The following is a 109865-nucleotide window of genomic DNA, read 5'->3' as shown; positions in this document are numbered from 1 at the left end:
CGGGTCTGCGAAGAGTGGACCTACCGACTGCAGGCTTCCGTCTGCCTGGCGTAAACGGCCCAGCGCTTCAATGCCGGCAATGCGGCCGGTGGCAGTGTCGATGAACGGCTGAAAGCAGGCGAGCGGTTGCCCATCGAACACGGGGCCTCCTTAGTGAGGGTGGATAGAGAGTGAATGGGTGCATTAGCGGAGCCATGACGACAAGCCCACACGCACTCCGCCTCGCCCGGTGGATTACCGGGCAAGGCGGAGTTGGATAGCAAGAATGTAGCCAGAATGCGCCTAACGGCGGCGGGAGGAGTTCTGCAGAGCCATTTTGATCAGCGGCAACACGGTTGCACTGAATTTGATCAGGCGCGTGACGCTGCCAGTGCGCTTGCTGCGTGTGCCTTTGCCAGTCAGGAACCCCAGCAGAGTCACGGCGCCGACGCCCCACAATGGCGCATGCTTGATGCCGAGCGAGCCGGGAAGGTCCGACGCCATACCGCGCATGCGTTGCAGGGGGTGCATCAGCCGTGAGGATTCCTGACGGATCTCCTGCCGATGCATTTCCATGCGCAGGCGAATCAGTGCCTTGCGCAGCTCACGCCGATTGTGGGTCTGGGGCAATTGAGGTGCATTGCTCATGGCATCAGTCGCTCGCGGTCGTTGGCCAGTTCTTCCAGTGTCGAGTGGAAGGGTGAAGACTCATCGAAGACAGCGGCCTTGAGGCGCATCGCACAGAACAATGCCGCCAGCGTATAGAGCCCGCACAGTCCGATGATGCCGGTAAGACGATAGCTGTCCCATACCAGGATGAGCAACAGCGCGGACAGGCCGATGAGCAGCAGCAACGCGAAAACCAGTGCCAGGCCCGCAAAAAGCAGCAGGCGGACGGTGCGGGCTTTCTGTTCTTGAAGCTCGATACCGAACAGCTCCACATGGCTGTGCAATAGCCCCAGAAATGCCGCACCCAGCCGCCGTGGCGAAGAGGATTGATCGGTCCCGGTTGGACCTGTCGGCGACGTCATGACCGTTAGCGCCTTGTGGCCAGCAGGCCCAGCAGGAACCCAACGCCAGCCGCGATGCCCACCGATTGCCATGGCTTGTTCTGCACGTAATCCTCGGTGATGATCACCGCTTCCTTGCCACGGGCGCGAAGGGTTTCTTCCGTCAGCTTGAGGGTTTCACGGGCACGCAGAAGACTCTCGCGGATCTGTTCGCGCAACTCGTCAGCCTGTTCGCCGGCCAGAGAAGCCGTGTGGGCCAGCAGTTTTTCCGTATCGGCAACCAGCGTCTGGAAGTCGGACATCAAGACGTCCTGGGCTTTTTCTGCGGTAGGTCGAGCCATGGTTTTCTCCTTAGGGGATGACGATATGGGGTTTCGAGTATGGCGCATTCCTGAAGGTTCATTCCAATCGCGTCAACAAGCCCAGCCGTTTAGCCGGTGTGGGTCAGCGCCGCCAATGCGCGCCTGCGCAGCGCTGCAGAGTTTCCTGTGGTTGCGAAAAATCCGCAGGAGCCGGCTTGCTGGCGAAAGCAATGTCTTGGCCGCGTTTTTACATCTGACGCAGCGCGCTCGTTTGACCGCAGCCCGCAGCTAGCCGGCTTTCATCAAACATCACCACGGCGCTCTCTCCCACAGGGACTCTGTTTGCTGCGCGACAGCGCGGCGCCTGGACGACGGGGATCTCCTACGGTCAATCTTGTTGGGTCTGGAGCCCGCGCAGGGATGCTTGTGTTCCGGGGGGCTCGGGTGGGTTGCTCGACGAGTGTGGAGGTGCGACCTAAACTTGCCTGTCAATTCCCTGGAATCGCAGCCATAGAGGGGCCCAGCCATGCCACCGGAATGTCAGCTGTTCGGAACGTTGGGGTGTCATCTGTGCGAGGTGGCCGAAGCCGAATTGATGCCGCTGGTGAAGCACGGCTTGTTGGTGGAGTTGGTCGACATCGCCGAGAGCGACGCGCAATACCAGGCGTATTGCCTGCGCATCCCGGTGCTGAGGCGGGCAGACACCGGTGCCGAACTGGACTGGCCGTTCGACACCGATCAGGTGGTGCTGTTTCTGCGTGACTGACGCGCGATCAATCCATCACCGCGCGCAACATCGGTTCGGTCCCTGTTCAGCCTGGATCAAAGATATTGAGTGTCGACCACCATGGCCTGTGCAACTGCGGCTTTCTGCTCCTCGGTCATGCCGTCCCAGACATGCACTTTGGCGTAGTAGCCCAGGCCGGCGATCACGTACAGGCTCAGGGTAAACACGATGAACAGCGACATGAACGTCCAGCGTCCAACGTCTTGGTCATCATTGGAAAAAGACTGCGAATAGTTTTCGTCGTTCTGGCTGGACGTGCCGGTGGAAAGTCGTTTGATCCATTGGAAAAACTGAACAAGCATGGGTAAAACCTCAAAAGTGGCGAAACGAATTCAGGGTGGGCAGTCGTGGGGCGCAAGGTCTGCGGCGGTCCCGACGCGTGCTGCGGCCCATGCACGTGAAGTGCTTGCAAACGCTGAAAACGAAAAAAGCCCGTCGATGACGGGCTTTCTTTTTATGAGTTCAGGTCTGGCAGGCTTTGATCGAGGGGCGAACAGGTCGCGACCGCTCGGATTCATGCCTGCATGCCGATTTCGTAACATTTTAGGACAAATCATTTTACGCATCCAGCGCAGTCATGTGGTTGTCAGACAACTGGCGCCGTTTTTCCGTGCGGCATAACGTCGCGCGCCTGCGTGCGGCCCGGGCTAGAGCCATCGCCACATTCATCCCTTTGCCCTGTCGCGTTAACAAACGTTGACGTTGATAATGCCGACGTTACCTTCAGCCAGCCGAGTCGTTTATGTCCGCTCCCGCTTTCACCGCCTCCGATCGTCAAGCCAGCACCTTGTACCTGCCGCCGGGTTCATGGGCGACAGTCCTGGACTGCCTTTGCGAGCGATTCAGTGCGATCAGCCGCGAACAGTGGCTGGACCGGATCGTCCGAGGCAAGGTGCTCGATGGTAACGGCCTGCCGATTGCGGTCGATCTGGCGTACCGCGAAGGCCTGCGTATTCATTATTTCAGGGAGGTCCCTAACGAAACGCCGATCCCGGTGCAGGAGGCAATTCTGTACGCCGACGAGCATCTGGTGGTCGCCGACAAACCGCATTTTCTGCCAGTGACGCCCGCCGGGGAGTACGTTGAGCAGACTTTATTGCGCCGGCTTATCCGTACGCTGGATAACCCCGATCTGGTGCCACTGCACCGCATCGACCGGCACACGGCAGGGCTGGTGCTGTTTTCCGCCAACAAGCAGACGCGGTCTGCCTATCAGGCCTTGTTTCCAACCCGGCAGATCGAAAAACGCTACGAGGCGATTGCCCCGGCGCTTGCGCACCTGACATTTCCTTGCGTACACAAAAGCCGCCTGGTAGACGGCGAGCCGTTCTTCCGCATGCAGGAAGCCGAGGGCCCGGCGAACACTGAAACCCGAGTCGAGGTGAGCGAGCGTCGCGGCGAACACTGGCGTTACGCGCTGTTTCCGGTCACGGGCAAAAAACACCAGTTGCGGGTTCACATGGCGGCGCTGGGCGCCGGCATCTGCAATGACCCGTTTTATCCGAGCGTCATCAAAAACGCCGTGGACGACTACCACAACCCGCTGAAACTGCTGGCTCAACGCCTGCGGTTTACGGATCCGGTGACTGGTCAGGAGCGAGTGTTCGAGAGCCGGATCACGCTGGACTGGTAACGGGACTTCTGAAGGGAGCATCGGTCCGCAAAAAACAAAAAACCCGCCATTTGGCGGGTTTTTTTGACAGTGACCGTTTCAAACGATCAGTCCTTCGCTGGCATCACAGCTCTTTAACGGTGCGCACTTGGTCTTTGTTGATGCGAGTCTCTTTACCGTCCAGCTGTTTGAACTCGTAGAAACCCGACTCTTCGTCGTATTTCGGCGCGTCGGTTGCCTGGATTTCACGGCCGTCGTTCAGGGTGATCACAGTCGGCGACGAGCAACCGGCGAGGCCGGCAAGGCTCAGTGCGAGCAGGAAGGCGGCAGGAAGAGTCCGTTGGTTCATTGCTGTGTCTCCGGGTATTTGTTTAGTGATTTGTCTGACGCAGAGTGTAACGGCAAAGTTCCATGAAACCTGCCCGTTGCGCTCAGGCCTTGATCCCGGTCAACAGATCCGGCGTGTTGAGATTGGCCAGCCTGCGGTCATCAGCCGCGCATTGCAGCGCGACGGCGCCCAACGCTGCCAGCGTACGCCGCGGGCTGCGCTGACCTTGCCGCCAATGCTCCTCGAACACGCTCGCATGGACCGTGGGAATGCAGCACAGCAGCGGCTGCCATTGCTCTCCCTGGCGAACAATGACCGGCAGGTCCGGGTTCGCCGCCGCGGTGGCACGCAGGTCATTGAGCAGGTCGCGATCCAGCAGCGGCATGTCACAGGGCATCACCAGCAGGAGTTCGTGCCTGGCGGCGCCAAGGCCGGCGCGGATACCCGCGTAGGGGCCGGGGAAATCCTGCTGCTCATCTGCCACCAGCCGATCGGCGTAGTCCGCGTAGCGTTCCTGATTGCGGTTGCACGAGATGATCAAGTCATCGGTGAGCGGCCGTACCAGGCCATGCAAATGCTCGATAAACGGCGCGCCGTTCCAGTCAATAAGGCCCTTGTCTCGACCGCCCATACGCTGGCCCCGACCGCCGGCAAGCAGCAGGATGGAGCAGGGCGCAAGGGTGTTGGATACGTTCATGGTCAGCTCGGCAGGCGCGGTCAAAACAGGTGCTGTGATATAACACCGGCCTGTTTCCTCTACAACCGGACCTCGCCATGAAAGCCAAGGCAGACACGCCTTTCGTACCCCTGAATATCGCCGTGTTGACCGTCAGCGATACGCGCACCTTCGAAACCGACACCTCCGGCCAGATGTTCGTCGACCGCCTCACCGCTGCAGGTCATGGTCTGATTGAGCGTGTGCTGCTCAAGGATGACCTTTACAAGATCCGCGCCCAGGTCGCGACGTGGATTGCCGACGATGAAGTGCAAGTGGTGTTGATCACCGGCGGCACCGGCTTCACCGGGCGTGACAGCACGCCCGAAGCTGTCGCCTGCTTGCTCGACAAACAAGTGGATGGTTTCGGCGAGCTGTTCCGGCAGATTTCCGTGCCCGACATCGGCAGCTCGACCATTCAGTCCCGTGCGCTGGCCGGGCTGGCCAACGGTACGCTGGTGTGCTGCCTGCCGGGCTCGACCAACGCGGTGCGCACCGGATGGGACGGCATTCTCGCCGACCAGTTGAACAACAGCTTCCGCCCGTGCAATTTCGTGCCGCACCTGAAGAAGGCCGCGCCTTGCGCGACGCGCGGTTGAGATTGATGAGCACGCCTGAAATGAAGCCCTTGATGCCGGTCGAAGAGGCCATGCAGCGATTGATGGAGCTGGCGGCGGCTGCGCCCATCACCGAACGCGAGGAAGTCGCGCTGGCCGACGCCCAGGGCCGAGTGCTGGCTGAAGACCTGGTGTCCACCCTGGATTTGCCGCCATGGCCCAACAGCGCCATGGACGGTTACGCATTGCGCATGGCGGACTGGCACGGTGAGCCGCTGCCGGTCAGCCAGCGGATTTTTGCCGGTCAGGCGCCCGAGCCACTACAGCCGGGGACATGCGCGCGCATTTTTACCGGCGCCCCGGTTCCGCAAGGCGCCGATTGCGTCGAGATGCAGGAGAACGCCGAGGTCCAGGCAGACCAGACCGTGCGCTTTGTGCAATCGCTGCGTACTGGTCAGAACATTCGACCCAAAGGGCAGGAGACCACGGTGGGCGACAAGGTGCTGGAGGCTGGCACGGTGCTGGGTCCAATCGAATTGGGCCTGGCCGCGACCATGGGCTTTGGCCATGTGCAGGTCGTGCGCCGTGCCCGTGTCGCGGTGATTTCTACCGGCGATGAATTGGTTGAGCCGGGCCAGCCGCTTGGCCCGGGGCAGATCTACAACAGCAACCGGGTCTTGCTGTGCAGCTGGTTGAGCCGATTGGGTTGCGAGGTCATTGATGCGGGCATCCTTCCGGATAACCTGGAGAAAACTCGAGCTGCACTGGCAGGCCTGAACGGCGTCGACCTGATCCTTTCCACCGGCGGCGTGTCCGTCGGCGAAGCGGACTTCCTCGGTCACGCGCTGCGTGAAGAGGGCGAAATCGCCTTGTGGAAGCTGGCGATCAAACCTGGCAAACCGCTGACGTTTGGTCACTTCCGAGGCGTGCCGGTAATCGGCCTTCCCGGCAATCCCGCATCGACCCTGGTGACGTTTGCGCTGCTCGCCCGGCCTTATCTGCTGAGGCGTCTGGGCGTGCAGGGGGTCAAGCCGCTGCAGTTTAAAGTGCCTGCTGCCTTCACCTGGACCAAGCCAGGCGCGCGGCGCGAGTACCTGCGTGGACGTCTCGAGCAAGGCCGGCTGGTTGCCTACCGCAATCAGAGTTCGGGCGTGCTGCGCAGCGCCGCGTGGGCCGACGGGCTGATCGAGATCATCGAAGGCACGACGGTGGCAGAGGGTGATCTGCTCAACTTCATTCCGCTAAGCGAAGTGATGGGCTGAACGGTTGAGTGGCCGTGAGGGCACTCAACCGGGGCGCCGGACGTTGAATAAGCCCGAGCGGCAGGCTTTAGGTGCGGGCGTCGGCGGCAGGGCGCAGGTCGCTTGCTTCCTCGTCGATGCGGTCGGACTCGAACAGTTCGGCCAGTTCGGTTCGGGCTTCCAGCGCGCTTTGCATGACCTTCGCCGCGTCGTCGTAGATCAAGTGCTGGCGGTTGAGCACTTGTTCGTCATGCCGCTTGAAGCGCTCGATGCGGGCGCTGGCCTGCGTTTCGCTCAGGCCCAGCCCGATCAGCGTGCGCCGGGTCATCTCCAGGCTTGAATAAAAGGTTTCCCGCACGGCCTCGGCGTTCAGATCGAGCAAACGGTGAACGTGCTGACGGTTACGGGCCCGCGCGATGATCTTCATGTGCGGGTACAGCCTGCGCACCAGCTCTGCGGTCTTGATGTTGGTGTCAGGATCGTCCGTGGCAATCACGAAGTATTCGGCCTGATCGACCTTTGCGGCGCGCAGAATTTCCGGGCGCAGCGGGTCGCCGTAGAACACCGGAACGTTGCCGAAGCTTCGGGTGAATTCGATCGTCTCCACCGAGGTGTCCAGCGCAATGAACGGGATGTTCTGCGCGCGCAGGATACGGGCAACGATCTGGCCCATCCGGCCCATCCCGGCGATGACGACGCGCGGGTTATCCGACTCGATCTGCTTGTAGTGCGCCGGGACTTCCTTGACCACAGGCTTGGGCTTGAGCCACCTCGCCATGACCAGCAGCAACAGCGGCGTCAGCGCCATCGACAAGGTGATGGTCAACACCAGCGTGTCGTACAGCGCCGCATCGAACAGCCCCTGATCACGGCCAATCTTGAACACCACGAATGCGAACTCACCGCCCGCCGCAAGCACCAGCCCAAGACGCAGAGCGCTTTGCTTGCCCAGGCCGCCGGCCAGGCGCCCGACGAAAAACAGCAGGGGCAATTTCAAGCCGATCAACAGCAGCGTCAGGCCCAGCACCGTCAACGGCGAATTGATCAGCAGGCCGATGTTTGCGCCCATGCCGACACTGATGAAGAACAGCCCGAGCAGCAAGCCCTTGAACGGCTCGATCTGCGATTCCAGTTCGTGGCGGTATTCAGAGTCGGCCAGGAGCAGGCCGGCAAGAAAGGCACCCAGCGCCATGGACACTCCGACGAGGTCCATCAGCCATGCTGTGCCGATCACCACCAGCAAGGCCGTTGCCGTGGAGACTTCCTGAAGCTTGGTTTTAGCCACGATGCGGAACACCGGGCGCAAGAGATAACGCCCGCCGACCACAACAATGGCTATGCCGCCCAGCACTTGCAGGCCGTGGCGCAGGGAATCGCCGGAGTTGTCATCATGTGCACCGCCGGCCAGCATCGGTACCAGCGCGATCAGTGGAATGGCGGCGATGTCCTGGAACAGCAGGATGGCGAAAGCCAGGCGTCCGTGGGGCGCGTTGAGCTCTTTGCGCTCTGCCAGGCTTTGCAGGCCGAACGCGGTCGATGACAGCGCCAGCCCCAGACCCAGCACGACGGCGCTGTTGAGGGGCTGATTGAAGCCCAGCAGGGCCACGGCGCCGATGGCCACCCCGGTGAACAACACCTGCGCCAGCCCCACACCAAACACTGACTTGCGCATGGTCCAGAGGCGGCGGGGCGACAACTCAAGGCCGATGATGAACAACAACAGCACCACGCCCAGCTCCGAAATGTGCGCAACGCTCTGCGGGTCGCCGATAAGACCCAGGCAGGACGGGCCGATAATCACGCCGGCAATCAGGTAGCCGATGACGGCGCCCAGTTGCAGACGTTTGGCCAGAGGAACCGTGACGACGGCGGCGAGCAGGAACACGACTGCGGCCTGCAGCAGGCTGCCTTCATGGGGCATTGGGGACTCCTTGTAAAAGAGAGCTCGGGGCGGCTGCTGCGTGTATGGCAGGCACGTCGTTGAGCGCTGTAACGCATAAGCGATGGAAAAAGTGGCGCGTATTAAACCACGTGAAAGTGCGCGATATCAGCAGCCGGGACGCTGGGTCGCAGGCGTGCGGGCCACGGCGGAGTGCCAGCGCCGTCCAGAGCAGGTAACCTAGGCGCGCCGATTCATCGCGCCGACATCAGCACCTTTGCTCTCAACAGGTTTCAGGAATCCCGTAATGACTAACAAACAGCGTCTTGTTTACTCGATCATCATTGCCTTGAGCGTCCTGGCGATCATGCTGGGGCTTTCCCACTTGCAGAACATCGGCGTGCTCAGCGAAAAAATCTTTCAGTACATTGCGATATTCGTCGCCGTTGTCGTGGTGGTCTTGAACGGCGTGTTGCGCCGCAAGGTCAGGCGCTGATCCCGCCACGCCTGACATCCCGATACCTCCCGGAACGGTGTCCGGCACGCTGTAGCATCAACCGGTTACAAACCGCGGATGAACTATTTTTCGGCCCCTGAACTCCAAAAAACCGCATTCAAAAAGCCCGCAAAGGGAAATGGAGTTCACACATGATCAAGAAACTTACCGCTGCCGTCCTCGCCACCGCTGCCCTGACCACCGCACAGTTCGCCCTCGCGGACAAGCCGGGCGCTGGCTGGATCACCATCGAAAAAGCGATCGAAAAAGCCAAGTCGGCGGGTTACACCGAGATTTACAAAATCGAAGCCGACGACAACGGCTATTGGGAAGGCGAAGGTCGCAAGGCTGACAGCCTGACTTATGAATTCCGCATCGACGGTACTTCCGGCAACGTTCTGCGCGATCAGAAAGACTGATCGACGCAGCGTTCCCCAGGTGGAGGCCCTCGGGCCTCCACCTCCATCCTCCCGCTTTACTCCCGCACACCAATCCGACAATCTTGGCTTCCCGATTTCATCAGCAGGAAGCGATGCATGAGTGTCCGGATCGAGTTCAAATCCAATCCCTCCGAAGAAGAACGTCTGCAGATCCTCGAGCCATTGAGGGCCTATAACGCCGCACAGGCGGGCGACGGCAAGTCTGAAAAATTTGCCCTGTTTGTTCGTGACGAACACACCGATGCCGTGATTGGCGGGCTCCACGGCCGCATCCTCTACAGCTGGCTGTTCATTGAGTTGCTGGTCGTGCCCGAACAGGTGAGAGGGCAGCGCATGGGGAGCCAACTGATGGGCATGGCCGAGGACCTGGCCCGCGAGCGCGGTTGCCTCGGCGTCTGGCTCGACACCTTCGATTTTCAAGCGCCGGACTTCTACCGCAAGCACGGCTATGAGGCCTTTGGGCAGCTGGATGACTATCCGCCGGGCCACCAGCGGTTGTTCTTCCAAAAACGCATCAGCGCAGCGTAGTCAGTGCGCTCCCGCGGCCGTCCTACCCGGGCGGTCGCAATTCCCTAATGCCACCCTGGCCGTCGCGCAGTATTCTCAAGCCGCCTGCCTTTCTGTCGCGCTTCCCGTCCCAAAACCTCAACGGAGCTTCAGATGACTACCGACCACAACAGCTTCGCGAGCCGGACGATTACCTGTACTGACCTGACCGAGCTGCTGCGGCAGATCTTCCTGCGCCACGGGACTTCGGCCGAGGTTGCGCGGGTGCTCGCCGAAAATTGCGCTGGCGCCGAGCGCGACGGCTCCCACAGTCATGGCATCTTCCGCATCAAGGGCTACCTGTCGTCACTGGCGGCGGGTTGGGTTGACGGCCAGGCCCGGCCTAAGGTCGAAGACGCAGGGGCCGCTTTCGTGCGCGTTGACGCCATGGGCGGTTTTGCGCAACCGGCCATGCAGGCCGCCAAAGGGCTGGTCATCGAAAAGGCTCGCAGCGCCGGCAGCGCGATTCTGGCAATCCGCAACTCGCACCATTTCGCTGCGCTGTGGCCAGATGTCGAGCCGTTTGCGACGCAGGGGCTGGTGGCACTGAGCGTGGTCAACAGCATGACGTGCGTCGTCCCTCACGATGCGCAGAAGCCGCTGTTCGGCACCAACCCGATTGCGTTCGCCGCGCCGCGCGCCGAGGGGCCGCCGATCGTCTTCGACATGGCGACCAGCGCCATTGCCCATGGCGACGTACAAATCGCCGCCAGAGAAGGGCGCATGCTGCCGCCTGGCATGGGCGTTGACCGCAACGGCGAGCCCACTCTGGATCCCAAGGCGATTCTTGAAGGAGGCGCGTTGTTGCCATTTGGCGGCTACAAGGGATCGGCGTTGTCGATGATGGTGGAACTGCTCTCGGCTGCGTTGACCGGCGGGAATTTCTCGTTTGAGTTCGACATGTCGAAAGCGCCCGGCGCGCAAACCCCCTGGACCGGTCAGGTGATCATCGTCATTGACCCCGACAAAGGCAGCGGTCAGGCCTTTGCCGAGCGCAGCGAAGAGCTCGTCCGCCAGATGCACGGTGTGGGACAACAACGCATGCCGGGCGATCGTCGTTATCGTCAGCGCGAGCGGTCCTTGAAGGAGGGGATCGTAGTGTCGGCAGATGACCTTGATCGGCTTGAAGCGTTAGCCCGCGCTTGAATCCGGGCGTGCCTTTTCGGTGCCGAGGCGTATAGAGCTGGCGCAGGAGACGAGAATGGATCAGCGGCCCGCGGTGACCATTCGTCGCGACAGGACTTGCGTTCAGGGGGCGTTGAAAATACTGTATGTTTAAACAGTATCGAGAAGAAGAGAGCGCCCATGCAAACCAATCAAGCGAACACCCGCACTGAATTTGCTGCACAGCAACATGAATCTTCGTTCAGCAGCGTCTGGGGCAATGAGATGCAGCGCGAGGATTTTCTTGCTCTGGCGTCAGGGCTTCGCCAGTTCAGCGCCAATCAGGCCGACCTCGCGTTTGCCCCGTCAGCGAGCGGCTATGCGACGGCCAACATGGCCCACGTAAGCCAGCTCGCGGCAGAGTGACGCTTTGTGGGGCAAGCCGCAAGCAGGTCGTTTCAGGGCTTGAATCGCACCATCACCGGCACCGGAGTCTGACCGGCAACCGTGTCATCGGCGTCTGGCTGGCGATTCTTGCCGGTACGAATCATGGCCAGCGCGACTGAAGTGCCCACTGCCGATACCGCGCACCATGCAAGCAAGAAAGTGGTCATGTCTGGTTCTCCGAACTGCAGAAATCGGGCCGCCCATTCGAAATGAGGGGCTGTACATCAGAACCTATCGGCCGCTCAACGGATTGCTTGAGTCGGCATTTCAGAAGATTGACCAATTGAGCGCCCGGTCGCAACTCCCTCGGACCAATGGGGTCTTGCATGTTGAACACAGTAAATTTCAGGACCCTAGTTTATGAAAGATCTCGGCTCACGTCTGAAAGAAGAACGCAAAAGGCTCGGTCTGTCGCAGCAGGACTTCGGCTCAATCGGTGGCGTTGAAGCCAATGCTCAAGGCAAATATGAAAGCGGGGAGCGTATTCCGCGCTCGGACTACATGGCAGCCCTTGGCAAAAAGGGCATCGACGTTATGTATGTGTTGTCGGGCCAGCGCACTCCCATCGCTACCGATACCCTGAGCGAGGCGGAGCGGGCGGTCATTACTCATTACCGTGCGCTGAGCGAAGATGATCGTGAAGCAATATCCCAGTTGGCAACGTCTTTGTCCGAATGCGCCACTGAGTGTTCATCCTGACACTTGCCGGTAAGTCATGAGTCGGTTGCGTGAAAATATACGAAACATATATGCTGCGTATATTCTTCGCGAGGTCGCCATGGGTCTGGTAAAAATTTCCGAACAGATGCACGCCAATATCCGCTGTGCCAGCGCAGCGTTGAGCCGATCGATCAATTCGCAGGCCGAACACTGGATGCGCGTCGGCATGCTGGCCGAGCTTCATCCGGGGCTTAATTACAGCGAAATCTGCCAACTGCTGATCCGCGCCGAAACGTCGGGCGGCGCTGTGTTGAGTCTTCAGCCTTGCGACCTTGTGCCCGATCTCTCAGAAAACAGGGCGGTGTCGCAATGAGCATCAGCATCAAGAGTGAAGCCGATCTGGTCGGGCTCCGTGTAGCGGGTCGTCTGGCCGCAGAGGTGCTGGCCATGATTGGCGAGCACGTCAAGCCGGGCGTCACCACCGAGGCGCTGGATGACCTGTGTAACGACTTTATCGTCAACCAGCTCAAGGTGATCCCCGCGAACGTCGGCTATCACGGCTTCACCAAAACCACGTGTATATCCCCGAACACCGTCGTTTGTCACGGCATCCCCTCGGCAGACGACGTGCTGAAAGCAGGCGATATCGTCAACATTGACGTCGCGGTCATCAAGGACGGCTGGTATGGCGATACCAGTCGCATGTACTACGTGGGGGAGGTAAGCCCGCTCGCTCGCCGATTGGTCGAAACCACCTATGAAGCCACACTCGCCGGTATCCACGCTGTCAGGCCTGGCGCGACACTGGGCGACATTGGGCATGCCATCCAGACCGTGGCGTACCGTGAGGGCTTCAGCGTGGTACGCGAATATTGCGGGCATGGCATCGGCCGCAAATACCATGAAGAACCTCAGGTCCTGCATTACGGCGCAGCGGGCAAGGGGCTCAAGCTCAAGCCCGGGATGGTGTTTACCATCGAGCCGATGATCAACGCCGGCAAACCAGGCACTTACGTGCTTGACGATGGCTGGACCGTCCTCACGCGTGACCAGTCCCTCTCGGCGCAGTGGGAGCACATGGTAGCGGTGACCGGGGACGGTTTCGAGCTGTTGACCCCTTGGCCGGAAGGCACCGGCGATTACCCGGCGGTCTGAGCTTGGACTCATCAAGTCACACAAGCGGGCGTGACGAAAAAGGCCGCTGACTTGTAGGCTGTTTCCTGTTCCCCTGTGGTGCTGCTTCCTGACAGGCTGTCGAGTGTCCAGTGCAGGTAGCGCCAGGGGAGAACACCATTATCGATTCCAAAGAAAACCGGCCTTGGCCGGTTTTCTTTTGCACGCATGAGCGTGAACGCGCTCGCTAGCCAGCCTGCAAATGCTTGGCGGCGTCCACTCCGGATGAGCTGAGCTTGATAGGGTACTTCAGGGACCGGTCACCCTCCGCAGGGCGGTTGACGCAGCCGTCGTGAATCAGCCCGGCATCCTGCAGGTGCTCAAGGGTATCGGCGACAGCATTTTCCCCCCTGTAGTTGTCCAGCACTTCCTTGCCCAGCCCGTGTGGATGAGCGTGCAACAGGCGGGTGAGAACTTCCTTTTTCAGTGCGTTATCGATGGTCATGTTTACCTCGCTTTGCTGGTGTGATGAGCGCTGCTTATAAATTCCGACCGCACGGATACCCATTTGTTTAGCGTTTCGCCTGATTCGTACTCGATGGAGCAGCGTCACACCCGATCGCGACGACGACTGGGACCAGCGATGCGAGGCATATACCCCGGAGCCCTCATTGAGCCCATCGCCCGAAGAATAAAGTGGAAGGCAATTTGATGGCCCGCAGGTATCAGCATTTCTGGAAAAATCCTTTTTTTTTTGATGGATTTCAGGACGATGCGGATGTGCACGCGTAGGGTGAGTCTGGCCGTAGTGATGGGGTTTCTGGCAGCTGTATCGGTGAGCGCGCACGCCAGGACCATCAGCAAGAACGAACTGCAGGTCTGCAAATGGGGGGCGGGAGTGGCAGGGGTGGCGCAGCAATCCAAACTGTCGGGGACCACGCTCTACAGCGCCCGGAAGAAACTGCAAAGCCGCACGTTCAGCAAACCCTGGATGCGCAAGATGGCGCTGGGCATTACGGAGCAAACCTATAAAAGCCCCTCGAAGTTGAAGCCCGCCGCCGTACGGCAGACCTACTACGAGGGGTGCATTCAGCACGATCTCGCCCGCAAGTGAGTATGTGCGTGTGAATAGACGCAGAGCCTGCCAACTGCCGGCAGGCTATTGCAGCCCGGCATGGCCGGGGCTATCGGCAATTCCCTGCCAGACGATAATGCTGAGCCTCGGCAACCGCAGCGCTGTTGAATTCGACACGGTTTTTTTCGGCGATTGCGTTGTACGAAGGGCAGTCAGGGCGGTGATAGACCATGGTCTTTTTGTTGCCGCGGATCGCCAGCGCCAGATGGGTCGACGGGGTGTTTACGGCCGGCTTCATCGGACTGTCCGCACCTGGTCGCGCCTGCGCCGTCACAGCCGACCCACTTTGCGCCGCACTGCCGCCACTCAGGCTTGCATCGAGAAAAATCGGCGCATGGTCGGACACGCTGTCCCGTCCCTTCGCGTGGGTCAGCCCCAGAAACTTCGGGTAGTCGTAGACCTCTACTTTGTTAACGCGGATGGCCGACTGCTTGCTGATGAAAATATTGTCGTAAAGGTTGGCGAACTTGCCGTCGGTGGTGGACAGGGTGCTGGCGCCATCCTGTATGAGCGGTCTGGCACTGCTGTCGAGCTTGCTCCACGCGGGAGAATTGGGCGGCGTGTTGAAGTCACCCATCAGCATGATCCGGTTATTGCCGGGGTAGGTTTCCTGCAGCCAGGTCCAGTAGTTTGAGAGGGCGACGATTTCTGAAGCACGGTCTGCCTGGTTCTTGCCGTACAAGACATGCACGGTTGCAACGACGAAGGTCTTGCCGTCTTTCAGGGACCTGAACTGCGCGGAGTAAGGCTCGCGCTCGAAGGTGTCGGTGCGGTCCAGGTAGCTCACGGCGCCGTCTTCATAGGCAACCGCCTCATCCCGCCACAAGAAGCCGTACATTTCTTTGTAGGAAGATCGCCCAACAGCATGCGACGCCATGGAGCTCCAGTGCTTGCCCGTCTGCCGGGTCAACTCCGACGCCAGCGCTTGCAGCGCTTCTTCACTCATTAATTCCTGAACCGCGAGAAAGTCGACTTGCCGCGCAACCTTGGCGATGCTCTGGAAATCCTTGTTCGGGCGCACGCTCAGGTGCTCAAGGTTCCAGGTGCCGATTTTTACATCGGCGCAAGCGGTGTGCAGGAAGCTAAACGTTAAAAACAGGGCGACACAAAATCTGAACATTGTTATCCAACTGGGTTATTCAAAAGGGGAGGCTGGGCAAACGGTAGCGGGCCCGGTGGCCGCAGGACTGGCGCCTACGGCCACACAAGCACTCTGCAGGAGGCGTCATGCATAGGCTGAGACAAACGGTGATGCCAACTCAGTCTTCCCTGGGCACTGTCCAGAAGATCTGTACGCCACCATCGTCTCGCCAGGCCAGGGTCACGTTGTCGTTCTCGTCGATTTCTTCCAATAACTGCTTCCAGTCGTCTTCCAGTTCGTCTGCCAGTCGAAAAATCAGGGCAGCGCGAGCTTTCTGCGCACTTTGGGAATTAATGATCTTTTGTACCCGAACGGCCATTCGTTCGTAATGGCCTGGCGAGGCGGCGGTGGATGCATCGGACTCAGACATGAAGTGACCTCCTGTTCGCTGTATGCGCATACAGTATTTGAGTGTCGGACGTTTCGCAACAGTGGATCGGACAAAAACCCACGGCGGCTCAAGTCGCTGATTTGTCTGCTGATTCGCAGGCTGGCGAACCAAACTCCAACGGGCTGATCTGATCGCTAGATGACGATTGATATCTCAAGCGCACACGGCTTGGACATTTGAAACCAGGAGGCTTTATGAAGATTCAATCATTGCTGATGCCGGTGGCGTTTGCATGCTGCGCGGCGCTGGTCGGTTGCTCTACTTCGACTGTGGTGACGTTGCAGAACGGCACTCAGTATGTGACCAAAGACGCGCCCAAAACCAAAAGCAAAGACGGCTTTTACGAGTTTGAGGACATTTCCGGCAAGACCATTCGGGTCCGTGCCGACGAGGTCGCAACCGTCAAAGAAGAAGACTGAAGTATCCCGCGGGTCCTGGGTGACGCCGGGACCCTTACTGTATGGAAAACTGTATTCATCTGAATGGAACGTCTTCGCATTGGCCTTGTTCTAAACGAGGCTATTTGATCACGCTAATTCCTCTCAGGCCCTAACTATGGAAAACCCTCCCAACACCGGCTATAGCGCAGCGCCCCTGCGTTTTCTTGCCAACGGCGGTGCGGTCGGTGATCTGCTTCGGTCCCCCCTGATTGAAAGCTCGCCTCTGGGTGCGCCTGTAAGATGGCCGGACAGTCTCAAGGCTCTGATGAGCACGATCCTGCCGGTTCAGGCGCAAATCGTGCTTTTTTGGGGGCCCGATTACATAGCGCTGTACAACGACGCCTATGCGCCCAGCATCGGTGAAAAACATCCCCGCGCGCTTGCCCGACCTGCCTTCGAAAACTGGCGTGAACTCTGGGATGACCTCGAGCCTCTGTTGCGCGGCGTCCGTGAGACCGGCGAGACCTTTGCCGCCAAAGACCGTCCGTTCTATATCGAAAGGCACGGTTACGGTGAAACGGTCTACTTCGACGTTTCCTACTCGGCGGTGTATCAGGGGGATGGCTCGGTGGGCGGTGTGCTATGCATCGTGACCGAAACCACTGACCGCGTTCAGTTCGAACGTCGACAGGCGTTGCTGCTTGAGTTGGGCCAGGCCTTCCCGTCGATCCGCGACCCCGAGCAGATCGAAGTCGATGTCATCAGCCGGGTCGGCAGCGAGTTACATGCCGCTCGCGTGAATCTGGCGGAGGCGGACGAGGAGTCCGGTCATTTCCGGGTCAGCCGGGAATACCGCGCAGGTGATATCCGCAACGACCCCGCTCTCGTTTCCTTCAGCGACCAGACCTGCCGTGCACTGCGCCAGGGCATGACTGTTCAGTACAGCGCAACGGCTGACGTGGATAACGCCCCTCAAGACGCGCTGGGTGGTCTGGCCAAGGGTCTGGCGCGCTCGTCGGTGCATGTGCCGCTGATGCGCCATGACACCCTGGCTGGCGTTTTTACGATGGAGTTCGATGGCGATCGGGTCTTCAGTCGGCACGACATTCACCTGATCGAAGAAGCGGCGAAGCTCGGTTGGCTGTGGATCAATCACACCCGAGCCGAGTCGGCGTTGCACGCGAGTTCAGCGCAACTAGCCGGGATGTTCGAACAAGCGGGTGCGGGGATCGCGCTCTGTGATCACGAAGGGGTCTTTCGACAAGTCAACGACCGGTACTGCGAAATCCTGGCGCTGCCCCGCGAAGCCATTGCCGGGCATTCGATGCTCGACGTGCATAAAGACTGCACCGCAAACGTTCAACCCCTTTTTCACGAACGCTTTCTGAGCGCAGACACACCCTTTGAACTGACCCAGCACCATGTACGCGCAGATGGTTCTGTCGTGTGGTTGCAAACACATGTGACGCCGCTGCTGGACGAGGGGCACGAGCTCAGCGGCCTGCTGTTTGTCTGTGTCGACATCACCGCACGCGTGGGTGCCGAGCATCAGTTGATAGAGCTCAACGAAGGCCTTGAGCAGCGGGTCGCAACCATGGTGGCCGAGCGCGAGGCGGCCATTGCCCTGCTGCACGAGTCTCGCAAGATCGAAATGGTCGGCCAACTGGGTGGCGGCATTGCCCATGACTTCAACAACCTGCTGACGCCGATCATGACCTCACTGGAACTGCTTCGTCGCCAGCCTGCCGCCAATGACCGCTCCCATCGTCTTATAGATGCGGCGCTGCAAGCTGCCGATCGCGCGCGCATTCTGGTGGGCCGGCTGCTGACCTTCGCAAGGCGCCAGACGCTCAAGCCGCAGGTAGTGGCTGTCGATGCACTGGTGACTGACATGCGCGACCTGATTCAGCGATCCCTGGGACCGACGATCGAGGTGATCGTCGACATTCCGGCCGGCTTGCCGAATATCCTCATCGACCCGCACCAGCTGGAGTTGGGTATTCTCAATCTGGCCGTCAACGCCCGCGACGCCATTCCGGAACACGGCTTTTTGAAGATCAGCGCGTGTGTGGACGTCGTTTCCGACAGCCCGGGTCTCGGCCAGACGCCGGCGCAAGGGCAATACGTCAAATTGACCGTGAGTGACAACGGCAGCGGCATGAGCAACGAGGTGTTACAGCGTTGTGTCGAGCCGTTTTATTCCACCAAAGGCGTGGGCAAGGGCACCGGGCTGGGACTGTCGATGGTTCAGGGGTTGGCGCTGCAGTCCGGGGGAGGTTTCGGCATCCAGTCGGTGCCGGGGGAGGGTACCCGCGTCGACCTCTGGCTGCCGGTCTCCTGCGCAGACGTCCAGCACGCCGATGACGGGCAGGAAGACCAAGAGTCTGCGGCGGTCCATCCCTTTCACGTGCTGATGGTGGATGACGAGGATCTGGTGCGGTACACCGTCGCCCTGCAACTGCGCGACCTTGGGTATCGGGTGACTGAAGCCGAGTCTCCTTCGGCAGCCGAACACCTGGTCGAGACCGGGTTGCGGCCTGACATTCTGATCACCGACCAGCTGATGGCAGAAAAGAACGGCACCCAACTGGCGGAAAGCTTGCGAGTGCGGATTCCGGAGCTGCCGGTGCTGATCATCACCGGTTACACCAACGAGGCTTCGACGCATATCGGCGGTTTTGATGTAGTTGCAAAACCCTTCACCCGTAGCGATATCGCGTCGCGGGTGGCGAAGGCATTGGGCCGCTGTGGAAAATTTGGCGCAATCAAGGCGCCCGTTGCAACGAACGCCTGACCCTCGCGTTTCACGCAGGACTTTGCCTGTGTGAAACGCGAGGTGCGTTTATGGTGTGGACGCGCCCCGTTGAGTGACCGCTGTACAGCCGGTCGTGATGGGGCGGGTCGGGCTCAGACGGAGCGCCCAATGGCCTGCTCGTAGCACGACAGGAAATACTGCCATTGCGACTCATCCCAGAACGAGTGGCGCCTGAGCTGCGGGATATCGTGACGCGCGGCGCCCATGATGGTGATCCGCCCATGGGACTTCTCGAGATCAAGCAGCGCCAGTTCAAAGTCGAACCGCGTCTCAGTGGCTGTTGCCTTGATGAAGATGTGTTTGGAACGCATGCAGCCATGCTGCCATTTGCCCAGGTGCATCTTGGCCAGCGTCTCAGCCAGGCGCTTGAAGAGTTTCTGGTGTTGCTCAGTGGTCAAGGTGCGGGCGCCGCCTTGGGCATACCAAGTATCCAGGTCAATAAAACCGCCAAGATCCTTGGTCACCAGTACGCCCTGCCAAACGCCGGCAACTTTGCGCGCCCCGTAAAATACCGGGCGCGGCGCATTGACACCCAGCTCGGCGAGCCGAGACAGGGCAATGCCCTCACGCAATGCTGTCGGACGGCCTGCAGGGTAGCGAAGGCTACGGAACAGATGGCCGGTCTGGCGTTTGACGTAGAGCGTATTGCCGTCGTGGACGACACGCTGAACGCCGCTGGTGCCGTTTCTGCGCACATTTGGCGGCTCCACCCAAGGGCCAGAGGTGCCCCACCAAAACTCGAATTCGTTGTTTGCCCGACCCATCATGCGCTCCAAATACGGTAGAAATTTTGCCACCATGCAGCGCCTGTCACAGTGCAGTGCGCGCCCCTCAGGCCTCTGCGGCCCCGGATAGTTCCAGCATTCATCTATAGCTGTTGGCGATTAGCCAGTTTCAGCCGTTCAGCTTACTCACTTGCCACACGTTCTTTGCGCCCAAAGAGCAGCCATTTACGCCATCGGACAGGGTAAAAATGCTCGGACTGAAGCATCATGCCTCGCAAGGCATGCTACGGCAGGTTCATGGACGCCCGGATTACTGAGCGCGTCATGTCCGTTCGTCCCCTGGTTGCAAGAATCGCGGAATTGCTGGCGCGGCGGGTTATCCACCGTGCATAACTAAATAAGGAAATTTGCCATGATCTCTACCCTTGAACTCTGCCATATCGTCGAATCGGGCTTCCTGCCTGCCAAATGCAAGTGCACCATCGATGCCAAAGACCAGATTATGGTGCAGATATTTGACCGCGAGCGGGGCCACGCCGATCTGCTTGCTTCGGGCATTCCGGTCAGCTCTCTCAATTCGAGCCGCGCCATTGCCAACCTCATCGCCACGCTGAAAGAAGGACTGAAGTCCCATTCCACTGCCCGACGGTCCATGCAGCTTCAGGAACGCGCGTAACTTTTTACACCCATCTGAATCCTCCGGTCCGAGCTCCGTTTGCCCTGCGGCAACGCACAGACAGACAGCGATCGGAGGAGCAGGGCACTTAGGCCTTACCCCTCCAGTCCACGTTATCGTGGAGTTGACAAAACCCCCGCCGGTTCTCATAGTTTCGCTCACGCAAACGTTTGCGATTCCGTCTGTCCCACGCTGACGCGTAAACGCTGCCGATAACAACAATCATAATGTCGGAGTGATTCCATGAAGCTGCCATTCGCTGCACGTCTTCTTGCTGTTGCCATGCTCACCGCGTCCGCGGTAACCCTGCCTCTTTCATCCGCCTTCGCCGACGACGCGAAAAAGCCCACCGTCGCGCTGGTGATGAAGTCCCTTGCCAATGAGTTCTTCCTGACCATGGAAGACGGGGCCAAGGATTATCAAAAACAGCACTCGGCTGATTTTGACCTGATCTCCAACGGCATCAAGAACGAGTCCGATACGGCCGCGCAAATCGATATCGTCAACCAGATGATCGTCAAGAAGGTCGACGCGTTGGTGATCGCCCCGGCAGATTCCAAAGCCCTGGCCTCGGTGTTGAAGAAAGCCATGGACGCGGGCATCAAGGTCGTGAACATCGACAACCAGCTGGACGTCGACGTGCTGAAAACCAAAGGCATGGAAGTCCCGTTCGTAGGGCCCAACAACCGCAAGGGCGCCAAGCTCGTGGGTGACTATCTGGCCAAGCAGCTGACCGCAGGTGATCAGGTCGGCATCATCGAAGGCGTGCCTACCACCACCAACGCGCAACAACGCACCGCAGGTTTCAAGGACGCGATGGACGCTGCGCAGATGAAGATCGTCTCCACGCAGTCGGGTAACTGGGAAATCGACAAAGGCAACGCGGTCGCGTCAGCCATGCTCAATGAATACCCGAACTTGAAGGCATTGCTGGCCGGCAACGACAGCATGGCTCTGGGTGCGGTGTCGGCTGTGCGTGCGGCAGGCAAGGCAGGCAAGGTTCAGGTCGTCGGTTACGACAACATCAAGGCCATCCAGCCGATGCTCAAAGACGGTCGTGTGCTGGCAACGGCTGACCAGTTCGCTGCGCGTCAGGCGGTGTTCGGTATCGATACCGCGCTGAAGATGGTCAAGGGCGAGAAACTGGAAATGACCAACGGCGTGATCGAAACCCCGGTCGAGCTGGTCACCAAGCCGCAATAAGCACCTGCGGCGTCCAGTCGACAGTTTCCAACCCGTAGCTTCCAAATAAGTGCCGCCTGCCCGCAAGGGCAGGTGCGTGGAGATCGTTATGTCAGCGTCTGCTCAGGCCGCTGTTCTATCTGTCAGCGGTATTGGCAAAACCTACGCTCAACCCGTACTCGGCGACATTGACCTGACGCTGATGCGTGGGGAAGTGCTTGCCTTGACCGGCGAAAACGGCGCGGGCAAAAGCACGCTGTCGAAAATCATCGGCGGCCTTGTTACCCCCACCACTGGCCAGATGCAATTTCAGGGGCAACCCTACCAGCCTGCCAGTCGTACCCAGGCCGAAAAGCTTGGCGTGCGCATGGTCATGCAAGAACTCAACCTGCTGCCGACGTTGTCGGTGGCTGAAAACCTGTTTCTCGATAACCTGCCCAGCCGCGCCGGGTTCATCAACCGCAGCAAGCTGCGGGAAGATGCGGTCAAGGCCATGGCGCAGGTCGGTCTGGAGGCCATCGACCCCGACACGCTGGTCAGCGAACTGGGCATCGGTCATCAGCAAATGGTCGAGATTGCGCGCAACCTGATCGGCGATTGTCATGTGCTGATTCTCGACGAGCCGACGGCAATGCTCACCGCTCGCGAGGTCGAAATGCTCTTCGAGCAGATCACCCGTTTGCAGGACCGTGGTGTTTCCATCATTTACATCTCTCACCGTCTGGAAGAGCTGGCGCGTGTTGCCCAGCGCATCGCCGTGTTGCGCGATGGCAAGCTGGTGTGTGTCGACGCCATGGCCAACTACAACAGCGAACAGTTGGTGACGCTGATGGTAGGGCGCGAACTGGGCGAGCAGATTGATCTTGGCGTGCGCAAAATCGGCGCTGTGGCCTTATCGGTCAAAGGCCTGACCCGCTCGGACAAGGTGCGGGACGTCTCTTTTGACGTCCGCGCCGGCGAGATCTTCGGAATCTCTGGCTTGATCGGCGCAGGGCGTACCGAACTGCTGCGCCTTATCTACGGAGCCGATGTAGCTGACGGCGGGTCCATACAGGTCGGCAGCCCGTTGCGAAGTGTGCAGATCAAGTCGCCGGTGGACGGCGTGGGTCACGGCATTGCCTTGATTACCGAAGACCGCAAGGGCGAAGGCCTGCTGCTGTCGCAGTCGATCAGCGCCAACATCGCGCTGGGCAACATGGACGCAATCTCCAGTGCCGGGCTGGTCAAGGGCGATGCGGAAATGGCCCTCGCCAGACGCCAGGTGGACGCCATGCGCATCCGCAGTTCCAGCCCGACCCAACTGGTCTCGGAGCTGTCGGGCGGCAACCAGCAAAAGGTGGTGATCGGCCGCTGGCTGGAGCGCGATTGCCAAGTGATGCTATTCGACGAACCCACCCGCGGCATTGACGTGGGCGCCAAGTTCGACATCTACACGCTACTCGGCGACCTGACTCGCCAAGGCAGGGCGCTGGTGGTGGTTTCCAGCGATCTGCGTGAGCTGATGCTGATCTGCGACCGCATTGGCGTGCTGTCTGCCGGGCGACTGATCGACACCTTCGAGCGCGACACCTGGACCCAGGACGAACTGCTTGCCGCTGCCTTTGCCGGCTACCAAAAACGTGATGCGCTGCTCTCAGAAGCCGCGCCCAGGATTGACTGATGAAAACCTCGACTTCAACTGCCGCGCTGCCCTCTGCAGGCAAGCGCAGCGGCAACTACTTCGGCCTGGGCACTTACCTGGGGCTGGCCGGCGCCTTGCTGGCGATGATCGTATTGTTCTCGCTGCTCAGCGATCATTTCCTTTCCTACGAAACCTTCAGCACCCTGGCCAACCAGATTCCCGACCTGATGGTGCTGGCGGTCGGCATGACGTTCATCCTGATCATTGGTGGCATCGACCTGTCAGTGGGTTCGGTGCTGGCACTGGCGGCGTCAGCGGTCAGTGTCGCCATGCTTGGATGGGGCTGGGGTGTGTTTCCGTCGGCATTGCTGGGCATCGCCTGCGCAACGGCGGCCGGTACGCTGACGGGCTCGATCACAGTGGCCTGGCGCATTCCCTCGTTCATTGTCTCGCTCGGCGTGCTGGAAATGGCCCGCGGCGTGGCGTACCAGCTGACCGATTCGCGCACGGCCTACATCGGTGATTCGTTCGCCTGGCTGTCAAACCCGTTCGCGTTTGGCATCTCGCCGTCATTTGTCATCGCCCTGATCATCATCTTTGCCGCCCAGGCCGTGCTGACCCGCACCGTGTTTGGACGCTACCTGATCGGCATCGGCACCAACGAGGAAGCCGTGCGTCTGGCGGGCATCAATCCCAAGCCCTACAAGATCCTGGTGTTCTCGCTGATGGGCCTGCTGGCGGGCGTCGCTGCGCTGTTCCAGATTTCGCGTCTGGAAGCTGCCGATCCCAATGCCGGCTCTGGCCTGGAACTGCAGGTGATCGCAGCGGTGGTGATTGGCGGTACCAGTCTGATGGGCGGACGCGGCTCGGTGATCAGCACCTTTTTCGGCGTGTTGATCATCTCCGTGCTGGCCGCAGGCCTTGCGCAAATCGGCGCCACCGAGCCGACCAAGCGCATCATCACCGGGGCAGTGATCGTCGTGGCCGTGGTGCTGGACACCTACCGCAGCAATCGCGCACGGCGGCGCGGCTGACATGGCAACCATCAAGGATGTAGCGGCGATTGCCGGGATTTCCTACACCACGGTGTCCCATGTGCTCAACCGCACGCGCCCCGTCAGCGAAGAAGTGCGCAAGAAGGTCGAGGCGGCCATCGTCCAGCTTGATTACGTGCCCAGTGCCGTCGCGCGTTCGCTCAAGGCCAAGGCCACAGCGACGATCGGCCTGTTGATCCCCAACGGTATCAACCCGTACTTCGCCGAGCTGGCGCGGGGCATCGAGGACTACTGCGAGCGCAACGGTTTCTGCGTGATCCTTTGCAACTCTGACGACAACCCCGACAAGCAGCGCAGCTACCTGCGGGTGCTTCTGGAGAAGCGCGTTGATGGCCTGATCGTCTCGTCCGTGGGCGGCGGCGACAGCCTCGTCGAAGGCCTCGCTGCCGTGCGCACGCCGCTGGTTATCGTCGACAGGGACCTGGACGGTGTAACAGCGGATCTGGTGCGTATCGACCACGAGCTCGGCGCTTACCTGGCCACGTCACACCTGCTGTCGCTGGGGCATCGGCACATTGCCTGCATTTGTGGCCCGGCGCAGACCAGTGTCGCCCAGATGCGTCTGGACGGTTACCATCGGGCGATGCGAGAAGGCGGCATCGAAGTGCCGGCCGACTGGGTCGTTGAAAGCGATTTCACCGGGCCGAGCGGCTATCTCGCTGCCGTTAAGCTGTTGCAAAGCGATCCGCCCACGGCCATTTTCGCGGCCAACGACATGGTCGGCATCGGCGTGCTGCGCGCCGCCGCCGAGCGCAACGTGCGGGTGCCGGCCGATCTTTCGGTCATTGGCTTCGACGACATTCAGATGAGCCAATATGTGTATCCAGCCCTGACCACCGTAGGCCAGTCGATCCTGCAACTGGGGGAGCGCGCCGCCGAGGTGCTGCTGCGCCGCATATCGACGCGCGGCGACACCGCGGTTGAGCACTTGATCGTGGCTCCGAGTATTGTGTTGCGCGAATCCACCGCACCTCCACCCCCTGCATCGCCCTGATTTCGTTGAGCCGAGCGCTTCGTTCGGTGTGAAAAGTGATCTGAAGAGTAAAAGACGTCATGCAAGCAAAAGTAGTGATAGTGGGCAGCCTGAACATGGACCTGGTGACGCGCGCGCCGCGATTGCCGCGTGCAGGCGAAACCCTGGCGGGACAATCGTTCGTCACCGTGCCGGGTGGCAAGGGCGCCAACCAGGCGGTTGCTGCCGCGCGGCTGGGTGCCAGTGTTGCAATGATCGGCTGCGTGGGCGATGACGCCTATGGCGAACAACTGCGCGCCGCGCTGCTTGCCGAGGGCGTCGATTGCCAGGCGGTCACCCCGGTCAGCGGTGAGTCCACCGGCGTAGCGTTGATTGTGGTCGATGACAGCAGCCAGAACGCCATCGTCATCGTGGCTGGCGGCAACGGCCATGTCACCGCGTCTGTGGTGGACAGCTTCGACGCGTTGCTGTGCCAGGCCGAGGTCATCATCTGCCAGCTCGAGGTGCCACTCGACACGGTTGGGCACGTGCTCAAGCGTGGACACGAGTTGGGCAAGACCGTGATTCTCAACCCGGCGCCTGCCAGCGGGCCGCTTCCTGCCCAATGGTTTGCCTGGATCGATTATCTGATCCCCAACGAAAGCGAGGCAACCGCGCTGACCGGCCTTCCAGTGGACAGCACCGCCAGCGCAGACGCTGCGGCCACGGCGCTGCTGGACGCGGGGGTGAGCAAAGTGATCGTGACGCTGGGCGAGCAGGGCGCCTTGTATGCGAGCAAGTCACGCTCCGAGCATTTTCCGGCGCCCAAGGTCCAACCCATCGACACCACAGCTGCAGGCGATACCTTTGTCGGCGGCTTTGCGGCAGCGCTGGCCGATGGCAAGTCCGAATCCGATGCCATTCGCTTCGGTCAGGTCGCGGCCGCGCTGTCCGTCACCCGTTCCGGGGCACAGCCCTCCATTCCAACGTTCGCAGAGGTTCAGGCCTATGCGGCTCAGGGGCAACTGTCATGAAGAAAACACCGCTGCTCAACATCGCGCTGTCCCGGGCCATCGCTTCGCTCGGTCACGGCGACATCGTGATGATCGTCGATGCAGGCATGCCGGTGCCGGCGGGGGTTGAGCTGATTGATCTGGCGCTGACCCACGGCGTACCCGATTTCGTCAGCGTGCTGAATGTGGTGCTGACCGAAATGCAAGTCGAAAGCCATGTGCTTGCCGAAGAAATGCTGTCCAGACAACCGCCGGCACTTGCCACGGTTGCGGCATTGCACGCTTCCGGCAGCTTGGGCGAGCAGCGTCTGGTCACCCATGAGGCGCTAAAGCAGCTCAGCCGAGGCGCTCGCGCTATCATCCGCACCGGCGAATGCCAGCCCTACACCAACATTGCGCTGGTGGCCGGGGTGGTGTTCTAAATCGCTGCTTTGCAGGTTCAGCAAAACGGAACAGGGAGTTTCTCATGTACGCAGGTCGTCAATTGTTTACCGGACTGATCAGGAGTGCCGCACTGTTGGCCATTTTATCCGCCGTCTCGGTGCAGGCCGCCGAACGGCGTGACGTGATCATCGACACCGACCCGGGCGCCGACGACGTCGTTGCGCTGTTGTTGGCTTTGGCGTCTCCGAAAGAACTCAACGTCATGGCCATCACCACCGTAGCGGGCAATGTGCGTATCGACAAAACTTCACGCAATGCCCGACTTGCCCGCGAGTGGGCCGGTCGCGAAGACGTGCCCGTTTATGCCGGTGCGGGCAAACCGCTGGTGCGTACGCCGATCTACGCCGAGAACATCCACGGCAAGGAAGGCCTGCCCGGCGTGCAAGTGCATGAGCCGAAGCAGCCTTTGGCACGAGGCAATGCGGTGCAGTATTTGATCGACACACTGCACAAGGCTGCGCCGCACAGTGTCACCATCGCCATGCTCGGTCCTCAGACCAATCTGGCGCTCGCGCTGATCCAGGCGCCTGATATCACAGAAGGCATCAAGGAAGTCGTGGTCATGGGTGGCGCCCACTTCAATGGCGGCAATATCACCCCTGTGGCCGAGTTTAATCTGTACGCCGACCCTGACGCCGCGAAAGTGGTTCTCGCCAGCGGCGTGAAACTGACCTACGTGCCACTGGACGTTACCCACAAGATGCTCACCAGCGAGGAGCGTCTCAAGCAAATTGACGGCTTGAATAACCAGGCTGGCAAGTTGGTGAGCGACATCCTGAATGAGTACGTCAAGGCAGACATGGTCCACTACGGGTTGCCCGGCGGGCCGGTACACGATGCAAGCGTGATTGCCTGGCTGCTCAAGCCTGAGTTGTTCTCTGGCAGGCAGGTGAACCTGGTGGTCGACAACCGCGAAGGGCCGACCCACGGCCAGACCATCGTTGACTGGTACGACACCCTCGCTCAGAGCAAGAATGTATTCTGGGTCGAAAACGGCGACGCTCAAGGGTTCTTCGATCTGCTGACCCAGCGCCTCGCCACGCTTAAATAACCCACAAGGCCGCGCCCCCTGGCTTGCATTCCCGTGGCGCGGCGCGATCAAGGCGCAAATCATGCCCATCAATCTCAACCACCCCGACTCACTGACCCACGACGCCGTCCGGCAAATGATCGCAGCCGCACAGGACCAGGTGCATAACCAGTTGCGCGTAGCTCGCGACGGCCGCGTATGGATTTCCAGCGGCGCGGTGGGGGGTGTGGACATTGACGGCCTGTTGTTTCGCCTGGAAACCTGGGCGGCCGGCTCGGGTTGTGTAGGGCCGGTGGCTGCCAGCGATGCGGTCTGGGTGGCCCAGATATTCAACGCCATTCGCGATAACTGGGCCGATCCACGCACGGATTACGTCGATATCTATTGAGACCGCTTCCCGCGATGGTGCTCGGTAGAAGTCTTTCCTAACGTTTTGTGACGATTTGTCCAGGCATGGCAGGCGATGCATGGGTCAGACTCCTGCTCGTTCTGAAGGGGCGAGCGGCCTTCGGGTATCGACCCCTCGGGAAACCAAGCCGCCAAACCGCTGTCGCAGAGGTTCTGCTTTAGTTAAACGTTAGGAGATTGTATGCCCTGGAAATACGCATCATCGGGTCTGGTGCTCGCCGCAGTGGTGCTGGCCGGTTGCAGCAGCACATCCGAGTCCTCAAGCAAGCCCGACGAGGGCGTTGCCATCTCCGCCAGTGGCTATTCCCGCTGTGATGCAGCTGCCGTGCAGGACACGGTCGGGAAGCCGGCGTCTGCGGCTTTGCTGGATCAGGCAAAGGCAAAATCGGGCGCGCAAACGGCCAGGGTGCTCGGGCCACACGATGTGGTGACGTTGGAATACCGTTCGGACCGCCTGAATCTGAACACTGATGACTCCGGAACGGTAAACCGCGTCAATTGCGGTTGATGCCCCATCCCAACCTGCTTGCCAGCCCTGTTGCAGGCAAAAAAAAACCCCGTCAGTGACGGGGTTCTTTCAGAACGCGTGGATTACTCCGCGCGAACCTGAGCAGCTTGCATGCCCTTTTGGCCTTTCTCAGCCACGAAGGAAACAGTCTGGCCTTCTTTCAAGCTTTTGAAACCGTCGGATTCAATGGCTTTGAAATGTACAAAAAGGTCGTCGCCGCCACCCTGTGGGGTGATGAAGCCGAAGCCTTTTTCATCGTTGAACCATTTTACGGTGCCGGTTTGGCGATTAGACATGGTGTATCTCCAGAAACATAATTTTCAGTAGTGCTGTGTTGCTCAGGCCAACTGGGCACACGAGCGCTATCATAGTCGAATTGTGTGAATGCTGGACTTTTTCGATTAGAACTTTGCGTCCGTATCGTCGATATAACGCCCTGAACAGGCCCCGGTGGCCATATTTTGTCTGCTAGCGGGTGCGGCAACTTACACTCTCGGTGCGCCTGAAGGCCGCTGGAATCGCGGCCTTCGAGGCGTTGGGCTGCACCCGATTCCCAAGGTCTCAGCCCGGTGCATCAAGGAAATGTAAATTTTTTATTTTTTGCCGCTAAGGCAGTTTTTGCTCACTGCAGCCTGCAGGCGAGATGTCATATCGGCACTGGGAGGCGTCGTTTTGTCATTCAGCGACGCGATCTCCTTGTCCGAAAAATTCTTGTTGATCTGTTGAGCTCCGCACTCGCAATGCGCTTTGACGGCAGCTGCGTCCATCGACGGATTGCTTTGTGTGGCCGCAGTGGTGCATTCGTTCATGTAGCTGGTCTTGGTTTTCGCATCCATCGCGGCATGAGCGCTGAGAGGCAGTGTCAGGGCCAGCGGGGAGAGAAGGGCGGCAACGCGTAGAAGCTTCATGGTGGTTTCCTTTTTGTCGGTGGCCTTGCTGTCAGGCCTTGAACGTGTGTTACCGATAATCTGAGGTCCATCAAGCAAAGCAGTTCCGTAGGTCTGCCATGGCTTGAGTCCGTCAGTCGCGGAAAAAGGCTCTGCAACCGATTAGCTGACCCTGCCGATACGCTGTGATAGCATGCGCGCCTGCAGATTAGCTCGCATCTGGCGGGGCACGCGTCCCTGCTGCAAGTTCTGTCGATTTCGTAAGTTCCAGTCACTCTGGTTCGGTCATCAGGTTGGCCTTAGGGCTCCTGCCACTGTGAGGCAGGCACACCACCGAATCGCGTACTGGCTCTATCCCACCCACGTGACCTTTGGTAGGGGTCACCACTAGGAGAGGAGGCGCCATGCCCACTATTACTCTTCCCGACGGCAGTCAACGTTCTTTCGATCACCCGGTATCCGTTGCCGAGGTCGCAGCATCCATTGGTGCAGGCCTGGCCAAAGCCACCGTGGCCGGCAAGGTCAATGGTCAACTGGTCGACGCCAGTGATCTGATCACCACCGATGCGAGCCTGCAAATCATCACCCCAAAGGATCAGGAAGGCCTGGAGATCATTCGTCACTCCTGCGCGCACCTGGTCGGCCATGCCGTCAAGCAGCTGTACCCAACGGCAAAAATGGTGATTGGCCCGGTCATCGATGACGGCTTCTATTACGACATCGCCTATGAGCGTCCTTTTACCCCGGACGACCTGGCGGCGATCGAGCAGCGCATGCAGCAGCTGATCGAGAAAGACTACGACGTCATCAAGAAGGTCACCCCGCGCGCGGAAGTGATCGAAGTGTTTGCGGCACGGGGCGAGGACTACAAGCTTCGTCTGGTCGAAGACATGCCGAACGAACACGCCATGGGTCTTTATTACCATGAAGAATACGTCGACATGTGCCGCGGTCCACACGTGCCGAACACGCGTTTTCTCAAGTCCTTTAAGCTGACCAAATTGTCCGGCGCCTACTGGCGTGGCGATGCCAAAAACGAACAATTGCAGCGTGTCTACGGCACGGCCTGGGCCGACAAGAAGCAATTGGCGGCCTACATCCAGCGCATTGAGGAAGCCGAGAAGCGCGATCATCGCAAGATCGGCAAGCGTCTTGGCTTGTTCCATACCCAGGAAGAAGCACCGGGCATGGTGTTCTGGCACCCGAACGGCTGGACGCTGTACCAGGTGCTCGAGCAGTACATGCGCACAACCCAGCGCGAAAACGGCTACCTGGAGATCAAGACGCCTCAGGTTGTTGACCGCTCGCTGTGGGAGAAGTCCGGTCACTGGGCCAACTACGCCGAGAACATGTTCACGACGCAGTCGGAAAACCGCGACTACGCCATCAAGCCAATGAACTGCCCTTGCCACGTGCAGGTGTTCAATCAAGGCCTGAAGAGCTACCGCGAACTGCCGATGCGTCTGGCCGAGTTCGGTGCCTGTCACCGCAACGAGCCGTCGGGTGCGCTGCACGGCATCATGCGCGTGCGGGCCTTTACTCAGGACGATGCGCACATCTTCTGCACTGAAGAGCAGATGCAGGCTGAATCCGCAGCGTTCATCAAGCTGACCATGGCGGTGTACGCCGATTTCGGTTTCAAAGACATCGAAATGAAGCTGTCGACCCGTCCCGAGAAGCGTGTCGGCTCCGATGAGCTATGGGATCGCGCCGAGTCTGCACTGGCTGCAGCCCTTGACAGTGCTGGGCTGCCGTACGATCTGCAACCCGGTGAAGGCGCGTTCTACGGTCCGAAGATTGAATTTTCTCTCAAGGATTGCTTGGGTCGCGTCTGGCAATGCGGTACTCTGCAGCTCGATTTCAACCTGCCGATTCGTCTGGGCGCTGAATTTGTGTCCGAAGACAACGGTCGCAAGCACCCGGTCATGTTGCACCGCGCAATCCTTGGCTCCTTCGAGCGCTTCATCGGTATTCTGATCGAGCATTACGAAGGTGCTTTCCCTGCGTGGCTTGCTCCAACTCAAGCAGTGATCATGAACATCACTGATAAACAGGCTGATTTTGCCCTTGAGGTGGAAAAAACATTGGCGCAAAGCGGATTTCGTGCCAAGTCCGACTTGAGAAATGAAAAGATCGGCTTTAAAATCCGCGAGCATACGTTGCTCAAAATTCCGTATCTCCTCGTTATTGGAGACCGGGAGGTTGAAACACAAACTGTCGCTGTGCGTACACGTGAAGGCGCAGACCTTGGCTCAATGCCGGTCGCCCAGTTCTCGGAGTTCCTTGCACAAGCGGTTTCCCGGCGTGGTCGCCAAGATTCGGAGTAATTATTATTAAGCGTGAAATGAGACAAGATAAACGAGCTGCACCGAAGGCCCCGATCAACGAGAATATCTCGGCACGTGAGGTTCGTTTAATTGGGGCTGAGGGTGAGCAGCTTGGGATTGTGTCAATTGAAGACGCGCTTCTTAAGGCTGAAGAGGCCAAACTGGATCTGGTGGAAATCTCCGCCGATGCAGTACCCCCTGTTTGCAAACTGATGGACTACGGCAAATCGATCTTCGAGAAGAAGAAGCAGGTTGCTGCCGCCAAGAAGAATCAGAAGCAGATCCAGGTTAAAGAAATCAAGTTTCGTCCAGGGACGGAGGAAGGGGATTACCAGGTAAAACTACGCAACCTGGTACGTTTCCTGAGTGACGGGGACAGGGCCAAGATCTCGTTGAGATTTCGCGGTCGTGAGATGGCCCACCAGGAGCTGGGGATGGAGCTGTTGAAGCGGGTTGAAGCTGACCTGCTCGAATACGGCTCGGTCGAACAGCATCCTAAGATGGAAGGACGCCAGCTGATCATGGTCATCGCCCCGAAAAAGAAGAAATAACCACCAGGGCACGGCAGGCCTTGCGGTTATGTTTATCAACTGAATGCGGAGTATCCGAACATGCCAAAGATGAAGACTAAAAGTGGTGCAGCTAAGCGGTTTCTGAAAACCGCGAATGGCATCAAGCACAAGCACGCTTTCAAGAGCCACATCCTGACCAAAATGTCGACCAAGCGTAAGCGTCAACTGCGCGGTAGCAGCTTGCTGCATCCGTCTGACGTGGCAAAAGTCGAGCGCATGCTGCGCCTTCGTTAATTTTGATCAAGAATAGAGGAAGTTACTCATGGCTCGTGTAAAGCGTGGCGTCATTGCCCGTAAGCGTCACAAAAAAATTCTGAAACTTGCTAAAGGCTACTACGGCGCGCGTTCACGCGTATTCCGTGTCGCCAAGCAAGCGGTAATCAAGGCTGGCCAATACGCCTACCGTGACCGTCGTCAGAAAAAACGTCAGTTCCGCGCTCTGTGGATCGCTCGTATCAACGCTGGTGCGCGTATCAACGGTCTGTCCTACAGCCGTTTCATCGCTGGCCTGAAAAAAGCGTCGATCGAAATCGACCGTAAGGTTCTGGCTGATCTGGCAGTGAACGAAAAAGCGGCGTTTGCTGCGATTGTCGAGAAAGCTAAAGCCATTTTGGCCTAAGTCCCCGGCAATCACCGGACCCCGCTCGGGGTTCGGTGTTAAACGTCATAAATAGGGGAAGAGCCTTGTAAGCTCTTCCCCTATTTTGTATCTGGAGTCTGTACATGGAAAACCTGGACGCGCTGGTCTCTCAAGCACTTGAGGCTGTGCAAAGCGCCGAAGATATCAATGCCCTGGAGCAAATCCGGGTTCTTTACCTTGGCAAAAAGGGCGAATTGACTCAGGTGATGAAGACCCTGGGGAATCTGCCAGCTGAAGAGCGTCCGCAAGTCGGTGCGCTGATCAACGTTGCCAAGGAGCGTGTCACAGAGGTTCTCAATGCGCGCAAGGCAGCGTTCGAGCAATCCGACCTTGCGGCCAAGCTTGCGGCCGAGTCCATTGACGTGACTCTGCCTGGCCGTGGCCAGACCACCGGTGGTCTGCATCCGGTTACCCGGACTCTGGAACGAATCGAGCAGTTCTTCACCCACATTGGCTACGGCATCGCCGAAGGCCCTGAGGTCGAAGACGACTATCACAACTTCGAGGCGCTCAACATCCCCGGCCATCACCCGGCCCGGTCGATGCACGACACCTTCTATTTCAATGCGAACATGCTGCTGCGCACCCATACCTCCCCGGTTCAGGTCCGCACCATGGAATCGCAGAAGCCACCGATCCGCATCGTCTGCCCAGGCCGCGTGTATCGCAGTGACTCCGATATCACCCATTCCCCGATGTTCCACCAGGTCGAAGGCCTGCTGGTCGACCGCGATATCAATTTCGCCGACCTGAAGGGCACCATCGAGGAATTCCTGCGCGTGTTCTTTGAAAAAGAGCTGGCAGTGCGTTTCCGCCCTTCGTATTTCCCGTTCACCGAGCCTTCGGCCGAAGTCGATATGGAATGCGTGATGTGCAGCGGCAAGGGCTGCCGCGTCTGCAAGCAGACCGGCTGGCTGGAAGTCATGGGCTGCGGCATGGTCCACCCCAACGTCTTGCGCATGTCGGGCATCGACCCGGAAGAGTTTCAGGGCTTCGCCTTCGGTATGGGCGTAGAACGCTTGGCCATGCTGCGCTACGGCGTCAATGATTTGCGCCTGTTCTTCGACAACGACTTGCGGTTCCTCGCGCAATTTCGCTAGGTCGCCCGTAACGAATTCTTTAGGAGAGCAGGATGAAATTCAGTGAACAATGGCTGCGTGGCTGGGTTAGCCCGCAGGTATCCCGCGATGAGCTGGTTGCTCGTCTGTCGATGGCCGGGCTTGAAGTAGACAGCGTTACCCCGGCGGCCGGCGCATTTACTGGCGTGGTCGTTGGCGAGGTGCTGAGCACCGAGCAACACCCGGACGCGGACAAGCTGCGCGTATGCCAGGTCAGTAACGGCGCGGAGACCTTCCAGGTGGTGTGTGGCGCGCCAAACGTGCGCCCCGGCCTGAAGATCCCCTTCGCAATGATCGGCGCCGCATTGCCTGGCGACTTCAAAATCAAGAAGGCCAAGCTGCGGGGCGTCGAGTCCAACGGCATGCTGTGCTCGCAAGCCGAGCTGCAGGTGGGTGAGGGCAATGACGGCTTGATGGAGCTGCCGACCGATGCGCCAGTAGGCCAGGATTTCCGCGCTTACATGGAGCTGGACGATGCAAGCATTGAAGTCGACCTGACGCCCAACCGCGGCGATTGCCTGTCGGTTGCCGGTCTGGCGCGTGAAGTCGGCGCACTCTACGATGCCGCAGTCACTCGCCCGACAGTAGCCACTGTGACGGCAGTACACGATCAAGTCGTTCCGGTCGAAGTGGTAGCCTCTGTCGCTTGCCCTCGATATCTGGGCCGCGTCATCCGTAATGTCGACCTGTCACGGCCGACACCATTGTGGATGGTTGAACGGATACGTCGCTCCGACGTGCGCAGCATTGACGCAGTGGTCGACATCACCAACTACGTCATGCTCGAACTGGGCCAGCCGTTGCATGCATTCGACCTGGCCGAAATCAACGGCGGCATCCGCGTGCGTATGGCGGAAGAGGGCGAGAAGCTGGTGTTGCTGGACGGTCAGGAAGTCAGCCTTCGCGCGGACACCCTGGTCATTGCCGACCACCAGCGTGCGCTGGCCATCGCGGGTGTCATGGGCGGCGAGCACAGCGGCGTTTCGGCAACTACTCGCGATATTTTCCTTGAAAGCGCTTTTTTCGATCAGATTGCAGTCGCTGGCAAAGCCCGTTCCTATGGGCTGCACACTGACGCTTCCCATCGCTACGAGCGAGGCGTTGACTGGCAACTGGCCCGTGAAGCCATGGAGCGGGCGACCGGCCTGCTGCTTGACATCACCGGTGGAGAAGCCGGCCCGGTGGTCGAGACGGTCAGCGAGCAGCATCTGCCGTCGATTGAGCCGATCATCCTGCGTGCCGAGCGCATCGAGCAGATGCTGGGCATGAAAATGGAGGCAGCGGAAGTCGAGCGTCTATTGACTGCGCTGGGTCTCACCGTGAGCTCGCATGCCAGCGAGCAGTGGCGCGTGGACGTGCCAAGCCATCGCTTCGACATCGCCCTTGAGGTCGATCTGATCGAAGAGCTGGCTCGCTTGTATGGTTACAACCGCTTGCCGGTTCGTTATCCGCAGGCGCGTCTGGCACCGCAGCCGCGCGCCGAGGCGCAGAGCGATTTGCCAGCGCTGCGTCGTCTGTTGGTCGCTCGCGGGTATCAGGAAGCGATTACCTACAGCTTCATTGATCAGAAGTGGTTCGAACTGTTCAGCCCCGGTGTAGAGCCGCTGCTGCTGGCGAACCCGATTTCGGCTGATATGTCGGCCATGCGTTCGTCCTTGTGGCCGGGCCTTGTGAAATCGCTGCAGCACAACCTCAATCGTCAGCAGGATCGCGTACGCCTTTTCGAGAGCGGGCTGCGGTTTGTCGGTCAGTTGGACGGCTTGAAGCAAGAGCCCATGCTGGCCGGTGTCATCTGCGGCAGCCGTCTGCCAGAGGGCTGGGCGCAGGGTCGCGATGCGATCGATTTTTTCGACGTCAAGGCTGACGTGGAGGCTGTACTTGGTTTCGCGGGCGCGCAGGACGAATTCCGATTCGTATCCGGGCACCATCCCGCGCTGCATCCTGGCCAGACCGCTCGCATTGAGCGTAACGGGCGCGAGGTTGGCTACCTGGGCGCACTCCACCCGGAGCTGTCGAAAACCCTGGGGCTGGATCGTCCGGTATTTGTTTTCGAGCTGGTGCTGGCTGAAGTTGCCGTTGGCCGTCTGCCGAAATTCCATGAGCTGTCGCGCTTCCCTGAAGTACGCCGCGACCTGGCGTTGGTGGCTGATCGTGAGGTCTCTGCAACTGCGGTAATGGACGTTATCCGTGAGAATGCAGGGGAATGGCTGACAGACCTCAGGCTATTTGATGTTTATCAGGGTAAAGGCATTGATCCGCTTAGAAAAAGCCTTGCGGTCGGCTTGACCTGGCAACATCCATCGCGCACTCTTACTGACGATGAGGTAAACGCTTCGACGCAGCAAATTCTCACCTCACTTGAGGAAAGGTTAAACGCCACGTTAAGGAAGTAGCGTATGGGGGCTCTGACGAAAGCTGAGATGGCCGAACGTCTGTACGAAGAGCTAGGCCTGAATAAACGAGAAGCCAAGGAACTGGTCGAGCTGTTCTTTGAGGAAATCAGGCACGCTCTGGAAGATAACGAGCAGGTCAAATTGTCCGGTTTCGGCAATTTCGATCTGCGCGATAAACGCCAGCGACCGGGCCGGAATCCCAAGACAGGGGAAGAAATCCCGATTACCGCTCGCCGTGTGGTCACCTTTCGTCCAGGGCAGAAGTTGAAGGCCCGAGTTGAGGCTTATGCTGGAACCAAGTCATAACGACGAGCTGCCGCCCATCCCCGGCAAACGCTACTTCACCATTGGTGAAGTCAGCGAGCTCTGCGCGGTCAAACCGCACGTTCTGCGTTATTGGGAGCAGGAGTTTCCTCAACTCAACCCGGTCAAGCGCCGCGGGAACCGTCGGTATTATCAGCGACAGGACGTGCTGATGATCCGCCAGATCCGCGGTCTGCTGTACGATCAGGGCTTCACCATTGGCGGCGCCAGGTTGCGCATGTCCAGCGATGAAGTCAAAGATGATTCGCTGCAGTACAAGCAGCTGATCAAGCAGATGATCGTTGAGCTGGAAGATGTGTTGGTGGTGCTTCGCAAGTGATGTAATGCGATGGGCTGAAATACTTCCATCTTTCAAAAGCTTAGGGTATATTCCTCGACGCTTTCGCAAGAACCCGCAACACATACACGCCTAGTCGGGGCGTAGCGCAGTCCGGTAGCGCACTAGCATGGGGTGCTAGGGGTCGAGTGTTCGAATCACTCCGTCCCGACCATATTTTGTAAAGGGAATCAGCCACTTACCGGCTCGATTCCCTTTTTCATTTCTGGCTTGCGCAAAACTCGCGCAAAACTGGCGCAAAACTATCCCGCGATTTCGCTGATGTCGAGGTCCGGAACGGCCTCCGACCAGATCACCTCGGCGTGCTCCTTCTGGTAGTTTTTGGTCATCCCCTCGCTGGCGTGCCCGGCAATCTTCTGCCCATCTTTTCCGGCTTTCTTGTACAGGTGCAGCGACAGGGCCCTGACCTCGTGGAAGCCTGGCATCTCTTCTTCCTTCCATCCTTTGTAGCAATCCGCCGCCTCCCTGGCGTCCTTGAATGCGCGCGTCAAGTAGCGTTCCTCGACCTTGGTCCAGTGCTCTTTGGTCTCAGCCTGCTTTTGCCTCTTCCGATCAGGTCTGCGATGCACCAGGAATGGGGAAACCACGTTGTCACGGCAATGGCTGATCACGCGCTGCAACTCCGGCGTCACCCTGAACCTGATCCACGCCGCGTCACTGGCTTTCGAAGTCTTCTGCTGCACCACGTAGAGATAGCCGTCCTTCACGTCTTCGAATTTCATCGCGAGGATATCGGTGCGCCGCTGAGCCGTGATAAGCGCCAAGTCGATCGCGTTTTGCAGCCAGGCGGGTGCCTTCTCCCGAATAGCCTTGAGTCCCTCGATCGTATGGCGTTTGCGTGTTTTCTTTTCGATACGGTTGATGGTGCTCGCCGCAGGATTGTCGGGGCACATCCCCTTGGCCACTGCGTGGTTGAAAATGTCGATCAGCAGCGCCGGCACTGGTTGGCCGTGCGCGGCGTTAACAGGTCGAGCATTTTAGCGATCATGCGGATCGGGATCTGATCGACAGCCTTCCCGTCAAACTCACGTAGGGATCTGCGGAAGTGCACGGCGTACAGCCCGAGAGTGACCTTTGACAGCTCGCGCGGCGGCAGCACATTCTTCTCGTAATCATCCAGGAAGGCGGTGAACAGCTCGGCCGATTCACCCAGTACCACGCCGACCAGGTCGGCGCCCTGCATGAATGCCAAGTTCAATTACTTGGCCGCATCCACAGCCTTGACCCGGTCGGTGCCGAACTGAAACCACTTCCCGTCAGTCGGGCGCCGGTAGCGGTATGTGCCACGCCGCTCGTCCAGATAAAGGTTTTGCGGCAAGCCTTTGTTCGACTTGTTGCGCGGCCGTGGGACCATCATGCAGATCCTTTCAACACCATAGCGACGAGATCGTTACCGGCGGCTTTGTTGAATGCCGCCCAATCGATATACCAGAGTTTGCCGATCTGCTCGCCCGGGAGCTTGCCGTCTCGGATGTAGTTGCGGATTGCCTGGGGGCAGGGCGGTGTCCCGTTTTCGCCCCAGCGCTGCCGCTGAAATTCCGAGATCTGATGACTCAAACATCTACTAGTGCTGATCCCAGTATGACGAGCCCTTCGTCGCTTGGAATTGCTGGCGGTGTCTACGTCAAGATTCGTGCAAAAATCAAACGAATTGCTGGCTCGGGATGGGACGGCACTGCTTACTATGTAACTCTTTGTGGACATACCCCGTGGCCTTTGCAGCAGCACCAATTGTCGCTAATAGCGTTTGCACCGTGGGCGGCTACGGTTACACGATGTCGGCCGGCCTGGAAGACCCTCCCTCCGCTACCAGTGCATCAATCTCATTCCAAAACGGTTATTCGGCCTCGAAGTTCATTGTTCTATATCTGACCGCAGTAGGGAGGTGGTATTGATGTTCATCAAGCTTTCACCCCAGCGCCGGGATGACGTTCTTGAGGTGACCAAAGCTGGACCACTTCTGACTGTCAACGGCGAGCTCCTTGATGTGTCGCCAATGGGAGACGGCGACACACTGCCGGCTAAAGCCATTTCGTCGGAATGGTTCGTTGGCGAAGTACGTAAGCTGGGCGAGGATATTACTGTCAACCTGTTGCTGCCTTTGCCTGCAAATTACACGCAAGCCCAAGCCTTCCCCTCAGATCTGATCGATGTTCCTGACGGCACGGTGAGCTTTGCTCAACCCTTTACGGACCAGCAAGACGTCGTACTGGCGGATAGTTTGGAGAGTCTCGAATGATTAATATTGATTGGGCGCAGTTGATCACTAAGGCGATGAAAGAAGCCGCGCCGGCAGCGCAACAGATTGCGGCAGTGCGGGCAGACCTGGCCGCGCGCAATACCGTTGCCGCATCCCAAATTTCTCGAATCCAAGATCGCATTGAAACTTTGGGTGATGGCGTTGATGCAGGCGAGGCGAGCGTTGAGGATGAAGAAGAATTGGCTGCGCTGACCCTTACTATCAAACGATGGAAGGCGTACAAGTTTTCGCTCGGCAAGGTCCCAGCGCAGCAGGCTTGGCCTTCCGCGCTCACCTGGCCGGCTGCTCCCGCCGTCCCTGAAATATCATCTGAGCCCGTCGAGCTAGGTTCCTAATTAAGCGTGATGCTTAATCGCGACCCGATACGCAATCGGGCGGGTATTTGTGTTCGGAGAGAGAAACTCACGGCGATAACATTTGTTTGTTCCTTTCGCGCAGAACGTGTCGCAACTCAAGAGCTGGACGCTCGACAAGGTAATATGAAGCGACGCTGCAAAAGAACGAGGCGCAAAGCACAGCTATTACGTACTCAGTTGAAAAAACTCTGTAGCCGAGGGCCTCGGCAGCGTACATGACCACGAAGTGGTTCAGGAAAACCCCGTAGCTGATATTTCCAAAGAACTCATCAATCTTGCTGTAAGGAAATTTTGATAGCAGGAAGATCGTCGGTATTCCAAAAGCCAGCCCGGCGGTTACTTCTGTATTGAAAGGAGCCTGCAATATCACTCCTGACAGGATGGCTGCCAAGGTTACGAGGGCTGCCATGCAGGTCACTATTGTCAGTGCCTTCTCAGCCCTAGTCCCGTCGTAGAGATAACTGCCGCAAAGGAACATGAACAGCACGCCAGGTAACAGACGGTAACCGTAGACATCCGTATTTACGTAGCCAAGACACGCAATGTAGAAGAACGCGATCGACGCTACGTAGAAAGGCATTCTTGCGCGATAGATAATAAGGAATGGTATGGATAAATAGAAAAAAGCCTCGAGGCCTAGGGACCATGCCGGAGGCAGAATATCGGGTATGGTGATGCCAAACATCCACAAGTTAAGAGGTGCAATTGCAAGGCTGGGAATGATGTTTGCAGCAGTCAAAGCCAAGTTGTATTTCGTTGTGGAAAGATAAGTCGAGATAATCACGCATGAGATTGCGAAATAAAGAAGAAACTGCGGGTAGAGTCTTAGCGCTCGATCAAGATAGAAGGCCGGAATTCTGCGCGCAGAGAGATAATTTCTTTTGATCAGCGAAGTCATGACAAAGCCACTAATCACCAGAAAAGAGATAACGGCGAATACCCCGGGGTTGTACCCGAAAAACGTCACCCCCATATGCGAGATTGCGACGAGGACAGCCAGGAGTAACCGGTAAGCTCCCATTTACGAACCCTTCAAAATAGAAAATGCCGGCCATTATGCCGAGTTCTCGGGCTTGCGTCAGGATCCATGCAAATGACGAGCGTCTCCCTCATTCCGCCTTGGCAGTTTTTTTCTGAAGAAATATGATGGTCTCAGAACAAGATTGCGATGTGCTCGCGCGCACCCTTTGGGGCGAAGCGCGTGGGGAGGGGCTGGCCGACATGGTTGCCGTGGCCTGGACAATCCGCAACCGGGGTAGAAGACGCCAAGGACAAGTCGTGGTGGGGCGAAGGTTACGCCGGCGTTTGCCAGAAGCCCTACCAGTTCAGCTGCTGGAACAAGAACCACCCGAACTATCGGTTTCTGAGAGGCGCGCGACAGATCTCTTTCCGCGAGCTGGCGCAGTGCCGAATCGCTGCTGACCAGGTGATCGACGGCAAGGTGCCGGACCCCACGGGGGCGCTACCCACGGTTACGCCGGTGCGATAGCGGCGAAGACGGGCCTGTTCCCGAGTTACCTGGACAATCAAGGAAAGGTCGGCAACCACTCCGGCCAGTTCATGCCTAGGCTGCCGTGCTGTCTGACTTCCGCTACCGCCGATCTTTGGATGCTGCTATCGCGCACCAACGACAGCACCACGCCGGGCATGACACTGGCGGACAGCAAGGCCAACGTAATGAAGGCCATCACGGCGTTCCAAAGTACACCTGGCAAATACCTGATCGTGGGGACCGGTACGCCGCGCTTCGGTTCGAAGGCTCTGGCCGGGCAGGCCTTGGCGGATGCAATCGCTTACAAGGATTGGGTGCTGACCTACGTCGGACAGTTCGTTCCTGTCGTGAACATCTGGGACGGCTTCATTCAAGCAATGACGGTGGACGACCTGCACCCGAACATCATCGGCGCGGACTTCATCCAGTCCAAATGCGTGCCGGTGATTAATGCCAACTTTGAGTTCATCGGCGTGCCGCTGCCAACTGACGCTGCCGATCTGTACTCGGCTATTCGCCCGTTTGGCTGTTTGAATGCCAATCCCTTGATGGGCGGATCAACGGGCATCATTAACGCCTCTGCCAACCCCGTCTCAGGGTCGGTGCTGGCGGACAGCTACAAGGCGTCCGGCTCAGGCCTCACAGGCATCACATCGCGCTGGCATAAAGAGCAGGCCGCATTCGGAGAGGCGCAGTGCATCGAATTGGGCGGCACGATGGCGGCGGCCGGCGGCTATATCTATGTGCAGCCGGCGACAAACGTAGCGCTGTCGAACCTGCTGGCCGGGGATGCGATCGAGATGGTTTCGGCGCCGGAGACCGTCGGCAACAGTCGCGGCATCCTCGGCTGGGAGGCAGAGCTGATCATCACCGAACCGGTAGCGGGCACGCCCACCACTATCTATAACCGGTCGATGGACAATTATCAGGAGCCGTTCACATTTCCAGCGAACTGGAAGGGCGCTCTGGAAACTCAGCGGTGCACCTTTGACGCTACGGAAACAGTCGTCACCTCATGCATGGGCCTATACCTGGCCGCCGGCATCGCGCAGGACTCGCGCGTAAAGGTTGCTCAGTTCGGGATACGCAAGGTTTGACCTTGCGTCCTCGAGCGCCTTTAGTAGCAGCCAGGTTGGTTTGGAGGCGTTGCGTTACAGGGGATCGTGCCTTTTGTATTTTTCTGGGTGAAGTGGCCGCAGCCGGAAAGCAATGACATTGCAATCACCAGTAAAGCCAAACGTCTGAGATTCATCGAGGTTCCCTTTTTCTAAATTTGATCCGCATTGTAGCCGATGCCGAATTGGTCCGCAGCGGGGTGCGTTCATCTGTCGGCAGCCATGCCATACAGTATTGACCAGGGCACCAGCGCTCGCGTTAGCTGTAGGCATATACAGTATCAACTAGCGAAGCAGTCCCATGTATGTCCTCATCACTCCGCGCCGTCAGATGGGTGTCGCCCTACCGAAAGAGCAGCTCAGCAAGATCCCGCCGTTCAAGGGGGACGTGCAGATAGTTGAATCTCAGTGCTCGGAACTTGGCCGCATCACCCGGGAAGCTTTCATCCTGAACAGCGTCGGCCATGCGCCGGACGCTTTGCCAAGGCTTCTTGATGCCAGCGTTACGAGCATGGGTACCCATGGGCTGATCATCCCGGTATCGAGCAGCTAGATCAGGCGTTCTACTTCCAGGTGTGGTGGTGCCGTTTTGAATGACGACACGATCCCCGACCACCTCGACATCTCACTCGACCAGTTCCTGAATATCCGGGCGCCTGGCACTTACCGGTGAAAGTCGAGGGCGACAGTATGGAAGGGGCGGGTATCTTCTGCGGTGATCTGCTGATCGTCGACAAAAGTCTCTACCCGAAAGGAGGTCAGGTCATCGTTGGTGTCGTCAACCAGCAACCGCTGGTCAAGTACTTGGCATTCGTGGGGCGGCAGACGGTGCTGCGCTAGGCCAATCGCAAATATCCCGACCGCTTCATTATGGAAGGTGACGACTTCGATATCTGGGGCGTGGTCACCCATAGCATTCGGGATCACTGGAGGAATTGAGCATGGACGTCAGAGCCCGCGAACTGAAGATCTGGAACGACCTGCTCGAGCATGAGGCTCGGCGCGAGTGTGCAATCGATCATTGGGTAGGTGAGTTGTCCGGCCATGCCAAGGTACTCTGTCGGGTGGGCGTTATTAATGAAGAGGAACTGCGGGAAATGCTCGAATACGCCGATGCGGCCTACGCCCATGTGTTTGAAGACCTGGCGTATCGGGTCTGGTTGAAGGCTGGTTATAGTAGAGGGTGATCGTCGGCAGGACGCTGGAGGCGGGGAAAACACGTGCATGAACAAAACGTGAGTCGCAGCGCATGTCAGCGTTTACAATGCGCCGCTTCTTGAGACAGCGTGACCGTTTGCTGGCGACGTAAGCTGTTGATAGTTAAGTGCTTTCAGTGGCTAAGGATGATTTAGGTTCCCGCACCTCATGGAATCGGTTTTCTTCGAGTGCCGTCACATCGCGGATAGGCCGCACAGCCGAAGAACGCCCGACCGCTGTACCGCCCTTTTTTTGCAGTCCGTGTCTTCATTTCACCTCCGCATTTAGGACACCGCCCCAGCGCCTTCCAGTCTTCAGGAGGTGCAAGGTCCTGAGGCTGAGGAAGGTCACTAGACGCCCTAGTGAGTACTGGAGCGCCAGCTGCAGGATTGACGGCGGTCGTCGGGCGGTGTCGAGATAACTTGGAGGAAAGCCAAAAGAAACCAAACCCTGCGGCTATCAGTAATACGACCCACAAGCCTCCCGATCCTCCCCCGCGCCCACCGCGCCCACCTCTACTGCCCCCTCTGCCTCCATGCCCCCCGCCTCGAGCCAAGACATCTTTACTAACCATTCCCAGCGCCAGTATCAGCAGCGATCTGCGAGTGATAGTTTCACGGTCCATTGGTAGCTTCCTGCTTTTATTTGAACGAGCGGTCGGGTGGTCAGTTTGCAAGTTAGACAGCATCTTGCCAGCGCAAAACCTCCGCTGGAGGCCGCGTGTTTCCATTTGCAAAATCACAAGAAAGTCCGTATTTTGCAAGCCATGAGAAGGGCGTTTTTCTAGTTAAATCAACGGTTTATTTGTCTATAGTCCCCAGCATGGGGTGCTAGGGGTCGAGTGTGCGAATCACTCCGTCCCGACCATATATTTCAATGACTAAGCCACCTTCGGGTGGCTTTGTTGTTTTTGTGCTCTGACTTTCAGAACGTTCACACGCTTCCTCGTCAGGATTGCGAGCGCCGTGATTGGGCGAATGGCAAACTTATCGGCTCCTGGACTGCCCCAATCCGGCAACCAGCAGAGCGGAGAGCTGCACCCCGATATTGAGAATGCCGTACCTTCTGGCAACAGACTTCGATGGGGCTTGCCTATGATGTTCGTACTGCTGGGAATTGCGCTCTGGGCGCTGGCTTTTTTCTCGCTGTCTCTGGACCTGAATGCTTCAGCGGCAGCTCTGTTCTTGATCGGCCTGGCAATGATGTGGCCGAGGATTTTCCACGGCAGATCGGGTAATTCCCGCTTCATCGGCTGGTACGAATCTTTGAAGATAGCGTTCAGGCTTTGGTTCTGACGTCGGGAGTACGGTCTCTTTCACCCGTCATGACCGGGTGAGACGCGTGAACGGATTTGGTGCAAACAGCTTGCAGGTGTGGGCTGAAGGGGCAGGGTGCTAGTATGCGTTGACGCAGGAGGAACAGCCGCATGAGCGCATTCATATTTCTTCGCGATCCGATGTTCCTGATTGGCGTGCCGGTCCTGACCGTGGGGCTTTTCTACGACCTGGCCGTCTGCACCGCGCTGGGCATGTCGCTAGTGGCTTGCGCACTGATTCCCGCCTGACCTTATCCGGCGTGTCGAGTCGGGACAGGCGCTTCCTGGGGTCATTCCCCTTTTTTCTTCAACCGATCACGGATCTTGACCGTCCCCTGCTCACTGAGCTCGCCTATTCGGTGTGCGGGTTTCATGCGCGAGCGCTTCGCACCGCAAAACTTGTAAATGGATAAAACAAGGTTGGTCAGCAACTGGCGCTGAGCACCTACCGTTGGTCGGGACGTCATGGCGATGTGCAATGAAGCATAAACGCAGGGGTCCTACTTATCCCTTCGCTATGAGCAAACGTATGCGTGCCGCAGATTTAAACTCGGAAAACAGCGAGTACCTGCTGAATGAGCTCAACCAGGCCACAGCAGAGCTGATGGCGATCGACGCCACCTCCTTCGGGGGTGAGCAGTGGCAGATCGCGCATCGTCGCCAGCAGGCCGCGTTTGGATCCTGGCTTCGTTACATTCGCAAAGATCCGGTGTTTCAGACCCGATCCATAGCGTTGGCGGGCTGAGGCAAAGCTGAGTAGGACGCTCGGTACATGCTGACTCCGGTAGCCGGCGCTGCGCCTTCAAACGATCATCGAATCAACAACGCAGCGTTAGCGTGTGCCTTTGGCAATTCGTAACGCAGCGGATTTGATGTACGTCATTGACCTTGCCAGATTGCCTGCGTGGCTTTCCAGAATTTTCAGGTCCTCGTTTCCACACTCGGTACTTTGAGCTTTCAGGTACGTCGCGTGGCCGTCGAAAATCTGTGACAAGGATTCAAAGTAGGCTGCGGACTGCTCAAGATCCAGCCGCATATCTTTCAAGCTTAAAATAGACATCAAGACTCCAGAGACGCTAGTGAAGCAGGCGTCCTGGCCTGACGGGGTGAAGGTGTTAAGTCGCTATCCTGTTCAAGGTATATCGGCACATTACAGAAAACTTGAGACGAGAGTTTGCTTGGTGCTGCCAGCCTCTCCGTGGCCGCTCTGCTTCGCACGGCCCAGGCCCTGGGCAGGTGCGAAGCGTCGGATGTAAGTAACGTGCTGAAACCTGAGTTGCGCTGGCATGGCCACCGGATCAGGACGACGCCGCTTCAACTTGAGCGACATCTTCGTAGCAACCAGGCAACCCCACGCTTTGAGAACCCGCGGTCAATCAGGTAAACAAATCCACACCCAGCTGGAAGGCGACCCACAGCGCAAGCCCGGTCGCAAATACCAGCGCGATGTTCTCCAGGATGTTGTTGCGGTACTGCTTATCCAGCAACGACTTCTGATTGGACATGATCAACAACCCCAGGGAAATCACCGGCAGGCCGATGATATTCAGGGCGTTGACGCCGATGGTCAGCGTGACAAAGTCAGGCATGCCTGGCAGCGACCAGACCAGAGGGGTGACAAGGATGAACAACATGAACCACTTGTGCATCGGGTCGCGGTGGAATTCTTTACCGTAACGTTCGCGGCGGCCGGGGCTGACGTGCTGGAAGGCGTCGGTGATCAGCATCGGGAAGGCAGTGGTCTTGCCCGCGATACTGGCGAACAGGGTGGCGAACACGCCGACGAAAAACACGTACCAGCCGATCGAACCGAAGAACATTTCCAGGGCTTTGCCCAGGTCAGCCAGCGTGTTCACTTCAATGCCGTTGGGTCGCAGAATCTCGGCGCCGACGATCCAGATCGCTAGGTTGATGATGATGCCGACGAACACCGCGAACAGCAGGTCATTGCGCTGCACGCGCTTGTGCTCCGGTCCGACCCAGCCCTTCTGGCGCATGACGTAGGGATGTACGAAGTTGGCGACTGAGCCTGCAACCGCGCCGATGACCGAGACCGCTACCAGCAGAGCGCCGTGGACGCCTTCGTCGGGTGGAATGCTGAAACCAATGGTGCCCTTGATGATGCCTGTCACGTCCGGACCGGACATCACGGCGAGGGCCAGGAACGCCAGCGTCATCACAGCCAGCAGGGCCTTCATCACGCCTTCGATCAACGAATAGATATTACGGCCTACCAGCATCCATACCGCCAGCACGACGGCCACGGAGCACAGCAGCGGGTAATCAATCTTCAACAGCATGGCCAGCGCTTCGCCGGCGCCCTTGATCATGTAGGCATTCATCAGGTGCCCCATCAGCAAGGCGTACACCAACAGGAACCAGCCGAAAAACGGGTTCAACTGGGCGTAGCCCTGAAGGATGGTCATGCCCTGGTTATTACAGAGCTGGAAGCGGGCAATGATGTTGACGATCAGGTAGCGGAGCAGCAGCGAGACGGCCAGCACCCACATCATGGCGTAGCCGTAGTTCGCACCTGCGACGGAAGAGGTAATCAAGTCACCCGCGCCCAGCCAGGCAAGGACGGCGATGATTCCGGGACCGAGAAGCTTGAACAGCTTGACGATGCGGCTTTGCGATGGCGTTGCAGCCTGTGCTTCAGCGGAGGGAGTGCTCGGCATCAGGAATCTCCATTGTTATATTTTTAGGAAGGAGCACAGTCGATCACAATACATATGACGTCGTACGACTTAAGTTGTAACGAATTATTTGGCGTCAGCTGCGGGGGAGGGCCGCCCCTCCAGGGGCGGCATTTGAGCTGAAATGAGGCAAGAGGGCGAAGCGGAAGGATCATCCGTCCAGGGGTTCAATCAACGAGCGTCGTTCTCAGACGCCATCGACTGATCAGTGAATTTACCCACTGCAGAGACAATGCTGTTGGCGCCTTGGCGAATCTCGGTGATCACCCCATCCGCCTCGTTCGCCAACGAGAGCGCCGCTGCGGCTTGCTCTTTGCTTTGCGCAATGACGCTTACCGAACTGGACGCCAGGCCCTGATTTCTCATGACCACCTCGACAATCTCGACAGTGGCTTTTGACGTGCGAGACGCCAGTTGCCGAACTTCATCCGCCACCACAGCGAACCCTCGACCCTGTTCGCCCGCCCGCGCGGCTTCGATAGCCGCGTTGAGGGCAAGTAGATTGGTCTGGTCGGCGATGCTGCTGATGGTTTTGACGATGGTGCCGATGATCTGGCTCTGCGCGTCCAGCGCCTGGATGCCTTGCGCGGCATCTTCCATCAGCCCCGACAATCGATCCAATACCGCCACGGTGTTCTGGACGACCTCATGGCCCTGGGCTGCGCTGGCCTCGGTGCGGATGGACGTGCCATGGGCGATGTCTGCGGCCTCAACGACTGCCCGCTCGCGGTTCACCTGATCCGTGATCACCGTGGCGAACTTCACGATCTTGTACAACGTGCCGTTGGCATCCAGTATCGGGTTGTAGGAAGCTTCCAGCCAGACCTCGCGCCCCATGCTGTCCAGGCGCTTGAAACGGCCCGCCACGAACGAACCCTGCCTGAGGGTCTCCCAGAACTGCTCATACTTCGCCGAGCGCGTTTCATCTTCCGGGCAGAACATCTTGTGATGTTTGCCCTGGATCTGGGTCAGTTTGTACCCCATGCCGTTGAGGAAGTTGTCGTTTGCTGTCAGGACCAAACCGTCCAGTGAAAATTCGATGACGGCGGTAGAGCGCATCAAGGCGCCCACCAGCGCTTCCTTTTCGCGGGATGCTTCGATGGTGCGGGTCAGCACGCTGGAGTAAATCGCAATACGTTCCACGCGTCCGTGTTCACCCGCAAATGGCATGACCATGGCGCGCAACCACACGTGCACATCACTGCGGCTGCGTAGCCGCAGGGTGCCGCTGAAGTGCTTGCCACTGGCAATGGCTTCCAGAGCACGCCGCTGATGCACGTCACCCGCCAGCTCGACAGGGCTAAGCTCGCGCAGCAGACGTCCGCTCAGTTCGGCTTTGGAATAGCCCAGCTCCGTTTCAAACAGTGAATTCGCTTCCAGAATTCTGCCTTCCTGATCCAGCGTGACCGCAACTGTTTCACGATCAAGCGTTTCCTTTACGTGCTCTAACGCCGCAAGACGTTGTTCTAAAGACAGGATGTGCGACTTCAATTTGGAGTTGAACATGACGGGGCTCACTTGGGTTATCCAAACATATCGGCATGCCCCCGTATCGTCTTTAATGCGGCTGTGTCATCACGTACAAGAGGACCGATCAGGGGGCTTTGATACACCGCTTTATGCGCAGCGCTAGATGCGGAATTTACCGACCATGTCATTGAGCCTGACGGCCAGGTTGGACAGCTCATTGCTTGCGATGAGGGTCTGTCGCGCACCCTCGGTGCTTTGCATGGCCAGGTCCCGGATGCTGATGAGGTTTCTGTCTACATCACGGGCCACATGAGCCTGCTCCTCGGAAGCGGTCGCAATCTGCATGTTTCTTTCGTTGATCTGCAGAACGGCATGAGTAATCAGGCGAAGTGAATCGCCGGCTTCTTTTGCAGAGGTCAGTGTGCTGTGGACCTCTTGCCGGCTGCGGTCCATCGAACCCACGGCGGCCGTTGAGCCTGACTGAACCTTGGTGATCATTTGCTCTATTTCTTGAGTCGATTGCTGAGTCCGGTGCGCCAGCGCTCTGACTTCGTCCGCAACCACTGCAAAACCTCGACCCTGCTCGCCAGCCCGTGCGGCCTCGATCGCCGCATTCAGAGCGAGAAGGTTGGTCTGCTCGGCGATGGCTCGGATGACGCCCAGCACCTTGGTGATGTCCTCAGCCTGACTGGCGAGTGCTTTCACCTGAGTCGCCGAATCGTCCACCAGATCAGCAAGGTTGGTCATGGCCTTGACCGTGTTCATGACCTTGCCATTGCCGTCTTCAGCAGAAGTACTCGACGCCTTTGCTGCCTCGGACGTGGAGTTCGCGTTTCGCGCAACTTCCTCCACCGCTGCACTCATTTCATTGACCGCTGTGGCTGCCTGCTCGATTTCGCTGTTTTGCTTTTGCAGGGTACGGTCGGCGTTTTCGGTGATGGACGTCATCTCGACGGAGGCAGTGCTGAGCTGATCGGCGGCGCCTGATATTTCCATGATCGTGGAGCGCAGATTCCCGGCCATCACGTTGAGCGCAGTCATCAAGCCGGATATTTCGTCTCGCCCCGAGACCGCCAGCACCGCCGAGAGGTCTCCGGTGGCAATCCGTTGAGCGAACACCAGAGAGGTTTCCACCGGTTTAACGATGCTTCGGGTGAGCGCAAATGCCAGGCCGACTGTCAGGCCTGCAGCGATCAGTACAACGGTAATCAAAACAATGACGCTGTGGTTGTAAACATCGTCAGCACGCACGCCTGCGCTAACAGCGTTCTGCGCATTGAGGTCGCGCAGCTTGGTCAGCTCTGCCTGATAGTGGGTAGCGGTTTGTGCCTGGGTGGTATTGGCGTAGGTTAACGCGCCGTCATGATCAGACGTGTTAAGAGCAATGATGTCCCTGACACCCGAGATGTATTTGTCCATCAGGGCGTTGGCGGTTTCGAATTGCTGTTTGTCCTGCTCGTCGGTGACCAAATGTTCCCGGTAGTAGGAGGTCTTTTCTTGCAGGGTTTTTATCTCCCTTGTGATGCTGTCCGTCACTCGGTTTTCTGCCTCTGACCCCGTCACCGCCAGCAACCTCACACTTTCCAGGCGGGTATGCAGCAATGCAATCTGGATGTCATCGATCACTTGAATGCTGGGCACTACATCGGTTTCCAGCGTCTGCTCGGTGGCTCGCATGTCACCGATCTGGACGTAGGCGAACGCCCCCAGCCCCAGCAGGATGACGGTAATAAGGCCAAAGCACAGCAGAGCTCTGGCGGAAATCTTCAGATTCTGTAACGGCATAGAGTTCTCCAGAGCTCCGTTTATGGGTGCTGAGGGTCCGTTCCAGCCATCATCTTGTCTGCTGTAGTTTCGATTTCTTTAGAGCGCGTTGAACGGCAAAAAATCAAAAGGCCATCATCCCCGCACGCTGTCGCACTTCGGCATAGTCAATTAACTATTTGTTCATCTGGCGACCGCTTTCGGCTTGGCAAATCCTCATGAAAAAGCAGGCGAAAGCAGCCCGCCAAGCAAAGGCGTAGACAGCCATTCATCCCCCGCCGGGCACTTATTCCACTTTGTTCTGCTCTGTCCTTTAAGCGCAGATTTCCTGCGCCTTGTACTGGAGGTCAGAATGGGTATCGAAGACAACGGGCCAGAGAATGCTTATCAAGGCCCCGCAGAGCCGGGCAGTGAAGAAGAGATCTATCCTGATGTAAGCGAAGACACTGATTCCGGCGAAGACGCCGGCGCTTCGGAGGACGCGCAGACCGCGGCCCGAAACAAAGGTCTGGACGAGATGGAAATTCCGGACAACCCGCCTGTCGATGAGGCTGAGGAGCCATCTCCGGGCAACAGCTGATCATACGGTTCGCCGCGAACCCCACCTCTGGTGGGGTTTTTTACACCTTGCGAACTGAAGTGTTAAGCAGATGAGCCACTCGTCGGAACGGATGCACTATCAAGGAGTTGGCTACTCAATTCTGTAGCCAAAAAAACAGGGATGCATGATGAGACCCCAGACCTTTGATATTCCCAACGCACTTGACCTGATCAACGAGCTGGACCAGGCGACCGAGCAGATGATGTCTATTCCGGTCGAGCATATTGGCGGGGCGCACTGGGAAGAAGCATTCGTCCGCCAGCAGAGCGCTTTCAGAAAATGGCGCGATTATCTTTACTGCAAGGCCGATGAGCGTCCTGCCGTGCGGTTGCTGAACATTGCCTGAGGCGCGTCTCGTCATCGCTGCGCGCTTGCAGAGCCGTTCGCTAGCGGTGCCCCGCCAGCCGCTCCACGACAGGCAAAAGCCCCGGCCTGCGTGCCTGCCACTCGCTTTTAGTGATCCCCAGTAGCGCCACGCCGATGCGCTTGCCGTTGCGCAGAATATTCTCCCGGCGCATACCTTCAATCGAGAAGCCGAACTTCTGGTGCAGCTTGATCACCGCCGGGTTGATTTCCAGCACCTCGCAGTTGAGCTTTTCAAGCCCGGCAGCCCCAAACGCGTAATCCAGCATCCAGAACTCCACCTGACTGCCCAGGCCTTTGCCCTGCAGCGCGGTGTCGAGGTAAAAGGCCCAGTCGGCCGTACGATGGATGGAGCTGATGGCGCTCAGGGACACCACGCCCGCCGGCGTGTCGTCTATCAAGATGACGAACACTTGCTGGCGCGTATTGCCGCTCAGGCTTTTAATCCAATTAGCGTGCTCGGCTTCACTGATCTCATGATCGGTGTACATGAAGCTGCGCACTTGCGGCTGGTTGCGCAGATGCCGGATCCGGGCTTGTCGGTCGGCGGGCAGGTCAAGGATTGGCACGAATTGCATAATGGTCCCTTTGACTGGACGGGAGGGCAGCGATTGCCCCTGGGAGGTAGCGCGTCCATTGGCCTGCAGGCCAGCGACGAATGCCGAAAGGCTAATTTCAAAGTCACTGGAACGAATGGGCTGGCACTTTAGTCAACCTTTCTCACACCCAGGAGGCTTTATCTACCATGGCAAGCGATATCACAGAAAAACTGCGTGACGATCTTTATCAGAAAACCCGTTCCGAGTTGAACACTTTTCTTGATGAGACCAATGCCTTGCTGGCGGCAGGTGATGCCTTGAACGAGGATCGCACCTCGCAGGCTCACGAACGGCTCAAGGATTTCCTGGCGCGGGGCACCAGCCCGGTTCTGGACGTCGAGCTGAACGCGCAGCCGACCCTGACCCGCGCGGTCAACAGCACCAAATCCTACGTCACTGCCCATCCATGGGCAGCAGTGGGTGTGGCCGCAGGCCTGGGTCTGGTGGCCAGTCTACTGCTCAAGCGCAACAGGGACTGAGGAGGCCATCGTGGTTCGCCGTCGATTTCCGGTGGATCCTTTGAGTCCCACCAGTGGCCGGCTCGCGTTCGCCGGTCTTTGCACGCCCGTCATTTACCCTCGTTACCGGCTGGTACTGTTTATGGCGGGTACCGTCTCGGACGATGGATTCGGCACCGCTCTGGCGCCGGCCAATGTCTTGCGCAAGCATAAATGGGGGATACGCATGAATGTCGACGAAGAAACTGTTCGTCAGTTGGCCCAGTTGATCTGGGAGACCGAAGGCAAGCCCGAAGGGCAGGAATCGCGACACTGGGAAATGGCCACGCGTCTGGCTGAATCCGCAGCGATGGCACCGGTTCGCAGTTTAAGCAAGCACAAGGTCGATACGTTGTTCCCGTCGCCGGATCAGGCAGACAACGACGTATGACAGAGCCGAGTCGCGCCCTGCCGGATGGCGGGGCGCCGCTTCGAGTCAGACACCGGAGCTTCTTAAAGGCGCTCCGACTTCAAACCGGGCCGGACGCCTGGCGCGTGAAGCTGTTATCCGCCCGCCGCGCGTCCACCAGCGCCCAATACCACATTCCCAAACCGCCAAGTGTCAACGCCGCCGCGGCATAGCCTGTGGCCGGCAGGCCGTAACCTGCGGATATCACCACGCCGCCCACCAGAGGGCCAATGGCATTGGCCATGTTGAAGGCGCTCTGTACCAGTGCGCCAGCCAGTGACTGCGCATGGGGGGCAACGTCCATCAGCCGGGTTTGCAGAATGGCCGCCAACCCCACGCCACAACCGATGAAAAATACCAGCGGGATCAGCAGCCACAGGTTCTCGGTAGTCGATGGGTACAGCGCAAGGACCAGCGCGGTGAAGCCCAGCGACACGCCGGCGGCGAGCATGGTGGCCCGGTCGGCCGCCCAGCCGCAGACCAGGTTACCCACTGTGGTGCCCAGACCGAACACCGCCATCACCACTGGGATCATGAAGGCCGAGGCGTGAGTGACTTCGATCAGCGTGGCCGCCAGGTAGGTGTACACGCAGAAGATCCCGCCGAAGCCGATACCGGCGATGCCCAGGGTCAGCCAGACTTGCCGTGAACGCAGCGCGTTGAGTTCGCGCAACGGGCTGGCATCGGCCTCGGCGGGGGACGCAGGCGCCAGCCAGCGGATCAACAGCGCCGTGATCGCGGCAAGCCCGGCGACGATGGCCATGCCCCAGCGCCAGCCAATGGTCTGACCGATCCAGGTGGCGAAGGGCACGCCGATGATCGTAGCAATGGTCAGCCCCATGAACACTCGGGAAACAGCCTGGGCACGGCGGTTCTTCGGCACCAGCGAGGCAGCCAGGAGCATTGCGACCCCGAAGTATGCGCCATGGGGAAAGCCGCTGAGGAAGCGAAAAAACACCAGCCACGGCAGCGACGGCGCGATGGCACTCAGGGCGTTGGCGATGCCGATGAAGGCTGCCAGCGCTACCAGCAACGCTCGTCGTGGCAGGCGCACGCCGAGCACCATGATCACCGGCGAGCCAACGACCACGCCTAACGCGTAAGCGCTGATGGCGTGGCCGGCCAATGGTTGCGTGCTGTGAAAATCGCTGGCGATGAAGGGCAGCAGGGTCATTGAGGCAAATTCGGTCGTGCCGATGGCGAACGCGCCCATGGCCAGGGCAAAAAGCAGCCAGCCCATGTTGAAATCATGCGGGGTTTGGGAGGTAGTCATGGGGAAATCGGGAGGAGGGTCCGGTGAGAAACATGCTGTTATACCTGAAACCGGTTTCAGATCAACCTTGAAGCGGCGCCGGCGAGCGCATTTCAAGCGACTCGGCCGGCAATCTGCCCCCGGTTATTCCTTCGGCTTGGCATCCGGCAGAGCAGCGCCCTTGGGCCATAGCATCCAGATCTGTCCTTGCTGCTTCATGTTGCCGGCCAGCTCGCCAGCGGCATCGCCCGTGCCCCAGAACATGTCAGCGCGCACTTCGCCAGCGATGGCGCCGCCGGTGTCCTGTGCGGCAACTGGCCGCACCAGTGGCGAGCCGTCCGGGCGAGTGGAGGACAGCCACAGCAAGCTGCCAAGCGGGATGACCTTGCGGTCGATCGCCACGCTGTAACCGGCGGTAAGCGGTACATTCAGCGAGCCGCGCGGCCCTTCGGTGCTGTCCGGCCTCAAGGTGAAGAACACATAGCTCGGGTTGCTGCCCAGCAATTCATGCACACGCTCGGGATGGGCAATGGCCCAGTCTCGGATGCGGCCCATCGACACCTCGTCCTTGGTCAGCTGCCCTTGCTCCACCAGCCAGCGGCCGATCGGCTTGTAGGGGTAGCCGTTCTGGTCGGCATAAGCGATGCGCAACTGACGGCCGCTCTCCAGCTGGACCCGACCCGAGCCCTGGATTTGCAGAAATTGCAGGTCGATGGGGTTTTCCAGCCAGGCCAGTACAGGCGCATTCGCCCCCTTGTCGCCGATGGTCGCGGCGTCGTCATAAGGGCGCAGCACGCGGCCGTCGAGCCGCCCGCGCAGGCGTTTACCCTTGAGCTCGGGATAGATACTGTCGAGGTTGACGATGATCAGGTCATCGGGCACGCCATAGACAGCCACCGGGTGCTGGTCGTTGCGCTGCTCGCTGCCTTTGTAGATCGGCTCGTAGTAGCCAGTGATCAGCCCATTGGGGCCATGCTCGGATGAGCGCAGGCTGTAGACCTGCAACTGGTTCTTGAGGAAATCACGCACGGCAGCGGGATTTTGCGGCACTTGAGCCGCCAGCGCACACGTGCCGGCCCAGACCGGGTCTTTGGCCAGACGCTTGCACGCGGAGAACCAGCTGTTGTAGCCGGCCATCAGGTCGGTGTCGTTCACTGCGGGCAGTTTGTCCCACTCGACGCTGACATAGGTCGTCGCCTCGGAGGGCTTGGTTTTCGGCGTACCGCCGTCGCACGCGGCGAGCAGGGCGATCAGTGGGGCGAGGCAGAATACAAAGCGGCGCCAGTGCAGGCTTGGGGTCATCACGCGGGGTGTTTCCTGAAAATCATGCGAGGGCGGCTAGCTTGGTGAAAGCCGAGGGCTGCGTCAAATGGGCTGAGCCTCATTTGACCGAAAACCGCCTTCAGCGCGGCCTCGCGCCCGGGTACGGGCTGATTTGCCTCCCCGATTGCACTTTTTTGCTCCAGGCGGCTCTGACCTTGGCCGGGACGCCGCGACCCACGCAGCGCCCAGATCGTAAAAGCTTTGGATTGATGTTTACCGTGTTCAGCGTTTCAACCGCCTTTCGACGCCATATTGTCCCGCTTGCAGTGTGCATTCTTTGCTTGGGCGCATCAGGGTGTACGCGCCAGGACGGCAAGGACGTCGCCAGCCAGTTCAGCGAGACGCGTCCGCAGGAATTTTTCCAGACCAGCGTAGACCGAATGGCGACGCTGGCGATGCGCGATAACCTCGACAGCCTTTATCTGCTGATGAGCAAGCTGTACCTGCGTAACCCCAGTGAGTGGCGCAAGTCCGGCTTCCTGGATGCAGCCGCTGCGGAGCGCAACGTGCGCGAGGCCATCGAACAGCAAAAACCGTTACCGCAACTGGGCAACCGTCGCGACCTTGCAGCGCTGAGCTACGCGTTGAGTCCGGAGTTTCTCGGGGATCGCGTGGGTGCCTTCATCTATGCCATTGGCAGCATGCTGGTGACCGCCCACGGTGGGCGCCTTGAGTTTTTCATGACGGACCAGATCAACCCCACGTTCGTCAGTAATGCCGCGCGCAATATCGAAAAGGCCACGTGGCTGTTGAGTCAGCGGCAGAACGCCAACGGCGAGTTGATGCTGTTCTCCAATGAGATCTCGGAGGAGGGCAGCAACCTCAGTTTTGCCACTGAGTTCGGCAAGATCGTGGCGCGTCTTGACCTGCTTACGCAGATGCTTGACGAGCGTTATAGACGGATCGGTCTCAACTACGCGCAAAGCCTGCTTTTCCTGAACTTCCTGCCGGTGCAGTGAGCGGAACCATTCCCTGAAAAAAGCTTTTTGACGGCCCCTCATCCTTGTCGGCTTTCGGTCGATAGCTAATTTGGCGTTGTGCAAAACAACAACAAATTTCACGGCATGGGGTCGACGATGTTTAAAACAGTGCAGGCGCGCTACACGGTCATATTTGTGGCCTTGATACTGGTGATAGCGGTCATCACCGAGCAGGGGATTGTGCACTTCGTGACCCCCAAGGTTCGCGCGACTCAGGAACAGGTGGTGCTCAGCCAGGTTGACCAGATCGGCACGCGGATTCTTTCGGACCTGGCCCGTGTCGAGGCCCAGTCCCGCGCGATCACCCAGGCGGTGCCGCTGCTGGACAGCGATGGGATCGATAGCGTGCTGCCGGGGCTGGTCGATCAATACGGCGATCAGAAAGTCTTCGGCGGTGGCGTTTGGCCGATGCCCAACAAGCGCACTCAGGGGCGCAACAAACACAGCTCGTTTTATCACCGCGACGGCAGCGGCCAGTTGGTGGTGAGCACCTACTGGAACTCCGACCCTGCGCCCAATTACTGGGAACAACCCTGGCACCGTGCCGGCCAGAACGCACCCAAGGGCAAATGCGCCTGGGCCGCCGCTTACCAGGACGAAGCCAGCCCGCAGCCGCGTACCAACTGCGCGATGGGCATCTACAAGGACGGCGCGCTGTACGGCGTCTCGACCATCGACGTCACCCTGGGCTTTTTCAACGGCCTGATTCAGGACAAGGAAAAGGAAATCCAGGGGCAGGTGATGATTGTCGAGCGCGACGGCAAGATCCTGACCAACCAGAGCCGCATCCCCGGCGAGATCATTCTCAAGAACATTTCCGGTTTCAGTGGCCAGTCGATGTTTGCCAAGGCCATTCAGGACGGCTTGGGCAAAGTCTCCGGCGACGCTGTGTATTCCCAGGAATACATCGACCCGCAACTCGGTGACCTGACCTTTTTCCTGCGCCCGGTTGCTGGTACGCCGTGGGTCATCGCCACGTCGCTGCCGACCGCCATGCTCACCGCCAGCAGCACCGAAGTGCTGAAAACCCTCGGTTGGTTGCAGATTCCGCTGGTCATCGTGTTGCTGCTGGTGCTGGGTTTTGCCTTCCATCGCTTGCTGGCGCGTCTTACTGTTCTGCGCACCAACATCGACGCGCTGTCCTCGGGTGAAGCCGACCTGACGCGCCGCATTCCGATCAAGGGCGAAGACGAACTCGACGCGGTCGGGCAGTCGGTGAACAAGTTCATCGCCTTCCAGCAGGCCATGATCGTTGAAGTGCGCAGCGGCACCGAGCAGATTTCCGCCGGCTTGGTGCAGTTGCAAGAGCAGTCGCGCAACATCAACCAGATCCTCAACCGCCACGCTTCGGAGACCGATCAGGCGGTGACCGCGATCAACGAGATGAGCGCCACCGCCGACAGCGTCGCCGAAAGTGCTACGCAGACGGCGAGCTTTACCCAATCGGCCAACGATGCCGCGCAGCGCTCGCGGGACGTGGTCGACGAAGCATCGGTCAGCGTGCGGGCCTTGGTGGCAGAAGTTGAAGACGCCACCAAGTACGTGCAGGAAATGCAGGTCGACGCCAAGCGCATCACCGATGTACTCGGCGTGATTGGCGGCATTGCCCAGCAAACCAACCTGTTGGCACTTAACGCGGCCATCGAGGCAGCACGGGCGGGCGAGCAGGGTCGTGGCTTCGCGGTGGTGGCTGACGAGGTGCGGGCGCTGGCCGGTCGTACCCAGCAGAGCACCTCGGAGATCAACGAGATGCTGGCACGGCTTGAGCAGGGCGTGAGCACGGCCGTCGGCGCCATGGAGAAGACCAAGGTCAGCTGCCAGTCCACCGCCGATCGCACCTCGCGGGTCAACGAAGGGCTGGATGGCATGGCCGGTTCGGTGCTGCGTATTCACGACCTCAGCGCGCACATCGCCACGGCGGCCGAGGAGCAGAGCGCGGTGACTGAGGAGATCAACCAGAACATGATCGCCATTCGGCACATGGTTGGGGAGCTGGTGGGCTGCGGTCAGCAGACCGATACCAGCGTTGACTCGTTGATGGCGTCCAACGAACGACTAGTGGCGATGATCGATCGCTTCAAAGTCCGCTAGGCCACCGCTGGCTTCACAGCCACACCAGAAAGCCGGAGCCCCTCAAGCTCCGGTTTTTTTTGGCGGTCTATTCTCAAATGACGATTTCCCGGCTGAGGCCGGTTCTGGATGAATCCCAGTCCTGCTGATACACACAATTTCACCGTAGGAGCCGGCTTGCTGGCGAATGCATTGGGTCAGACGCTGCAGCAGTGGACGTCAAACGGGTTCGTCCGACCGCGGCCCGCAGCACGCCGGCTCCTACAGGTCCATCGGCAGCGTCCATTTTGCGGTGTAGAAAATGACGCCTTCCCGGCTGAAGCCGGTCCCACTGACCAGACCACCCTGTAGGACCGGCTTTAGCCGGGAATACGCAGGCGGTCACACTGCAAGTTTGATGTGGCCCGCCGATTGACGCCGCTCAGTAGCTCTCGCCGCGGATGTATTCCTGCATCTTTTCGATCAGCCGGGCCTGTTCCGCGATGGCGGCTTTGACCAGGTCGCCGATGGACAGCAGGCCCACCAGTTGACCCTCGTCCACCACTGGCAAGTGTCGCAGCCGCCGGTCGGTCATGATGTTCATGCACTGATCGACGGTGTGCTGCGAATCCACGGTTTGGACGTCGTGGGTCATGATGTCGCTGACCGGGGTGCCTGCCGAGGCGCGTCCTTTGAGTTCCATCTTGCGGGCGTAATCACGCTCGCTGACGATGCCCACCACCTTGCCCTCGCGTACAACCGGAACTGCGCCGATGTTTTTCTCGGCCATCAACTTGATCGCCTCAAGCACCATCTGCTCAGGCCCGACGGTGTGTACTTCGTTCTGGTGAGTGTCTTTTAACTTCAGTAGTTCGGCTACGGTCGTCATGCTGGCCTCTCCGGCGCGATTCTTGTGAGCACGGCAGGAATCGCCGTGCATAGAGAATCGTAGAGAGATGCCATTCCGGCAAGTTTGAAAGCGCCATGCAGCGCGCCAAAAGCGTCAGCCCGCCAAATCGACGGTTGCAGCGGCGCCGCGCCGACGTGCCATCCGCCAATCCGTTGCGCGCGTGCGGGCGGCTGCCGATCTTTTAGACCCGTCACACGGACTTGTCGGGCGGCGCGCGGCGGGGACGGGAAATCACCGATTCGATGTTCTTGCGCCCGATCAACAACGGACTTTTGGCTCTGCGCGAGGCCGGCATGTCGGCCAGCCATTTGTACATCACCAGGCAATCCACCAGCCCGAGGCGAGCGTGGCGGTAGGCTCTGGGCAGGCGGCCTACCACCTCAAATCCCAGCTTTTGCCAGAGCCCGACGGCCACTTCGTTGGTGGCCACGACTGAATTGAATTGCATGGCCGAGAAGCCGCTGTCCAGCGCCAGCTGCTGAGAGTGCTCGCACATCAGCCGGGCGACGCCACGACCACGCGCAGCCTGGCTGACCATATAGCCGCAGTTGCTGACATGGCTGCCGGGGCCCGCAGCGTTGGCCTTGAGGTAGTAACTGCCGAGCAGCACGCCGTCTTCCTCGGCAATCAGGGTGTGCAGCGGGTATTCCAGCCATAGGTGCAAGGCTTGCTCATACGTCAGGTCGGCGGCGTAGGCATAGGTTTCCTGCGCCTGAACCACTGCCTGGAACGTGGGCCAAAAGCCGTCGAAATCGGCGGCGGTCATGGGGCGGATGTGGATCATGAGGTTTTCCATGGATTGCGAACATCACCCGTAGGAGCCGGCTTGCTGGCGATGGGAAGGTTCATTCGCCAGTAAAGTGTCTGGATGGACACCTTCGTCCGATCGCGGGCCGGCAGCAAGCCGGCTCCCGGATGCGCTACGTTCAATCGGCAGCGTGGGAAGCTGCCGATTGTCGGGTGAGCGTATGTATCAGATAGCGCTACTTGAGTTAAGTCAGGACACCACCCGGTAGCAGGGCACATACGCCGCGCCGCCCGGCAGTTTCATCCGGTGCTGCTCGACAAAAGCCTGCAGCAGTTTGTCCAGCGGCTGCATGACCTCGGCGTCGCCATGAATTTCATACGGGCCGTGTTCCTCGATCAGGCGGATGCCTTTGTCCTTGACGTTGCCCGCAACGATGCCGGAGAACGCGCGGCGCAGGTTCGCAGCCAACTCATGCGGCGGCAGGTCTCGACGCAATTGCAGGCTGGCCATGTTGGCGTGGGTCGGGTCGAACGGACGCTGGAAGCTCTCTTCGATCTTCAGCAGCCAGTTGAAGTGGAACGCGTCCGCGCGGTCGCGGCGGAACTGGCGCACGGCGGCAAGGCCCAGGGTCATCTGGCGAGCCACTTCCGACGGGTTGTCGATGATGATCTGATAATGCTTGTGCGCTTCTTCACCCAGCGTGGCGCTGACGAAGGCGTGCAGTTGCTCCAGATACGGGGCCGTGCTCTGCGGGCCGGTGAGGATGACCGGGAACGGCAGCGCCTGGTTGTCGGGGTGCATCAGGATGCCGAGCAGGTAGAGGAATTCTTCGGCCGTGCCCGCGCCGCCGGGGAAGATGATGATGCCGTGGCCAACCCGCACGAAGGCTTCCAGACGCTTTTCGATGTCCGGCAGGATCACCAGTTCGTTGACGATCGGGTTCGGCGCCTCGGCCGCGATGATGCCCGGCTCGGTCAGGCCCAGGTAACGCCCGCCGCTGATGCGTTGTTTGGCGTGGGCAATGGTGGCGCCCTTCATCGGGCCTTTCATTACCCCCGGGCCGCAACCGGTGCAGATGTCGAGCTTGCGCAGGCCCAGCTCATGGCCGACCTTCTTGGTGTATTTGTATTCTTCGGTGTTGATCGAGTGGCCGCCCCAGCACACGACCATCTTTGGCTCGACGCCGGGGCGCAGGGTGCGGGCGTTGCGCAGCAGGTGGAAGACGTAATCAGTGATGCCTTGAGAGCTGCTCAGGTCGATGCGCTGGCTGTCGAGCTCGCTCTCGGTGTAAACGATGTCGCGCAGGGCGCTGAACAGCATCTCGCGGGTGCTGGCAATCATCTCGCCATCGACGAAGGCATCCGCCGGGGCGTTGAGCAGTTCCAGGCGCACGCCACGGTCCTGCTGATGAATACGCACCTCGAAGTCCTGATAGGCCTCAAGGATGGTTTTGGCGTTATCGACATGGGCGCCGGTGTTGAGAATGGCCAGGGCGCACTGGCGGAAGAGGGTATAAGTGCTGCCGGAGCCTGCGGCGCTGAGCTGCTGGACTTCACGTTGTGACAGGGTTTCCAGGCTGCCTTTGGGGCTGACGGTAGCGTTGATGACGTGTCTTGGAGCCATTCTTGATTCCTTGAAAGCGGTGCCGGCCGCCATGCGGGGGCAAGGCACGAATACAGTGAGCGCCCGAGGCGTTCACCCATGAGCCATTTTTTACATCGGTTGGTCAGGAAAGCAAACGTTGTAAGCGTGAATCTGGAAATTTCCCGTGACCTCGGTATGCTGCACCTCGACGCCCAGACCCATCGGCCTTCCCGACGCTATGATCTTCAACTTCACGGTTTTTCTCCTCACCCTTGTCGCCATGGAAGGTGTCGGCTTTCTGGCCCACAAGTACGTCATGCACGGCTGGGGCTGGTGCCTGCACAAGTCCCATCACGAAGAACACCTGGGCGCGTTCGAAACCAATGACTTCTATCTGCTGGCGCTGGCACTGGTGGCGATTGCCCTGATCGTCGCGGGTAACCACGGCTACGATCCCCTGCAATGGGTGGGCGCCGGGGTGACGGCGTTCGGCCTGATCTACGTGTTCGTTCACGACGGCATGGTCCACCGCCATTGGCCGGCCCGGCCACAGCCGCGCAGTCGCTACCTCAAACGTCTCTATAGCGCGCACCTGCTGCACCACTCGGTCAAAGGTCGGCGCAACAGCGTGTCGTTCGGCTTCCTGTACGCGCCTTCTGCCGCTACCTTGAAGAAACAACTGCGCAACAGCCGCGCGGCCTCTGCTACCGAGAGCAGGGGTGACGACGCCATGGGTGCCGATTTGCAGAACGGTTGAGCCTGGTGCCTGTCGAAACGTTCACTGATGTGCCGCCGACGGTACAGCGCGGCCAGACTTTGGCTGTGCTGAAACGGCGGCCTGAACCCTGTGCTTCATACTCCTTAACGTCCAATTTCGTATTCCTGCCGGGAGCATCCCATGACGCAAGCACTGACACACGCAACGGGCACCACCGTCACGTTCAAACGCCCTGACGGCAAAGAAGTGAGCGGCTATCTCGCCAGTCCGGCCAAGACCGAAGGGGCGCCGGCGGTGGTGGTCATCCAGGAGTGGTGGGGCTTGAACGATCAGATCCGCGGCGTTGCCGATCGCCTTGCCGCATCCGGTTATTTTGCGCTGGTGCCTGACCTTTACCGTGGCGAAGTAACGGTGGAGGAAGAAGAAGCCCATCACCTGATGGACAAACTCGACTTCGCCGACGCAGCAACCCAGGACATTCGCGGCGCGGTGGATTACCTCAAAGGCCACAGCCAGAAAGTCGGCGTAACCGGCTTCTGCATGGGCGGCGCGTTGACTTTGCTGGCCCTGAACTTTATTCCCGAGCTGTCCGCCGGGGTGGTGTTTTATGGCATGCCGCCGCTGGAATTCCTCGACCCTGCGGCCATCAAGGTGCCGGTGCAAGGGCATTGGGGCACCCAGGACGAGTTTTTCCCGGTGCAGGGCGTCGACCAGCTCGAAGCCAAACTCAGCGAAGGCGGCGTCGACCTGGAGTTCCACCGCTACCTGGCCCACCACGCCTTTACCAACGAAACGGCAGTCGGGCCTGGCCGGATTGCCGGTACGCAATACGATCCGGTCTGGTCGCAACTGGCATGGGACCGCACGCTGACCTTCTTCGGCCGGACACTGTGGGGCTGAGTCCGGCCCTCAACCGGCGCTGAAGCCGCCGTCCACGGTCAGGGTGATGCCGTTAATCATGCCGGCGTCGTCGCTCAGCAGAAAGGCGATGGTCGCCGCGATTTCGCCGGGCTGAACGAAACGGCCCAGCGGAATCCGGGCAAGCATCGCGCCGGCTTTTACCGGGTCGCTCCAGGCCTTGTCGGCCATGGGCGTCAGCGTCACCACCGGGTTCACGCTGTTGACGCGAATGCCGTGGGGCCCCAGCTCCACGGCCATGACCCGGGTCATGGCGTCCAGCGCCGCTTTCGAGGCGCAATAGGCCAGGTGGTCACGGGTGCCGACCGCTGCGGCGAGGCTCGAGACATTGACGATGGCGCCCGGCATGCCCCGGGCGATCAGGTCGCGGGCAACGACTTGGGCGGCCACCATCGGCGCGCGGGTGTTCACTGCTATCAAGTGATCGAAAGTCTCGACCGACGTGTCGAGGAACGATTGCAGTTCGACCACTCCAGCACAATTCACCAAGCCATCGAGCGGCAGCGCCGACATCACCGCTGCGCGGGTTGCGGCCACGTCGACCAGGTCTGCCACCAGCGCGCAATCAGCGTACGCCAGATCGTCGGGATTGCGCCCCATGGCGATAACTTCCGCGCCACAACGCTTGAGCCACTGCACGGTTTCCCGGCCAATGCCTTTGCCCGCACCGGTCACCAGAATCCGCTTGCCGTTGAAGTCATGACGGGCCATCGCCGTCTCTCCCGTGATTAATGTCAGTCGTGCTGATCGAGCAGTTGCCTGGCTGCGCGTTCGTCGATGACCAGTTCGTGGATGAAGTTACGCAGCAGCACCGCGCGAATGATGTCGGCCTTGTACGGGCCGCCGGACACCAGCACCACCTTCTTGATCCGGCGCAGGTCGTTCAGGTCCAGCGCAATGGCGCGGCGGTTCAGCGGGTGATCGACTTCGAGGCCTTCGCGGTCCAGCCAGCGACCGAGCAGATCACCCACCGCACCGGCGGCACGCAGCGAGCGCGCGTCTTCAGCGTTGACCATACCCAGTTCCAGCATCAGTGAACGCTCACTCAAGTCGCCCACCGTGATGACCGCCAGATCAGCCTGCCGCGCTTTGCCCAGCACGCCCTGGACCGAGGGTTCCGCCAGGATCATGTCGCGGTACTGCTCGGACGGTGCGAACACCGGCGCGGCGAGGTAATAGTAGGCACCCCCGAACAGCCCGGCGAAGCTCGACGCGATTTCCACGGTGTTGTTCGCCGAGCCGTAATGCAGACCGCCGAGCAGCGACAGCACGGTGAGGTCCGGCAAAGGGCGTGCGCGCAACTGGCGCACGGCCTGGCGCAACGTACGTCCCCAGCCCACCGCGACGGTGCAGCCGTCAACGAGGTATTCCTCAAGGCTCGGCGCAACGCCAACGCCCAGCACCCGGAACAGATTCGACGGGTCGTCGGGCGAGGGCACCACCGTCACGCGGCGCAGGCCGAAGCGTGCCTGCAGGCGGTCTTCCAGCGCGATGCACGCGGCCAGGGGCGAATTGATGCGGATCTGCACCACGCCGGTTTCGCGGCAGGTCGCCAGCGCCTTGTTCACCCGGACCCGGGTGATGCCGAGGCGATCGGCGATCTGCTGCTGGGTCATGTTGTTGACGTAGTAGCACCAGGCGATGCGTATGTTGTGCTGGTCCTCGGCGTGCACCGGTTCGGTGTCGGCGCCGGCTTGCGGGTAATGACTGTGCACGATGGTGTCCTTGCGATGGCCGCTAAAACAGGGTGTTTACTTCACTGCACCCATGGTCAGCCCTTGCACCAAATGCTTGGAAACCATCAGCGCGAAGATAATCACCGGGAACACAATCAGCGTGCCGGTGGCCATGATTTCGCCCCACGGCAAGTCGTAGCCGCTCATGAAGCTCGTCGCAGTCACTGGCGCAGTGCGCGCGGCGCTGCGGGTCAGCACCAGCGCATACAGCAGCTCGTTCCAGGAAAAGATAAAGGAGAAGATCGCCGAGACCGCCACTCCGGGCATCGCCAGCGGCAGGGCGATACGCCAGAAGATGGTAAAGCGCGATGCGCCCGACAGCCGCGCGGCCTCGTCCAGGTCTTTCGGTACGCCGCGAAACTGATCGGTGCAGATCCACACCACAATGGGCAGGTTGAAGGTCAGGTAAATGAGGATGAGCACCAGGTGCGTGTCGATCAGGCCCATGTTGCGCGCCATCAGGAAAATAGGCAGTGCCACCACGATCGGGCTGAGCATGCGGTTGGTGATGAACCAGAACCACAAGTCTTCCTTGCCCTTGAATTCAAACCTCGCCAGCGCATAGGCGGCCGGCGTGCCAAGCCCGACCGCCAGCACCGTGGTGCTCACCGCCACGATCAGCGAATTGCCGAGGCTGTGCAGCACGTCGCGCTCGAACAGCACTTTCACGTAATTATCCAGGTGCGGGGTAAAGGCCCAGATCGGCGGCGAGGCCAGCGCTTCGGCCTGGGTTTTGAGGCTGGTGGCGACCATCCAGTAGAACGGAAAGACCGCAAACAGAAAGATCGCCAGCAGGCCGACGAGGTGCCAGGCGTTGACCCTGGCGCGTGGCCGGACGAAAGCGGGGGAGGCCAGAGGTTTTGCAGCCGGTACGGTGGCCATGTCAGATCTCCCGGTAAACGAATTTGATGTACAGCCGAGCCAGCACGATGGTCAGGATCAGCATCAGGATGGCTTGGGCCGAGGCCACGCCTTGATCGAACACGCGAAAGCCGATGCGCTGGATGTACACGCTGACCAGTTCGGTGGCTGCGCCGGGGCCGCCACGGGTCATGGTGAACACGGTGTCGAACATCTTCAGGATGTCGGCGGTGCGCAGGATCAGGATCACCGTCGCGCTCGGCAGCAGGAAGGGCAACTGCACGTAGCGCACGATTTGCCAGCGACTGCGGGTTTCCAGGCGCGCGGCTTCTTCGATTTCATTGGGCACCATGGTCAGCCCGGCGAGCAACACCAGCGCGCAGAAGGGCGTCCACTGCCAGATGTCCATCAACGCCACTGCGATGAACGCGTTGGTGGTGTCGCCCAGCCATTCGACGGGGCCGGCATTGACCAGCGTCAGCAACGCGTTGGCCACGCCGAAATCGCGGTTGAAGATCAGCCGGCCGATCAGCCCGGCGACGGCGGGCGCTGTGGCCAGGGGAATCACCAGGCTCATGCGCGCCAGCAATTTGAAACCTGACAGCCCGGGCTTGTGCAGCATCAGCGCGATGAGCAGGCCCAGCGCCAGCTGGATGGGTACCACAGTGATCAGGAACAGCCCGGTTCGACCCAATGCCGCCCAGAACGAAGCGTCGTTCAGCACGTTGAGGTAGTTGTCGAAGCCAATGAACGGCGTCGCATCTTTGGGCCGGGCGAGGTTGTACTGGCGGAACGAGTTGACCAGCGCAAACACGGTGGGAAAGATGCCGATCAGCGCCAGTGCAACGGTGGCCGGCGCGAGAAAGGCAAACGCCGCGCGGGTGTTGTTCCACAAGGTCGGGAATGGTTTTTTGTTCTTCGGCATGGGGTTGAGTCTCGAGGCGATCAGGACAGGCGACGAGCCCCTGTAGGAGCGCGCTTGCCCGCGATGGCGATGGGTCTGCGATATGTCGTGACCTGACACACCGCAATCGCGGGCAAGCGCGCTCCTACAGGTCGCGCGCTATTTCAGCAATTTGGCTTTGCCGTCGTAATACCCTGCCTTCTTGAGGATGTCCTCCATGCGGCTGCCGATCGCCTTGGCCCCGGTCTCCACGCTCATTTTGCCGAGCATGATCGCGGTGCCGTTTTCGCCGACCACTTCGGAAATTTCAGGCCACTGCGGGAAGCGTGGGCGGTAATCAGGCACGCCGCCTTCCCACGAGGTCACCATCGGCTGCACGAACGGGTATTTCTTCTGCACCTCGGCGTCCTTGTACACCGACATGCGCCCGCTGACGCCGCCGGCTTCCAGGTACGGTTTGGCCATGGCTTCGGAGGTGACCCACTGAATGAACAGCCACGCCGCGGCTTTTTGTTTATCCTCGGATTTCGCATTGACGCCCAGGGAGAATCCACCCAACGCAGGTTTCAGCCCGGCAGGTCCTTTGGGTTCTGTGGCCACGGCAAGGCAGTCGGTGATTTTTGATTTCCCGGGGTCCGCCAGGGTGCTGTAGAACGCGGACCACTCGGTGATCATCGCCACTTTGCCTTGGGCGAGGGCGTTGACCGCTTCGTTGTGGTCGTAATCGACGATGCCCGGCGGCATGAACTTCATCAGGTCCTGGCGAAATTGCAGGCCCTGCTGAGATGCCTTGGAATTGAGGTTGGACTTGAACTTGTCGTCCAGCAGTGAGCCACCGAATGGCCAGAGGAAGCGCATGAAGCTGTCGGCGGACTGCGTTTCACCGCGTCGCGATTGCAAGGCGTAGGCGTAGCGATCCTTGCTCTTGTCAGTGAGTTTGGGCGCGTAGTCCTTGAGCAGCTCATCCCACGTCGCTGGCGGCTTGTCGAAGCCGGCGTCCTTGAGCATGCATTTGTTGTAGAAGAGCAGGCCGGAATAGTTATCGAACGGCAAGCCGTAGGTCTGTTTGTCCCAACCGCCGAACGACTCCAGCAGAATCGGGAAGAAGCCGTCGAGGTTGAGCGCAGGGTCGGCGAGCTTGGCGTCCTGCGTGAAGGTGGTGACCGGTTCGAGCCAGCCATTGCCGGCGAATTCGCCAATCCACACCACGTCCGTCAGCACCACGTCGAGCTGTTCGCCGGAGGTAAAGCTCAGCACCTCACGCTCGCGGCTGTTCTCGTAGGGAATGGTTTCGTAGCTGACTTTAATGCCGGTCTTCTTCTCGAATTCGGGCAGCAGTTTGATGGCGGCGGCGTAACCGGGACGGTCGAGGAAAATCGCCTTGATCTCGGTGCCCTTGTACGGCGCGGCCGCTTCCTCCAGCGTCCAGGCCTGTGCAGCGCCAGACCCCAGCGCAATCGACACGGCAAGGGCATTCCATACCAGCTTCTTCATTTACGTGACCTCGTTATTGTTGTGGGTGAGGGTTACGCGGGATGTGGGGGCGATCTCGTTTTTTTCGCACGTCGATGCGCCATGGCGCTCGGTGCACGGGCCTGATCCGTCCGTCTTGTGGCAGCTCCTTGACATTTGTAATTTACGAATTACAAATGATCGTAGGACGAAATGTCTGGCTGTCAAGTCGGTGCATTGCTTCGTCAACGCAGGTGCCCATTACCCCACAACAATAACTTCAGGGGACACGATTTTGACTGAGCTCAGTTTGAGTGGCGTCGAGAAAGCCTACGGCGAGATCAAGGTCTTGCATGACATCCACCTGAGCATCGAGAGCCGCGAGTTCGTGGTCTTCGTCGGGCCGTCCGGGTGTGGCAAATCGACTTTGCTGCGCTGCATCGCCGGGCTTGAGAGCATCACTCAGGGGCAGATTCGCATCGGTGCGCGGGACGTGACTTATCTGGAGCCGGCCGACCGCGGCGTGGCCATGGTCTTCCAGTCCTACGCGCTGTACCCGCACATGTCGGTCTACGACAACATCGCCTTCGGGCTGAAGATGCAAAAAACCCCAAAGGATCAGATCGAAGCCAAAGTGCGCAACGCCGCGCGCATCCTGCAGCTGGAACCGCTGCTGGATCGCAAACCCAAGGCGTTGTCGGGCGGCCAGCGTCAGCGCGTGGCCATTGGTCGCGCCATCGTGCATGAGCCTGAAGTCTTTCTGTTCGACGAGCCGCTCTCCAACCTGGACGCATCGCTGCGGGTGCAGATGCGCATCGAGATCGCCAGACTACACGCCGACTTGCAGGCGACCATGGTCTACGTGACCCATGATCAGGTCGAAGCGATGACCCTCGCTGACAAGATCGTCGTGCTCAACAAGGGCTGCATCGAACAGGTCGGCTCACCGCTGGAGCTCTACCATCATCCGCGCAACCGCTTCGTCGCAGGCTTCATCGGCTCGCCGCAGATGAGCTTTCTGCCGGTCACCGCCGTCGCAGCCGATGCCTCCGGCGTGCAGGTCAGCCTGCCGGGCGGTGGGCGGTTGCGGGTGCCAGTGAAGGGCGAGCAGATCAAGGCGGGCGATGCGTTGACCCTGGGCCTGCGTCCCGAGCATTTGTCGGAGCGTGGCGAAGGCGATGCGCAGATTCCGGTGAAAGCCCTGGTCGTCGAGCATCTCGGCGGGGAAACCTTCACCCATGCCCAGACCGACGAGGGCCATGACCTGATGATCAAGGGGGAGGGCATGTCGACGGTCAAGGCCGGTCAGCTGTTGCGGGTGGGTGTGCAGGGCCATCGCTGCCATCTGTTCGATGCGCAGGGGCAGGCGCTGGCCTATCAGCGGCATTACACGGAAGTGAGCGGCGATGACGCAGCGACTGGCTACGTCACACAGGCCTGAGCACTGACAATCTTGACAGGCCATTGGCAGGCGCCGTCCCGCCGACCGCAAGACACGCGCCTGTCACTGCGTCGGTTACTGCACGCCGAACAGCGCCGTCCAGTAGATGCCCGCGTCGCTTTTCGGGTCCACGGCGTAGGCGGCGCCCAGATCGTGAAACTGCGGGTTCATCAGGTTGGCGCAATGCCCCGGGCTGGCCAGCCAACCCTCCACCACCTTGCGTGCATTGTCCTGGCCGGCGGCGATGTTTTCGCCGATCTGCTGGCCGATGTAACCGGCCAGCTCGGCGCGGTCGCCCGGTGTTCCGCCGTTGCGGCCTTTGTGGTCAAAGTAATTGTTGTTGGCCATGGAGCGCGAATGGCTTTCGGCTGCGCTCATCAGCGTGTCGTTCCAGACCAGCGGCGCCGCGGCGGCGAATGGCTGGCCGCCGCATTGTTGCGGTTGCTTGCGCACGTCGTTGATCAGGCCCAGCAGCTTCTGGCCCTCCGCCTGGGCATTGCCCAAACCGCCTGCCAGCAGCGGCCGGGCCAGCACGATGCGCCAGTCGCGGTCGTTGCGGCTGACACCGATATCAACGAACTGCGGGTTGAGCACCACCTGACAAAAACTTTCCTGAATGGCCGCCATGGCCGCTTGCGCGTCGCGCGGGCCGGAGAGGGTGATCGCCTGGACGCTGACCATCGGGTAGGACGCCCGCGACAGCATCGGCTGCAGATCCACCGTGCCACTGGCGGGCAGGTTCAGGCGCGGGTCGCTGTTGAGCGGCGGCAGCTCGGTGGACGCCACATTGGCGCAAGGCTGAGCCTGGCTGCGGTAACTGTTGATTGACTGGATCAGCTGCGTTTCTTCGCTGGCAACGGCCGTCCCTGCCATCAGCAGCGCCAGCGGCACCGCAGCAAGACACTGGATGAATGATCTGAAACGCATGTAAATCTCCCTCGAAACTGACGCGCCCACGCTGCGCGATTTGCCGGTTGCGAATAGTCTGAGCCGCACAAACCGTGGAGGTTGCAGTCGGCAGCAGGGTTTTTGCAATAGGCGGCGGGAAAAGCCGCTGAATGAGTGCAGCGCCGGCACTGTCGTGGCGCCTGGTAATGGCGCGTTGTGACGTGGCGCGCCGAGGCGACATAATCAGCCCTCGACCCTGCGGCGTGATCCTCATGACGACCAACATCCGGCGACTGACCCCGGCAGATGCCCCGGCTTATCGAGCGCTCATGCTTGAGGCGTATGCGCTGCACCCCGACGCGTTTACTTCCGACGTGGCCGAGCGCGAAGCCTTGCCGATGGCCTGGTGGGAGAAACGGCTTGAAACCGGCGCCGACGTGACGGACGTTGTTTTCGGCGCCGTCGAGGGTCAGACCTTGTTCGGGGTCGCCGGGCTGTCCCTGGAAAACAGAAAAAAGGCCCGCCACAAATCCACCCTCTTCGGCATGTACGTGCCCCGGGCACAGCGGGGCAAAGGCATCGGGGCAGAGCTTGTTAGACGCGTGCTGGACCATGCGCGCGCGCAGCCACAGCTGGTGCTGGTGCAACTGACGGTGACGCAAGGCAATCACGGTGCGCAGGGCTTGTATGAACGGCAGGGCTTCACACCCTTTGGTGTGGAGCCCTGTGCCGTGGCGGTGGGAGAACGCTATGTGTCAAAAGTGCATATGTGGTGCGACTTGCGCTCGGCGCTGGGGTAACAGCCGGATCATTTGCCCGACAGTTGCATGATCAATGCTGCGGTCAGGTACAGCCGAGGGGCGATGCTGGACAGCTCCATGTACTCGTCATCCGCGTGCAGGCCGGCGCCGACCACGCCCATGGTTTCCAGCACCGCCGGCTTCTGACTGTCGGGGACATAGGCATAACCGGCGTCGGTGCCGAAGCGCATGGCAATCGGTTCCAGCGTGCGGCCGATCTTGCCGTAAAGCGCTTGCGCCGTTTTGGCCAGATCGTCGGTCGCGGGGTTTTTCGCCAGCGGTGGGCGGCCTTTGTCGAGGCGGAAGCTGACCTCGGTGCCGTCGATCATTTTGCTTTGCACGATGCGCTGGCCGTCCGCAAGCACGCGGTCGGATTCACTCAGGTCCGAATAACGCATGTCGCCTTCGGCCGCCGCGCTCGACGGGATGATGTTGCGCTTCTCGCCGCCTTTGATGAGCGTCCAGTTGACGGTGGTGCCCTTGGCGGGATCGCCCAGGTCTTTGAGCTGCACCAGCTGATGCGCCAGCTCCATGGCCGCATTGCGCCCGGCTTCCGGCGCGGAGCCGGCGTGGGATGATTTGCCTTTCACGTCGACGAACACGCCGTTGATGCCGTTGGTGGCGACCGTCACGGCGTCCTTGTCCGGCGGCTCGAACGAGAACACGTAGTCATGCTTGCGGGCCAGTTCGGCGATGAGGGTTCTCGAGCCCGCCGATCCGGTTTCCTCGTCGGGGTTGAACAACACCGTGAGCGTGCCGAAGTCTTTGAATTTCTCATCCTTGAGCAACTGCAAGGTGTGCAGCACCATGGCCACACCGCCTTTGGCATCAGCCACGCCCGGCCCGTAGGCGCGCTCGGCGTCAACACGGAACGGCCGTTTCGCTGCGGTTCCGGGGCCGAACACGGTGTCGTAGTGGATCATCAGCAGGAACGATTTGCTGCCCGTGCCCTTAATCGTACCGACGATATTGTCGCCTGCCGATGGCGTGGCTGGCGAGGTTTCAACGCCCGCGCCCAAGGCTTTCAAACGCTCGACCAGCACCGCGCTGACCATCTTCAGGCCGGCGGCCTGACCCGTGCCGGTGTCGATGTCCACCAGTTGCTTGACGGTTGCCAGATAAGGCTTCTGTTCGGCCTGGGCTTTTTTCAACAGAAGGTCGGGGGCGACTTCGGCGGCGTTGGCGGCCTGGATGCCGCAGCTGAAAATGGCGGCAAGAATGGAAGCGGTCAGTGCGTTGCGTCGAACGTGCATGCTGGATCCCTCAGATGATGTACGAGCCATTGTGATGCCCGCAGGGCTTACATCGTTCCCGAAGGATAGGCCGTCGGCGCTGACCGCCCAAGTGGCCTCGCTTCAAACGGCCTCGCTTCAAGTGACCGCGCCTCAAGCGAACAAGGTGTGGCAGCGTGCTGACGCGCCTGTGGTCTGTCGCCGCGCTTTTCCTGTCGCGTTCACCGTAGAATCGCTGTCTGAAATGATGGCGACGAGGTTGCGAAGGTGGATTTACAGCAGGGCTTCGTCCTGACCCGGCATTGGCGCGACACCGACGCGGGGACCGAGGTGGAATTCTGGCTGGCCACCGACGACGGGCCGCGCCAGGTGCGCCTGCCGTACCAGACCTCCGTGGCGTTTATCCCGGCCCAGCATCGCGAGCGCGCCGAGGCGGTGCTGCGCAACGAGCGCAATGTCGAGCTCAAGCCGCTTGAGTTATGTGACTTTCGTCATCGCCCGGTGCTCGGTCTGTACGTGCGTCAGCATCGCCAGTTGATGAACCTGGAAAGCGATCTGCGCAAAGCCAGCGTCGATGTCTACGAAGCCGATGTGCGTCCGCCCGAGCGTTACCTGATGGAGCGTTTCATCACCGCGCCGGTGCAGTTCAGTGGCCGGCCGGATGCCAACGGCCTGCTGCTCGACGCTCAGCTCAAGCCGGCGCCGGGGTATCGGCCGACCCTTAAACTGGTGTCGCTGGACATCGAAACCACCGAGCGCGGCGAGCTTTATTGCATTGGCCTGCACGGCTGCGGCGAGCGGCAGGTGTACATGCTCGGCCCGCCCAACGGCGATGCCACGCAGGTGAATTTCAAGCTGGAGTATTGCGACACCCGAGCAGCCCTGCTGGAAAAGCTCAATGCGTGGATGGCGCTGCATGACCCGGACGGCATCGTCGGCTGGAACGTTGTGCAGTTCGACCTGCGCGTTCTGCACGAGCATTCGCGGCGCTTGAACGTGCCGCTGCGTCTGGGGCGGGGCGGTGAGGTCATGACCTGGCGCGAACACGGTGCGCGCAACAACCATTTTTTCGCGGCGGCGGCCGGGCGTCTGATCATCGACGGCATCGAGGCGCTGCGCTCGGCCACCTGGAGTTTCCCCTCGTTCAGCCTGGAGAACGTCTCGCAGACGCTGCTGGGCGAAGGCAAGGCCATCGACAATCCGTATCAGCGCATGGATGAGATCAACCGCATGTTCGCCGAGGACAAGCCGGCACTGGCGCGCTACAACCTCAAGGACTGCGAGCTGGTGACGCAGATCTTCGACAAGACCGAGCTGCTGACCTTCCTGCTGGAGCGTGCCACGGTCACCGGTCTGCCGGTGGATCGCAACGGCGGCTCGGTGGCGGCATTCGAGCACCTGTACATCCCGCTGATGCACCGGCAGGGCTTCGTCGCGCCGAACCTGGGCGAGCGCATGCCCGAGGCCAGCCCCGGGGGCTTCGTCATGGACTCGCGTCCGGGCCTTTACGAGTCGGTTCTGGTGCTCGATTACAAAAGCCTGTACCCGTCGATCATCCGCACGTTTCTGATCGATCCGGTGGGCTTGATCGAGGGCCTCAAATACCCTGACGACAGTGACTCGGTGGAGGGCTTTCGTGGGGCGCGCTTTTCGCGGACGCGGCACTGTCTGCCGGCCATCGTCGAACGGGTCGCCGAGGGGCGCGAAGTAGCGAAGCGCGAAGGCAATGCGCCGCTGTCCCAAGCCTTGAAAATCATCATGAACGCCTTCTACGGCGTGCTGGGCTCAAGCGGTTGCCGCTTCTTCGACACTCGCCTGGCGTCGTCGATCACCTTGCGCGGCCACCAGATCATGCACCAGACCCGCCTGCTCATCGAAGCGCAGGGTTATGAGGTGATTTACGGCGACACCGACTCCACGTTCGTTTGGCTGAAAAAGGCCCATGAACAGGCCGAGGCGGCGCAGATCGGCAGCGCGCTCGTCCGGCAGGTCAATGACTGGTGGCGCGCCCATGTGAAGGCAGAATACGGCCTGGAGAGCGCCCTTGAGCTGCAGTTTGAAACCCACTTCAAACGCTTTCTCATGCCGACCATTCGCGGTGCCGAGGAGGGCAGCAAGAAGCGCTATGCGGGCCTGGTCACCCGGGCCAATGGCCAGGACGAAATGGTCTACAAGGGCCTTGAAGTGGTGCGCACCGATTGGTCGCCGCTGGCCCGCACCTTCCAGCAGGAGCTGTACCTGCGGATCTTCCAGCGCGAGCCGTTCCAGGAATACATCCGCGATTACGTGCGCCGGACCCTGGCCGGCGAGCTGGACAGCCAGCTCATCTACCGCAAGCGCCTGCGCCGGGCCCTCGACGATTACGAGCGCAATGTGCCGCCTCACGTGCGCGCGGCGCGCCTGGCTGATGCCTACAACCGTCAGCAGGGTCGACCGTTGCAGTACCAGAATCGCGGGTGGATCAGCTACGTGATCACCGTCGCCGGCCCCGAGCCGCTGGAAGTGCGCACCGCGGCCATCGACTACGACCACTACATCAGCAAACAGCTGCAACCGATTGCTGATGCGATCCTGCCGTTCGTGCTGTCGCGCACCCTCGATCTCAGCGCTCAGGACCAGTTCAGTTTCGACTTCTAGTGCAGCCGTCCTGTGGCGCCTCCAGACTGCGCCTGACGGTCAAGAGTGGGTGACTGATGACACCTGCTTCGCCGGACTGGTGAATAAGGGACCACCACCGCGATCGATCAGGTCAGGACATCACCAGCGCCTGGCTGCGCAGCCTCGCGATGTCCTTTTTCGGTGGCGCACCGAACAGCCGGCCGTACTCGCGGCTGAACTGCGACGGGCTCTCGTAACCGACTTTGAAGGCGGCGCTGGCGGCATCCAGATGTTCGTTGAGCATCAGGCGGCGGGCTTCGTTCAGGCGCAACCATTTCTGGTACTGCAGCGGGCTCATCGACGTCAGGTTGCGAAAATGCAGGTGGAAATTCGGCGCGCTCATCTGCACGCGTGCCGCCAGGTCCTCGACGCGCAACGCCGCCGTGTAGTTGAGCTTCAGCCAGTCGATGGCCCGGGCGATCCGGTGACCCTGGCTGTCGACGGAGGCGATGTGCCGCAGCAACGGCGCTTGATCGCATTTGAGCAGCCGGTAGTGGATTTCCCGCTGCAGCAAGGGCCACAGGACGGGGATGGCCTCAGGCTCCTGCAGCAGTTCGACGAGCCGGCCGACGGGGTCGAGCAACCCTGAGGTGAGGGACGCAATGCCGGCGCTTTTGCGCACGGGGCGTTCTTTGGGCGTCGGCGCGTTGCCCTGGGCAATCAGCTCGGTCAGCGTGCGCAGGTCGAGCCTGAACACCAGCCCCAGACACGGGACGTCCGCGCTGGCGAGGGTCACGGCGGAGTTGGCCGGCAGGTCCAGCGAGGTGATGAGAAAGCGCGTCGTGTCGTAAGGGTAGACGTCGCCACCAATCACCATTTCCTTGGCGCCCTGAACCACCAGCACGATGCTCGGCGCCAGGATACAGGTGACTGGCGGCGAGGGCTCGTCGCGACGAAACAGCCCCAGACCGTCGATGGTGGTGGGAAAGTCCCCCGGGCCGGGTGTCATGGCACCGATGATGCTCACCAGCGAAGCCAGTGATGCCTGCGATGCAGCATCGGCTGCGCCGGAGTCGGTTATCGAAGGAAGTGGTGGCATGGCTGCGGCCCTCTGGATCAGGCCGGCACTGTACGTGCGCGGCAAAACGGCTGTCCAGCCGACCGCAGCGGGTCTGATCGGATCAGGCAAGAAAACCACCGGATCGCTCTACTGGTTCACCCGGCATCGCCATGACTATGTGCATCGCACACTCATCGCGCCGTGCCGGCGCCGGAGACATTCATGAAACGACTGATGATAGGACTGGCCCTGCTGGCCAGCTCCTTCGTAACGATGGGGGCCGACATGTCCAATGGAGCTGACAATTTCTACGTGAGCGAACAAGTCACCCGGCAAAAGGTGACGTTCAACAACCAGTACCAGCTGAAGACAGTCGGCAATCTGTTCGTGCCGAAAAACATGATCAGCGGGCGGCAATACCCGGCGATCATCGTCGGCCACCCCATGGGCGCGGTGAAGGAGCAGAGCTCCAACCTGTATGCACAAAAGCTGGCAGAGCAGGGGTTCATCACCCTGGCGATCGATCTGTCGTATTGGGGTGAGAGCGAAGGCCGACCGCGCAACGCGGTTGCGCCGGAAATGTACGCCGAGGATTTCAGCGCGGCGGTTGATTACCTGGGTAGTCAGGGCTTCGTGAATCGCGAACGCATCGGCGTGCTGGGTATTTGCGGCAGCGGCAGTTTCGCCATCAGCGCCGCGAAGATCGACCCGCGCATGAAGGCCGTGGCGACGGTCAGCATGTATGACATGGGCGGGGTCAATCGCAATGGCCTGCAGCATTCAGTCAGCGTTGAACAACGCAAGGCCGCGATTGCCGCGGCGGCTGCACAGCGTGATGTCGAGTTCGCCGGCGGCAAGACCCTTTACACCAGCGGCACGGTGGACGCGCTGACGGAGAAATCCAATCCCATCGAGCGCGAGTTTTATGATTTCTACCGCACGCCAAGGGGCGAGTTCACGCCGTCGGGTCAGTCGCCGCTGTTGACCACTCATCCCACGCTGAGCAGCAACGTCAAGTTCATGAACTTCTACCCGTTTGCTGACATCGAGACGATCTCGCCGCGGCCGATGCTGTTCATCGCCGGTGAAGACGCACACTCGCGTGAATTCAGCGAAGAGGCCTATCGCCTTGCCGGTCAGCCCAAAGAGCTGGTGATTATCCCCGGCGCCGGGCATGTGGACCTGTACGACCGGGTCGATCTGATTCCTTTCGCCCGGCTGACCTCTTTTTTCCAGACCCACCTGAAATAAGCACCGACGCGTGTGCTTGCCGGGTAATCCGGCGAGCCGTCGGATCGGCCATTGAGGCCGGGCGCGCAGTTGGGCGCGTCTGCGGTGGATAACAGGCCCCTGCAATCTGCCAGGGGTTGAAACATGTAGGAGTTTTTCATGGGCACCCCTGCTGCACCGTTTACTGCTGTGACCCGCCACGTATGGGGCGCTGTGCTGGCCATGGCCCTGTGCGCGTTCGCGCTGGTGGCTTCGGAGTTTTTGCCGGTCAGTCTGCTGACGCCCATCGCTACTGACTTGAGCCTGAGTGAAGGGCAGGCCGGGCAGGCGATCGGCATTTCGGGTTTCTTTGCGGTGATCGCCAGCCTGTTCCTGTCGACGCTGACGCGGGGGCTGGACCGCAAACCGGTCCTGCTGAGCATGACCGTGCTGCTGGTGATTTCCGGGATCATGGTCGCCTTCGCGCCGAATTATCCTGTACTGATGCTGGGCAGGGCGGTGTTGGGCATCGCGATTGGCGGTTCATGGTCGATGAGCACCGCGGTGATGATGCGCATCGCACCTGAGTCGGTCGTGCCCAAAGCCATTGCGATGGTCCAGAGCGGCACCGCGCTGGCCACCGCCGTCGCCGCGCCCTTGGGCAGCTTTCTGGGCGGCCTGATCGGCTGGCGCGGTGCGTTTTTCTGCGTGGTGCCGCTCGCCGCGCTGGCGCTGTGCTGGCAGGCGTTTACCCTGCCGCGCATGCCCAGTGAACGCGGCGCCGGGTCGGCAACGGACGTGTTCCGTTTGCTCGGCCGTGCCAAGGTGTTCTACGGCATGGTGGCAGTGGCTTTGCTGTTCATGGGGCAGTTCGCGCTGTTCACCTACCTGCGGCCGTTTCTGGAATCGGTGACCGGGGTGGACGTGCCGGGCCTGTCGATGCTGCTGCTGATCATCGGCGTCTCGGGGTTGGCCGGCACCCTGCTGATTGGCGCGCTGCTGGCCAGGCATCTGTACCGGGTGCTGATGGTGATTCCGTTGCTGATGGCCGTTATTGCCGTCGCCCTGGTGGTCTGCGGTCAGTCATTCGGCATGACCGCCGTGCTGCTCGGCGCCTGGGGCCTGATCTCGACCTGCGCACCGGTGGGCTGGTTTACCTGGTTGACGCGCACCCTGCCCAGAGACGCCGAGGCGGGGGGCGGTCTGATGGTAGCGGTCATCCAGTTGGCAATCACGCTGGGCGCGACCGCAGGCGGTTGGCTGTACGACGGGGTCGGCTACAGCGCGACGTTTATCGCCAGCGGGGTGTTGCTGCTGATGGCCGGCGTGCTGGCGTGGAAGGTGTCGCGCACGGCGGTTTGAGGCTCAGGTGTGACACGGCGCGCTGCCAGGCGGCAGCACGCCTGGGCGTCACTCCTTAACGTCCATGAAGTCCTTCGCCCAGGCCACATAGCTTTCCGGGAAGGTGTAGGTGTGGGTCAACTCGGTGGCGCTGTGGTTCGAGGTGCTGTGCGTGACCTGACGTTGCGCGCGAAGGCTGTCGTAGGTGGCCTTGATTGCCGCAAAATAGGCGGCATGGCCGGCAACCACCACCCGCACGCCGCAGTCGGCGAGGCGTTGGCGGTCGTTGAGTTTCGGGTTGCCGTACGTCACCAGCATCAATGGGACGCTGAGCTTTTCCGAAATCTGTTCCAAGTGCTCGAAGTCCTTGATGCCGACGATGCAGATGCCATCGGCACCGGCTTTTTCATAAGCCAGGGTGCGTTCGATGATGTCCTGTACCGGCAGGACTCCGGCGTTGGTCCGCGCCACAATCGACAGTTCCGGATCGACCCGGGCTTCCAGCGCGGCCCTGACCTTGCCAATGCCTTCTTCGATGGACACCAGGTCCGTCGACTTGCGCCCGAATTGCGCGGGCAGCAACGTGTCTTCGATGGTCAGCGCCGCCACACCGGCGCGTTCGAGCTCTTCAACGGTGCGCATGACATTCAGCGCGTTGCCATAGCCGTGGTCGGCATCGGCGATGAAGGGCAACTGCGCAACGCGACCGATGCGCGTGGCCTGCTCGACGAATTCACTGAGGGTGATCAAGGCGAAATCCGGCGCGGCCAGCACCTGCAGCGACGCCACCGACCCGCCCAGGATACCGACCTCGAAACCCAGATCGGCCGCGATACGCGCGGACATGGGATCAAACACCGAGGCCGTCTCGACGCATTGCTGCGACGCCAACTGCTCACGGAATTTGCGACGCAAAGCGGAGTGGGAAATTCTGGACATAGGGCTTCCTGATTCTGGCGTCATCGAAATGCCGGCAATGCTACCGCAAATTTCGGCTGAAACGACTCACCTCGACGAGCGACGTGCGCGGTTTGATCAAATATCACACGGTCATGAATTCCCACAGCGTTTGAAGTAAAGACCGCAGCGATGCGTCGTCGTCGGTGAGGCGACGAAACACAGCTGGAGAGGTATACCACCAAGTGGTAGATTTCTCTCTTGGCGTAGGTGCACCGATATGACGGAAAGGGTTTTCAAAACGAAGGGCTTCAGCGCAGCGGCAAAGAAGGCGCTCATAGACGACGATGAGCTGTGCAACGCGCTGGAGGACGTCAGGAACGGCCAAGCAGATGACTTGGGAGGTGGGGTCTGGAAGAAGAGACTCAACAATAATCGTCATCGCTCGATCATTTTGGCCAAAGGCCGGTTTTACTGGATTTACCAATTCGTGTTTGCGAAACAGACCCAGTCGAACATCAGCAAGCAAGAACTCCTCGCCTTCAGGAAACTCGCCAAAGTTTACGAAAAAATCAGCTGTCACCACGTTCAGATGTTGCTGGATCGTCGGGAGCTAACGGAGATATGTCATGCGAAAGAAAATTGAAAGCGAGGCGCTCGCGTCCGTGCACGAGTCAGCCGAGGCGTTGTTGGCGATTGGCGCCATCGATAAGGCGACGATGCGCGAGTTCGACCAGTGCTGCATCGCCGAGATGCCTGCAGAGATCAACCCCGCGCAGATCAAGGAGATCCGCGAGCGCAGCCACGTAAGTCAGCCGGTATTTGCGCGTTACCTCAACACCAGCACATCCACGATCAAGCAATGGGAGGCGGGGTCCAAGCGGCCAGGCGGCATGGGCCTCAAGCTGCTCAGCATCGTTCAGAAGCACGGGCTGCAGATATTGGCTTGAGGCAAGACTATGAGTCGGGGGGCGTGCTACCGACCGACCTGCGTAGCGCTGCCTCAATGGCAGCCACAAATAAAAACGCAAGCGCTTGCGTGAATCGATTCAGCTGTTCTAGAGTGTTTCAAAGTAATTCCCGAGCGCCGCCCGATAGAGGCGGCCCGAACATAAAAACAAGAAACCCGGAGTTCTGCATGAAGTTAGACAGGTTCAGCTCGTCTGCTTGCCCACCACGCGTCTCGTCCCCGGCCATCCTTGTGTTTCCTCTGGTCACTCAGCCGTGAGTGCCGTTCCGTTGACCTCGCCTCAATCCGCCCCTCAGCCCGTACTGGAAATGCGCGCCATCTCCAAGACGTTCAACGGTCTGCGCGTGCTCAAAAACGTCGCCCTCAAGGTGTACGCCGGTGAGGTGCATGCCTTGATGGGCGAGAACGGCGCCGGCAAGTCCACGCTGATGAAGATCCTGTCCGGCGCTTATCAGGCCGATGCCGGTGGAGAAATTTGCATCGAGGGCCAGACACTTGGCGCGTTCAATCCGCTGACGGCAAAGGCGCGCGGCATTGCCGTGATTTATCAGGAACTGAGCCTCTGCCCGAACCTCAGCGTGGCCGAAAATATTTACCTGGGCCGCGAGCTTCGGCGCGGCTGGAGCATCGATCGCAAAGCGATGGAAGCGGGCTGCGTTGAGGTGCTGGTGCGGCTGGGCGCCGATTTCAAACCGTCGACCAAGGTCAGCGTGCTGTCGATTGCCGAGCGGCAGTTGGTCGAAATCGCCCGAGCGCTGCACGCCAACGCCAAAATCCTGGTGATGGACGAGCCGACCACACCGCTGTCGTCGCGCGAGACCGACCGGCTGTTCGCGCTGATCAAACAACTGCGCGACCAGGGCCTGGCCATCATTTACATCAGCCATCGCATGGCCGAGATCTACGAGTTGTCCGACCGGGTTTCGGTGCTGCGTGATGGTGAATACGTCGGCATGCTGGAGCGCGACGGGCTGTCCGCCGAAGCCTTGGTCAAGATGATGGTGGGCCGTGATCTCTCCGGTTTCTACAAAAAAGAGCACGCCGCCTACGACCCCGGCGCAGTGGTCATGCGGGTGCGCGACATGGCCGACGGCAAGCGCGTCAAGCCGTGCAGTTTCGACCTGCACGCCGGGGAGGTGCTGGGCATTGCCGGGTTGGTCGGGGCAGGGCGCACCGAGCTGGCGCGCCTGATCTTTGCCGCCGATGCGCGCGTCTCCGGCAGCCTGGAAGTGGCCGGCAAAGCGGTCACTGACCTGCGCGATCCTGCCGACGCGATTCGTGCGGGGGTGGTGTACCTGACCGAAGACCGCAAGGCCCAAGGGCTGTTTCTGGACATGAGTGTGCGCGACAACATCAACGTCTGCGCCTGCGTGCCGGATGCCCATGCCGGCGGCGTACTGGATCGCGGGCGTGGAGCGCAGCGGGCCATTGAGGCGATTCGCTCGCTGTCGATTCGGGTGGCGTCGGGCAAGGTGAACGTTGGCGCGCTGTCAGGCGGCAATCAGCAGAAGGTGCTGCTGGCGCGGCTGCTGGAGGTCAAACCTCACGTGCTGATACTCGACGAACCCACACGCGGCGTGGACATCGGCTCGAAGTCGGAAATCTACCGAATCATCAATGAACTGGCCAAAGCCGGCGTCGGCATCGTGGTCATCTCCAGTGAGCTGCCGGAAATCATCGGCACCTGCGACCGGGTCCTGATCATGCGCGAAGGCGAGTTGGTGGCCGAAGTCGGCGGCGCGTCCGGCCAGGAAATCTCCCAGGAGCGGATCATTGATCTGGCAACCGGAAGTGCGCAGGTGGCGCATGCCTAGACCCATCCCTCAGGTCCGACACGAAACCTGTAGGAGCGCGCTTGCCCGCGAAAGCTGTTCGGCAGCGCCCAATGCATCGCCTGACACCGCGCCATCGCGGGCAAGCGCGCTCCTACAGATAATCGCTTCTTCATCACCTTTGATGGCCAGGCGCTGGGACGTGCGCAGGTGGTGCATGCCTAGACCTCTCTTTCACGGTCGACACGAAACCTGTAGGAGCGCGCTTGCCCGCGAAAGCTTTCCGACAGCACCCAATGTATCGCCTGACACGGCGCCATCGCGGGCACGCGTTCGCCTACAAAAAACTGTCTTTCATCAACAACAATAAAAAGGAACCCAGGCCATGAGTCTGCCCCTGGAAAATTCGCCCACCGTTGCCGCCATCAGCAAACGTGAACGCGTGCGCGAACTGATGCGCACCGTTGGCATGCTGCCTGTGCTGGTGCTGTTGTTGATCGGTTTTACGCTGATGACCGACACCTTCATGAGCTGGCAGAACCTGTCGATCATCACCCAGCAGGCCTCGGTCAACGTGGTGTTGGCGGCGGGGATGACGTTTGTGATCCTGACCGCCGGCATCGACCTCTCGGTGGGCGCCATTCTGGCGGCCTCGGCGGTGGTTGCGCTGCAAGCGTCGATGTCGCCGCAGTTCGGCATGTTCGGGATCGCCGCAGGCATCGGCTTCGGTCTTTTGCTGGGTCTGGTGAACGGCGGTCTGATTGCTTTCATGCGCCTGCCGCCGTTCATCGTCACCCTCGGTGCGCTCACCGCCATGCGTGGCCTGGCGCGTTTGCTGGCCGACGACAAAACCGTTTTCAACCCGGACCTGCCGTTTGCCTTCATCGGCAACGACTCGGTGCTCGGTGTGCCGTGGCTGGTGATCATCGCCGTCGCGGTCATCGTGGTCTCGTGGTTCATCCTGCGCCGCACGGTCATGGGCGTGCAGATCTACTCGGTGGGCGGCAACCCGGAAGCGGCGCGGCTGTCCGGGATCAAGGTGTGGAAGGTATTGCTGTTCGTCTACGCCGTCTCCGGCGCCCTGGCCGGGCTCGGCGCCGTGATGAGTGCCTCGCGCCTGTTCGCCGCCAATGGCTTGCAACTGGGCCAGTCTTACGAGCTCGATGCCATCGCCGCGGTGATCCTCGGCGGCACCAGCTTTACCGGCGGGGTCGGCACCATCGGCGGCACGCTGATCGGCGCGCTGATCATCGCCGTGCTCACCAATGGCCTGGTGCTGCTTGGGGTGTCCGACATCTGGCAGTACATCATCAAGGGCATCGTGATCATCGGCGCGGTGGCGCTTGATCGCTATCGCCAGTCCGGTGCGCGAACCTGATTCACAGCTGTTGCTTGTACGCGTTTCAAAGACTCACTCTGACAATAATCACAAGAGAGCATCCATGAACTTCAAACGTAAATTCCCCGCGGTCGTGTCCCTTTGCCTGGCTGCGCTGCTGTCCCAGGGCGTCGAAGCGCGCGAACTGAAATCCGTCGGCATCAGCCTGGGGTCGCTCGGCAATCCCTACTTTGTGACCCTGGCTGACGGCGCCAAGGCCAAGGCCCTGGAGCTCAATCCCAACGCCAAGGTCACGGCCGTGTCCGCCGACTACGACCTGAGCAAGCAGTTCTCGCAGATCGATAACTTCATTGCGTCGGGCGTCGATTTGATCCTCATCAACGCAGTGGACCCGAAGGCCATTGCCTCGGCCATCAAAAAAGCCCAGGCCGCCGGTATCAAGGTGGTCGCCGTGGACGTCAGCGCCACCGGCGTCGACGCCACCGTGCAGACCGACAACGTGGAAGCCGGGAAACTTGCCTGCCAGTTCATCGTCGACAAGCTGTCGGGCAAGGGCAACGTCATCATCCAGAACGGCCCTCAAGTCACCGCCGTGACCGACCGCGTCACCGGGTGCAAATCCGCATTCGCCGCAGCGCCGGACATCAAGGTGCTGTCTGACGACCAGGACGCCAAGGGCTCGCGCGAAGGTGGCCTGAACGCCATGCAGGGTTACCTGACGCGCTTCCCGAAAATCGACGGTCTGTTTGCGATCAACGACCCTCAAGCCATCGGCAGTGACCTGGCCGCCAAGCAGCTCAAACGCAGCGGCATCATCATCACCTCGGTCGACGGTGCACCGGACATCGAGCAGGCCCTAAAAGCCGACACCTCGATCCAGGCCTCGGCGAGCCAGGACCCGTGGGCGATGGCGCAGCAGGCCGTGGTGATCGGCAATGACTTGCTCAACGACAAGAAGCCGGCCGAAGCAGTGACGCAACTGACGCCCAAGCTGATCACCCGCGACAACGTCGGGTCCTACACCGGCTGGTCGAGCAAGCGCTGAGACGCTGTCATTAAGGAGTCACTGCGGTGATCAAAATGGAGGACGTGGCGCGGCAGGCGCGGGTCTCGACGTCGACCGTCTCCCACGTGCTCAACGGCACGCGCAAGGTCAGCGTGAAGACGGTGGAAGCAGTGCAGCGAGCGGTCCGGGACTTGGGTTACATCCCCAACACCCTGGCGCGTTCGCTGGCACGCTCGCGCAGCCACACCATCGGCGTGGCGATCTCGGCGCTGTCGAACCACTATTTCAGCGAAACGTTGCATGCCATCGAAACCGAATGCGCGCGCCACGGCATCATGATGCTGTTCGTCGATACCCATGACGACCCGGATCAGGAGCTGCGCGTGGTGCAAGCTCTGCATCACCGCCGCGTGGACGGCATTCTGCTCGCGCCGTCCAGCGACCCGCAGCATGCGGCGCTGAAATACCTCACCGGCAATGCCATTCCCAGCGTGCTGGTGGACCGAATGGCCGTCGAAGGTTTTGATCAGGTCGGCGTCGAGAATCGTCAGTCCACGGGCGAACTGGTGGACCATCTGGTCCACCACGGGCACCGGCGCATCGGCATGATCGCCGGGCATCGCGGCCTGAGCACCACCGAGGAGCGGATCGAAGGCTATCGTATGGCGCTTGATCGTGCGGGTCTTACCTGGGACCGACAATTGCTGGTCGATGGTGAATCCAACAGCGAGTCGGCGCGTGTCGCCACCACCACACTTCTGCAGCTGGAGACGCCGCCCACTGCGATTCTGGCGGCCAATAACCTGATGACCATCGGCGCCATGCACGCCTTGCGTGATGCCAACATTGCCGTCCCGGAGCAAATGGCCCTGGTCGGTTTTGATGATTTTGATTGGGCGGATTTTTTTCTGCCGCGCCTGAGTGTGGTTGCTCAGCCAGTCCAGGCCCTCGGCGCGCGGGCGGTGCAGCTGCTGCTGCAACGCATCGAAGACCCGGACGGCGAGCGCCTGACCGAGCAATTGGCACCCACCTTACGCATTCGCAATTCGTGCGGCTGCCGCTGACTCGCCTCATTGAGCCGCTGTTTACTGGCCAGGCGCATTGCCGCAGTCGGTGGTTGAAGACAGGAACCTGAATGCAATGAACGACGCTGTTTCTCTGGGCATCGACCTCGGCACCTCCGAGCTCAAAGCCATTTTGCTGGACGCCAAAGGGGCGGTTCTCGCGCAGGCGGGTGCGCGTATCGACATCAGCCGCCGCCAGGCTGGCTGGTCGGAGCAGAACCCCGCCGACTGGTGGCACGCATGCTCTTCGGCGCTGGAGCGTTTGCGCCAACAGTCGCCCGAGGCCTGGGCCCGGGTAGCGTGCATCGGCCTGTCGGGTCAGATGCATGGCGCAGTGCTGCTGGATGCGGCGGAGCAGGTGCTGTATCCGGCGATTCTCTGGGACGACTCCCGTGCCGTGCATCAGGCGGCGCAACTCAATGAGGATTACCCCGATTACGCGCAGGTCACCGGCAGCCTGGCCATGGCCGGACTCACCGCGCCGAAGCTGTTGTGGATGCAGCAAAACGAGCCCGAGGTATTCGCGCGTATTGCCAGCGTGCTGTCGCCCAAGGATTACCTGCGCTTGCTGCTGACGGGCGAGCAAGTCAGTGACATGTCGGACGCCGCCGGGACCTTGTGGCTGGATGTGGCGCAGCGCCAGTGGTACGCGCCGATGCTTCACGCCACGGGTCTTTCGGTTGAGCACATGCCGAGGCTGCTGGAGGCTAACGAATGCTCTACCGGACTGAGCGCGCAAGTGGCCGACATGCTCGGCCTGGCTCCGAATCTTCCGGTGGCGGCGGGGGGCGGGGACAACCCGGTCTCGGCCGTGGGCATCGGTGCGGTCAATGCCGGTGATGCCTTCGTCACCCTGGGCACCAGCGCAGCGATTGTGGCGATCACCGACCATCCGGCCGGCAATCCGGGCAGCGCGGTGCACAGCTTTTGCCACGCCTTGCCGCAGCGCTGGTACACCATGGGCGCGATGCTGACGGGGGCGAGCGCCCTGCGGTGGGTGACGCGTTTGTTGGGCCAGCCCAGCGAGCAAGCGCTGCTCGATCAGGTCCGTGCCGCGCTGCCGGGGGATCAGCCGGTCAGCATCGGCAATCCGTTGTTTCTGCCCTATCTGGCCGGTGAGCGCACGCCGCACAATGATCCACTGCTGCGCGGCGGTTTCATGAACCTGGGGCATGACAGCACGCCGGCGATGCTGGGTTACGCGGTGCTCGAAGGCGTCGGCTTCGGCTTGCTGGACGCGATGAACGCAGCGCTGTCGGCTGGCGCCACGGTCGACGCGTGTGCGCTGGTGGGCGGCGGCGCGCGCAGCGAATACTGGGCGCAGTTGCTGGCCAACATCCTCAACCGCGAGGTTTACACCCTGCACGGCAGTGAGCTCAGCGCCTGCATCGGCGCGGCGAAGCTGGGATTCATGGCGATCGGGCAGGGCGCCGGGTTGCTGGCGCAAGGGATGCCGGTGAAGACCCGCTATCAACCGATGCCGGCGGTGCAGGAAGTGCTGAGAGCGCGTTATGGCAAGTTCAAAGGATTGCTGGCAGCCGCGCAGGGACTGCGTGAATGAGATTCGTAAGTGCGGGTGATCATCCCCAGTGACTGCATGCGATCCCTTAGTAGGACCGGCTTTAGCCGGGAAGAGGCCAGTTGGAGCACCTGTGATTTCTGCTGATTGTGATGATCGTTCCCACGCTCAGCGTGGGAATGCATCCCCTGACGCTCTGCGTCAACCATGAGACGCGGAGCGTCCAGTCCGGTGTTCCCACGCAGAGCGTGCGAACGATCAGAGTCAAAAGCTTCCCGGCTGAAGCCGGTCCCACCGACTGCATGCAGTGCTGCCGATTTCCTGGGGGCCCACTGACTGCATGTGGTGCTGCTGACTGCATGCGATCCCTGAGTGGGACCGGCTTTAGCCGGGAAGAGGACAGTCGGGGGCACTTGTGATTTCTGCTGATCGTCATGATCGTTCCTACGCTCCGCGTGGGAATGCATCCTCTGACGCTCTGCGTCAACTATAGGACGCGGAGCGTCCAGTCCGGCATTCCCACGCAGAGCGTGGGAACGATCAAGGTCAAAGGCTTCCCGGCTGAAGCCGGTCCCACCGACTGCATGCAGTGCTGCTGATTTCCTGGGGGCCCACTGACTGCATGTGGTGCTGCTGACTGCATGCGATCCCTTAGTGGGACCGGCTTTAGCCGGGAAGAGGCCAGTCAGGGCACCTGTGATTTCTGCTGATTGTGATGATCGTTCCCACGCTCAGCGTGGGAATGCATCCCCTGACGCTCTGCGTCAACGATGAGACGCGGAGCGTTCAGTCCGGTGTTCCCACGCAGAGCGTGCGAACGATCAGAGTCAAAGGCTTCCCGGCTGAAGCCGGTCCCACTGGATGCATGCGATCCCTGAGTGGGACCGGCTTTAGCCGGGAAGAGGACGATGGGGGCGCTGTGATTTCCGGTGATGACTCCCACTGGCTGCATGCGCTGCTCCAGCGGGAACAATTACAACGAAGGGATCAAACCTTCATCGTCGGCGGCAACTCCATCAGTTTGTCCAGCGTGATGGGCAGGTCGCGAATGCGTTTGCCCGTGGCGTGGGAAACGGCGTTGGCCACCGCTGCGGCGAGGCCGGTAATGCCGATCTCGCCGATGCCGCGTGCGCCGAACTCGTTGAGTTCCAGATCAGGGTAATCCAGCAGGATCACGTCAATCTCCGGTTGGTCGGCGTGCACCGGCACCACGTACTCGGCGTAGTTGTTGTTCACCGGCATGCCGTTGCGTTCGTCGTAATCGGTGGCCTCGAACAGCGCCATCCCTACACCCATCACAATCGCGCCTTCGACCTGATTAAGCGCGGTCTTCTGGTTGATCACCTTGCCGACGTCAATGGCGCTGACGACGCGAGCCACGCGCAGCCGCGAGATGCCCGGGTCCCAGCGCACCTCGACAAAATGCACGCCAAACGAGCGAAACGAGTGCTTGCTGGTGTCGTTCATGCCGGTCTTCGCCTCACCGAAGGCGTTGGCCTGTTTCTGTGCCTTGAGCACGTCGGCAATGGCGAACACCTTGTCGCCGCTCTTCAGCTGACCCTGCTCGAAGCTCACTTGATCCGGCTTGATCCCGGCAAAGACACCCTTGGGTGCGGTCGCAAAGGCCTTCAACTGCTCCACTGCCTGACGGGTGGCCTCGGCGATCGCCGGCAGCACGCTGGCCGTCGCCCATGAGCCGCCCGAGACCGGCGCAGGCGGAAAGGAAGAATTGCCGAGCTCGACCTCGATCTTGTCCATCGGAATGCCGGTGATGCTGCTGACCACCTGGGCAACGATGGTGTAAGTGCCGGTGCCGATGTCCTGCACCCCGCAAATCGCCCAGGCCGTGCCGTCGGCGCGCAACGACACCTGCGCTTCGGCCGGCGTGCGGTAAGCGTCCCAGTTGCAGGCCGCCATGCCGTAGCCGATGACTTCCGTGCCGTCTTTCATCGAGCCCGGCGTCGGGTTGCGCTTGCTCCAGCCAAACCGCTCGGCGGCCTGATCAATGCACTCCTGCAGGTGATTGCTCGACCACGGCAGGTTCTGGCTTTCGTCGCGCTCGGACACGTTCAGCTTGCGGAACGCCAGCGGGTCCATGCCCACCTTGTCGGCCATCTCGTCCATTGCCGATTCCAGCGCGAACAGCCCCGGGGCCGCGCCCGGTGCCCGCATGGAGGTCGGCGTGCCGCGGTTGACCTCGATGATCTTGTGGCTGACCAGCACGTTGGCGCAGCTGTACAGGCTCTTGGTCGAGGTGCCGCAGTTTTCCTTGTACGGGTCGGTGAACGACGTGGTGTTGATCGACTCGTGGCGCACCGACACCAACTTGCCCTTGTCATCGGTGGCCAGGCGCATGCGCTGGCGGGTCTCCGGGCGATGTCCGGTGGTGGTGAACATCTGCTGACGCGGGACCACCAGCTGCACCGGGCGATTGAGCACTTTGGCAGCGGCGCAGGCGGCGACTGAATGCGGCCAGATCCATAATTTGCTGCCAAAGCCGGAGCCTATGAACGGCGCCCGCACCTCGACCTTCTCCGGGATCATCCCGAAGATTTTCGCCAGCGAGTTGCGGTGCGCGACCACCCCTTGAGTGGCTTCGTAAACGATCAGCCGGCCATCTTCCCAACTGGCGACGGTGGCGTGCATTTCCATCGGGTTGTGGGTTTCGACCGGCGTCGAATAGGTGGCATCAATGCTGTGCGGCGCGGTGTCGAAGGCGGCGGCTGCGTCACCGCGCGCGTGGCCCGGGCTACCGTCCTGCAGCTTGCCAGCCTTTAAGCCCTGTTCGAGATTGGCCACCGCGTCGGCCTTGCTGTAGCTGACCTTGATCTTGTAGGCCGCAGCCCGAGCGTGTTCAAACGTGTCGGCCACCACCAGCGCGACGAACTGGCCGGCGTAATGCACCGTGTCATCCTCGAACGGCAGACGGCTTTCGTCGGACTTTGCCGCTTTGAGGATCTGCGCAAAGGACATCGGCAGCGTCGAGTTGTGGTACAGCGCCGGGAAATTACCGTGGTGCAGGATCTCCAGCACGCCCGGCGACTGGCGTGCAGCGTCCAGCTCAAGGCCGGTGATCTTGCCGCTGGCAACGGTGCTGAACACGCCGTAGCCGTATGCCATGTTGTTCAAGTGATGGTCGGAGGCATACATCGCAGTGCCGGTGACCTTACGTTGGCCGTCGATGCGACGCGGTGCCGAGCCAATGATTGCGTCAGTCATGGGTGAGTTCTCCGGTCAGGCGGTCAGGGTGCTGAGGTTGCGCACGATCGCCTGTTGCCCCAGGGCAATCTTGTAAGCGTTATGCCGATAGGCCTTGGCGCCCTTGAGCGCGATGGCGGCGACCTTGTCGAGGGTCTGCGGCGTCAGTGGCTGGCCCTTGAGCGCCTGCTCGGCTTCCACCGAACGCCAGGGTTTGGTGCCGACGCCGCCCAGCGCCACTCGCGCATCGCGGACGGTAGTGCCCTCCATGACGACGATGATCGCGCTGGACGCGAGTGCGAACTGGTAAGACGCACGATCGCGCAGCTTGAGATAGGCCGATTGGCTCCCCGCCAATGGCTTGGCCAGCACCACGTGGGTGATCAGCTCATCGTCCAGCAGTGCGTGCTCTTTCCAGGGTGTTGCGCCGGGCAGCAAGTGGAAATCGGCGAAATCGATGCTGCGCTTGCCTTTGGGGCCTTGCACCTCGACCGTCGCGCCAATCGCGACCATGGCCACGCACATGTCCGAGGGGTGAGTGGCGATGCACTGATCGCTGGTGCCCAGCACTGCATGGACGCTGCGGTTGTGCCCGTCGATGGCAGCACATCCCGATCCTGGCTCGCGTTTGTTGCACGGCGAATAGCCGTCGCGAAAGTAATTGCAGCGCACCCGCTGCATGACATTGCCGGCCGTCGTCGCCTTGTTGCGCAGCTGGCTGGTCGCACCCGACAGCAGCGCCTGGGACAGCACCGCGTAGTGCTCGACGATGTACGGGTGATGGGCCAGCTCGGTATTACTCACCAATGCACCGATGCGCACGCTGCCGTCCTTTTGCACCTCGATCTGCTTGAGCGAGAGGTGGTTGACGTCGATGACCTGATCGGCCGGCATGATGTCGAGCTTGACCAGATCCAGCAGCGTGGTGCCGCCCGCCAGAAAGAACGCGGTCTGGCTTTTCGCGTGGGTCGCCACAGCTTGTTCGACGCTGTTGGCGCGCACGTAATCAAAGGCTCTCATCAGCTCACCTCCTGCACTTTGATCCGCGCCGACTGGATCGCCGCGAGGATGTTCTTGTAAGCGCCGCAACGGCAGATATTTCCGCTCATGGCTTCGCGCACGCTGTGATCGTCGGTGCCGATGTTTTTGTCCTGCAGCAACGCCGCCGCGCTCATGATCTGCCCGGAGGTGCAATAGCCGCACTGGTAGGCATCGTGCTCCCAGAACGCTTCTTGCACCGGGTGCAGTTTGCCGTTGCGCGCCAGGCCTTCGATGGTGGTGATGTCGTCGCCTTCGTGCATCGCGGCAAGCGACAGACACGAGTTGATCGCTACCCCATTGACGTGCACGGTGCAGGCGCCGCACTGGCCATGGTCGCAGCCTTTCTTGGTGCCGGTGAGCTGCAATCGATCGCGTAGCACGTCGAGCAGCGCTGCATTGGCTGGGAGGTTCAGGGTGTGCGCCTGGCCGTTGACCTTCAGGGTCATGCGCCTTTCGTCGGCCCTCGGCGGGTCGCGGTCGTCGGCCACTGCGGCCTGGGCCTCCAGCGCCTGGGTCCAGATCGGCGCGGTTGCGGCCGCGAGGCTGGAGACGCCGATGGATTTGAGAAAATTGCGGCGGGACGGGACGGTAAACGCCTTGAGGTCACAAGACGCTTGTTCTTTATCGGGGCGATCAGGCTGGTCGGTCATGAACGGGTTCCTCGTCAGCAGTGGGTCAGACCTGGCGGCCGACGGTGGGCGGACGCACGGGCAGGGACGGCAGGTAGAGCGGCAGGCGGTACGGCTGGGGGCAAACACAGTGTTTTACGTGACTGCGGCCATCAACAATAACCAATGTGCAGGCTCGGCATTCAGCCGAATCAGTGCATGCACTTGTGAGTCGTTTTCATCAATCCGTGGCGCTTATGTCAGCAGCGAGGGCTGGCGTTTGAGGGATCAGTAAAAGCAGGCGGTGCTGGCCTTGGCACACAGTTGTGACCGAAGCGCCGGGGGATGGTTGCGGATATTTATGAAGCGAAAAAAACACCGAATATTACCGCTGAACCGGGCCAGCCAAACCGACCCGGTTGCCTGGCGCATCAGGCGGCGGACGCTTGCTCTTTCAACGTCGCCATGTCGATGACGAAGCGGTACTTCACGTCACCTTTGAGCATGCGCTCGTAGGCTTCGTTAATGTCCTTCATGTGGATCATCTCGATGTCCGAAACGATGCCGTGCTTAGCGCAGAAATCGAGCATTTCCTGGGTTTCCTGAATGCCGCCAATCAGCGAGCCCGCCAGGCTGCGACGCTTGAAAATCAGGTTGAACACGGTGGGCGAGGGGTGCGGTTGATCCGGCGCACCGACCAGAGTCATGGTGCCGTCGCGCTTGAGCAGGTTCAGAAACGCGTCAAGGTTGTGAGGCGCGGCAACGGTATTAAGGATGAAGTCGAGCTGGTTGGTCTGCGTGGCCATCTCATCGGCGTTTTTCGAGACGATGACTTCGTCCGCACCCAGACGCAGGCCGTCTTCACGCTTGTTCGGCGAGGTGGTAAACAGCACTACGTGCGCGCCCATCGCGTGAGCGATTTTGACTGCCATGTGACCCAGCCCGCCCAGGCCGACGACGCCGACCTTTTTGCCGGGACCGACTTTCCAGTGGTGCAGCGGCGAATAGGTGGTGATCCCGGCGCACAACAAGGGGGCGACGGCCGCCAGATTGTCGGTGTGGGAAATCTTCAGGACGAATTTCTCATTCACCACGATCTTGTCGGAGTAGCCACCGAAGGTGTTTTCGCCACCAAAGACCGGGCCGTTGTAAGTGCCGGTGAAGCCGTTCTCGCAATATTGCTCTTCGCCTTCTGCGCAGGAGGCGCAGTGCTGGCAGCTGTCGACCATGCAACCCACGCCGGCGAGGTCGCCGACCTTGAAGTGGGTGACATTGGCGCCGACGGCCGTCACCTTGCCGACGATTGCGTGGCCAGGCACTGACGGGTAAAGCGTGTTGTTCCATTCGTTGCGCGCGGTGTGAAGGTCCGAGTGGCAGACGCCGCAGAACAGAATGTCGATCTGCACGTCATCGGCGCCAGGGTCGCGGCGCTCAATCTAAAAGGGTGCCAGTTTGTCCGTAGCTTCTTGCGCGGCGTAGCTGTAAGTCTTGATCATGGGGTGATCGTCTCCAGTGGGGCAAAAATTCGGGTAACCGCATTGAGTGACAGGCGAGCGCGTTCAAAGGTCAATGCCAAACGATGAAACACAGTCCAGCGGGCGTCTGCGCATCTGTCGATCAACGACAGGGGTTGACAAGGGATGAAAGTGGCATTTTGGCATCTAGCTGCTGAGCCGCTCGGCGGATTTTCACCAAATGTCGTGGAAAGCCTTTTTTTTCGTCGCGAATGGATAGCAAATGCGAATATGGCGCTTGCAACCTTTAGTCACACCCCTTGAAGATAGCGCAGTCCGACGCTGGCAATGGAGCGCCTATGAATTCCCCACTTTTGACCCCCGCCGGGTGCACGCTGATGGCCGACGAGCGCATGCCTGCGCCCGGCATCGCGCGCGTGGTGGAGGGCGGAATTCCAACCGGCGAAAGTTCGCTTGACGGGCTGCTTCGGGCGGCGCGCCAGACGGCGCCCGGACTCAGCTGGGGCGCTTACCGCGCCGGTCAGCAAATGCACCTGCTGGGGCAGGGCAGCCCGACCACCCCATGGCCCGCCCTGATTCCGCGTGAGGATTTCGACGGCTACTGCCGCAGGCACCAGTTGCAGCGTTGGGTCACCGGTCATGGCGAGTCGGCGCTGGGCTGGTTACTGACACCCGAGGCGGATTCGGACAGCGAATTTTTTGCCGAGCTGGCCAGCCGCCTTGGCCTGCGCCTGCAGACCGATGCCCTGGCGCGGGCGCAGGCCACTCAGCGCGTGCTGTATGAAATCACTTACCTGGCCAGTTCGACCCGCGACCGCTCGGCATTTTTGCAGGGCGTTCACCGGCAGTTGTCGACCCTGATCGACGCCGAAAACTTCTACCTGGCGCTGTACGAAAGCCACAGCGGCAAAATCACTTATCCGTATTACATCGACATCACCGACGTCGACGCGCTAGAAGCCGAGACCTACGAGTTTCTCGATCCCCATCGGTTGTCCATGACCGGCTATGTGCTGACCACCGAGCAGCCGCTGTTCGTCGACGGTGCAGCCATCGAGCGGGCGCAGAGCCTGGACCGTTTTCACTGTGTGGGGCATCGCCCGGAATTCTGGATGGGCGCCCCGCTGAAAAACGCCTCCGACGACGTCTTTGGCATGCTGGCGATGCAGGTCTACGACGTCGCCCGGGTGTACAGCGTTGAAGACCAGGAGCTGTTTCTGGTGGTGGCTCGCCATGTGGCGATGGCGTTGGACCGCATTCTTCATCGCGCGCAACTGGAAGAGACCGTTGCCCGCCGCACCCTTGAACTGTCCCGCCTCAACGACGCCCTGCGCAACGAAGTCGCCGATCGCGAGCGCGCCGAGCATCTGCAAAGTGCGCTGTTTCAGATCACCGAGCTGTCCAGTCAGCCCGGCGACATGGCCGATTTGTTCAAAAGCCTGCACGGCATCGTCGGCGAGCTGCTGTTCGCGCTCAACTTTTACATCGCGCTGTTCGACGACGCCACTGGCGAGGTGACCTTCCCCTATTACGTGGACGAGCGGCTGACCCGTCGACCTGACCCGCGCCGTGGGGAGCGTGGCTTTACCGAGTACGTGATCCGCCAGCGTCGGCCTTGCCTGATCGACAGCGACGAGGCCCGCTGGCTGGAGAGCATCGGCGAAATCACCTTGCAGAATGAGGTCAATCGTTCAAGCTCCTGGCTGGGCATCCCGTTGTTCGACGGCGAGGTGGTGCGCGGCGTGCTGGCGGTGCAGAGCTATACGTCCCACGTCAGTTACTCGCTGCGCGATCAGGAATTGCTGACCTTTGTGTCGCGCCATATCGACACCGCATTGTCACGGCGCAGCGCCGCCGAAGCCATTCACACCGCCAACCTGCGGCTGGAAGCGCGGGTGCAGGACCGCACCCGGGAGCTGGACTACGCCAACGCCAAGTTGCAGCACGAAAACGCCCACGATGCGCTGACCGGGCTGCCCAACCGCAGCCATCTGCAGCAACGGCTCAAGGAAGCCTGGCAGGACTTCTGCGCACAAGGTTCAGACCTGGCGGTGATGTTCATCGATCTCGACCGGTTCAAGATGGTCAACGACAGCCTTGGCCATCACTCGGGGGACCAATTGCTGATCCAGGCTGCCGACCGTCTGCGCCAGTGCATGCGCGACAGCGATCTGCTGGCCAGACTGGGCGGTGATGAGTTCGCAGTGCTGGCCTACGCCGCGCCGCCCGACGTCACCGTGGCGATTGCCGAACGCATCCTGCTGGCCTTCGATGTGCCGTTCTACATCGACGGCCATGCCGTGTTTTCCTCTTGCAGCATCGGCGTGGTCGGCGCCGATCTGCAGTTTCACAGCGAGCCGGCTGACCTGCTCCGTGACGCCGACACCGCCATGTACCGGGTCAAACACGCCGGGCGCGACAGCTACGCGGTGTTCAACCAGGAGGTGCGCCGTGAAGTGTCCGACCAGATGGACCAGGAAACGGCCCTGCGCAATGCACTCAAGCGCACCGACGAGTTGCTGCCGTACTTCCAGCCGATCATCGATGTGGCCAGCGGACGCATTCTGGCGCTGGAGGCGCTGATTCGCTGGCGGCAGGCGGACGGCCGGATCATCGCGCCGGGCCAGTTTCTGCCGGCGCTGGAAGGACTCCGGCTGATCGGCCGCCTGGACTTCTACATGCTGCAGCAGGTGGTGGCGATACTCGCGCACCCGGATCACGCGCACTGGCCGACCGTTCACGTCAACTGCTCCAGTTACAGCATCACCCGGCCCGAGTTCTCCAGCGAAGTGCTCGGCCTGCTCAGCGAGCATGGCGTGGCGCCGTCGCGCATTTGTCTGGAGCTCACCGAAGGCGCGCTGGTGGCCGAGCCGGAACTGGCACGCCAAGCCATGAAGCACCTGGCCGACAACGGCGTATCGGTGGTGCTGGATGATTTCGGCGCGGGTTTTTCTTCACTCAGCTACGTGCATCAGTACCATTTCAGCGGTTTGAAAATCGACAAGTCGTTCACCCTGGAACTCACCACCAGTTCGCGCAGCCGGGCCATCGTCCGCGCGATCGTGCGCATGGCCGAGTCCCTCGGCCTGACCGTAGTGGCCGAGGGCGTGGAAGATGCCGCGACCTTGCAGCTGCTGCGCGAGATGGGCGCAGGTCAGGCCCAGGGCTACTACTTTTCGATGCCGGTTCCCCAGGACAGGCTGGACCTCAGCACGCTGTTGTAAAAAAGCCGGCTCACCGCCCTTGCCCGACAGTGCTTGGCGCTGGAAAAAATCACGGCAGATCCTCCAAAAACCGCCGATGACGCTTGAAGTGCTCGGTTGCCTGGATGACGCGCTCATGTTCCCCGGCTCGGTCGGCGCGTGGCCCGCCTTCGGGACCTGGCGCAAGATCGAGCCGGGCCACACCTCGTGTAAGCGATAGGCGGAGTTGGGCGTGGCGATCATGTCGTGCTCGCCTTGGATCAGCACACAGGGCAGGTGGCTGATACGCTCAATATCGCGGACCAGCTGGTCAGGTTCAAGAAAAAATCCGTGGCTGAAATACCACGCGTCCAGACGTCCCATGCCCAGCGCCAGCGCCTCATCCGCGGCCTGGCTCTCCACCGACTCGGGGTTGTGCTCAAGCAGCGCGCAGCTGCCGGAGTATTTCGTCCAGCGCCGCGCTGCATCCAGTAGGCACTCCGGGTCATCGCTGGTGAGGCGCTTCAGGTAGCCCTTGAGCAAATCACCGCGCTCGGCCTCCGGTAGCCATTCGGCGAAATCCTTGTGGACCTGCGGCAGAAAGCGCCGCATGCCATAGAGAAACCAGTCGATCTCGTCCGGCGTGCCCAGCATGATCCCGCGAAGAATGAACCCCAGGCACGCTTGCGGGTGCGCTTCACCGTACGCCAGAGCGAGTGTTGTACCCCAGGACCCGCCGAGTACCAGCCATTGCTCGATACCGAGCATCTTGCGCAACGTTTCAATATCGTTGATGAGATGCTGGGTGGTGTTGTCCTTGAGTTCGGCAAGGGGCGTCGAGCGAAGCGCGCCGCGCTGATCGAAGAGCACAATGCGATAGACGTCCGGATCCCAGAAGCAGCGCTTGGAGGGGTCTGCACCTTCTCCGGGGCCGCCGTGAAAGTACACGGCCGGGATTCCGTCCGGGTTGCCGCATTCCTCCCAATAGAGCTCGTGAAGGCCATCGACCTTGAGCCGTCCGCTGGTGCGCGGTTCGGCGATGGAAGGGAACGCTGAATAAGTGATGGTGAATGATGCGTCCATGATTCTCTCCTCTCGACACACTCAACTGGGACTGAGAGGGGGACGCAGGTTTCCGCCTTCGAAGTGAAGGTCCCGCCGAGTGGCAAGGGCTTGCGATGTCGTACTCCATTGATCCTTACATCGGCAGGTTACAGCCCGCTTCACGCGCCACACAGCGTTCAATCGAGAGCTTTTAGAAACATTCCGCAACATTTCTCTTTGCAGCGAGTCAACGCATTACCTCTCTGTAAAGAATCGTTCATGAAGACGCCTCGACCCTCCGCCCGCATTAAACCGCTCAACGAGCTCCGCAACCTGAAAATGGCCCGTTCTGCCCACGCCTACGTGCGCGGCAGTACGGTGCAATTCTATGAATGGCTGCACAGCCAGTCGGGCCGGCGTCTGCCCAGCGGTCCGCCGGTGTGGATCTGCGGCGACTGCCACGCGGGCAACCTCGGCCCCACTGGCGACTCCAGAGGGCGCATCGATATTCACATCCGCGACCTTGACCAGACGGTAATCGGCAATCCCGCCCATGACCTGGTGCGGCTGGCGCTGTCATTGGCCACCGCTGCCCGGGGTTCCGATCTGCCTGGCGTCGCCACCGCCCGAATGCTCGAAGAAATGATGCAGGGGTATGAGCTGGCGTTCGAGAGTGGTGAGGATGAGGAACCCGCGCGTCCGGCGCAGGTCAAGGCCGGCATGCGCAGCGCGGTGCAACGGACCTGGAAGCACCTGGCTCAGGAGCGCATCGAAGACACCCGCCCGACCATCCCGCTGGGCAAGCATTTCTGGTCGCTGTCCCGCGCCGAGCGTGACGCCTTGAAGACGCTGTGCCTGACGCCGGAGATTCATGCGCTGGTGACGTCGCTCAAAGGCCGATCGAAAGACGATCGCGTCGAGATGCTCGATTGCGCGTACTGGGTGAAGGGTTGCAGTTCGCTGGGCCTGCTGCGTTACGCGGTGCTCTTGAGCGTGGGTGACGACGAGGATCAGGAGTATTGCCTGCTCGACATCAAGGAGGCCGTCGCCGCCGCCGCCCCGCGCACGCCGCGTGCCGGAATGCCCCGGGACAACGGCAAACGTGTGGTCGAAGGCGCCCGACACCTGTCGCCGGGGTTGGGCAACCGCATGATCGCCACGCGCATGCTGGATCATGGTTTCTTCGTGCGCGAGCTGCTGCCCCAGGACATGAAGCTTGAGCTCGATCAGCTGAGTGAGCGCGAAGCCATGAAAGCGGCCGGTTACCTGGCCCGTGTCGTGGGTCTGGCCCATGCCCGCCAGATGGACCTCGCCACACGCTCGTCATGGATGCGTGAATTGCAGCTCAACCGCTCGCAGACGCTGGACGCGCCGTCGTGGCTGTGGAGCAACGTCGTGAGTCTGGTGGGCAGTCATGAGCAGGGCTATCTGGAGCATTGCCGGCGGTATGCGCTGGAAAATTGAGGCACTGCCGAGCGTGTCCCTTGACCTCCATCTAGGTGGAGGTTCGAGACTGAACGTCCTCACGTTCAGGAACGGCTCATGACTTCTTCAACTTTTGACTTGCTCAACCCCGCTGGCTTGTACGATCCCACTCCAAACGCCTATTCCCACCTCGCGGTTGTGCCTCCAGGGGCCAGATGGTTGTTCGTCGCGGGGCAGGGTGGGGAAGACCCTCGCGGTGAGTTGTCTTGCGTGTTCGCCGAGCAGGCAGCGCAAGCGATCGCCAATGTGCGAACAGCCCTGCAGTCGAAAGGTGCCGATCTTCGCGACGTCTTCAAATTAACGCTGCTGATTGCCGACCACTCCGAGCAGCGGCTGCGAATCTGGGTGGAGCAAGCGGACCGGGCATGGGCAGGCTGCAACAAGCCGGTCTGCACCCTGATCCCGGTGCCCCGGCTGGCGCTGGACGGCATGATGATCGAAATTGAAGCCGTGGCGGCGATTGCATCGCCAACAGGCGGGCAGGACGGAGCGTAGGAGCTTGCCCGCGAAGACGTGGGCAGGCGTGACGGGACTTCGGCGGATGCACCGCAGACGGGGTACGGGCGACAGAGATGCGGCGGATTCACCGCAAGGGTACGGGCGACAGAGATGCGGCGGATTCACCGCAAGGGTACGGGCGACAGGGATGTGGCGGATTCACCGCAGACTTCGGGACGGACGACAGAGATGCGGCGGATTCGCCACCGATTTCGCGGGCAAGCGCGCTCCTACAGTTGATCTGCGTTCCGCCGGCATAATTCGCGGCGGTGGCCGGGACGCTGTTGTTCACAGCTGCCGCAATCGTCACGCCGGAATGCACGCATCACTCCATCGCGACGAAGATCCATTGTAGGAGCGCGCTTGCCCGCGAAGACGTCGGCAGGCGTGACAGGGATTCGGCGGATTCACCGCAGGGGTCAGGGCGACAGAGATGCGGCGGATTCACCACCGATTTCGCGGGCAAGCGCGCTCCTACAGTTGATCTGCGTTCCGCCGGCATAATTCGCGGCGGTGGCCGGGACGCTGTTGTTCACAGCTGCCGCAATCGTCACGCCGGAATGTATGCATCGTCAGACGTCGCGCCGGAATGCACGCATCACTCCATCGCGACCACGATCCATTGTAGGAGCGCGCTTGCCCCGAAGACGTCGGCACGGGCGACAGAGATTCGGCGAATTCACCGCAGAATTCAGTAAGGGCGACAGGGCTTCGGCGGATTCACCGCAGACGGGGTACGGGCGACAGGGATGCGGCGGATTCACCATCGATTTCGCGGGCAAGCGCGCTCCTGCAAGGGTTTTGCGTTTTATCGACATTGATCGGTACAACCCTGTAGGGACAACGTTCGATGGCGCGTTGATCAGCGCTTGCTGGTAAATTGGCGCACGTTTCGCCTGTTGATCCACAATGGCCATACTCAAGGACCAGGCGTGGCGAACCCCGTCACCGCTTAGGTGCCTGACGCTTACTCAATCCTTCCTGCTAAAGGGATGTAAACCATGCGGCAATTTGCGGTTCTCGCCTTGTTTCTCAGTCTCAATGCGTTCGCTCAGGACACGCCCCAGCCCATCGCCAAATGGACGCTCCTGGATCAGTTCGACAAGGCGTATACGCTGGATGACCAGGCTCAAGTGCTGTTGATCGCGCGCAGCATGTCCGCGGCGAAGATGGTCAATGCCGCACTTGAAGACGGCCCCGAGGGTTATCTCGAACAGCGTCATGTGGTTTATGTGGCCGACATCGAGAAAATGCCGTCGCTGGTGAAGATGGTCGCGGTGCCGGCCATGCGCTCGGCCAAATACCGCATTTTGCTGGACCGCGATGCCCGCGTGGCGTCTGCCTATGACGGCGATCGCGACACCGTCCAGTGGCTGACCGTGAAGAATGGCGCGGTCGTCCGCCAGGAGCGCTTTTCAGACGGCGAGCAACTCAAGCAGGCCATCGCCCGACTCGGTTCACAGTCCGCTAGCCGCTAAGCGCGGCCTTTTCGAAAATCTGCCGCATGTACCCGGCGATCATCGAGGCGTCGCCGTAGACCTCGCGCAAATACTGCTCGGCGCTGGACAGGTGCGAGGCCAGTTGCCGTTTGACCTTGTCTTCGCCGTACAGCGACACAAAGGTCGATTTGCCGTCGTCCTTGCCCTGATCCTTGTCACTGTCGGCGCAGCGGTCGCGCAGATCGTCGTACATCTGGAAGGCCTGCCCCAGCTCCATGGCGAAGTTCTGCAGCAGTGGTCGCTGCGATTGCGCAGCGCCGCTGATGAGCCAGGCCATGTCCATGATGGCGCCAAACAGCACCCCGGTTTTCAGGTTGTTGGTCAGGGCGATTTCGTCTGCGTCGCGACTGCGCTGACCATCGCGCAGGTCCTGGAACTGCCCGCGCACCAACCCTTGCATGCCCACCGTATTGGCCAACACTTCGACCAGCTCGGTGCGAGTGGTCGCTGCCAGGTCGCTGATAGTGGCGACCACCCCGAAGGCGCGGCTGAGCAGGGCGATGGCGGTCAGGATCGCTACATCTTCACCGAACTTGAGGTGCACCGTGGGCTGGCCACGGCGCAGTGCTGCGTTGTCCATGCACGGCATGTCGTCGAGCACCAGCGAAGCCGCATGGATCATCTCGACAGCACAGCCCAGGTCGACCGCCTGCCGTGAAGCCTGGTTGTCATGGTCTCGGTTGTTTTCTGCCAGCCCTTCAGCGGCAAGGACCAGCAGAACCGGGCGCATGCGCTTGCCCGGCGCCAGCGTCGATTCGCGCATGGCCAACGCGACCAGATCGCGCTCGTTGCCAGACTCGGGCAACAGCTCGGACAGCCGCGTTTCGATGGCCGCCCGGACGTCTCCCAGTCGTCCGGCAAAGCCCGGTTTGATTGTTGTGTCGACGTTACCTGCCATCGGTCTTTCCCTATGCTTTAGCGGTAAAACTGTTCGTCGCGGAGCGGTTCGGCGTGCGAGACCGCTCATCACGGAACGACTGCTGTTTCTTAATGCCTCAAGATACGGCAAAGTTGTACATGAAAATCGGGTTTGTACAAGATTGCGTGTGCAGAAGACCGCATCGCCGGCTAAATAATTCAGAGGCATGGAGCGAGTATGACTCACACCGAGACGGGTCGTCGCAAAGACGATCATCTTGATATCGTGCTGGACAGGCGCGCCAGCGTGCGTTCTTCCTTCTCCGGGCTGGATGACATCCGGTTCGAACATTGTGCGCTGCCCGAACTTGATCTGGACGATATCAACCTGAGCAGCTCATTGCTCGGCGTCGCGTTGCGTGCGCCGCTGCTCATCAGCTCCATGACCGGCGGAGCCGATCGGGCCACTGCCATCAATCGTCATCTGGCAGAAGCGGCCCAGGAATTGGGGATCGCGATGGGCGTGGGGTCCCAGCGGGTGGCGTTGCAGCGCGGCGGCGATCAAGGGCTGACGCGTGAACTGCGGCGCCTGGCCCCGGATATCGCGCTGCTGGGCAACATCGGCGCAGCACAGTTGATAGAACCCGATGGGCTGGACATGGCCCGGCGTGCGGTCGACATGCTTGAAGCCAATGCCCTGATCATTCACCTGAACCCCTTGCAGGAAGCGGTTCAGGTGGGCGGTGACCGGCAATGGCAGGGCATCCTGGAGGCCATCCACCGCGTAGTGCTCAGCGTCGGCGTGCCGGTGGTGGTCAAGGAAGTGGGCGCAGGGCTTTCGGCGCAAGTGGCAGTCGCGCTGGTGGAAGCCGGCGTGCAGGTCCTGGACGTCGCTGGCCTCGGTGGTACCAGTTGGGCAGCGGTGGAGGGTGAGCGTGCGCAGCACCCGGCCGACCGTGAAGTGGCCATGGCTTTTGCTCAATGGGGCATTCCCACTGCCCTGAGTCTGGCGATGGTGCGGCAGGCATTGCCCGAGACGCCACTGATTGCTTCAGGCGGCATCCGTAACGGTGTCGATGTGGCCAGGGCCATTCGCCTGGGTGCAGACATTGTCGGCCAGGCCGCTGGCGTACTGCGCGACGCGACCTTGTCTACGGCTGCGGTCATCGAGCACTTCGACATCGTCATTCGCCAGCTGCGCATCGCCTGTTTCTGCACGGGGTCTGCGGACCTGCAGGCGCTGCGCCGCGCTCGACTGCTGGCTCCCGATGCTTTGCAGTCGTTGCTGTCATGACCCATTTTGCGGTGGTTGCTCCGGCGTTCTACAGCCACTTTCAGGCGTTTCAGGCCGTGGCCGCGACGCTGATTGACCGAGGGCATCAGGTCACGTTTTTCCAGCAGGCCGATGCGCGGCGTTGGCTGACCGACCCGCGCATCGGTTTTCATGCACTGGGCGCCCTCAGTCATCCGCCGGGCAGCCTGGACGCTGCGCTGCAACGGGCCGCCTGCTCAAACAACCCGCTGCGCCTGCGGCGAGTGATTCGTGACCTGTGCGACACCACTCAAATGCTCTGCACCGAACTGCCCGCCGCGTTGGCGTCTCGGCAGATTGAGGCGTTGCTCTGTGATCAGATGGAAGCGGCAGGCGGGTTGGTCGCCGAAGGGCTGGGTTTGCCTTATGTTTCCGTGGCCTGCGCCTTGCCGGTGAATCGCGAAGCCCAGCTGCCACTCGCGGTGATGCCCTTTGCTTATGCCACCGACGAACGCAGTCAGCAGATTTTCGAAGGCAGCCGCAAAGTCTATGACTGGCTGATGCGCCCACTGGGCAAGGTCCTGCGTGAGGCTTCCCGACGCCTGGCCATCGAGCCCCGTACCGGGTTGCATGAATGCCTCTCGCCTTACGCGCAAATCAGCCAGACCATCCCCGGTTTCGATTTCCCCCGTCAGCATCCGCCCGCGAATTTCCACGCCGTCGGCCCGCTGCGCATGCCGCCTTCCGGTCGAGTCGGCGAATGGGCCATTGACCCGGCGCGGCCATTTATATTTGCCAGCCTGGGCACCTTGCAGGGCAGCCGTTACGCCATGTTCAAACGCATCGCAGCCGCCAGCCGCCAGCTGAACGCGCAACTGCTGGTGGCGCACTGCGGCGGGCTGGATACGCGACAGGAAAAGCGCTTGATCAACGCCGGAGCAACGTGGGTGACCGATTTTGCCCCCCAGCAATGGGCGCTGCAAAACGCCGACGCTGTGGTGACCCATGGCGGGCTGAACACGGTGATGGACGCTATCGTCGCGCGCACACCGATGCTGGTCATGCCGATCGCCTTCGACCAGCCAGGCGTCGCCTCACGCGTAACGCATGCGGGCATCGGTCTGCAGTTGCGGCGCGGCGCGGGGACGAGTCAGATCCGCGACCGGTTGGTGCAACTGCGCGGGCTGTCGGCCGAGCCATTCGAGCGTCTGGCGAGCGAGCTGGCACAAGCCGGCGGCACCGCCCGCGCCGCCGACATCATCGAAGCCGTGGTGCGCACGGGCCAGCCCGTGCTGGCGGGGCAGCTCTCATGACCTACGACCTGATCCTGGCCGGTGGCGGGCTGGCCAACGGGCTCATCGCATGGCGCCTCAAGCAGCTCAGGCCCGAATTGCGCGTGTTGTGCATTGAGGAACAGCCGCATATGGGCGGCAACCATACCTGGTCTTTCCATGAGGGCGATCTCAGCGCTGAGCAACATCGTTGGCTGCAGCCTTTGGTGGTGCAGCGTTGGGCCGCGTATGACGTGCACTTTCCGCAGCGCTCGCGACGACTGAACAGCGGCTACGCCAGCATCACCTCCGAGCGATTTGCGGACGTCATTCAGGCTGACCTGGGGGACGCGCTGCGCACCGGGCAGCGCATCACTCGCCTCACGCCGAGCGCCGTGGTGATGGAGAGCGGTGAGCAGCTTCAGGCGCTTGCGGTGATCGACGGCCGGGGCGTGCAGCCCACGGTGAACATGGTGTTGGGCCAGCAGGCATTTCTCGGCCAGCTGCTGCGCTTGCGAGCGCCGCATGGTCTGACGGCGCCGATCATCATGGATGCGCGTGTCGCCCAGTACCAGGGCTACCGGTTCGTCTACGTGCTGCCGTTCACAGCCGACACCCTGTTGATCGAAGACACCCATTACGTCGACCAGCATTCCTTTTCTGCCGCGCAACTGCGTCAGCACGTCGCCGAATACGCCGCTGCCCAAGGCTGGGAAATCGCCGAGTGCCTGCGCGAAGAGCAGGGCGTGTTACCGATCACCCTGGCCGGTGATTTTGCCGGCTTTTGGCGCGAGGCGGCGGGCCAGCCCCGGTCAGGTCTGCGCGCCGGTCTGTTTCATTGCACCACCGGTTATTCACTGCCGCATGCGGTCAGGTTGGCGGATTGGATCGCCGCTCAGCCGAGCCTGAATGCTGAGGCCCTCGACCGCGGCATCCGCGCCATGGCGCAACAGGCCTGGAACAGCCAGCGCTTCTACCGATTGCTCAACCGCATGCTGTTTCTGGCAGGACGCCCGGCCAATCGCTGGCAGGTCATGCAGCGCTTCTACGGGCTGTCCGAAGGCCTGATCAGCCGTTTCTATGCAGGCCGCAGCACGCTGGCCGACAAGCTCCGCGTGCTGACCGGCAAACCTCCGGTGCCGATCAACGAGGCGGTCAAAGCCGCTGTTCGCTACCTGCCCAAGCATTATGAGAATTGAAATGACCCCAGCAAAAAGCGCAATTGTGATTGGTGCCGGCTTCGGTGGCCTGGCCCTGGCCATCCGCCTGCAAGCGGCAGGTGTGCAAACGACCCTGCTGGAAAAACGCGACAAGCCCGGCGGACGTGCCTACGTTTACGAGGACCAGGGCTTTACCTTCGACGCCGGGCCGACAGTGATCACCGATCCGACGGCAATCGAGGAGCTGTTCACCGCCGCCGGCAAGTCGATCAAGGATTACGTCGAGCTGCTGCCGGTCGCGCCGTTCTACCGCCTGTGCTGGGAAGACGGCACGAAGTTCGATTACGCCAACGACCAGGCCTCGCTGGACGCGCAGATCGCTGCGCTGAATCCCAAGGACGTTGCCGGCTATCAGCGCTTTCTGGCGTACTCCAAAGCGGTGTTTCAGGAGGGTTATCTGAAACTGGGGGCGGTGCCGTTTCTGTCGTTCCGCGACATGGTTCAGGCCGGGCCGCAACTGGCGAAACTGCAGGCGTGGCGCAGCGTGTATTCGATGGTGGCGGAATTCATCGAGGACGACAAACTGCGTCAGGCGTTTTCCTTTCACTCGCTGCTGGTTGGCGGCAACCCGTTTGCAACCTCGTCCATTTACACGCTGATTCACGCCCTGGAGCGTCAATGGGGTGTGTGGTTTCCGAAAGGCGGCACCGGTGCGCTGGTGCAGGGCATGGTCAAGCTGTTCGAAGACATCGGCGGGCGTTTCGAGCTCAACGCCGACGTCGCCAGCATCGAAACCCGTGCGGCCCGCGTGACCGGCGTGCGGCTCAAGGACGGTCGGCAGATCGACGCCGACTGCGTGGCCTCCAATGCCGATGTCATGCACACCTATGCCGAGTTGCTGGGCGGGCATCCGCGCGGAGTGCAGGAAGGAGCGAGACTGAAGGGCAAGCGCTTCAGTAACTCGCTGTTCGTGATCCATTTCGGTCTTAAACGGCCGCAGCCGCAATTGCAGCACCACACCGTCTGCTTCGGGCCTCGCTACAAGGCGCTGATTCAGGAAATCTTCAAAGGCGCGGCATTGGCTGAAGACTTTTCACTGTACCTGCACGCACCGTGCATCACCGATCCGAGCCTGGCGCCGCCGGGGTGTTCGAGCCACTACGTGCTGTCGCCGGTGCCGCATCTGGGCAACGCCGAGATCGACTGGGAGGTGGAAGGGCCGCGCTATCGCGATCGCATTTTTGCCTATCTGGAGAAGCACTACATGCCCGGGTTGCGCGAAGACCTGGTCACCAGCCGTATTTTCACGCCGCTGGATTTTCAGGGCGAACTCAATGCGCACCTTGGGTCGGCGTTTTCCCTTGAGCCGATCCTGCGTCAGAGCGCGTGGTTCCGCCCGCACAACCGTGACGCCAAGCTCGGCAACCTGTATCTGGTCGGCGCCGGTACGCATCCGGGCGCTGGCGTACCGGGGGTAATAGGCTCGGCCAAGGCCACTGCTGGCCTGATGCTGGAGGACCTGCATTCATGAGTGCTGCCGACCAAGCGCTGCTTGACCATGCCACGCAGAGCATCGCGGTCGGCTCGAAAAGCTTCGCCGCGGCCTCGCGCCTATTCGACCCATTGACGCGTCGCAGCGCGGTGATGCTGTACGCCTGGTGCCGCCATTGCGACGACGTGATCGACGGCCAGGAAGCGGGGCATTCGGCGACCGTGATCAGTCAGCAGGAAGTCACCGCTCGGCTGGAGCGGCTGATCGCCCAGACCCACGCCGTCTACGCTGGAGCGCCGACGGACAGCCCGGCATTCGAAGCATTCAGCGAAGTGGTGCAGCGCCACGGCATCAAGCAGCGCTATGCGCTTGAGCACTTGGCCGGCTTTGCGATGGACGTCAGCCAGCGCGAATACCACAGTGTCGAAGACACGCTCGAATATTGCTACCACGTGGCCGGCGTGGTCGGCTTGATGATGGCGCAGATCATGGGCGCGCGTGACGAGCCGACCCTTGATCGCGCCTGCGACCTGGGCCTGGCGTTTCAGTTGACCAACATTGCGCGGGACATCATCGAGGACGCGTCGGTGGGGCGTTGCTACTTGCCTGAGCAGTGGCTGAATGAGGTGGGCATTCCGGCTGAACGTCTCGCCGAGCCTCAGTACCGGCCAGCCGTAGCGGTGCTGGCCCAGCGCTTGGTGGACATGGCCGAACCCTATTACGAAAGCGCCAATGCCGGCCTGACTGCGCTCCCATGGCGGTCGGCCTGGGCCGTGGCGACCGCCGGGTGCGTTTACCGCGAGATTGGCGTGAAGGTCAGGCAGCGTGGGGCGCAGGCCTGGGACGAGCGCGTCTCTACCAGCAAGCTGGACAAGCTGCGCCTGGTGGCGCTGGGTGCGTGGAAGGCTACTGCGTCTCGTGGTCGGCAGTGGCCGGCACGCCCTGCGCACTTCTGGCAACGTCCGGGTCGGTCTTGTGCAGCGGACCGTCATGCAGTCGTCGAAGCTGGGCGCGCAGACGACTGACGCTCGGCGCATAAAGGAAACCGAATGACACGCAGCGCTCCTTGCCCGACACGGCGTGGTGCATCAGGTGCGCCTGATACAGGCGTTTGAGGTAGCCGTTGCGCGGCACGTACTTGAAAGGCCAGCGTTTGTGCACCAAGCCATCATGGGCGACGAAGTACAGGAAGCCGTAAGCGGTCATGCCCGCGCCGATCCATTCCAGCGGATGTGCCCCCTGGGTGCCCAGCGCAATCAGCACGATGGCGAAGCCGGCAAAGACCACGGCGAACAAATCGTTTTTCTCGAACCAGCCGGTTCTCGGTTCGTGGTGCGAACGGTGCCAGCCCCACCCCCAACCGTGCATGATGTATTTGTGCGCAAACACGGCAAAGCCCTCCATGCCAATCACGGTCGCGAGAAATACAAGGGCGTTGGTCATTGTGTTCATCCGCAGGGAAGGTCTCAGCGTCAGACCCTTAAAAGGCTGACGGTGTTCGGTGCGTGATTGTCGCACGCCGCTGGCCCGCACGGAGCCCGGCTTGTCGCTTTCGCCGGGACCGCTTGCAACATGCAGCGTGACGCCCGGAGCCTTCCCGGCTAAAGCCGGTCCCACAATACCAACCGCGTTCCAATGCCGGTCCCACAGGATCCACGCGATTGCTTTTCAGTGGGACCGGCTTCAGCCGGGAAGAGGGCATCGGCAACGCCATGAATTTTGCAGCGTGACGACCGACGCCTTCCCGGCTAGAGCCGGTCCTACAGAATGCACGCGATTGCTGTCAGTAGGACCGGCTTCAGCCGGG

114 protein-coding genes, 1 tRNA gene and 7 pseudogenes (1 of these 122 running past the window's edge) are annotated in these 109865 nt (G+C 60.6%); 76 read left to right on the top strand and 46 right to left on the bottom strand.

The annotated features are described in order from the left end of the window. The 4 genes from QRN48_RS08300 to QRN48_RS08285 form a co-directional block, all read right to left on the bottom strand. Positions 1-141, bottom strand: the 5' end (the start) of a protein-coding gene (locus tag QRN48_RS08300; protein ID WP_191943551.1) for an EAL domain-containing protein. Its footprint begins 1023 nt before the window's first position; the window shows 141 of its 1164 coding nt (coding positions 1-141); its start codon is at positions 139-141; its stop codon lies beyond the left edge, outside the window. 141 nt (positions 142-282) lie between these two features. Next, positions 283-627: a hypothetical protein gene (locus tag QRN48_RS08295; RefSeq protein ID WP_037010930.1), complete on the bottom strand. Its 345-nt coding sequence runs from the start codon at positions 625-627 to the stop codon at positions 283-285. Further along, positions 624-1010, bottom strand: coding sequence for a phage holin family protein (locus QRN48_RS08290; RefSeq protein WP_037010928.1), 387 nt, complete (start codon positions 1008-1010; stop codon positions 624-626). Before QRN48_RS08290 ends, QRN48_RS08295 begins: the two co-directional genes overlap by 4 nt. A 5-nt stretch (positions 1011-1015) precedes the next feature. Further along, positions 1016-1330, bottom strand: coding sequence for an ElaB/YgaM/YqjD family protein (locus tag QRN48_RS08285; RefSeq protein WP_037010926.1), 315 nt, complete (start codon positions 1328-1330; stop codon positions 1016-1018). A 487-nt stretch (positions 1331-1817) separates the two neighbouring features. Between QRN48_RS08285 and QRN48_RS08280 the strand changes: the two genes are divergently transcribed. Beyond that, complete coding sequence (locus QRN48_RS08280; protein WP_191943550.1) at positions 1818-2057, top strand: glutaredoxin family protein; 240 nt, start codon at positions 1818-1820, stop codon at positions 2055-2057. Between the two features lie 56 nt (positions 2058-2113). On the opposite strand, the gene QRN48_RS08275 is transcribed toward QRN48_RS08280, so the two are convergent. Then, positions 2114-2380 (bottom strand): hypothetical protein, encoded by a 267-nt coding sequence (locus QRN48_RS08275; RefSeq protein WP_191943549.1) that lies wholly within the window; start codon positions 2378-2380, stop codon positions 2114-2116. Here QRN48_RS08275 and QRN48_RS08270 point away from each other — a divergent pair. After that, a complete protein-coding gene (locus tag QRN48_RS08270) occupies positions 2379-2699 on the top strand; it encodes a hypothetical protein (RefSeq protein WP_191943548.1) in 321 nt (106 codons plus the stop codon). The two genes, QRN48_RS08275 and QRN48_RS08270, sit on opposite strands and share 2 nt — an antisense overlap. Before the next feature lie 121 nt (positions 2700-2820). Continuing rightward, on the top strand, positions 2821-3711 hold the full coding sequence (locus QRN48_RS08265; RefSeq protein ID WP_285349974.1) for a pseudouridine synthase: 891 nt from the start codon (positions 2821-2823) through the stop codon (positions 3709-3711). A gap of 103 nt (positions 3712-3814) precedes the next feature. On the opposite strand, the gene QRN48_RS08260 is transcribed toward QRN48_RS08265, so the two are convergent. Beyond that, positions 3815-4039 carry a YgdI/YgdR family lipoprotein gene (locus QRN48_RS08260; RefSeq protein WP_037010921.1) on the bottom strand — a complete coding sequence of 75 codons (225 nt, stop codon included), beginning with the start codon at positions 4037-4039 and terminating at the stop codon, positions 3815-3817. Between the two features lie 82 nt (positions 4040-4121). Further along, positions 4122-4715, bottom strand: coding sequence for a molybdenum cofactor guanylyltransferase MobA (mobA, locus tag QRN48_RS08255; RefSeq protein ID WP_191943546.1), 594 nt, complete (start codon positions 4713-4715; stop codon positions 4122-4124). 77 nt (positions 4716-4792) lie between these two features. Between mobA and moaB the strand changes: the two genes are divergently transcribed. Together moaB and QRN48_RS08245 are read left to right on the top strand one after the other, a co-directional pair. Then, a complete protein-coding gene (gene moaB, locus QRN48_RS08250; protein ID WP_037010919.1) occupies positions 4793-5332 on the top strand; it encodes a molybdenum cofactor biosynthesis protein B in 540 nt (179 codons plus the stop codon). Positions 5333-5337: 5 nt separating this feature from the next. After that, positions 5338-6552, top strand: a complete 1215-nt coding sequence (locus QRN48_RS08245; RefSeq protein ID WP_191943545.1) for a molybdopterin molybdotransferase MoeA — start codon at positions 5338-5340, stop codon at positions 6550-6552. A gap of 67 nt (positions 6553-6619) precedes the next feature. Here QRN48_RS08245 and QRN48_RS08240 read toward each other — a convergent pair whose 3' ends face one another. Then, on the bottom strand, positions 6620-8452 hold the full coding sequence (locus QRN48_RS08240; protein WP_191943544.1) for a monovalent cation:proton antiporter-2 (CPA2) family protein: 1833 nt from the start codon (positions 8450-8452) through the stop codon (positions 6620-6622). A 265-nt stretch (positions 8453-8717) separates the two neighbouring features. On the opposite strand from QRN48_RS08240, the gene QRN48_RS08235 reads away from it, so the two are divergent. The 5 genes from QRN48_RS08235 to QRN48_RS08215 all read left to right on the top strand — a co-directional run bounded on the left by QRN48_RS08235 (position 8718) and on the right by QRN48_RS08215 (position 11422). Beyond that, positions 8718-8906 carry a hypothetical protein gene (locus QRN48_RS08235; RefSeq protein ID WP_285349967.1) on the top strand — a complete coding sequence of 63 codons (189 nt, stop codon included), beginning with the start codon at positions 8718-8720 and terminating at the stop codon, positions 8904-8906. Positions 8907-9058: 152 nt separating this feature from the next. Then, positions 9059-9325 carry a PepSY domain-containing protein gene (locus QRN48_RS08230; protein WP_037010913.1) on the top strand — a complete coding sequence of 89 codons (267 nt, stop codon included), beginning with the start codon at positions 9059-9061 and terminating at the stop codon, positions 9323-9325. Between the two features lie 117 nt (positions 9326-9442). After that, positions 9443-9874 carry a GNAT family N-acetyltransferase gene (locus tag QRN48_RS08225; protein WP_285349964.1) on the top strand — a complete coding sequence of 144 codons (432 nt, stop codon included), beginning with the start codon at positions 9443-9445 and terminating at the stop codon, positions 9872-9874. 132 nt (positions 9875-10006) lie between these two features. Then, the gene (locus QRN48_RS08220) at positions 10007-11038 is read left to right on the top strand and encodes an Ldh family oxidoreductase (RefSeq protein WP_285349962.1); all 1032 of its coding nucleotides are present in this window, start codon (positions 10007-10009) and stop codon (positions 11036-11038) included. A gap of 159 nt (positions 11039-11197) precedes the next feature. Then, a complete protein-coding gene (locus QRN48_RS08215; protein WP_191943541.1) occupies positions 11198-11422 on the top strand; it encodes a hypothetical protein in 225 nt (74 codons plus the stop codon). A 32-nt stretch (positions 11423-11454) separates the two neighbouring features. Here the strand turns inward: QRN48_RS08215 and QRN48_RS08210 are convergent, their stop codons facing one another. Continuing rightward, positions 11455-11610 (bottom strand): hypothetical protein, encoded by a 156-nt coding sequence (locus QRN48_RS08210; protein ID WP_160176714.1) that lies wholly within the window; start codon positions 11608-11610, stop codon positions 11455-11457. A gap of 193 nt (positions 11611-11803) precedes the next feature. Between QRN48_RS08210 and QRN48_RS08205 the strand changes: the two genes are divergently transcribed. The 3 genes from QRN48_RS08205 (at position 11804) to map (ending at position 13258) form a co-directional block, all read left to right on the top strand. Continuing rightward, positions 11804-12142 carry a helix-turn-helix domain-containing protein gene (locus QRN48_RS08205; protein ID WP_037010905.1) on the top strand — a complete coding sequence of 113 codons (339 nt, stop codon included), beginning with the start codon at positions 11804-11806 and terminating at the stop codon, positions 12140-12142. Between the two features lie 79 nt (positions 12143-12221). Next, positions 12222-12476 carry a ParD-like family protein gene (locus QRN48_RS08200; protein WP_037010903.1) on the top strand — a complete coding sequence of 85 codons (255 nt, stop codon included), beginning with the start codon at positions 12222-12224 and terminating at the stop codon, positions 12474-12476. Then, positions 12473-13258: a type I methionyl aminopeptidase gene (gene map, locus QRN48_RS08195; protein ID WP_191943540.1), complete on the top strand. Its 786-nt coding sequence runs from the start codon at positions 12473-12475 to the stop codon at positions 13256-13258. The genes QRN48_RS08200 and map overlap by 4 nt, the downstream gene beginning before the upstream one ends. A 205-nt stretch (positions 13259-13463) precedes the next feature. Here the strand turns inward: map and QRN48_RS08190 are convergent, their stop codons facing one another. Continuing rightward, positions 13464-13721, bottom strand: a complete 258-nt coding sequence (locus tag QRN48_RS08190; RefSeq protein ID WP_285349956.1) for a hypothetical protein — start codon at positions 13719-13721, stop codon at positions 13464-13466. A 273-nt stretch (positions 13722-13994) separates the two neighbouring features. Between QRN48_RS08190 and QRN48_RS08185 the strand changes: the two genes are divergently transcribed. Continuing rightward, positions 13995-14330, top strand: a complete 336-nt coding sequence (locus tag QRN48_RS08185) for a hypothetical protein (protein WP_285349954.1) — start codon at positions 13995-13997, stop codon at positions 14328-14330. 70 nt (positions 14331-14400) lie between these two features. On the opposite strand, the gene QRN48_RS08180 is transcribed toward QRN48_RS08185, so the two are convergent. Both QRN48_RS08180 and QRN48_RS08175 read right to left on the bottom strand, forming a co-directional pair. Further along, positions 14401-15471, bottom strand: a complete 1071-nt coding sequence (locus QRN48_RS08180) for an endonuclease/exonuclease/phosphatase family protein (protein WP_285349952.1) — start codon at positions 15469-15471, stop codon at positions 14401-14403. 139 nt (positions 15472-15610) lie between these two features. Continuing rightward, a complete protein-coding gene (locus tag QRN48_RS08175; RefSeq protein ID WP_285349950.1) occupies positions 15611-15862 on the bottom strand; it encodes a DUF1654 domain-containing protein in 252 nt (83 codons plus the stop codon). Between the two features lie 215 nt (positions 15863-16077). Here QRN48_RS08175 and QRN48_RS08170 point away from each other — a divergent pair, with 215 nt between their 5' ends. Beyond that, on the top strand, positions 16078-16302 hold the full coding sequence (locus QRN48_RS08170; protein ID WP_191943536.1) for a YgdI/YgdR family lipoprotein: 225 nt from the start codon (positions 16078-16080) through the stop codon (positions 16300-16302). 136 nt (positions 16303-16438) lie between these two features. Then, entirely contained in the window at positions 16439-19057 is a 2619-nt protein-coding gene (locus QRN48_RS08165) for a PAS domain-containing protein (RefSeq protein ID WP_285349949.1), read from the top strand. A 113-nt stretch (positions 19058-19170) separates the two neighbouring features. Here the strand turns inward: QRN48_RS08165 and QRN48_RS08160 are convergent, their stop codons facing one another. Then, positions 19171-19842, bottom strand: coding sequence for a lipopolysaccharide kinase InaA family protein (locus tag QRN48_RS08160; RefSeq protein ID WP_037013053.1), 672 nt, complete (start codon positions 19840-19842; stop codon positions 19171-19173). Positions 19843-20215: 373 nt separating this feature from the next. Between QRN48_RS08160 and QRN48_RS08155 the strand changes: the two genes are divergently transcribed. The 10 genes from QRN48_RS08155 (at position 20216) to QRN48_RS08110 (ending at position 28692) form a co-directional block, all read left to right on the top strand. Then, positions 20216-20479 (top strand): DUF1652 domain-containing protein, encoded by a 264-nt coding sequence (locus QRN48_RS08155; RefSeq protein WP_037010897.1) that lies wholly within the window; start codon positions 20216-20218, stop codon positions 20477-20479. A gap of 243 nt (positions 20480-20722) precedes the next feature. After that, entirely contained in the window at positions 20723-21682 is a 960-nt protein-coding gene (locus QRN48_RS08150) for a sugar ABC transporter substrate-binding protein (protein ID WP_037010894.1), read from the top strand. A gap of 88 nt (positions 21683-21770) precedes the next feature. Continuing rightward, positions 21771-23321: a sugar ABC transporter ATP-binding protein gene (locus QRN48_RS08145; RefSeq protein ID WP_191943533.1), complete on the top strand. Its 1551-nt coding sequence runs from the start codon at positions 21771-21773 to the stop codon at positions 23319-23321. Continuing rightward, positions 23321-24316 carry an ABC transporter permease gene (locus QRN48_RS08140; protein WP_037010888.1) on the top strand — a complete coding sequence of 332 codons (996 nt, stop codon included), beginning with the start codon at positions 23321-23323 and terminating at the stop codon, positions 24314-24316. Before QRN48_RS08145 ends, QRN48_RS08140 begins: the two co-directional genes overlap by 1 nt. A 1-nt stretch (position 24317) precedes the next feature. Then, entirely contained in the window at positions 24318-25331 is a 1014-nt protein-coding gene (locus tag QRN48_RS08135; protein ID WP_037010885.1) for a LacI family DNA-binding transcriptional regulator, read from the top strand. Between the two features lie 59 nt (positions 25332-25390). After that, positions 25391-26323: a ribokinase gene (gene rbsK, locus QRN48_RS08130; protein ID WP_285349947.1), complete on the top strand. Its 933-nt coding sequence runs from the start codon at positions 25391-25393 to the stop codon at positions 26321-26323. Beyond that, on the top strand, positions 26320-26724 hold the full coding sequence (rbsD, locus tag QRN48_RS08125) for a D-ribose pyranase (RefSeq protein ID WP_037010881.1): 405 nt from the start codon (positions 26320-26322) through the stop codon (positions 26722-26724). The genes rbsK and rbsD overlap by 4 nt, the downstream gene beginning before the upstream one ends. Before the next feature lie 44 nt (positions 26725-26768). Further along, positions 26769-27797 carry a nucleoside hydrolase gene (locus QRN48_RS08120; RefSeq protein ID WP_285349945.1) on the top strand — a complete coding sequence of 343 codons (1029 nt, stop codon included), beginning with the start codon at positions 26769-26771 and terminating at the stop codon, positions 27795-27797. Positions 27798-27858: 61 nt separating this feature from the next. Continuing rightward, positions 27859-28164, top strand: coding sequence for a hypothetical protein (locus tag QRN48_RS08115; protein WP_191943529.1), 306 nt, complete (start codon positions 27859-27861; stop codon positions 28162-28164). A gap of 201 nt (positions 28165-28365) precedes the next feature. Next, positions 28366-28692: an I78 family peptidase inhibitor gene (locus QRN48_RS08110; protein WP_285349938.1), complete on the top strand. Its 327-nt coding sequence runs from the start codon at positions 28366-28368 to the stop codon at positions 28690-28692. Positions 28693-28775: 83 nt separating this feature from the next. Here QRN48_RS08110 and QRN48_RS08105 read toward each other — a convergent pair whose 3' ends face one another. Together QRN48_RS08105 and QRN48_RS08100 are read right to left on the bottom strand one after the other, a co-directional pair. Further along, the gene (locus QRN48_RS08105) at positions 28776-28988 is read right to left on the bottom strand and encodes a cold-shock protein (protein WP_007905882.1); all 213 of its coding nucleotides are present in this window, start codon (positions 28986-28988) and stop codon (positions 28776-28778) included. A 297-nt stretch (positions 28989-29285) separates the two neighbouring features. Next, on the bottom strand, positions 29286-29600 hold the full coding sequence (locus QRN48_RS08100; RefSeq protein WP_285349936.1) for a hypothetical protein: 315 nt from the start codon (positions 29598-29600) through the stop codon (positions 29286-29288). A 383-nt stretch (positions 29601-29983) separates the two neighbouring features. Between QRN48_RS08100 and thrS the strand changes: the two genes are divergently transcribed. The 9 genes from thrS (at position 29984) to QRN48_RS08055 (ending at position 37444) form a co-directional block, all read left to right on the top strand. Further along, positions 29984-31906 (top strand): threonine--tRNA ligase, encoded by a 1923-nt coding sequence (thrS, locus tag QRN48_RS08095; RefSeq protein WP_037010872.1) that lies wholly within the window; start codon positions 29984-29986, stop codon positions 31904-31906. Next, positions 31906-32457, top strand: coding sequence for a translation initiation factor IF-3 (infC, locus tag QRN48_RS08090; RefSeq protein ID WP_172613086.1), 552 nt, complete (start codon positions 31906-31908; stop codon positions 32455-32457). The genes thrS and infC overlap by 1 nt, the downstream gene beginning before the upstream one ends. A 60-nt stretch (positions 32458-32517) precedes the next feature. Then, positions 32518-32712: a 50S ribosomal protein L35 gene (rpmI, locus tag QRN48_RS08085; RefSeq protein ID WP_002553160.1), complete on the top strand. Its 195-nt coding sequence runs from the start codon at positions 32518-32520 to the stop codon at positions 32710-32712. A gap of 28 nt (positions 32713-32740) precedes the next feature. After that, positions 32741-33097: a 50S ribosomal protein L20 gene (rplT, locus tag QRN48_RS08080; protein ID WP_027620571.1), complete on the top strand. Its 357-nt coding sequence runs from the start codon at positions 32741-32743 to the stop codon at positions 33095-33097. 104 nt (positions 33098-33201) lie between these two features. Continuing rightward, positions 33202-34218 carry a phenylalanine--tRNA ligase subunit alpha gene (gene pheS / locus QRN48_RS08075; protein ID WP_037010867.1) on the top strand — a complete coding sequence of 339 codons (1017 nt, stop codon included), beginning with the start codon at positions 33202-33204 and terminating at the stop codon, positions 34216-34218. 32 nt (positions 34219-34250) lie between these two features. After that, positions 34251-36629 (top strand): phenylalanine--tRNA ligase subunit beta, encoded by a 2379-nt coding sequence (gene pheT, locus QRN48_RS08070; protein WP_285349931.1) that lies wholly within the window; start codon positions 34251-34253, stop codon positions 36627-36629. A 3-nt stretch (positions 36630-36632) separates the two neighbouring features. Beyond that, positions 36633-36935 (top strand): integration host factor subunit alpha, encoded by a 303-nt coding sequence (ihfA, locus tag QRN48_RS08065; protein ID WP_002553164.1) that lies wholly within the window; start codon positions 36633-36635, stop codon positions 36933-36935. After that, entirely contained in the window at positions 36916-37272 is a 357-nt protein-coding gene (locus tag QRN48_RS08060) for a MerR family transcriptional regulator (RefSeq protein WP_037010862.1), read from the top strand. Before ihfA ends, QRN48_RS08060 begins: the two co-directional genes overlap by 20 nt. Positions 37273-37367: 95 nt before the next feature. Next, positions 37368-37444, top strand: a tRNA-Pro gene (locus tag QRN48_RS08055). An 88-nt stretch (positions 37445-37532) separates the two neighbouring features. On the opposite strand, the pseudogene QRN48_RS08050 reads toward QRN48_RS08055, so the two are convergent. Beyond that, positions 37533-38644, bottom strand: a pseudogene (locus tag QRN48_RS08050) (tyrosine-type recombinase/integrase). Then, positions 38644-38847 carry a helix-turn-helix domain-containing protein gene (locus tag QRN48_RS08045; protein WP_285349928.1) on the bottom strand — a complete coding sequence of 68 codons (204 nt, stop codon included), beginning with the start codon at positions 38845-38847 and terminating at the stop codon, positions 38644-38646. The pseudogene QRN48_RS08050 and the gene QRN48_RS08045 overlap by 1 nt, the downstream one beginning before the upstream one ends. Positions 38848-39184: 337 nt before the next feature. Here QRN48_RS08045 and QRN48_RS08040 point away from each other — a divergent pair, with 337 nt between their 5' ends. Together QRN48_RS08040 and QRN48_RS08035 are read left to right on the top strand one after the other, a co-directional pair. Continuing rightward, complete coding sequence (locus QRN48_RS08040; RefSeq protein WP_285349926.1) at positions 39185-39529, top strand: hypothetical protein; 345 nt, start codon at positions 39185-39187, stop codon at positions 39527-39529. Further along, positions 39526-39885 carry a tail fiber assembly protein gene (locus tag QRN48_RS08035; protein WP_285349924.1) on the top strand — a complete coding sequence of 120 codons (360 nt, stop codon included), beginning with the start codon at positions 39526-39528 and terminating at the stop codon, positions 39883-39885. The genes QRN48_RS08040 and QRN48_RS08035 overlap by 4 nt, the downstream gene beginning before the upstream one ends. A gap of 67 nt (positions 39886-39952) precedes the next feature. Here the strand turns inward: QRN48_RS08035 and QRN48_RS08030 are convergent, their stop codons facing one another. Beyond that, positions 39953-40927, bottom strand: a complete 975-nt coding sequence (locus QRN48_RS08030) for an acyltransferase family protein (protein ID WP_285349921.1) — start codon at positions 40925-40927, stop codon at positions 39953-39955. A gap of 122 nt (positions 40928-41049) precedes the next feature. Here QRN48_RS08030 and QRN48_RS08025 point away from each other — a divergent pair. From QRN48_RS08025 to QRN48_RS08005, 5 genes and pseudogenes are all read left to right on the top strand, one after another. Then, positions 41050-41385 (top strand): annotated as a pseudogene (locus QRN48_RS08025) (cell wall hydrolase); the annotation flags it as partial. Positions 41386-41583: 198 nt separating this feature from the next. Then, the gene (locus tag QRN48_RS08020; RefSeq protein WP_285350019.1) at positions 41584-42495 is read left to right on the top strand and encodes an SGNH/GDSL hydrolase family protein; all 912 of its coding nucleotides are present in this window, start codon (positions 41584-41586) and stop codon (positions 42493-42495) included. 319 nt (positions 42496-42814) lie between these two features. Continuing rightward, on the top strand, positions 42815-43066 hold the full coding sequence (locus QRN48_RS08015; protein ID WP_285349920.1) for a hypothetical protein: 252 nt from the start codon (positions 42815-42817) through the stop codon (positions 43064-43066). Between the two features lie 116 nt (positions 43067-43182). Then, complete coding sequence (locus QRN48_RS08010) at positions 43183-43353, top strand: LexA family protein (RefSeq protein WP_285349918.1); 171 nt, start codon at positions 43183-43185, stop codon at positions 43351-43353. A 101-nt stretch (positions 43354-43454) separates the two neighbouring features. After that, complete coding sequence (locus tag QRN48_RS08005) at positions 43455-43700, top strand: hypothetical protein (RefSeq protein ID WP_285349916.1); 246 nt, start codon at positions 43455-43457, stop codon at positions 43698-43700. Positions 43701-43876: 176 nt separating this feature from the next. On the opposite strand, the gene QRN48_RS25165 is transcribed toward QRN48_RS08005, so the two are convergent. Further along, the gene (locus QRN48_RS25165) at positions 43877-44284 is read right to left on the bottom strand and encodes a topoisomerase DNA-binding C4 zinc finger domain-containing protein (protein WP_350310421.1); all 408 of its coding nucleotides are present in this window, start codon (positions 44282-44284) and stop codon (positions 43877-43879) included. Between the two features lie 403 nt (positions 44285-44687). Here QRN48_RS25165 and QRN48_RS08000 point away from each other — a divergent pair, with 403 nt between their 5' ends. From QRN48_RS08000 to QRN48_RS07990, 3 genes are all read left to right on the top strand, one after another. After that, on the top strand, positions 44688-45005 hold the full coding sequence (locus tag QRN48_RS08000; RefSeq protein WP_191943526.1) for a hypothetical protein: 318 nt from the start codon (positions 44688-44690) through the stop codon (positions 45003-45005). Positions 45006-45136: 131 nt separating this feature from the next. Beyond that, complete coding sequence (locus QRN48_RS07995; protein WP_191943525.1) at positions 45137-45274, top strand: hypothetical protein; 138 nt, start codon at positions 45137-45139, stop codon at positions 45272-45274. A gap of 280 nt (positions 45275-45554) precedes the next feature. Continuing rightward, on the top strand, positions 45555-45770 hold the full coding sequence (locus tag QRN48_RS07990; protein ID WP_191943524.1) for a hypothetical protein: 216 nt from the start codon (positions 45555-45557) through the stop codon (positions 45768-45770). An 87-nt stretch (positions 45771-45857) separates the two neighbouring features. Here the strand turns inward: QRN48_RS07990 and QRN48_RS07985 are convergent, their stop codons facing one another. The 5 genes and pseudogenes from QRN48_RS07985 to QRN48_RS07970 all read right to left on the bottom strand — a co-directional run bounded on the left by QRN48_RS07985 (position 45858) and on the right by QRN48_RS07970 (position 50976). Then, entirely contained in the window at positions 45858-46085 is a 228-nt protein-coding gene (locus QRN48_RS07985) for a hypothetical protein (RefSeq protein WP_191943523.1), read from the bottom strand. A 316-nt stretch (positions 46086-46401) separates the two neighbouring features. Next, a complete protein-coding gene (locus tag QRN48_RS07980) occupies positions 46402-47703 on the bottom strand; it encodes an Nramp family divalent metal transporter (protein ID WP_191943522.1) in 1302 nt (433 codons plus the stop codon). 189 nt (positions 47704-47892) lie between these two features. Beyond that, positions 47893-48330 (bottom strand): annotated as a pseudogene (locus tag QRN48_RS25345) (methyl-accepting chemotaxis protein); the annotation flags it as partial. 120 nt (positions 48331-48450) lie between these two features. Beyond that, positions 48451-49227 (bottom strand): annotated as a pseudogene (locus QRN48_RS25340) (PAS domain-containing protein); the annotation flags it as partial. A 123-nt stretch (positions 49228-49350) separates the two neighbouring features. Beyond that, the gene (locus QRN48_RS07970) at positions 49351-50976 is read right to left on the bottom strand and encodes a methyl-accepting chemotaxis protein (protein WP_285349910.1); all 1626 of its coding nucleotides are present in this window, start codon (positions 50974-50976) and stop codon (positions 49351-49353) included. Positions 50977-51307: 331 nt separating this feature from the next. On the opposite strand from QRN48_RS07970, the gene QRN48_RS07965 reads away from it, so the two are divergent. Both QRN48_RS07965 and QRN48_RS07960 read left to right on the top strand, forming a co-directional pair. Continuing rightward, entirely contained in the window at positions 51308-51535 is a 228-nt protein-coding gene (locus tag QRN48_RS07965) for a hypothetical protein (RefSeq protein ID WP_037010745.1), read from the top strand. 148 nt (positions 51536-51683) lie between these two features. Further along, the gene (locus QRN48_RS07960; protein ID WP_037010743.1) at positions 51684-51902 is read left to right on the top strand and encodes a hypothetical protein; all 219 of its coding nucleotides are present in this window, start codon (positions 51684-51686) and stop codon (positions 51900-51902) included. 40 nt (positions 51903-51942) lie between these two features. On the opposite strand, the gene pseH is transcribed toward QRN48_RS07960, so the two are convergent. Further along, on the bottom strand, positions 51943-52497 hold the full coding sequence (gene pseH, locus QRN48_RS07955) for a UDP-4-amino-4,6-dideoxy-N-acetyl-beta-L-altrosamine N-acetyltransferase (RefSeq protein WP_285349907.1): 555 nt from the start codon (positions 52495-52497) through the stop codon (positions 51943-51945). 167 nt (positions 52498-52664) lie between these two features. Between pseH and QRN48_RS07950 the strand changes: the two genes are divergently transcribed. Then, positions 52665-52997 (top strand): ElaB/YgaM/YqjD family protein, encoded by a 333-nt coding sequence (locus QRN48_RS07950; protein ID WP_191943518.1) that lies wholly within the window; start codon positions 52665-52667, stop codon positions 52995-52997. A gap of 205 nt (positions 52998-53202) precedes the next feature. Then, positions 53203-53334: pseudogene (locus QRN48_RS25335) on the top strand (DUF2934 domain-containing protein); the annotation flags it as partial. A 151-nt stretch (positions 53335-53485) separates the two neighbouring features. Here the strand turns inward: QRN48_RS25335 and QRN48_RS07940 are convergent. Together QRN48_RS07940 and mltA are read right to left on the bottom strand one after the other, a co-directional pair. Then, positions 53486-54697, bottom strand: a complete 1212-nt coding sequence (locus QRN48_RS07940) for an MFS transporter (RefSeq protein ID WP_052075118.1) — start codon at positions 54695-54697, stop codon at positions 53486-53488. A 123-nt stretch (positions 54698-54820) separates the two neighbouring features. Further along, positions 54821-55978, bottom strand: coding sequence for a murein transglycosylase A (gene mltA / locus QRN48_RS07935; RefSeq protein ID WP_285350018.1), 1158 nt, complete (start codon positions 55976-55978; stop codon positions 54821-54823). Between the two features lie 230 nt (positions 55979-56208). Between mltA and QRN48_RS07930 the strand changes: the two genes are divergently transcribed. The 3 genes and pseudogenes from QRN48_RS07930 to QRN48_RS25325 all read left to right on the top strand — a co-directional run bounded on the left by QRN48_RS07930 (position 56209) and on the right by QRN48_RS25325 (position 59070). Further along, on the top strand, positions 56209-56958 hold the full coding sequence (locus tag QRN48_RS07930) for a hypothetical protein (RefSeq protein WP_037010737.1): 750 nt from the start codon (positions 56209-56211) through the stop codon (positions 56956-56958). 105 nt (positions 56959-57063) lie between these two features. Next, positions 57064-58197, top strand: a pseudogene (locus QRN48_RS25330) (HAMP domain-containing protein); the annotation flags it as partial. A 27-nt stretch (positions 58198-58224) separates the two neighbouring features. Next, the gene (locus QRN48_RS25325; protein ID WP_420806898.1) at positions 58225-59070 is read left to right on the top strand and encodes a methyl-accepting chemotaxis protein; all 846 of its coding nucleotides are present in this window, start codon (positions 58225-58227) and stop codon (positions 59068-59070) included. A 400-nt stretch (positions 59071-59470) separates the two neighbouring features. Here the strand turns inward: QRN48_RS25325 and QRN48_RS07920 are convergent, their stop codons facing one another. From QRN48_RS07920 to ppnN, 3 genes are all read right to left on the bottom strand, one after another. Further along, positions 59471-59917, bottom strand: a complete 447-nt coding sequence (locus tag QRN48_RS07920; RefSeq protein ID WP_285349899.1) for a CBS domain-containing protein — start codon at positions 59915-59917, stop codon at positions 59471-59473. A gap of 211 nt (positions 59918-60128) precedes the next feature. Continuing rightward, positions 60129-60722, bottom strand: a complete 594-nt coding sequence (locus QRN48_RS07915) for a GNAT family N-acetyltransferase (RefSeq protein WP_285349897.1) — start codon at positions 60720-60722, stop codon at positions 60129-60131. Positions 60723-60935: 213 nt separating this feature from the next. After that, a complete protein-coding gene (gene ppnN / locus QRN48_RS07910) occupies positions 60936-62309 on the bottom strand; it encodes a nucleotide 5'-monophosphate nucleosidase PpnN (RefSeq protein WP_037010732.1) in 1374 nt (457 codons plus the stop codon). Between the two features lie 199 nt (positions 62310-62508). Here ppnN and QRN48_RS07905 point away from each other — a divergent pair, with 199 nt between their 5' ends. After that, entirely contained in the window at positions 62509-63027 is a 519-nt protein-coding gene (locus QRN48_RS07905; protein ID WP_285350016.1) for a sterol desaturase family protein, read from the top strand. Between the two features lie 141 nt (positions 63028-63168). Beyond that, positions 63169-63888 carry a dienelactone hydrolase family protein gene (locus QRN48_RS07900; protein ID WP_285349895.1) on the top strand — a complete coding sequence of 240 codons (720 nt, stop codon included), beginning with the start codon at positions 63169-63171 and terminating at the stop codon, positions 63886-63888. A 9-nt stretch (positions 63889-63897) separates the two neighbouring features. Here QRN48_RS07900 and QRN48_RS07895 read toward each other — a convergent pair whose 3' ends face one another. From QRN48_RS07895 to QRN48_RS07875, 5 genes are all read right to left on the bottom strand, one after another. Continuing rightward, positions 63898-64617, bottom strand: a complete 720-nt coding sequence (locus QRN48_RS07895) for an SDR family oxidoreductase (protein ID WP_285349893.1) — start codon at positions 64615-64617, stop codon at positions 63898-63900. A 23-nt stretch (positions 64618-64640) separates the two neighbouring features. Next, entirely contained in the window at positions 64641-65621 is a 981-nt protein-coding gene (locus QRN48_RS07890; RefSeq protein WP_285349891.1) for a sugar-binding transcriptional regulator, read from the bottom strand. A 36-nt stretch (positions 65622-65657) separates the two neighbouring features. Beyond that, entirely contained in the window at positions 65658-66524 is an 867-nt protein-coding gene (locus QRN48_RS07885) for a carbohydrate ABC transporter permease (RefSeq protein WP_285349889.1), read from the bottom strand. Between the two features lies 1 nt (position 66525). Next, positions 66526-67428, bottom strand: coding sequence for a carbohydrate ABC transporter permease (locus QRN48_RS07880; RefSeq protein ID WP_191943509.1), 903 nt, complete (start codon positions 67426-67428; stop codon positions 66526-66528). A 138-nt stretch (positions 67429-67566) separates the two neighbouring features. Beyond that, positions 67567-68901: an ABC transporter substrate-binding protein gene (locus tag QRN48_RS07875; RefSeq protein WP_285349885.1), complete on the bottom strand. Its 1335-nt coding sequence runs from the start codon at positions 68899-68901 to the stop codon at positions 67567-67569. A gap of 253 nt (positions 68902-69154) precedes the next feature. On the opposite strand from QRN48_RS07875, the gene QRN48_RS07870 reads away from it, so the two are divergent. After that, positions 69155-70300, top strand: coding sequence for an ABC transporter ATP-binding protein (locus QRN48_RS07870; protein WP_285349883.1), 1146 nt, complete (start codon positions 69155-69157; stop codon positions 70298-70300). A gap of 75 nt (positions 70301-70375) precedes the next feature. Here QRN48_RS07870 and QRN48_RS07865 read toward each other — a convergent pair whose 3' ends face one another. Further along, on the bottom strand, positions 70376-71173 hold the full coding sequence (locus tag QRN48_RS07865; RefSeq protein ID WP_420806897.1) for a CAP domain-containing protein: 798 nt from the start codon (positions 71171-71173) through the stop codon (positions 70376-70378). Positions 71174-71460: 287 nt separating this feature from the next. On the opposite strand from QRN48_RS07865, the gene QRN48_RS07860 reads away from it, so the two are divergent. Then, on the top strand, positions 71461-71988 hold the full coding sequence (locus QRN48_RS07860) for a GNAT family N-acetyltransferase (RefSeq protein WP_191943506.1): 528 nt from the start codon (positions 71461-71463) through the stop codon (positions 71986-71988). Between the two features lie 8 nt (positions 71989-71996). Here QRN48_RS07860 and QRN48_RS07855 read toward each other — a convergent pair whose 3' ends face one another. After that, a complete protein-coding gene (locus tag QRN48_RS07855) occupies positions 71997-73241 on the bottom strand; it encodes a M20/M25/M40 family metallo-hydrolase (RefSeq protein ID WP_285349880.1) in 1245 nt (414 codons plus the stop codon). Between the two features lie 246 nt (positions 73242-73487). Between QRN48_RS07855 and QRN48_RS07850 the strand changes: the two genes are divergently transcribed. After that, entirely contained in the window at positions 73488-75857 is a 2370-nt protein-coding gene (locus QRN48_RS07850; RefSeq protein ID WP_285349879.1) for a DNA polymerase II, read from the top strand. Between the two features lie 112 nt (positions 75858-75969). Here the strand turns inward: QRN48_RS07850 and QRN48_RS07845 are convergent, their stop codons facing one another. Beyond that, positions 75970-76917, bottom strand: a complete 948-nt coding sequence (locus QRN48_RS07845) for an AraC family transcriptional regulator N-terminal domain-containing protein (RefSeq protein ID WP_497293207.1) — start codon at positions 76915-76917, stop codon at positions 75970-75972. Between QRN48_RS07845 and QRN48_RS07840 the strand changes: the two genes are divergently transcribed. From QRN48_RS07840 to QRN48_RS07830, 3 genes are all read left to right on the top strand, one after another. Then, positions 76916-77104 carry a hypothetical protein gene (locus tag QRN48_RS07840; RefSeq protein ID WP_037010725.1) on the top strand — a complete coding sequence of 63 codons (189 nt, stop codon included), beginning with the start codon at positions 76916-76918 and terminating at the stop codon, positions 77102-77104. The two genes, QRN48_RS07845 and QRN48_RS07840, sit on opposite strands and share 2 nt — an antisense overlap. Next, positions 77101-78129, top strand: coding sequence for an alpha/beta hydrolase (locus QRN48_RS07835; RefSeq protein ID WP_285349878.1), 1029 nt, complete (start codon positions 77101-77103; stop codon positions 78127-78129). The genes QRN48_RS07840 and QRN48_RS07835 overlap by 4 nt, the downstream gene beginning before the upstream one ends. A gap of 138 nt (positions 78130-78267) precedes the next feature. Beyond that, on the top strand, positions 78268-79449 hold the full coding sequence (locus tag QRN48_RS07830; protein WP_285349877.1) for an MFS transporter: 1182 nt from the start codon (positions 78268-78270) through the stop codon (positions 79447-79449). A gap of 48 nt (positions 79450-79497) precedes the next feature. Here the strand turns inward: QRN48_RS07830 and QRN48_RS07825 are convergent, their stop codons facing one another. Continuing rightward, entirely contained in the window at positions 79498-80367 is an 870-nt protein-coding gene (locus tag QRN48_RS07825; protein ID WP_191943501.1) for an oxaloacetate decarboxylase, read from the bottom strand. 238 nt (positions 80368-80605) lie between these two features. Between QRN48_RS07825 and QRN48_RS07820 the strand changes: the two genes are divergently transcribed. The 7 genes from QRN48_RS07820 (at position 80606) to xylB (ending at position 88037) form a co-directional block, all read left to right on the top strand. After that, complete coding sequence (locus tag QRN48_RS07820; protein ID WP_037010720.1) at positions 80606-80971, top strand: type II toxin-antitoxin system RelE/ParE family toxin; 366 nt, start codon at positions 80606-80608, stop codon at positions 80969-80971. After that, positions 80955-81275: a helix-turn-helix domain-containing protein gene (locus QRN48_RS07815; RefSeq protein WP_037010718.1), complete on the top strand. Its 321-nt coding sequence runs from the start codon at positions 80955-80957 to the stop codon at positions 81273-81275. The genes QRN48_RS07820 and QRN48_RS07815 overlap by 17 nt, the downstream gene beginning before the upstream one ends. A 328-nt stretch (positions 81276-81603) precedes the next feature. Next, positions 81604-83109, top strand: coding sequence for a sugar ABC transporter ATP-binding protein (locus QRN48_RS07810; protein WP_037010715.1), 1506 nt, complete (start codon positions 81604-81606; stop codon positions 83107-83109). A gap of 343 nt (positions 83110-83452) precedes the next feature. Beyond that, on the top strand, positions 83453-84445 hold the full coding sequence (locus tag QRN48_RS07805; RefSeq protein ID WP_037010714.1) for an ABC transporter permease subunit: 993 nt from the start codon (positions 83453-83455) through the stop codon (positions 84443-84445). Positions 84446-84509: 64 nt separating this feature from the next. Further along, positions 84510-85451, top strand: a complete 942-nt coding sequence (locus tag QRN48_RS07800) for an ABC transporter substrate-binding protein (protein ID WP_285349874.1) — start codon at positions 84510-84512, stop codon at positions 85449-85451. A gap of 26 nt (positions 85452-85477) precedes the next feature. Further along, positions 85478-86476, top strand: coding sequence for a LacI family DNA-binding transcriptional regulator (locus QRN48_RS07795; protein ID WP_285349872.1), 999 nt, complete (start codon positions 85478-85480; stop codon positions 86474-86476). A gap of 76 nt (positions 86477-86552) precedes the next feature. After that, complete coding sequence (xylB, locus tag QRN48_RS07790) at positions 86553-88037, top strand: xylulokinase (protein WP_285349870.1); 1485 nt, start codon at positions 86553-86555, stop codon at positions 88035-88037. A 945-nt stretch (positions 88038-88982) separates the two neighbouring features. On the opposite strand, the gene QRN48_RS07785 is transcribed toward xylB, so the two are convergent. From QRN48_RS07785 to QRN48_RS07770, 4 genes are all read right to left on the bottom strand, one after another. Next, on the bottom strand, positions 88983-91214 hold the full coding sequence (locus QRN48_RS07785) for a xanthine dehydrogenase family protein molybdopterin-binding subunit (protein ID WP_285349868.1): 2232 nt from the start codon (positions 91212-91214) through the stop codon (positions 88983-88985). A 15-nt stretch (positions 91215-91229) separates the two neighbouring features. Beyond that, on the bottom strand, positions 91230-92213 hold the full coding sequence (locus QRN48_RS07780; RefSeq protein ID WP_285349866.1) for an FAD binding domain-containing protein: 984 nt from the start codon (positions 92211-92213) through the stop codon (positions 91230-91232). Then, complete coding sequence (locus QRN48_RS07775) at positions 92213-92884, bottom strand: (2Fe-2S)-binding protein (protein WP_285349864.1); 672 nt, start codon at positions 92882-92884, stop codon at positions 92213-92215. Before QRN48_RS07775 ends, QRN48_RS07780 begins: the two co-directional genes overlap by 1 nt. Positions 92885-93273: 389 nt before the next feature. Beyond that, positions 93274-94278 carry an NAD(P)-dependent alcohol dehydrogenase gene (locus QRN48_RS07770; RefSeq protein ID WP_285350012.1) on the bottom strand — a complete coding sequence of 335 codons (1005 nt, stop codon included), beginning with the start codon at positions 94276-94278 and terminating at the stop codon, positions 93274-93276. Between the two features lie 431 nt (positions 94279-94709). Here QRN48_RS07770 and QRN48_RS07765 point away from each other — a divergent pair, with 431 nt between their 5' ends. Beyond that, complete coding sequence (locus QRN48_RS07765) at positions 94710-97541, top strand: sensor domain-containing phosphodiesterase (RefSeq protein ID WP_285350010.1); 2832 nt, start codon at positions 94710-94712, stop codon at positions 97539-97541. 168 nt (positions 97542-97709) lie between these two features. Here QRN48_RS07765 and pip read toward each other — a convergent pair. Then, positions 97710-98582 (bottom strand): annotated as a pseudogene (pip, locus tag QRN48_RS07760) (prolyl aminopeptidase); the annotation flags it as partial. A 240-nt stretch (positions 98583-98822) separates the two neighbouring features. Here pip and QRN48_RS07755 point away from each other — a divergent pair. From QRN48_RS07755 to QRN48_RS07745, 3 genes are all read left to right on the top strand, one after another. Further along, the gene (locus QRN48_RS07755; RefSeq protein WP_037010699.1) at positions 98823-100007 is read left to right on the top strand and encodes a DUF2252 domain-containing protein; all 1185 of its coding nucleotides are present in this window, start codon (positions 98823-98825) and stop codon (positions 100005-100007) included. A gap of 78 nt (positions 100008-100085) precedes the next feature. After that, entirely contained in the window at positions 100086-100523 is a 438-nt protein-coding gene (locus tag QRN48_RS07750) for a RidA family protein (RefSeq protein WP_285349861.1), read from the top strand. A 1004-nt stretch (positions 100524-101527) separates the two neighbouring features. Beyond that, a complete protein-coding gene (locus QRN48_RS07745; RefSeq protein WP_285349859.1) occupies positions 101528-102004 on the top strand; it encodes a hypothetical protein in 477 nt (158 codons plus the stop codon). Here the strand turns inward: QRN48_RS07745 and QRN48_RS07740 are convergent. Beyond that, positions 101994-102923 carry a polyprenyl synthetase family protein gene (locus QRN48_RS07740; RefSeq protein ID WP_191943491.1) on the bottom strand — a complete coding sequence of 310 codons (930 nt, stop codon included), beginning with the start codon at positions 102921-102923 and terminating at the stop codon, positions 101994-101996. The two genes, QRN48_RS07745 and QRN48_RS07740, sit on opposite strands and share 11 nt — an antisense overlap. Positions 102924-103121: 198 nt before the next feature. Here QRN48_RS07740 and fni point away from each other — a divergent pair, with 198 nt between their 5' ends. Genes fni through crtB form a run of 5 tightly spaced genes read left to right on the top strand, consistent with a single transcriptional unit; the run spans position 103122 to position 109083 of the window. Beyond that, positions 103122-104177 (top strand): type 2 isopentenyl-diphosphate Delta-isomerase, encoded by a 1056-nt coding sequence (gene fni, locus QRN48_RS07735; RefSeq protein WP_285349856.1) that lies wholly within the window; start codon positions 103122-103124, stop codon positions 104175-104177. Then, a complete protein-coding gene (locus tag QRN48_RS07730; protein WP_285349854.1) occupies positions 104174-105448 on the top strand; it encodes a glycosyltransferase in 1275 nt (424 codons plus the stop codon). The genes fni and QRN48_RS07730 overlap by 4 nt, the downstream gene beginning before the upstream one ends. Then, positions 105445-106605: a lycopene beta-cyclase CrtY gene (crtY, locus tag QRN48_RS07725; protein WP_285349852.1), complete on the top strand. Its 1161-nt coding sequence runs from the start codon at positions 105445-105447 to the stop codon at positions 106603-106605. Before QRN48_RS07730 ends, crtY begins: the two co-directional genes overlap by 4 nt. A gap of 1 nt (position 106606) precedes the next feature. After that, the gene (locus tag QRN48_RS07720) at positions 106607-108097 is read left to right on the top strand and encodes a phytoene desaturase (RefSeq protein WP_037010687.1); all 1491 of its coding nucleotides are present in this window, start codon (positions 106607-106609) and stop codon (positions 108095-108097) included. Next, on the top strand, positions 108094-109083 hold the full coding sequence (crtB, locus tag QRN48_RS07715; RefSeq protein ID WP_285349849.1) for a 15-cis-phytoene synthase CrtB: 990 nt from the start codon (positions 108094-108096) through the stop codon (positions 109081-109083). The genes QRN48_RS07720 and crtB overlap by 4 nt, the downstream gene beginning before the upstream one ends. Here the strand turns inward: crtB and QRN48_RS07710 are convergent. After that, positions 108965-109510 (bottom strand): sterol desaturase family protein, encoded by a 546-nt coding sequence (locus QRN48_RS07710; RefSeq protein WP_285349848.1) that lies wholly within the window; start codon positions 109508-109510, stop codon positions 108965-108967. The genes crtB and QRN48_RS07710 overlap by 119 nt on opposite strands. Positions 109511-109865 lie beyond the last annotated feature (355 nt).

Source organism: Pseudomonas sp. ME-P-057 (genome assembly GCF_030208975.1).
GTDB lineage: Bacteria > Pseudomonadota > Gammaproteobacteria > Pseudomonadales > Pseudomonadaceae > Aquipseudomonas > Aquipseudomonas lutea.
This window is presented reverse-complemented; position numbering and strand designations above follow the sequence as displayed.

Bases quoted from the DNA above. Each gene is read 5' to 3' on its own strand.
- QRN48_RS08295 (WP_037010930.1), bottom strand. From the start codon at position 627: ATGAGCAATGCACCTCAATTGCCCCAGACCCACAATCGGCGTGAGCTG.
- QRN48_RS08290 (WP_037010928.1), bottom strand. From the start codon at position 1,010: ATGACGTCGCCGACAGGTCCAACCGGGACCGATCAATCCTCTTCGCCA.
- QRN48_RS08285 (WP_037010926.1), bottom strand. From the start codon at position 1,330: ATGGCTCGACCTACCGCAGAAAAAGCCCAGGACGTCTTGATGTCCGAC.
- QRN48_RS08280 (WP_191943550.1), top strand. From the start codon at position 1,818: ATGCCACCGGAATGTCAGCTGTTCGGAACGTTGGGGTGTCATCTGTGC.
- QRN48_RS08270 (WP_191943548.1), top strand. From the start codon at position 2,379: ATGGGTAAAACCTCAAAAGTGGCGAAACGAATTCAGGGTGGGCAGTCG.
- QRN48_RS08275 (WP_191943549.1), bottom strand. From the start codon at position 2,380: ATGCTTGTTCAGTTTTTCCAATGGATCAAACGACTTTCCACCGGCACG.
- QRN48_RS08265 (WP_285349974.1), top strand. From the start codon at position 2,821: ATGTCCGCTCCCGCTTTCACCGCCTCCGATCGTCAAGCCAGCACCTTG.
- QRN48_RS08260 (WP_037010921.1), bottom strand. From the start codon at position 4,039: ATGAACCAACGGACTCTTCCTGCCGCCTTCCTGCTCGCACTGAGCCTT.
- mobA (WP_191943546.1), bottom strand. From the start codon at position 4,715: ATGAACGTATCCAACACCCTTGCGCCCTGCTCCATCCTGCTGCTTGCC.
- moaB (WP_037010919.1), top strand. From the start codon at position 4,793: ATGAAAGCCAAGGCAGACACGCCTTTCGTACCCCTGAATATCGCCGTG.
- QRN48_RS08245 (WP_191943545.1), top strand. From the start codon at position 5,338: ATGAGCACGCCTGAAATGAAGCCCTTGATGCCGGTCGAAGAGGCCATG.
- QRN48_RS08240 (WP_191943544.1), bottom strand. From the start codon at position 8,452: ATGCCCCATGAAGGCAGCCTGCTGCAGGCCGCAGTCGTGTTCCTGCTC.
- QRN48_RS08235 (WP_285349967.1), top strand. From the start codon at position 8,718: ATGACTAACAAACAGCGTCTTGTTTACTCGATCATCATTGCCTTGAGC.
- QRN48_RS08230 (WP_037010913.1), top strand. From the start codon at position 9,059: ATGATCAAGAAACTTACCGCTGCCGTCCTCGCCACCGCTGCCCTGACC.
- QRN48_RS08225 (WP_285349964.1), top strand. From the start codon at position 9,443: ATGAGTGTCCGGATCGAGTTCAAATCCAATCCCTCCGAAGAAGAACGT.
- QRN48_RS08220 (WP_285349962.1), top strand. From the start codon at position 10,007: ATGACTACCGACCACAACAGCTTCGCGAGCCGGACGATTACCTGTACT.
- QRN48_RS08215 (WP_191943541.1), top strand. From the start codon at position 11,198: ATGCAAACCAATCAAGCGAACACCCGCACTGAATTTGCTGCACAGCAA.
- QRN48_RS08210 (WP_160176714.1), bottom strand. From the start codon at position 11,610: ATGACCACTTTCTTGCTTGCATGGTGCGCGGTATCGGCAGTGGGCACT.
- QRN48_RS08205 (WP_037010905.1), top strand. From the start codon at position 11,804: ATGAAAGATCTCGGCTCACGTCTGAAAGAAGAACGCAAAAGGCTCGGT.
- QRN48_RS08200 (WP_037010903.1), top strand. From the start codon at position 12,222: ATGGGTCTGGTAAAAATTTCCGAACAGATGCACGCCAATATCCGCTGT.
- map (WP_191943540.1), top strand. From the start codon at position 12,473: ATGAGCATCAGCATCAAGAGTGAAGCCGATCTGGTCGGGCTCCGTGTA.
- QRN48_RS08190 (WP_285349956.1), bottom strand. From the start codon at position 13,721: ATGACCATCGATAACGCACTGAAAAAGGAAGTTCTCACCCGCCTGTTG.
- QRN48_RS08185 (WP_285349954.1), top strand. From the start codon at position 13,995: ATGTGCACGCGTAGGGTGAGTCTGGCCGTAGTGATGGGGTTTCTGGCA.
- QRN48_RS08180 (WP_285349952.1), bottom strand. From the start codon at position 15,471: ATGTTCAGATTTTGTGTCGCCCTGTTTTTAACGTTTAGCTTCCTGCAC.
- QRN48_RS08175 (WP_285349950.1), bottom strand. From the start codon at position 15,862: ATGTCTGAGTCCGATGCATCCACCGCCGCCTCGCCAGGCCATTACGAA.
- QRN48_RS08170 (WP_191943536.1), top strand. From the start codon at position 16,078: ATGAAGATTCAATCATTGCTGATGCCGGTGGCGTTTGCATGCTGCGCG.
- QRN48_RS08165 (WP_285349949.1), top strand. From the start codon at position 16,439: ATGGAAAACCCTCCCAACACCGGCTATAGCGCAGCGCCCCTGCGTTTT.
- QRN48_RS08160 (WP_037013053.1), bottom strand. From the start codon at position 19,842: ATGGGTCGGGCAAACAACGAATTCGAGTTTTGGTGGGGCACCTCTGGC.
- QRN48_RS08155 (WP_037010897.1), top strand. From the start codon at position 20,216: ATGATCTCTACCCTTGAACTCTGCCATATCGTCGAATCGGGCTTCCTG.
- QRN48_RS08150 (WP_037010894.1), top strand. From the start codon at position 20,723: ATGAAGCTGCCATTCGCTGCACGTCTTCTTGCTGTTGCCATGCTCACC.
- QRN48_RS08145 (WP_191943533.1), top strand. From the start codon at position 21,771: ATGTCAGCGTCTGCTCAGGCCGCTGTTCTATCTGTCAGCGGTATTGGC.
- QRN48_RS08140 (WP_037010888.1), top strand. From the start codon at position 23,321: ATGAAAACCTCGACTTCAACTGCCGCGCTGCCCTCTGCAGGCAAGCGC.
- QRN48_RS08135 (WP_037010885.1), top strand. From the start codon at position 24,318: ATGGCAACCATCAAGGATGTAGCGGCGATTGCCGGGATTTCCTACACC.
- rbsK (WP_285349947.1), top strand. From the start codon at position 25,391: ATGCAAGCAAAAGTAGTGATAGTGGGCAGCCTGAACATGGACCTGGTG.
- rbsD (WP_037010881.1), top strand. From the start codon at position 26,320: ATGAAGAAAACACCGCTGCTCAACATCGCGCTGTCCCGGGCCATCGCT.
- QRN48_RS08120 (WP_285349945.1), top strand. From the start codon at position 26,769: ATGTACGCAGGTCGTCAATTGTTTACCGGACTGATCAGGAGTGCCGCA.
- QRN48_RS08115 (WP_191943529.1), top strand. From the start codon at position 27,859: ATGCCCATCAATCTCAACCACCCCGACTCACTGACCCACGACGCCGTC.
- QRN48_RS08110 (WP_285349938.1), top strand. From the start codon at position 28,366: ATGCCCTGGAAATACGCATCATCGGGTCTGGTGCTCGCCGCAGTGGTG.
- QRN48_RS08105 (WP_007905882.1), bottom strand. From the start codon at position 28,988: ATGTCTAATCGCCAAACCGGCACCGTAAAATGGTTCAACGATGAAAAA.
- QRN48_RS08100 (WP_285349936.1), bottom strand. From the start codon at position 29,600: ATGAAGCTTCTACGCGTTGCCGCCCTTCTCTCCCCGCTGGCCCTGACA.
- thrS (WP_037010872.1), top strand. From the start codon at position 29,984: ATGCCCACTATTACTCTTCCCGACGGCAGTCAACGTTCTTTCGATCAC.
- rpmI (WP_002553160.1), top strand. From the start codon at position 32,518: ATGCCAAAGATGAAGACTAAAAGTGGTGCAGCTAAGCGGTTTCTGAAA.
- rplT (WP_027620571.1), top strand. From the start codon at position 32,741: ATGGCTCGTGTAAAGCGTGGCGTCATTGCCCGTAAGCGTCACAAAAAA.
- pheS (WP_037010867.1), top strand. From the start codon at position 33,202: ATGGAAAACCTGGACGCGCTGGTCTCTCAAGCACTTGAGGCTGTGCAA.
- pheT (WP_285349931.1), top strand. From the start codon at position 34,251: ATGAAATTCAGTGAACAATGGCTGCGTGGCTGGGTTAGCCCGCAGGTA.
- ihfA (WP_002553164.1), top strand. From the start codon at position 36,633: ATGGGGGCTCTGACGAAAGCTGAGATGGCCGAACGTCTGTACGAAGAG.
- QRN48_RS08060 (WP_037010862.1), top strand. From the start codon at position 36,916: ATGCTGGAACCAAGTCATAACGACGAGCTGCCGCCCATCCCCGGCAAA.
- QRN48_RS08040 (WP_285349926.1), top strand. From the start codon at position 39,185: ATGTTCATCAAGCTTTCACCCCAGCGCCGGGATGACGTTCTTGAGGTG.
- QRN48_RS08035 (WP_285349924.1), top strand. From the start codon at position 39,526: ATGATTAATATTGATTGGGCGCAGTTGATCACTAAGGCGATGAAAGAA.
- QRN48_RS08030 (WP_285349921.1), bottom strand. From the start codon at position 40,927: ATGGGAGCTTACCGGTTACTCCTGGCTGTCCTCGTCGCAATCTCGCAT.
- QRN48_RS08020 (WP_285350019.1), top strand. From the start codon at position 41,584: ATGAAGGCCATCACGGCGTTCCAAAGTACACCTGGCAAATACCTGATC.
- QRN48_RS08015 (WP_285349920.1), top strand. From the start codon at position 42,815: ATGTATGTCCTCATCACTCCGCGCCGTCAGATGGGTGTCGCCCTACCG.
- QRN48_RS08005 (WP_285349916.1), top strand. From the start codon at position 43,455: ATGGACGTCAGAGCCCGCGAACTGAAGATCTGGAACGACCTGCTCGAG.
- QRN48_RS25165 (WP_350310421.1), bottom strand. From the start codon at position 44,284: ATGGTTAGTAAAGATGTCTTGGCTCGAGGCGGGGGGCATGGAGGCAGA.
- QRN48_RS08000 (WP_191943526.1), top strand. From the start codon at position 44,688: ATGGCAAACTTATCGGCTCCTGGACTGCCCCAATCCGGCAACCAGCAG.
- QRN48_RS07995 (WP_191943525.1), top strand. From the start codon at position 45,137: ATGAGCGCATTCATATTTCTTCGCGATCCGATGTTCCTGATTGGCGTG.
- QRN48_RS07990 (WP_191943524.1), top strand. From the start codon at position 45,555: ATGCGTGCCGCAGATTTAAACTCGGAAAACAGCGAGTACCTGCTGAAT.
- QRN48_RS07985 (WP_191943523.1), bottom strand. From the start codon at position 46,085: ATGTCTATTTTAAGCTTGAAAGATATGCGGCTGGATCTTGAGCAGTCC.
- QRN48_RS07980 (WP_191943522.1), bottom strand. From the start codon at position 47,703: ATGCCGAGCACTCCCTCCGCTGAAGCACAGGCTGCAACGCCATCGCAA.
- QRN48_RS07970 (WP_285349910.1), bottom strand. From the start codon at position 50,976: ATGCCGTTACAGAATCTGAAGATTTCCGCCAGAGCTCTGCTGTGCTTT.
- QRN48_RS07965 (WP_037010745.1), top strand. From the start codon at position 51,308: ATGGGTATCGAAGACAACGGGCCAGAGAATGCTTATCAAGGCCCCGCA.
- QRN48_RS07960 (WP_037010743.1), top strand. From the start codon at position 51,684: ATGAGACCCCAGACCTTTGATATTCCCAACGCACTTGACCTGATCAAC.
- pseH (WP_285349907.1), bottom strand. From the start codon at position 52,497: ATGCAATTCGTGCCAATCCTTGACCTGCCCGCCGACCGACAAGCCCGG.
- QRN48_RS07950 (WP_191943518.1), top strand. From the start codon at position 52,665: ATGGCAAGCGATATCACAGAAAAACTGCGTGACGATCTTTATCAGAAA.
- QRN48_RS07940 (WP_052075118.1), bottom strand. From the start codon at position 54,697: ATGACTACCTCCCAAACCCCGCATGATTTCAACATGGGCTGGCTGCTT.
- mltA (WP_285350018.1), bottom strand. From the start codon at position 55,978: ATGACCCCAAGCCTGCACTGGCGCCGCTTTGTATTCTGCCTCGCCCCA.
- QRN48_RS07930 (WP_037010737.1), top strand. From the start codon at position 56,209: ATGTTTACCGTGTTCAGCGTTTCAACCGCCTTTCGACGCCATATTGTC.
- QRN48_RS25325 (WP_420806898.1), top strand. From the start codon at position 58,225: ATGATCGTTGAAGTGCGCAGCGGCACCGAGCAGATTTCCGCCGGCTTG.
- QRN48_RS07920 (WP_285349899.1), bottom strand. From the start codon at position 59,917: ATGACGACCGTAGCCGAACTACTGAAGTTAAAAGACACTCACCAGAAC.
- QRN48_RS07915 (WP_285349897.1), bottom strand. From the start codon at position 60,722: ATGATCCACATCCGCCCCATGACCGCCGCCGATTTCGACGGCTTTTGG.
- ppnN (WP_037010732.1), bottom strand. From the start codon at position 62,309: ATGGCTCCAAGACACGTCATCAACGCTACCGTCAGCCCCAAAGGCAGC.
- QRN48_RS07905 (WP_285350016.1), top strand. From the start codon at position 62,509: ATGATCTTCAACTTCACGGTTTTTCTCCTCACCCTTGTCGCCATGGAA.
- QRN48_RS07900 (WP_285349895.1), top strand. From the start codon at position 63,169: ATGACGCAAGCACTGACACACGCAACGGGCACCACCGTCACGTTCAAA.
- QRN48_RS07895 (WP_285349893.1), bottom strand. From the start codon at position 64,617: ATGGCCCGTCATGACTTCAACGGCAAGCGGATTCTGGTGACCGGTGCG.
- QRN48_RS07885 (WP_285349889.1), bottom strand. From the start codon at position 66,524: ATGGCCACCGTACCGGCTGCAAAACCTCTGGCCTCCCCCGCTTTCGTC.
- QRN48_RS07880 (WP_191943509.1), bottom strand. From the start codon at position 67,428: ATGCCGAAGAACAAAAAACCATTCCCGACCTTGTGGAACAACACCCGC.
- QRN48_RS07875 (WP_285349885.1), bottom strand. From the start codon at position 68,901: ATGAAGAAGCTGGTATGGAATGCCCTTGCCGTGTCGATTGCGCTGGGG.
- QRN48_RS07865 (WP_420806897.1), bottom strand. From the start codon at position 71,173: ATGGCAGGGACGGCCGTTGCCAGCGAAGAAACGCAGCTGATCCAGTCA.
- QRN48_RS07860 (WP_191943506.1), top strand. From the start codon at position 71,461: ATGACGACCAACATCCGGCGACTGACCCCGGCAGATGCCCCGGCTTAT.
- QRN48_RS07855 (WP_285349880.1), bottom strand. From the start codon at position 73,241: ATGCACGTTCGACGCAACGCACTGACCGCTTCCATTCTTGCCGCCATT.
- QRN48_RS07840 (WP_037010725.1), top strand. From the start codon at position 76,916: ATGGCTGCGGCCCTCTGGATCAGGCCGGCACTGTACGTGCGCGGCAAA.
- QRN48_RS07845 (WP_497293207.1), bottom strand. From the start codon at position 76,917: ATGCCACCACTTCCTTCGATAACCGACTCCGGCGCAGCCGATGCTGCA.
- QRN48_RS07835 (WP_285349878.1), top strand. From the start codon at position 77,101: ATGAAACGACTGATGATAGGACTGGCCCTGCTGGCCAGCTCCTTCGTA.
- QRN48_RS07830 (WP_285349877.1), top strand. From the start codon at position 78,268: ATGGGCACCCCTGCTGCACCGTTTACTGCTGTGACCCGCCACGTATGG.
- QRN48_RS07825 (WP_191943501.1), bottom strand. From the start codon at position 80,367: ATGTCCAGAATTTCCCACTCCGCTTTGCGTCGCAAATTCCGTGAGCAG.
- QRN48_RS07820 (WP_037010720.1), top strand. From the start codon at position 80,606: ATGACGGAAAGGGTTTTCAAAACGAAGGGCTTCAGCGCAGCGGCAAAG.
- QRN48_RS07815 (WP_037010718.1), top strand. From the start codon at position 80,955: ATGCGAAAGAAAATTGAAAGCGAGGCGCTCGCGTCCGTGCACGAGTCA.
- QRN48_RS07810 (WP_037010715.1), top strand. From the start codon at position 81,604: ATGCGCGCCATCTCCAAGACGTTCAACGGTCTGCGCGTGCTCAAAAAC.
- QRN48_RS07805 (WP_037010714.1), top strand. From the start codon at position 83,453: ATGAGTCTGCCCCTGGAAAATTCGCCCACCGTTGCCGCCATCAGCAAA.
- QRN48_RS07800 (WP_285349874.1), top strand. From the start codon at position 84,510: ATGAACTTCAAACGTAAATTCCCCGCGGTCGTGTCCCTTTGCCTGGCT.
- xylB (WP_285349870.1), top strand. From the start codon at position 86,553: ATGAACGACGCTGTTTCTCTGGGCATCGACCTCGGCACCTCCGAGCTC.
- QRN48_RS07785 (WP_285349868.1), bottom strand. From the start codon at position 91,214: ATGACTGACGCAATCATTGGCTCGGCACCGCGTCGCATCGACGGCCAA.
- QRN48_RS07780 (WP_285349866.1), bottom strand. From the start codon at position 92,213: ATGAGAGCCTTTGATTACGTGCGCGCCAACAGCGTCGAACAAGCTGTG.
- QRN48_RS07775 (WP_285349864.1), bottom strand. From the start codon at position 92,884: ATGACCGACCAGCCTGATCGCCCCGATAAAGAACAAGCGTCTTGTGAC.
- QRN48_RS07765 (WP_285350010.1), top strand. From the start codon at position 94,710: ATGCCTGCGCCCGGCATCGCGCGCGTGGTGGAGGGCGGAATTCCAACC.
- QRN48_RS07755 (WP_037010699.1), top strand. From the start codon at position 98,823: ATGAAGACGCCTCGACCCTCCGCCCGCATTAAACCGCTCAACGAGCTC.
- QRN48_RS07750 (WP_285349861.1), top strand. From the start codon at position 100,086: ATGACTTCTTCAACTTTTGACTTGCTCAACCCCGCTGGCTTGTACGAT.
- QRN48_RS07745 (WP_285349859.1), top strand. From the start codon at position 101,528: ATGCGGCAATTTGCGGTTCTCGCCTTGTTTCTCAGTCTCAATGCGTTC.
- QRN48_RS07740 (WP_191943491.1), bottom strand. From the start codon at position 102,923: ATGGCAGGTAACGTCGACACAACAATCAAACCGGGCTTTGCCGGACGA.
- fni (WP_285349856.1), top strand. From the start codon at position 103,122: ATGACTCACACCGAGACGGGTCGTCGCAAAGACGATCATCTTGATATC.
- QRN48_RS07730 (WP_285349854.1), top strand. From the start codon at position 104,174: ATGACCCATTTTGCGGTGGTTGCTCCGGCGTTCTACAGCCACTTTCAG.
- crtY (WP_285349852.1), top strand. From the start codon at position 105,445: ATGACCTACGACCTGATCCTGGCCGGTGGCGGGCTGGCCAACGGGCTC.
- QRN48_RS07720 (WP_037010687.1), top strand. From the start codon at position 106,607: ATGACCCCAGCAAAAAGCGCAATTGTGATTGGTGCCGGCTTCGGTGGC.
- crtB (WP_285349849.1), top strand. From the start codon at position 108,094: ATGAGTGCTGCCGACCAAGCGCTGCTTGACCATGCCACGCAGAGCATC.
- QRN48_RS07710 (WP_285349848.1), bottom strand. From the start codon at position 109,510: ATGAACACAATGACCAACGCCCTTGTATTTCTCGCGACCGTGATTGGC.